Below are 114,460 nucleotides of genomic sequence, written 5' to 3' on the forward strand. Positions count from 1 at the left end.
CAGTCCGTCTGCCCGGGGGTCGGCCGGTGGTGGTGCTCGGCGTGCGGGGGATGTAACCGGGGCGGCCGGACGGATGTTCCCGGCCGGAGCCGCGCCTCGCGACCCTGACTGCTGCGGTGGGCCTGACTGCTGCGGTGGTCTGCCAGGTATAACGACCCCGCCCGGCCACCGATTCCGCCGCGAGGGTGACCCCGACCCCGGACACGGGTTGCGAAACCGGACGGCCACCTCACACCGGGACCCGCGGAACCGGACACCCCGCCCCGGGCACCCCAACCGGCGCACAGCACGATCCGCGCACGATCAGGGAAAGTGCTGCCTCAGGTCGCAGCGGGGCGGCAGTTCTCCCTGATGTTGCGCCGGTTGTGACCACGGTGGCGACACCGGACACCGCCTCCGACACACCCGGCGATGACACCCACCCCATGATCGTGCTCGATCCAGGAAACAGGCCCCTCACCGCGCGCAGGAGACCACTACAACCAGGATCCAGCACGATCAACCCGAGCACGATCAACCCGAGCCCGAGCCCGAGCCCGAGGACCCGGGCAGAGATGTCACCTCGCGGCGGACGTCCACCGGGAGGGGCGGGGTCGGTGGTCAGGCGCCGTCTGCGGACTTCGCGGCGTCGCCGGCCTGGGCGTGACGTTCCCGCAGGCGCTGCCGAATTTCCTCCGGGGTGTACGCGCGCCGACGCCGTTCGGCCCGCGCGATGACCACGCCGGAGGCCGCCACGCCAGCGAGGCCGGCCAGACCGAGGACCTTCCACCACCGCAATCCTTGCCGCATCGGCCTAGGCTAGTCCCTCATGAGCATCAGCCTGGATGAGGCCGTCGAGCTGACCCGTACCGGCGACGTGTGGGTGTTCCGGGGTCGCAGCGTGCCGGACCGGGCGATCCAGTCCATTACCAACAGCCCGGTCAACCACGTCGGGATGGCGGTCGTGCTGGACGACATGCCGCCGTTGATGTGGCACGCGGAGCTGGGCAGGTCGTTGCCGGATCTGTGGTCGGGCACCCACCAGCGCGGCGTCCAACTGCACGACCTGCGCGACGCGGTCTGCGTCTGGGCCAACCGGTACGGCCAACGGGCCTGGCTGCGGCAACTCGACCCGCCTGCCGACGGGGAGATGGAGCAGGCGGTGCTGCGGACGATCGCGCGGTTGGACGGCACGCCGTTCCCGTCGACGGCGCAGTTGGCGTGGCGCTGGGTGCGTGGTCGGGTGCCGTCGCTGCCGCGCCCCCGCCTGTCCGCGCTGGCGCTCCCCGGCCGGCCAGCATCTCGGCCAGCCCCGGCCACCGAGGACAACCCGGGCAGCCCGGCTCCCCAGGGCAACTCGGCCACCCACGCCACCTCGGCCTCCTCCGGCAACCCGACTGGCTCGGCCGGGGAGCGGGATCGGGCGCTGGAGACGGCGTACTGCGCCGAGGTGGTGGCGGTGACCTACGAGGCGATGGGGTTGCTGCCGGCGGGTCGGCGTCCGAACTGGTACGACCCGGGGCGGTTCTGGAGCGGTGACGACCTGGGGTTGGCCGCGGATGCCCGACTGGGTGCCGAAATCGAGGTGCGGGTGCCGCCGCGCTGACGTGTGACCTCGGGGGGCCTGGGCCGGGCGCGACCCACCGGGATCGTCGGTGGAGTCGAGCCGTTTTCCGTGGCCTGCCGGCCGGTTGGCGCGATCCGTACCCGCCGGGTTTCCGGTGGGTGCGGTGCTGGCTACGCTGTCGCGTCGGTGGGGACGAGGGGAGACCTGATGGCGGTGCGGCCGGACGGTGCGGCAGGGACACGAGCGGCGCGGGTGTTGGCATCGATGCCGTGGGTCGTGGTGCTGCTCGGTGTGTGTGCGCTGGTGGTGCTCCTGGTGATCGCGCTGCTGTCGTTCCGGACCAGGGAGCGGGACGTCGCGCCGCGGGCCGCACCCACGGTGTTCCTGCCGACCGTGCCGGCTGCCTCGTCGGCCACCGGTGGGCCAAGTTCGGCCGCGGTGGAGCGGCGCTCGGTGTCGCCGCGGCCGTCGCGCAGTGGTCGGACGCCGTCGCCGCGGGCCACCACCGTGACCAGTTCGCCGACTCCGGTGCGGGCGAGTGCTCCGGCGGCGCCGGTCGTGCCGGTCACGCCGACGAACGGCACGGTGGGTGCCCGGTACCAGGTCGGTGAGAACGGCTGGGACGGCGACGCCGCGGTGCTGTCGATCGTGAACGAGTCGGGTCGGTCGGTGGACTGGTCGGTGGAGTTGGCGTTCGACGACGACCTGTGGGCTCTGCGGGCCACTGACGACTCGGGTGTCTCGGTGCGGGGCCGGGGGAACGGCGAGTTCGTGGTGCGTGGCACGCGTTCGCTGGAGGCGGGTGACTCTCGGACGGTGCGGCTGCGGGTCGGCTGGGGTGAGTCGGCGCAGCGGCCGCTCCGGTGCACGATCAACGGGGTCGACTGCCGGCTCGGCTGAGCCGGGAGGGTGCCGCGGCGGGGCGTGTCGTTGGCGCTTCCGGCTCCGGCCGCCGATCGCTAGGCTGCCCGGACGGTGCGCTGAGGGAGGTACATGTCCGGAATGCGTCGTGCCCCGTGGCTGTCGCACGGTCGGGCCGCGATCGTGTCGTCGCCCTGGATCGTGGTGGGCGTTGGTGTCCTCGTGATGGTGGTCCTGCTCTTCATGGCCCTGGGCGCGTACCGGGGGCGTAGTCCCGCGCCGGACGGCGCGCCGGTGCCCCCGGTGGTGCCGCTGCCCACGGGGGTGGGGTTGCCGAGCGCTCCCGGCCCGGCGTCGTCGCCTCCGCCGGTGCGGCCGGGGTTGTCCGGGCGGGCGAGCGGGCTGCCGACGAGCGCGTCGGCGGGGTCGCCGTCGGTCGGCCCGTCTGTCGGCGCGACGGGGAGTGGGCCGGTGGTGACGCGGTCACCGAGTCGGGCTCCGCAGGGGCAGCCGGCGATGAGTGGGCGGTACCGGGTGGTGCAGAGCTTCGACGGGGGTTTCATCGGCGAGGTGTCGATGGTCAACCGGTCCTCGCAGAGTCGTGGGTGGACGGTCCGGTTGGAGTTCTCCGGTGGGCGGTTGGTGACCACCTGGGTGGAGGGCGTGCCACAGGGGACGCTTCGTCAGTCGGGCGACGGTTTCACCTACGTCAGTGGGGTGGACGTGCGGCCCGGCGGGTCGGTGTCGTTGCGGTTCCACCTGGAGCGGACCTCCAGCACCCCCCGTGAGTGCACTGTCGACGGGGTGCGCTGTAGCGGATTCTGAGCGGCGCTTCCGCAAGGATGCTGCTGTGTTACGACCATGTTTGCAAGGCATTGCAGAATGTTTCGGCAAGGGTTAGCGTGCGGCGCATCACGACCAGAGGAAGGCGTCGATGAGACCCACGCCGATACCGCGCACCGCCCTGCTGGCCCTCGTCCCCCTGCTCACCCTCACGCTCGTCGGCACTCCGGTCGCCGCGCATCCGGCCGCCGCCGCTGTCCGGTCGTCCGACGCCGCCGTGTTCGCCCCCACCGGCGCCGCGCAGTGGCGTGCCGAACCCACCGCCGAGGCGCTGCTCAAGGCGGGCGACAACCCGGCGCGCGCCGAGCAGTTCTACTTCGTCCTGCCGGACCGCTTCGCCAACGGTGACCCCCGCAACGACCCGGGCGGGCTGACCGGTGACCGGTTGCGGACCGGGCTCGACCCGACCGACAAGGGCTTCTACCACGGCGGTGACCTCAAGGGCGTCATCGACAGGTTGGACTACATCCAGGGGATGGGCACCACGGCCATCTGGCTCGCCCCGGTCTTCAAGAACCGGCCGGTGCAGGGTGCCGGCAACGACATCTCGGCCGGCTACCACGGCTACTGGATCACCGACTTCACCCAGGTGGACCCGCATTTCGGCACCAACGAGGAGATGAAGCGGCTGGTCACGCTCGCCCACCGGCGCGGCATCAAGATCTACCTCGATGTGATCGTCAACCACACCGCCGACGTCATCAAGTACGCCGAGGACACGTACGCGTACGTGGACAAGGCGACCTCGCCGTACACGGACGCGCAGGGGCGGGCGTTCGAGGATCGCCACTACGCGGACGGCAGCCGCGCGTTCCCGCCGGTCGACAAGGAGTCCTTCCCGTACACCCCGGTCCTTCCGGAGCCGGGTGACGCGAGCGTCAAGGTTCCGGCGTGGCTGAACGACGCGACCATGTACCACAACCGGGGGGACTCGACCTTCGCGGGCGAGAACAGCGAGTACGGCGACTTCTTCGGCCTCGACGACCTGTGGACCGAGCGGCCCGAGGTGGTCCGGGGGATGACCAAGGCGTACGGGGACTGGATTGGCGCGATCGGCGTCGACGGGTTCCGGCTGGACACCGTGAAGCACGTCAACATGGAGTTCTGGCCGCAGTTCAGCCAGGGCATCGAGCGGGCCGCCGAGAAGGCCGGCAAGAAGGACTTCTTCATGTTCGGTGAGGTGTACAGCGCCGACCCGGAGGTCAGTTCCCGCTACGTGCGGCAGGGTGGCCTGCCGGCGACTCTCGACTTCGCCTTCCAGGAGGCCGCGCGCGGCTACACCGCCGGCGCCGGCTCGGCGAAGGCGCTCGCCGACGTGTACGCCCGCGACGACCTCTACGCCGCCCGGGACACCGACGCGGGCCGGTCGCCCACCTTCCTCGGCAACCACGACATGGGCCGGATCGGGTCGTTCATCGCCGGCGGTGGCACCGACCCGGCCAGCCACCTGCGCCGCGACCAGCTCGCGCACCAGCTGATGTTCCTGACCCGGGGTCAACCGGTGATCTACTCCGGCGACGAGCAGGGCTTCACCGGACCCGGCGGGGACAAGGACGCCCGGCAGGACATGTTCGCGTCGAAGGTGCCCGACTACCTCGACGACGACCTGCTCGGCACCGACCGCACCCACGCCAGCGACCAGTTCGACACCGGCCACCCGCTGTACCGGACGATCGCCGAGCTGGGCCGGCTGCGCCAGGCGCACCCCGGGCTGCGCGACGGTGTGCAGGTCACCCGGTACGCCGCCGACGGCCCGGGCGTGTTCGCCGCGTCCCGGATCGCCCCCGCCGACCGGACCGAGTACGTGGTGGCGGTGAACAACGCCGACACCGCGCAGACTGTCACCGTGGACACCTGGTCGGCCGGCGCAACCTTCACCGGCATCTACGGCGGCAGCCAGACTGCCACGGCCGGCGCCGACGGCAAGCTGAGCCTGACCGTGCCGCCGCTGTCGGCGGTGGTGTACCGGGCCGGCACCCCCATCGCGCAGGCGGCCGGCAAGCCGACCGTCACCATCACCAGCCCGGCCCCGGACGCGCCGGTCGCCACCCGTGCCGCGGTCACCGCCCAGGTCACAGGTGACCCCCTCGCCACCGTCACCGTCGCCGCCCGGGTCGCGGGTGGGCGGTGGACGTTGCTGGGCAGCGCGGACCACGCGCCGTACACCGTGCAGCACGACCTGACCGGCCTGGCCGGCGGCACCCGGATCGAGTACAGGGCGGTGGTCCGCGACGGCCGGGGCCGCACCGCGACGGCCCGGTCCACCGCCACCGTGGGTACGCCCCCGCCCGGCGGTTCGCGGGACTGGGCGGTGGTGCACTACCAGCGCCCCGCGGGTGGGTACGACGACTGGGGGCTGTACGCCTGGGGTGACATCGACCCGGCGTACGTCACCGAGTGGCCCAGCGGGCAGCCGTTCGCGGGGGAGGACTCCTACGGGCGGTTCGCGTGGGTGAAACTCAAGCCGGGCGCGACGTCGGTGAACTTCCTGGTCGTCGACAAGGCTGGTACGAAGGACGTCGCCCAGGACCGCAGCATCGACGTCACCTCCACCGGGGAGATCTGGCTCAAACAGGGCGACCCGACGATCTACCCGACCCGGCAGGCAGCCACCGGTGAGCCGGACCCGCCGGTCGAGGAGGGCACCGCGGTGATCCACTACCGGCGGGCCGACAACACCTACGACGGCTGGGGCCTGCACGTGTGGGACGGCGCGGCCAACCCGACCGAGTGGTCGACGCCGCTGAAGCCCGTCCGGACCGACGCGTTCGGGGCGGTGTTCCAGGTGCCGCTGGCGGCCGGCGCGAGCGCGCTGAACTACATCATCCACAACGGTGACACCAAGGACCTGCCCGACGATCAGCGGCTCGACCTGGCCGGCGCGGGCCGGGAGGTGTGGCTGCTCGCCGCCACACCGGGCCGGTTGCTGCCGACGACGACGACCACCGCCAGCGGGGACACCGACATCGGCAAGCAGAAGGCACACTGGATCGACAGGTCCACCGTGGCGTGGCAGACGTCGCCGACCGACGGCAGGACGTACGCGCTCGTCGTCGCGCCCGAGGGCGGTATCGGCGTGGCCGACGGGGAGCTGACCGGGACGTACACGACGTTGCCGTTGCGGGCGCAGCGCAACGGGCTCACCGAGGCCCAGCGCACGAGGTTCCCGCACCTGTGGTCGTACCGCAGCTTCGCCCTGGACCGGGGCGACCTGGCCAAGGTCCCGGCGGCGTTGCGCGGGCAGGTGCTGGTGACCGAGCGCGACGCGGAGGGTGCCCTGCTCGCGGCGACCGGCGTGCAGATCCCCGGGGTGCTCGACGACGTGTACGCGCGGGCCGCCGACGCCACCCTCGGGCCGACGTTCGCGGGCCGGACGCCGAGCGTCGCGCTGTGGGCGCCGACCGCGCGGACGGTGGCGTTGCAGCTGTTCGACTCGCCCACCGCCGCGCCGAGGACCGTGCCGATGCGGCGCGACGACCGCACCGGTGTGTGGTCGGCGCGCGGCGACCAGAGCTGGGTCGGGAAGTACTACCGGTACCAGGTGCGGGCGTGGCAGCCCGCCGCGCAGAAGATGGTCACCGCGGCGGTGACCGACCCGTACTCGGTGGCCCTCGCCGCGGACTCCACGCACAGCCAGCTGGTCGACCTGAACGACCCGGCGCTGGCCCCGGCGGGCTGGCGGACGCTGCGCAAACCGGCTCCGGTGCCCCCGGCGAAGGCGCAGATCACCGAGCTGTCGGTGCGGGACTTCTCCATCGCCGACGAGACCGTGCCGGCCGAGCGGCGGGGGACGTTCCTCGCCTTCACCGACCCGAAGACCGCCGGCATGACCCACCTGAAGGCCCTCGGTGACGCCGGTGTCAGCCACCTGCACCTGCTGCCGGCGTTCGACTTCGCGACGATCCCGGAGCGGCGGGCCGACCAGCGTCAACCGGCCTGCGACCTGGCCGCGCTCCCGCCGGACTCCGCCGAACAGCAGAAGTGCGTGGCGGCGGTCGCCGACACCGACGGCTACAACTGGGGGTACGACCCGCTGCACTACACCGTGCCCGAGGGCGGCTACGCCGTCGACCCGGCCGGGGCGGCGCGGACCACCGAGTTCCGGCGGATGGTCGCCGGGGCGAACGACGCCGGGCTGCGGGTCGTCATGGACGTGGTCTACAACCACACGGCCGCGGCCGGCACCGACCCGAAGTCGGTGCTCGACCAGATCGTGCCCGGCTACTACCACCGGTTGCTGGAGGACGGCACGGTCGCCAACTCCACCTGCTGCGCCAACACCGCTCCCGAGCACGCCATGATGGGCAAGCTGGTCGTGGACTCGCTCGTCACCTGGGCGCGGCAGTACAAGGTGGACGGCTTCCGGTTCGACCTGATGGGTCACCACCCGAAGGCGAACATCCTGTCCGTCCGCGCGGCGCTGGACCGGCTGACCGTCGCCCGCGACGGCGTGGACGGCCGGTCGATCCTGCTCTACGGCGAGGGCTGGAACTTCGGCGAGGTCGCCAACGACGCCCGGTTCGTCCAGGCCACCCAGGCCAACATGGCCGGCACCGGCATCGGCACCTTCAACGACCGGCTGCGCGACGCGGTGCGCGGCGGCGGGCCGTTCGACACCAACCCACGGGTGCAGGGCTTCGCGTCCGGGCTCTACACCGACCCGAACGGCGACACGGTCAACGGGTCACCGGCCGAGCAGAAGGCCCGCCTGCTGCACGCCCACGACCTGATCAAGGTGGGGCTGACCGGCAACCTGCGCGGCTACCGGTTCACCGACACCGCCGGGCGGCAGGTCACCGGGGAGCAGGTGGACTACAACGGCTCCCCGGCCGGCTACACCGCCGCGCCGGGGGAGGCCGTCACCTACGTCGACGCGCACGACAACGAGATCCTGTACGACGCGCTGGCGTACAAGCTGCCGCAGGCCACCTCGGCGGCGGACCGCTCCCGGATGCAGGTGCTGGCCCTGGGCAGCGTGGTGCTGGGGCAGGGCACCGGGTTCGTCACCGCCGGCACCGAGCGGCTGCGGTCGAAGTCGCTGGACCGCAACTCGTTCAACTCCGGTGACTGGTTCAACCAGATCCGCTGGGGTTGTGAACGGGGCAACGGGTTCGGCGCCGGTCTGCCGCCCTCGCCCGACAACGAGGACAAGTGGTCGTACGCGTTGCCGCTCCTGGCGGACCCGGCGCTGGTGCCGGACTGCGCGGCGATCAACACCACGAACGCCCGGTACGCCGAGTTGCTGCGCATCCGGGCGTCGTCGCCGGTGTTCGGGCTGGCCACCGCCGAGCAGGTGCAGCGGCGGGTGGCGTTCCCGCTGTCCGGGGAGCAGGAGACGCCGGGCGTGCTGACCATGACGCTGGACGCCCGGGGGCTGGGCGGGGCGTGGCAGTCGGTGACTGTCGTCTTCAACGGCACCCCGGAGACGGCGACGCAGACGGTGGCCGACCTGCGCGGTGCGGATGTGGCGCTGCACCCGGTGCTCGTCGACTCGGCCGATCCGGTGCTGCGTACCGCCTCGTTCGACCGGGCGGCCGGCACGTTCAGCGTCCCGGCGCGCAGCGTGGCGGTGTTCGTCCAGAGGTAGTGAACGTGAACCGGCCCCCTTCCGCGTGGCGCGGAAGGGGGCCGGTGCGTTGTGCTGGCGCTACCTCTTCGATCAGGCGAAGCAGTTCTCGATGCTGCCGCCCGGGATGGCCAGGCAGTTCGTCGGACGGTTCGCGGTGATGGCGGACTTGTCGTCCACGTTCACCTCTCCGAAGAAGCTGAAGACACCGCCCGGCTCGAAGGTGGAGAAGTTGTGGGCGACCTTCGTCTTCGACAGGTTGACCTCGCCGAAGATGTTGAAGATGCCGCCGCCGACCCCGATCGGACCCACGGCCCGGTTGCCGACGACCTCGCTGTCGCGCAGCGTGGTGACGCTGCCAGCGTTGAAGAGCCCGCCGCCGAAGAAGCCGGCGGTGTTGTCCTTGACGGCGCTCTTCTCGAACGTGACCGCGCTGTCGAAGGCGATGGCCACACCACCACCGACACCGGCGGTGCTGTTCTTCTCGATCACGACGTGGTGCAGGTTGAGCTGGCTGTCCGCCGCCGCGAGGCCGCCACCGGCGAGGACCGCGGTGTTCGAGGCGAACTTCGTCTCGTACGCCGTGGTGTTGCCCTCGATGTCGAGGTAGCCGCCGCCGAAGCCGAGCGTCTCGTTGTCGGTGATCTCGGCCTTCTTGAGCTCGACGGTCCCACCGTTGACGTCGTCGGTGAAGATCTCCGCGGCGCCGTTGGAGATACCGCCACCACCGATGACGGCGGTGTTGTCGGTGATCTTCGACTCCTCGACCTTGAGCAGGCCGGCGTTGAAGACACCGCCACCGAAGAAGAAGGCGGTGTTACGGGTGACGGTGCTGTGCCAGATCTTCGTGGTGCCGAAGTTGGCCACACCGCCGCCGTTGCCGCCGGACTGGTTCAGGACGACCTCGGACTCCAGGATCTCGGCGGTGCCGCCCGGCTGGACCAGGATGCCGGCGCCGTCGTTCTCCTCCGGCTCCTCGACGAGCGGCGTGACGACGCCCGGCGTGACCTTCTTGGTGACCTTCGGCGCGGCCTTCAGGCCTGCCTTCGGGTTGGCCTGTCGGGTGCTGAGCGCCTGGGCCAACGGGGTGCCCGCCTTCACCTGCGCGGCGAGCGCCTCGGAGTCCGAGTAGGCCGCCCAGACCGCGGCCGGCTCGACGCCGTTCTCCAGCTCGAGGGTCTGGCCACCCTTGATGGTCAGGCCCTTGATGGTGAGGTGACCACCGGCGCCGACGTTGAGGATGCGGAAGTAGTCGGCCGTGGCTTCCCGGGAGATCGTGGTGTGCTCACCCTTGAGGGTGATGTGCTCCGTGATCACCGGAAGGCCGTTGCCCTCGTAGTCGTTGCGGGTCAGGTTGTAGGTGCAGCCCTTGGCCAGCTCCAGCACACCGCCGTGCTTGTTGTTGGCGAACACGATGGCCTGAATCAGCTTGTCGGTGTCGCAGGGCACCTCCTTCCCGCGCTCGTGGTCCTTGTCCCGGTCCTTGTCCTTGTCCTTGTCCCGGTCCTTGTTCCGGTCCTCGTCCTTGTCCCAGTCGCGCGCCTCGTCACCCCGCTGGTCGCCGTCCTTGCTGACCTGCGCGGTGTTCCAGTTCAGGCCGACCGCTCCGGCGCTGCCCGCGACGCCAACCGCCGCGAGACTGATCACGCCCGTCAAACCGGCCACGCCACTGGCGAGCCAGAGCTTGCGGCGGCGCTTGGCCGTCGCCCGCCCGGAGGCTTCGTTGTTCGTTAGGTAGTTGGACATCGGAGCTCTCTGCCCTCTCCTCGTACCAGACAGGGTCGCCGCCGTCAGACGGGTGTCCCCTGCTACAAATCGGTTGTAGCTCCCAAAACCACCGTATGAGAAGGTTCCTCGCCTCGCGGGCTTATCCGAGAGAACCCCACATTCGGTTCATGTTGCGTCGGGAAGGGCCGGGACACCCCGCCGGACCCACTGCCGCCCAGGACGGCCGTAGAACCCTCTTGACCTGCCAAAACGGGTACGCCCCTCCGAGCCGGTGACGGCACGGAGGGGCGTACCTCTCTATGTGGTTCAGCCCCACCCGATCAGGCGAAGCAGTCCGAAACGTTGAAGCAGTTGGTCGGGCGGTTGGCGGTGACCGCGGACTCGTCATCAAGCGTCACGGTGCCGCCGAAGCTGTTGAAGATGCCCCCCGGCTCAAGGGTGGAGAAGTTGTGCGCCACAGTCGTCCGGTGGAGTCTGACCTCGCTCCCGTCGGCGTTGACGATGCCGCCGCCGCGGGCGATCGGACCGACGGCCCGGTTGCCCACCACTTCGCTGTCGCGCAGCGTGGTGACGCCGTCGTCGTTGTAGAGGCCGGCGCCCCACAAGATCGAGGTGTTGTCCTTGATCCTGCTGCTCTCGATCGTCGCGACGCTGTCGGAGCTCACGAACAGGCCGCCACCCTCGCGAGCGGTGCTGTTCCTGACCACCGTGGCGTCCTTGAGGGTGAGCTGGCTGTCCGCCACCGCGATGCCACCACCCTCGAGCGCCGCGGTGTTGTCACCGACCGTCGTCTGGTGCAGCGTCGTGGTGCCCTCGACATCCAGCACGCCGCCGCCGAAGCCGAGCGTCTCGTTGTCGGTGACCTCGCTCTTGTAGACCCAGACCGAACCGCCCACAACACCCTCGCTGCGGATCGCCGGCGCGCCGTTGGAGATGCCACCGCCACCGATGATCGCGGTGTTGTCCTTGATCTTCGACTCGTCGACCTGGAGTACGCCGGCGTTGAAGATGCCGCCGCCGGCGAAGAAGGCGGTGTTGTGCGCGACCGTCGTCTTGCTGAGCCTGGTGCTGCCGAAGTTGGCCAGCCCACCGCCGTTGCTACCGGACTGGTTGTAGAGCAACTCGCTGTCCAGGATCTCGGCCCGACCACCGGGTTGCACCAGCACCCCGGCACCGTCGGTGAACCCGGGCTCCTCGACCAGCGGCGTCACCGCCGACCCGGCCGGCGCCGGCTTCGCCAGCACGGGCATGGCCGGTGCGGCCTGGACGGCCGTTGTTGCCGCTGCCGTGGCCGGTCCGGCCTTGGTTGCTGATGCCGCCTTGGCCGCGGGTGCCTCGGCGGGTGCCGCCTTGGCCGCGGGTGCCTCGGCGGGTGCTGCCTTGGCGGCCGTTGTCGCGGCGGGCTTCGCTGCCGCCTTGGCCGCTGTTGTTGCGGCGGGCTTGGCTGGTGCCGCCTTGGCGGCTGGTGCCGCCTTGGCCGCTGGTGCGGCGGCCTTGGCGGGTGCTGCCTTGGTCGCCGGTGCTGCCTTCGTCGCCGGTGCCGGTGCGGGCTTCGCTGCCGTGCCGGTGGCGGTGGAGCGGGTCAGCGCCGAGTACGGCGCCCAGACCGCCGCCGGGTCGGCGGTTATCGGGGACTGCAGGGTCTGGCCGCCCCTGATGCTCAGGCCCTTGAGGGTGAGACGCCCGCCGGGGCCGACGTTGAGGATGCGGAATTCGTCGGCGGTGGCCTCCCGGCCGATGGTGGTGTGCTCGCCCTTCAGGGTGATGTTCTCGGTGATCACCGGAAGGCCGTTGCCGTCCTGGTTACGGGTCAGCGTGTAGGTGCAGCCCTTGGCCAGATCCAACACGCCGCCGTCCTCGTTGTTGGCGAAGGTGATCGCCTGGATCAGCTTGTCGGTGTCGCACGGGACCTGCCTGCCGCGGTCCTTCTCGTCGCGCTTGTCGTCCTGGCGCTTGTCGCCTTGGCGCTTGTCGTCGCCGGACCGGTCGTCGAAGCCGCTCCAGTCGTCGCCGCCCCACTCGTGGTCCTGAGCGTCGGTTTCCTTGGCGCCGTTCTCGTCCGCGCCGCCAGCGTCGCTGACGTTCTGCCGGTTGGTCGACGGCTGCGCGTCGGACACCTGGTCGGATTTGGGCTTGTCATCCCGGGCGGCCACACCGCCGAGGGCCGCCAGGCCGACCACGCCGGTCAACCCGGCAACGCCGGCGACCCACAGCGCCCGCCGTCGTCGTGTCGGCGGAGCTGTCGAGGCCCCGCCGTCGGTACTCGTTACGTCGTTGGACATCAGAGCCTTCCGCCCTCTCCTGCTACCAGACGGGATCGCACCGCCCGAGGCGCCACGACCAGCTACAAATGGGTTGCAGCCTCTGATCCCCACCGTATGAGAACCATCTTCGCGACGCGGACTTATCCGAGATAACCCCGCATTTGGCGCAGGCCGGATGAGGCCGGGCAGGCGGTCCGGGCCGGTGAAAAGGGCGTGAGCAGCGCAAAGGCGGCTCTGACGGGCGAATGTCACCGCCATCGCGGGACAGGCAACGCCCACCGATCCACGTGCCGCCCACCGACCCACGGGCCGCCCGCCGCCCACGCCGCAGGCGGTGCCCAAGGGCGTGATCCACTCGGGTTTCAGTACAGGGCGGTGTTCGTGCGGTCTGGATGGGGCGGTTTCCGTGAAGCCGAGTGGATCACGGGAGTGGTCGGCCGCCACGGGTGCGGGCTGCCGCTGCCCGGGCGGCGCAGCACGGTGCTTGGCCGAGCCGGAGGTCTTGTCAACACCGGCGCACCGGCGCTGGGCCGGGCCGGAGGTCTTGTCAACACCGGCGCACCGGCGCTGGGCCGGAGCTCGTCGACAACAGCGCACCGGCGTCGCCGGGCCGGTGGTCGGCTGGCGGCGGCGCCGGTGCGGTGGTCGGGCGGCGGGGCTGGTGCGACGGTCAGCCGGGCAGGCGGGGGCCGGCCTCACGCTGCTCGGCCAGCCAGGTCTCCACCTCGTCGGAGGTGCGGGGCAGCCCGGCCGACAGGTTCACCGCGCCGGACGCGGTGACCAGTACGTCGTCCTCGATCCGGATGCCCACGCCGCGCAGCTCGGCGGGGACCAGCTCGTCCTCCGGCTGGAAGTACAGGCCGGGCTCGACGGTGAGCACGTAGCCCTCGCCCAGCGCGCCGTCGCGGTAGGTCTCCTTGCGGGCGTTGGAGCAGTCGTGCACGTCGATGCCGAGCATGTGGCCGAAGCCGTGCAGCGTCCACCGCCGGTAGACGGTCGACTTCTCGTCCATCGCCTCGTCCACGCTCACCGGCAGCAGGCCCAGTTCGGACAGGCCCTCGGCGAGCACCCGCATGCAGGTCAGGTGGACGTCCTTGAACGTCACTCCGGGGCGGATGGCGTCGATGCCGGCCTGCTGCGAGGCGTACACGATGTCGTAGACCTGGCGTTGCAGCGCGGTGAACCGGCCGTTGACCGGCAGGACCCGGGTGACGTCGGCGGTGTAGAGGTTGCGGCCCTCGACGCCCATGTCCATCAGCAGCAGGTCACCCGGTCGGGTGGCGCCGTGGTTGTGCACCCAGTGCAGGATCGTGGCGTGCTCGCCGGCGCCGACGATCGAGCTGTACCCGACGTCGTTGCCGTCGTGCCGGGCCCGCAGCGCGAAGACACCCTCCAGGAGCCGCTCGGACACCGCGCGGTCGGCCGGGAGGATCCGGGCCACGTCCTCGAAGCCGCGGACGGTGGCGTCGATCGCGTCCTGGAGTTGGCCGATCTCCCACTCGTCCTTGACCAGCTTCATCTCCGAGATGGCGATCGCCAGCTCCCGGTCGCGGGCCGGCTGGCCCTCGGCGCGCGGGCCGTCGTAGGCGCGGACGGCCGCGTCCACCTGGGCGTCGAAACCGCGCAACACCCGGGTACGCCCCGGCGCCAGGTCGGCGAGGGTCGCCTCCAGGCCGGTCAGGTCGGCGGTGGGCAGGCCCAGCTCGGTCGACTTCTCGCTGAGCGTGTGCCGCCGGCCCACCCACAGCTCGCCGTTGCGGCTGCGGAAGAACTCGTCGGTCTCCCGGGACGATCGGGGCCGCATGTACAGCGTCGCGTCGTGCCCGGAGCCGTTGGGGCGCAGCACCAGCACGCTGTCGGCGTCGTGGTCGCCGGTCAGGTAGGCGAAGTCACTGCCCGGCCGGAACGGGTAGTCGGTGTCGTTGGCCCGGACCTTCTCGGTGCCGGTGGGGATGACGAGCGTCTCGCCGGGGAAGGCCGCCGAGAGCGCGGCGCGCCGCTTGGCGTAGTTCGGCGTCTCCGGCCGGGGCGACACGGGGAGCGCGGTGTCGCGCCAGCCCTGCCGCATGAAGGACAGGAACGCCTCCGGGAAGTCCGGATCGTGCGATTCCGTGCCGTCCGTCGGCGTACCGTCGGTTTGTCCCTCGGTCATTGCGCCGCTCCCTCCGCCTCGTTGCTGATCCCGACGGTACCGCGCGCCCCGGTTCGCGCTGACGCCCCCGGGAGTCGGGTGGATCGACGGACGGCTGCAAGGGCCGACAGCGCGCGTGGAAAGATGGCCACCATGTGCGGACTTCTGGCCTTCTTCAGCGCGAACGGCAACGCCGCAGCGCATCGCGACCACATCGCCGGAGCGTTGGAATGCCTGCACCACCGCGGCCCCGACGAGACCGGGGTCGAGGTGGTCGGCGACGCTTCCGGCCGGTACGCGGACGGCGTGTTCGCCCACAAGCGGTTGGCCATCATCGACGTCGCGTCGAGCCACGAGCCGCTGCCCTACGCGAACGGCCGTTACCTGCTCACCTTCAACGGTGAGATCTACAACTACATCGAGCTGCGCGAGGAGTTGATCAGGAACTTCGGCGCGCAGTTCGCCACCGCCGGTGATGGCGAGGTGATCGTCGCCGGCTACCACTTCTGGGGCGAGCAGGTGCTCACCCGGCTGCGGGGCATGTTCGCCTTCGTCATCTGGGACCGGCAGGAGCGGCGCGCGTTCGGTGCCCGCGACTACTTCGGCATCAAGCCGATGCACTACCTGGAGACCGCCGACGGCCTCTACCTGGCGTCGGAGAAGAAGGCGCTGCTGCCGTTCGCGCACAGCAACTACCAGGGTGACGCGGGCGTCGACACGGCCAACCTGAGCCACTACCTGACCCTTCAGTACGTCCCGGAGCCCGGCACCCTGCACAAGGGCATCAGCCGGATCGGCTCGGGGGAGTACCTGAACTGGACCCCGGGTGGGCGCATCGACGTACGGCGGTGGTATCGGCCGGTGTTCCGGCCGGCGCCGGTTGACGACGAGCAGAAGCTGTACCACGAGATCCGGGAGACGCTGCGGGAGAGCGTGCGCATGCACATGCGCTCCGACGTGCCGGTCGGCTCGTTCCTGTCCAGTGGCATCGACTCGACCGCGGTGGTGGCGCTGGCCCGGGAGTTCAACCCGAACATCCTCACCTTCACCGTCGGCTACGACGTCCCGGGTTACTCCGAGATCGACGTCGCCCAGGAGTCGGCGCGGCACCTGGACGTCACGACGATCCCCACCAAGATCGGTCCGCAGGACATGATCGACGCGCTGCCGAAGATCGTCTGGCACCTGGACGACCCGGTGGCCGACCCGGCGCTGGTGCCGCTCTACTTCGTGGCCAAGAAGGCCGCCGAGCACGTCACCGTGGTGCTCTCCGGCGAGGGCGCGGACGAGTTCTTCGGCGGCTACACGATCTACCGGGAGCCGCTGTCGCTGGGCACCGTCAACGGCCTGCCCGGCGGGGTGCAGAAGGGTCTGCGCGCGGTCTCCAAGGCGATCCCGCAGGGCGTCAAGGGCAAGAGCTTCCTGGAGCGGGGCACCACCCCGATCGAGGAGCGCTACTACGGCAACGCGCGGATGTTCACCGAGGAGGAGAAGCAGCACCTGATGCGCCGCTACGACCCCTCGGTGCGCTACACCGACGTCACCGCCCCGATCTACGCCGAGTGCACCGAGCTGGACGACGTCACCAAGATGCAGTACGTCGACCTCTACACCTGGCTGCGCGGCGACATCCTGGTCAAGGCCGACCGGATCTCGATGTCGCACTCGCTGGAGGTGCGGGTGCCGTTCCTCGACCGCGAGGTGTTCGACGTCGCGGCGAAGATCCCGGTGGACCTGAAGCTGCCGCCGCGCTCCGACGCCACCAAGTACGCGATGCGTCAGGCGTTGCAGGGTGTCGTGCCGCCGGCCATCGTCAACCGCAAGAAGCTGGGCTTCCCGACCCCCACCCGGGTCTGGCTGCGCGGCGAGATGTACGAGTGGGCCCGGCACGTGCTCAGCACCTCGGGCGCGGGTGACCTGCTCGACCTGTCGTACGCGCTGCGGCTGCTCGACGAGCACAAGCGGGAGGAGGCCGACCACTCCCGCAAGGTGTGGACGGTGCTGATCTTCTGCATCTGGCACGCGATCTTCGTGGCCAAGACCCTCGACCCGGGCATCCAGCGCAACCAGTCCGCCCTGCTCACGAAGCCGGTGGTCGGTTCCATGGTCCGCTGACACCCACAACGACCAAGAGGTTTGCGTCACCGGAACGACTCCGGATGACGCAAACCTCTTGATCGTTTCAGGGGGTGGCGGCTACTTGCGGGCGCAGGTGACCGTCGGGAGTCCGTTCGTTCCTGTGCTGCTGGCCAGGAAGCCGAACGTGGTGGTGCCCTCCGGTGCGACTGTGCCGTTGTAATTGACGTTCGTCGCCGTCACCGACGAGCCGGACGACGTCTGGGTGGCGCCCCAGATCTGACTGATCGCCTGCCCGTTCGGCCAGGTCCAACTCGCGGTCCAGCCATTGAACGGCGTACTGCCGTGGTTCATGATCGTGACCTCGCCCTGGAATCCGCCCTGCCAGGCGCTGCTCACCTTGTAGACCGCCATGCAGTCACCGCCCGGCGGTGGCGTGGTCGGGTTCGGCGGCGGGGTCGTCGGGTCCGGCGGCGGCGTGGTGGGGTTGGGCGGCGGGGTGGTCGGGTCCGGCGGCGGGGTCGTCGGGTCGGGCGACGGCGAACCGGTACCCGGACCCACCCCGGTCACCTGACCGTTGCCGCCGTCGAAGGTCACGTCGGAGCAACCGAAGAAGTTCTCCTGCGAGTCCGAGCGCACCCAGCGGGAGTAGATGATGTGCCGGCCACTCTTACCCGACGGCAGGTTGCCGCTGAAGTAGTAGTGCCCGTCGTTGGTGCCGACCGCGCCGCGCTGCGGCGGGTTGGTCACCGTGAGGAACGGCTGCTCCAGGTCGCTCCAGGCCAGGGCCCGGGTCGGGCTCCAGCTGTCCTTGGTCACGTAGAAGTAGAACGTGCCCGGGTGGTGCGCCCAGTTGCTGTACTTGAAGTCCAGCCGCGACCCGGCGGTCAGGTGGGTCAGGGGCCAGTCGGTGCGGGGCAGGTCGTAGCCGCGGAAACCGGTGGCGCCGCCGCTGCACAGCTGCCCGTCCGGGATGAAGCCGGTGGTGCGGCCGCCAGCGTCGGAACGCAGCACACTGAACCAGTTGTAGAGCGAGTTCGCCCCGCTCTGCGCCACCGCGGCGGAGCACGCGGGGTTGTTCGGCCGGATCTCACCGGTCTGGCTTTTGCCGTCCTGCCAGCACAGGTAGGTGCGGCTGCCCGGGGTCATCGCCGCGCCGTGCGCGGCGGCCGGCTGGGGACTGGACGCCAGGGCGACAGCGCCCAGCGCGAGGGTCATGGCCGCGGTGAGCAACGCGGCCGTACGGGAACGGTTCACGGGTTCTCCTGACTCGCGAGGCGCGCCGCCCGAGCCGCCCCGCCGCGAACGGACGGGACGTGGCCTGCTCGCCCCGCTGAAATGAGCGGTGCGACGATCACGGCGACGTGCCCCGGCGAAGCCCAGCCGGTGGACGCGTGCCATCAACGGTCCTGTCAGGGACCGGCGCCCTCGCGTGTGTCGAACCCGGCAACCGGTGGCGCGGCAGCCCTCGCACCGCCCGGTACACGTCATCCCATCACGCCACGCCACGCCAGCGCAATAGCTGTCCCTCGATGGATGAGTTGACCCACCGGCCGCCGTTCAACGCCATATCCTGCGGACGGGGACGACGGAGGCGGAGAGGTGGCGGCCGGTGCCGGACGTGTTCGACGAGGTGCACCGCCGGTGCCGCGCCGGTGAGCCGGTCGCGCTGGCCACCGTCGTGGCCACCTGGCACTCCGCACCGCAACCGCCCGGCGCGGCGATGGCGGTGGCGACCGACGGCACGGTCACCGGCAGCGTCTCCGGCGGCTGCGTCGAGGCGGACCTCTACGAACGGTCCTGCCGGGTCTTGGACACCGGCGCCGCCGAGCTGATCCGGTACGGCATCAGCGACGACGACGCGTACTCCGTGGGTCTGACCTGCGGTGGCATCCTCGACGTGTTCGTGGAGCGCGTCGAGGCCAGCGCCCTGCCGGGGCTGGCGGCGGTCGCCGCCGCCCGCCGAGACGGCCAACCGGCGGCGGTGGTCACCTGCGTGGCCGCCGACGCCGGCGATCCACCGGGCGCGGCGCCGACCGATCCGGCTCGACGGTTGGGCCGGCGACTGGTGCTGACCGGCCAGCAGTCGATCGGGTCGCTGGGTGACGACCGGCTCGACGACGCCGCCCGCGTCGACGCCCTCGGGCTGCTCGCCGCCGGGCACAGCGGGGTGCTCCGGTACGGCTACCACGGGCAGCGGCGCGGCAGCGGCATCAGCCTCTTCGTGACCGCGTACGCCACCCCGCCTCGGATGATCGTCTTCGGGGCGATCGACTTCGCCGCCGCGGTGGCCCGGATCGGCGCGTTCCTCGGCTACCGGGTCACCGTCTGCGACGCCCGAGGAGTCTTCACCACCGCCCGGCGCTTCCCCGAGGCCGACGAGGTGGTGGTGCAGTGGCCGCACCGCTACCTGCGAACGGAATTGGACGCGGGCCGGACCGACGGGCGGACCGTGGTGTGTGTCCTCACCCACGATCCGAAGTTCGACGTGCCGGTGCTGGAACTGGCGTTGCGCCACCGGTTGGCGTACGTCGGCGCGATGGGTTCGCGGCGCACCCACGACGAGCGGCACAAACTGCTGCGCGAGGCGGGGCTCGGCGCGGAGCAGCTCGCCCGGCTCGCCTCGCCGATCGGGTTGGACCTCGGTGGTCGTACCCCGGAGGAGACCGCGGTGAGTGTGGCCGCGCAGATCGTCGCGGCCCGCTGGGGTGGCACCGGTCGCCCCCTCGCGGCGCTCGACGGGCCGGTCCACCGGCCCGGGTAGCCCGTGCACCGCTTCGGTGCCCGCCGAGCGGCGCGCTGTGCCAGCCTGGGGGCACGGCGATCGGCTCGGCGTGCGGCGGCCGGTGGTTGGTGACGACGAGAGGATCGGCATGGGGTACGCGGTGGTACTCGGCGAGGCACTCGTCGACCTGCTCGACACCGAGCGCGACGGGGAGCGGGTCTACCGGCAGGCGATCGGCGGCGGGCCGCTCAACGTGGCCGTCGGGGTGGCCCGCCTCGGCGGTGCGGCACAGTTCGTCGGGTCCCTCGGCGACGACGTGCTGGGCGGCCGGATCCGCGCCTTCCTCACCGCGGCCGACGTCGGGGTGGCCGGTGCGGTGACGGTGCCGGCGCCGACCACGCTCGCGGTGGTCACCTACGCCGGGCCGGAACCCGACTTCCGTTTCTACGGCGAACCGGCGTCCTACGGCCTGCTCGGCCCCGACGACCTGGATCTCGCGCTGGTGGAGGGCGCCGACGTGCTCTCCTGCGGCTCGATCGCGCTGCTCCAGCCCGGCCCGCTGGCCGCCGCCCGGCGCGCCTGGTCGCTTGCCACGGGTCTGCGGGTCTTCGACCCGAACGTGCGCCCCCGGGTGCTGACCGGGCCGGAGGCGCTGGACGGGCTCCGCCAGGTGGTGGCCGAATTCGCCCCCGGCGCGCACCTGGTCAAGCTGAGCTCCGCCGACGCTGGGCTGCTCTACCCCGGTGAACCGGTCGAGGGGGTGGCCGCGTACCTGCGCGAGCTGGGGGCCGCCACGGTGGTGGTGACGCTCGGCGCGGCCGGCGCGGTGCTGGCCGCCGCCGACGCCGACCCGGTCCGGGTGCCGGCCCCGAAGGTCGACGCGGTCGACGCCACCGGCGCCGGCGACTCGGTGCTGGCCGCGCTGATCGCCGACCTGCTCAACGACGGCGAACCGGACTCCCCGGCCGGGTGGGTCGAGCGGGTCGCGTTCGCGCTGCGGGTGGCGGGCCTGGTTTGCGAGCGCCCGGGTGGCGCCACCGCCATGCCCACCCGCGCCGACGTCGACCGCCGCTTCCCGGGTTAGGCCTCGCCGTCCAGTTCGCGGTAGCCGCGGCGGGCGGCGACCAGGGCGGCGCGGGCGCCGAAGGGAGCCTCCGCGGCCACCCTCTCGGGCGGCGCGCTGCCGGTGTGCGCGGCCCGGATCAGCCAGGCCAACCGCACCAGGTCGGCATGTTGGGCGCGGACGAACTCGACGTCCACCGGGTCGCCGTGACCCGGCACCACCACCGTGCGCGCGGTGGTCAGCCGCAGCAGGTCCGCGACCGCGTCCGGCCACCGCAGGGGGTACGCGTCCTCGAAGGCGGGCGGCCCGCTCTGCTCCACCAGGTCCCCGGCGACGAGCACGTCGGCGTCCGGCACGTGCACCACCAGATCCGCGTCGGTGTGCCCCCGCCCCGGGTGGCGCAGCAGCACCCGCCGGCCACCCAGATCGAGCGACGTCTCGGTGTGCACGGTGTGCGTGGGGGCGAGCAGCGGGGTGTCGGCCAGCTCGGCGGCGAGCTCGGGATGCTCCTCGCGCAGCTCCGCGTACGCCTCCCGGCGCAGCCCCTCCGGGTCCGTGCGCAGCGCCGTGGCGGCCAGCTCGTGCGCGTACACCGGGCGGGGCGGGTCGCCGGCCAGGATGGCGTTGCCGAAACAGTGGTCGTAGTGGTGGTGGGTGTTGACGAGCGTCAACGGGCGGTCGGTGATCGCCCGGACGGCCGCGGCCAGGTCGGTGGCCTGCGCGGCCGACGAGAGCGTGTCCACCAGCAGCGCCTCGTCGTCCCCGACGACGAGTGTGACGTTGACCCGCAGCAGTGGTTCGCGAAGCACGTGCACCCGGTCGGCGACCTCGACGAACCCGGTGGTCACGACGAACGCCCGGCGCGTTCGACGAAGCGTTGCCGGTCCACCAGGATCCGGTCCACCCGACCCCGGGCCACCGTCTGGTCACCGTCGCTGACCGTGACCTCGAACGACAGCCGGCGACCGTCGACGGTTGCCAGCAGCGCCTGCGCGCGGACCGTCCGGCCGACCACGGTCGGCGCCAGGTGCTCCAACTCGACCCGGGTGCCCACGGTCGTCGACCCGGGCGGCATCCCGGTCGTCGTCGCCGCGACGGTGGCCGCCTCGGCCAGCGCCAGCACCCGGGGAGTGCCCAGCACCGGTACGTCCCCGGAACCGACCGCCTGGGCGGTGTCCGCGTCGGTGACGGTCAACTCGACCTGGGCGGTCAGACCCGGCGTGAAGGCCGGCTCGGGCTGCTCCTGCATGGTCGTCAGCCTAGGTGTTCGCCGGACACGGTGAGCACGCGCCCGGCGATCCGGGCGCACCCACCCGCGACGAGCACCGGGTGGTCCCCGTCGGTCGATGCCGTACCCGTCGTTAACCTTGACGACGATGGCCGTCGTGACTGACCCCCAGCCCCCCGCCCGGACCGACCCGCCCGCGTCCCCGGACGGGGGTCGTCGGCGCGTCGTCGCGATGACCGTCTGGGCGGTCGCCTTCGTCGCCGCGTGGCTGGCCATCGGCCTGCCCACCGACCCGACGTACGCCTTCGTCTGGATCTGGCTCGCGACCATCGCCTGGAACAGCGACCGGCCCTGGCGCAGCCACCTGCGCTTCGCCCGGGACTGGGTGCCGGTGGTGCTGCTGTTCGTGATCTACAACCTCTCGCGCGGGTTCGCCGACAACGGGGCCACGCCGCACGCGATGGAGCTGATCGTCGCCGACCGGTTCATGTTCGGCTGGGCCACCGGCGGGGAGGTGCCCACCGTCTGGTTGCAGCAGCACCTCTACCACCCGCAGGTGCACTGGTGGGACGTCGCCGCGAGCTGGGTGTACTTCTCGCACTTCGTGGTGGCGCTGACCGCCGCCGCGGTGCTCTGGCTGCGCGACCGGCACCGCTGGGCGGCGTACATGCGGCGCTGGGGTTTCCTCTGCGCCGCCGGCCTGGTGACCTACTTCATCTACCCGGCCGCCCCGCCCTGGTGGGCGGCGCAGAACGGCCTGCTCACCGAGGTCGCCCGGATCTCGACCCGGGGCTGGAAGGCGTTCGGCATGCACGGCGCCGGCAACGTGCTCAACGCCGGCCAGATCGCCTCCAACCCGGTCGCCGCGATGCCGTCGCTGCACACCGCGTGGGCGTTGTTCGTGGTGCTGTTCTTCCTGACCGCCACCCGCCGTCGCTGGTGGCCGCTGCTGCTCGCGTACCCGCTGGCGATGACCTTCACCCTGGTCTACTCGGGTGAGCACTACGTGATCGACGTGCTGGTCGGCTGGGCGTACGTGGGGCTGACGTTCCTGGTGGTCGGTCTGGCGGAGCGTGGTTGGGCAGCGTGGCGCGTCCGCCACCCGCGCGCCAGGTCGGCCACGGAACCCCCACCGAATCCCGCCGACCCCCCGCCCGGCGAGGCCCCCACCCCCCGACAACCAGACACCACCACAACCCACCCCGCAATCCCCGCCGACCACTGACCCCCACCCCGGCCCCCCGCCACCGGGGGCGGCGCCGGCGGGTCAGGGTTGGGTGCGGGCTTGGTGGGCTCTTTCGGTCAGGTCCGCAGCCAGGGACCAGGCCTCTGCCAGGTCGCGGTCCTGGGCGGTGGCGCCGGAGCCGCCCGCGGTGTCCGCGTGCACGGTGGCCAACCCGAGACGGCGCTGGATGGGCCCCTGGACCACTCGCACGCTCTGGATCCGGGCGTACGGCACGATCACCAGCTGCCGGGTGAGCCGCCCGGACCGGGTGGCGAAGACCCGCTCGAACAGCCCCGCGCCGAAGGCGGCACGGCCCAGTGGGTGCAGCCAACGGGTCCGGCGCGGAGGTGGGCTCAGCGGGAGCGAGTCGAGGCGTACCCCGGGAAGCACCTCGGCGACGATCATCGTCGCCGTCGGCAGGTCGCCGACCGGCAGCAGCCGGTCGGGCCGGCTGCGGTCGTCGGCCTCCGCGACGGAGTAACCGGCCACCTCCAGCCGCAGCCGCAGCCAGCCCTTCATCCGCCAGAGCAGCGGCCAGGTGGCCCGCACGGTCTGCACCCGCTCCAGCGGCACGGTCTGCGCCCGCGTCTCCAGCAGACCGTTGTGCACCCGCAGCGTGGCGCCGTCGCGGGCCAGCCGGAAGTTCCAGTCGTCGAGGACCCGGCGGATCGGTTGCAGCAGCACACCCGCCATCGCGGTCAGGGTGCTCGCCACCGCCACGAACGACCACGACCCGGCGGTGAGGAACTGCACCACGACGAAGGCCACACCGAACGGGAGCAGGAACGCCTGCGGGGTGAGCAGTTGGCTGACCAGCAGGTTCTGGTTGCGTACCGCGTGCAGTGGCCGGCCGGGCGCGGCCGCCGGTGGCGCCGTCGCACCCGGGGCCACCGGGGCGGTCGCGTCGCCGGGCGCGGGTAGCTGCGCCACCCGCCCGGCCAGCGCCAGCAGACGCTCGCGCAGCAGGGCGGCGTCGGTCACCCCGAGGTACGCCAGTGGCGCCTCGGTCTTGCCTCCGCCGACGACCTCCAGGCGCAGCTCGGCCAGGCCGGTGAGCTGGGCGAGCAGCGGCCGGACCACCTCCACGGCCTGCAACCGTTCCAACGGGATGGCCCGGGTACGCCGCCAGAGCAGCCCCTCGTACACCCGAAGTTCCCGGCCGACGACGTGGTAGCCGGTGTTGTACCAGCTGATCACCGACAGCACTGTCGCGCCGAGCGCCAGCACCGCCACCATCGCGGCGAACCAGCCGAAGCCGACCCGGGACAGCGTCGACCAGGACAGCCCGGCGATCACCACGACGAGGGACTTGGCGCCGTGCAGCACCGGGCTGAGCGGGTGCAGTCGCTGCCGGGGTTCGCCCTCGCCGCCGCCGGGTGGTGCCGGCCACGGTTCGGGCGCGCCGAACGGGTCGGCGGGAGCCGCGTCGGTGCCTGGCACGCCAGTGGCTGCCGGGCCAGTGGGCAGCACCGGCCCGGGTGGCGTCGGGCCAGCGGGCAGCACCGGCCCGGGTGGCGTCGGGCCAGCGGGTGGCGAGGCGCTCGGCCCGTCGCTCATCGCAGCGACCCTCGGCGGGGACGGTGGTTGCCCGCGCGGGCGCTCACAGCCCCTCCGCCCGGTCCTCGCCGAGCGCGGTGAGCCGATCGCGCAGCCGGGAAGCCTGCGCCGGCCGCAGCCCGGGAACCCGGGCGTCGCTCGCCGCCGCCGCGGTGTGCAACTGCACGGTGGCCAGGTCGAAGGCGCGCTCCAACGGCCCGGCGCTCACGTCGACGAACTGCATCCGCGAGTACGGCACGATGGAGAGCCGGCGGACCAGCAACCCGTGCCGGACCAGCAGGTCGTTCTCCCGCTCGGCGTACCCCCAGGCCCGGACCGCCCGGCCGATCGCGATGGCCCGCCACACGCCGAGCACCACCACGACGGCGACGGCGAGCCCGAACAGCCACTGGCCGCTGAGCGCCCAGCCGACGGCCGTCACCGCCAGCCCGATGGCGACGACGATCGCCAGCCGGATCAGCTCCACCCAGATCAGGTCGGTGGAGATCGGTTGCCAGTCGACCGTGTCCGGCCAGGGCTCCAGCGGCCCGCGGCCCGCCGGTGCGGCCGTCGAGGCGTCGGGTCCGGAAGGCGGTGGGGCGCCGGGGGTGCTCACGTGTCGAGCGTAGGCGATCCGGGCACCGCGGTGACGGCACGCAGGAAGCCGCGAGCGTCCAGGAAGTCACCGAGGCTGGTCCGATGGTCGGCGCAGGCCAGCCAGGTCTTGCGCCGATCGGCGTCGTGCAGCCGGGGATTGTTCCACTCCAGGGCCCAGACGGCGGCGGCCCGACAGCCGCGGGCCGAACAGACGAGGGCGTCGTCGGCGGTGGAGGGGATGCTCATCCGGGCCAGTCTAGGGGTGGCCGCACGGGAAGTTTGATCGCCGGGCGACCACGGGGGGAGCCGCCCGGCGACGGGGTGAATCGTACACGCGGCAGGCCGGTCCAGGCACACCCTCGACGGGCGATTCTGCTGCCGGGGACGGCGCGGCGAAAATCGGCTTCTCCCCACCTCGACACTCAGCAAGGCATGCGAGTCTTGATACCGCACGAGCCGCGACGACCGACAAACGCTGTGGAGGACCGGTGGCCCAGCCGACCATGCCCGACGCCCCGACGCCGAACGGAGCGGCACCTGCGCCGGTGACCACCCCCGCGCAGGACGCCACTCTGTTGGAGAAGGCGCTGTTCGAGATCAAACGTGTGATCGTCGGGCAGGACCGGATGGTGGAGCGGATGTTCGTCGCACTGCTCGCTCGCGGTCACTGCCTGCTCGAAGGAGTGCCCGGGGTCGCCAAGACCCTGGCGGTGGAGACCCTCGCCAAGGTCGTCGGCGGGTCGTTCGCCCGGGTGCAGTTCACCCCGGACCTGGTGCCCGCCGACATCATGGGCACCCGCATCTACCGGCAGTCCAGCGAGAAGTTCGACGTCGAGCTGGGGCCGGTCTTCGTCAACTTCCTGCTCGCCGACGAGATCAACCGGGCTCCGGCGAAGGTGCAGTCCGCGCTGCTGGAGGTGATGAGCGAGCGGCAGGTGTCCATCGGCGGCGAGAGCCACCGGGTGCCCGACCCGTTCCTGGTGATGGCCACCCAGAACCCGATCGAGCAGGAGGGCGTCTACCCGCTGCCGGAGGCGCAACGCGACAGGTTCCTCATGAAGATCGTGGTGGGTTACCCGACCGACGCGGAGGAACGCGAGATCGTCTACCGGATGGGTGTCTCCGCGCCCGAGCCGACCGCGGTGTTCGACACACCCGAACTGGTCGCCCTGCAACGCAAGGCGGACCAGGTCTTCGTGCACAACGCCCTGGTCGACTACGCGGTCCGGTTGGTGCTGGCGACGCGTACCCCCGCCGAGCACGGCATGCCCGACGTCGCGCAACTGATCCAGTACGGGGCCAGCCCACGCGCCTCGCTGGGCCTGGTCCGGGCGACGCGTGCGCTGGCGCTGCTGCGCGGGCGCGACTACGCGCTGCCGCAGGACGTGCAGGACATCGCGCCGGACATCCTGCGGCACCGGTTGGTGCTCAGCTACGACGCGCTCGCCGACGACGTGCCCGCCGACCACATCGTGCACCGGGTGATGTCGACGATTCCCCTGCCGGCGGTCGCGCCCCGGCAGCAGGCCACCGGCCCGACGACCGCGCCGCCGCCGGGCGCTGGCTGGCCCGGGCAGCGGCCGTGACCTCACCCACCCCTCGTCCCGCCCCCGACCGCAGCGAGGCCGTGCTGTCCCGGCTGCAACTGCTCGTCACCCGCAAACTCGACGGTCTGCTCCAGGGCGACTACGCCGGTCTGCTGCCCGGGCCGGGCAGCGAGGCGGGCGAATCCCGGGAGTACCGCCCGGGCGACGACGTGCGCCGGATGGACTGGCCGGTCACCGCACGGACCACCACACCGCACGTGCGGCGTACGGTCGCCGACCGGGAACTGGAGACCTGGCTGGCGGTGGACCTGTCCGCCAGCCTGGACTTCGGCACCGGGAAGTGGCTCAAACGCGAGGTGGTGGTGGCCGCCGCGGCAGCCGTCACCCACCTGACCGTGCGCGGCGGCAACCGGATCGGCGCGGTGATCGGCACCGGTGGCGGTGTGTCCGCACCGGCCCGCCGCTGGCGTGGCGGAGCCGCACCGCCGGCCGGCCCCGGCGTGCTCACCCGGCTGCCGGCCCGCTCCGGTCGCAAGGAGGCGCAGGGCCTGCTGCGTACCCTCGCCGGCACCGCCATCCAGCCGGGCCGTGGTGACCTGGGCGCTCTCATCGAGATGCTCAACCGTCCGCCCCGGCGGCGCGGGGTGGCCGTGGTGATCTCGGACTTCCTCGCGCCGGCCGAGCAGTGGGCGCGGCCGATGCGCAAGCTGCGGGTCCGCCACGACGTGCTCGCGATCGAGGTGATCGACCCGCGCGAGCTGGAGTTGCCCGACGTGGGGGTGTTGCCGGTGGTCGACCCGGAGAGCGGCGAGCTGCACGAGGTGCAGACTGCCGATCCACGGCTGCGGCAGCGCTACGCCGACGCCGCGACCGCCCAACGGGCCACCATCGCCGCCGCCCTGCGTGGCGCCGGCGCGGCCCACCTGCGTCTGCGTACGGACCGAGACTGGCTGCTGGACATGGTGCGATTCGTGGCCGCGCAGCGGCACGCGCGTACCCGGGGGACGACACGATGATCCGTTTCATGCAACCGTGGTGGCTGTTGGCGGTGCTGCCGGTGCTCGCCCTCGCGGCGTTCTACGTGTGGCGGCAGCTGCACCGGCGGGCGTTCGCGATGCGGTTCACCAATGTGGACCTGCTGCGTACGGTGGCCCCGAAGGGGCTCGGTTGGCGTCGGCACGTTCCGGCGACGGCGTTCCTGCTCTGCCTGCTGGTGCTGGCCACCGCGCTGGCCCGGCCGGCGGTGGACACCCGGGAGCCGCTGGAGCGGGCCACCGTGATGCTCGCCATCGACGTGTCGCTGTCGATGCAGGCCGACGACGTGGCGCCGAACCGGTTGGAGGCGGCGCAGGAGGCGGCCAAGCAGTTCGTCGGTGAGCTGCCGGAGAGCTACAACCTGGGTCTCGTGTCGTTCGCCAAGGCGGCGAACGTGCTGGTGCCGCCGGGCAAGGACCGGGACGCGGTGACGAGCGCCATCGACGGTCTGGTGCTGGCCGAGGCGACCGCTACCGGTGAGGCGGTGTTCACCTGCCTGGAGGCGATCCGGTCGGTGCCGGCCGACGGCGCGGCGGGCATCCCGCCGGCACGGATCGTGCTGCTCTCCGACGGGTTCCGCACCTCCGGGCGGGCGGTGGAGGAGGCGGCGGCCGCCGCCCAGGCGGCGAACGTCCCGGTCTCCACCATCGCGTTCGGCACCGACACCGGCCAGGTCGACATCGGCGGGCAGTTGCAGCGGGTGCCGGTGGACCGGTTGGCCCTGGCCGAGCTTGCCGAGACCACCGAGGGCTACTTCTACGAGGCGGCCTCGGTGAGCGAGCTGAAGCAGGTCTATCAGGACATGGGCAGCTCGATCGGCTTCCGGACCGAGCCGCGGGAGGTGACCCAGTGGTACGCCGGGTTGGCGCTGCTGCTGGCGCTCTGCGCCGGGGCGCTCAGCCTGGTGTGGTCGTCGCGGATGCTCTGAGCGGTGCACCGGCGGCGGTCACCGACCGCCGCCGGTCAGCACCACCTCAGTGGCCGCCGCCGGCGAGTACGAAGACGATGGCCACCCAGACGGCGGCGAGGGTGAAGCCCAGCGGGGCGACGTAGCGGCTCATGGACGGCTCCGGGTGGCGGCTGGACGGTCCGCGTGCGGGGGCGGACCGCAGGGGGTGGGGACGCGCACACGAAGTCGTGACCGGGCGGCTCCCGACGACCGTCGGCGAACCGGACGGCGCGGCACACTCCTCGGCGTGTGCCGAGGAGTGGGGGAGCGGAGCGGGGTCAGCTCACCAGACTGAGTCGTGGCTCAGCGGGGCTGACCATCGGCCCGGCCACGACTGGGAGGATCGCTATCTCGCACAGCGATCACCTCCTGCAAGTCGGGCCGGCCGGAACGTCGATGATCGTACACCTGCGCAGCCGACGAGACGCACTCGGCCGACCGGCCGGCGACCCCTCCACCGCCCGGTCGGCGCCCCGGCCGCGACTGGCCCGTCCGCACGATCGTGACCAGCACCGCGGCGAGCAACGGCAGCCAGCACAAGCGCGCCAGCACCCAGCCCGGGCCGTCCGGCACGGTGTGCAACCCGGGCAGCGCCAGCCCGCCGCGGGCGGTGAGCGCGGTCACCCCCACCAGTATCGGCTGGTGGCACAGATAGATCCGGAACGCGCAACGGTTCACCTCGGTCACCGCTCGGCCCGGCACCGGCCGGGCCAGCAGCCGTTCCAGCGCCGGCCGGGCGAGCAGCCCCAGCCCGACCTGGGTCACCGCCAGCGCCACGGCCAGCAGCGACGGCGGGTTCAGGTTGGACACCCCGGCCCCGGGCACGCCGACCGCGCTCACCGGGTAGCCCAGGGCCAGCACCGCGGTGAGCGCGGCCACGCCGCCGGCCGCGAGCATGCCCGCCGCCCGTCGGCCGGCCAACCGCCCGTCGGCGTGCGCCACGCCCAGCAGGTACGGCACGGACCAGGCCGCCACCACGCTGACCGGTGGCAGGTGGCCGCCGGCCGGCAGCAGACGCACCGCCACGTCCGCCGCGGCGACCACGACCACCGCCGGTACGACGCAACGGCCCAACCCCCACCGGCGGACGGCGGCGCGCAGCGGTCCGGTCATCGCGATGAGGAACACCAGCGGCACCAGGAACCACAACGGACTGATCGCGAGCCGCAGCGCGACGGCGAGCGTGTCGTCCGGGGTGCCGGCCACGGTGGCGGCGAGCAACACGGCGGCACCCACCCCGAGCAGCGCCACCGTCGGCAGCAGCAGCCGGCGCAGCCGACCGGCCAACCAGCCACCCGCACCGCCCCGGTGACCGGCCAACGACCGGGCCGAGCCGAAGCCGGCGGTGAAGAAGAACAGCCCGAGCGTCTGCAACACCCAGGTCACCGGGGCCAGAGCGGGCAACGCGGTGAGCGGGCTGGCCTGGTGCAGCCCCCCGTCGCCGGTCAGCACCAACCCGGTGACCAGCCAGTGCCCCAGCACCACCCCGCCGATGGCGTACGCCCGCAACGCGTCGACGGTACGGTCCCGGTTCACCGCGGGTCCCCGACCCGGTCGGCGTCGACAGCGCCCAGCACGACGGCCGCCACCGCGACGAGCGTGGCGCTGCCCGGGGCCAGGTAGCCGTCGTGCCCGGTCACCCCTCCCGCCGGCAGGGTGCGGGCGCCGAACGACGGGTCGCCGGGGCGGCGGCCGAAGCCGAGACCGGGCAGCCGTACCGGCGGAACCCGACGGATCCAGTCGGTGCTCGCCTCCGCCGCCCAGAATCGCCGCCCGCCGGGCAGGTCGTCGGCGCGCTGCACCCCGGCGCCGACGCCGCCGAGGCTCACCACGTCGGTGACCTGGGCCGGGGCGTCCGCGGCCGCCAGGGCCACCACCAGCGACCCGTAGCTGTGCCCGACCAGGGTGATCGTCGCCGCCGGACGACGCGCCGCCAGTTCCCGCAGCAGTCCGGCCAGCCCGGCCGCGCCGCGCCGGGCGCTGAGGCCACCGGCGGCCGTCAACACCCCGTCGGGCGGGTCGTAGCCGAGCCAGGCCAGCACCGCGACCCGCGCCGCCGGCTCGCTCGCCCGCAGTTCCCGGTAGAGCTGCCGGGCCTGCGTCGCCGGCGCCCGCCCGGACACCCCGCCCAAACCCCTGTCGAAGTCGGCCAGGGTGCTGCCCACCCCCGGCACCAGCACCACGATCCGGTCCGCGTCGGCCAGGTCGCCGAGCACCTCGACCGCGCGGCCGTCGCCGCGCCTGTCGAACGAGAGGAAACGACGCCCGTCGGCCGCCCAGTCCGCGTACGGCGGACCCGCCGCGCGCATCGCCGCCGCCGTGACCGGGTACGCCTCCACGAACCCGCTCGCCGCGACCGGCTCGGGTCGGGTCGGCAGGACCAGGTTCACGCCGAGCACCGCGGCCAGCGCCACTCGGCTGGCACCTCGTCGTCGCATCTCGTTCTCCCTCCGGAATGTCGTCCGGAGGCACAGTGCGCGGGAGGGCGGTGCGTGGTCGTCGTCCCGGGGAGCCGTCTGCGGGCTGGCTCCGGGGGACTACTCGCCAGCGGCCACCAGACCCGTCTCGTACGCCAGCACCACGGCCTGGGCCCGGTCGCGCAACCCCAGCTTGGCCAGGATCCGCCCGACGTGCGTCTTCACGGTCTGCTCGGCGACCACCAGGTCGCCCGCGATCTCCGCGTTGTTGCGACCCCGGGCGATCAACCGCAGCACCTCGGTCTCCCGGGGGGTGAGCCCGGCCAGGTCGGTGGGGCGGGGCCGGCGGCGGTCCGGGCGGGCCGCGAACTCGGCGATCAGCCGGCGGGTGACCGCCGGGGCGAGCAGCGCGTCCCCGGCCGCCACCACCCGCACCGCCTGCACCAGATCGGCCGCCGGGGCGTCCTTGAGCAGGAAGCCGCTTGCCCCGGCGCGCAGCGCCTCGTACACGTAGTCGTCGAGGTCGAAGGTGGTGAGGATGAGCACCCGGGGGCGCTGCGCCGACCGGTCGCCGAGCAGCTTGCGGGTGGCCTCCAGCCCGTCCATGACCGGCATCCGCACGTCCATCAGCACCACGTCCGGGTCGAGCCGGCGGGTGGCGGCGACGGCCTGCGCGCCGTCGGCGGCGTCACCCACCACCAGCAGGTCCGGTTGGGCGGCGAGCAGCGCTCCGAAGCCCTGCCGGACCATCGCCTGGTCGTCGGCGATCAGCACCTTGATCACGCGTCCCCGCCTTCCGCGTCGTACGGCAACTCGGCCGCCACCGCGTAACCCCCGTCGGGCAGTGGCCCGGCGGTGAACGTACCGCCCAGCGAGGTGGCCCGCTCCCGCATGCCGGTCAGCCCGTGCCCGGAGCCGCCGTCGGCGGTCGGTCGGACGTCGGCCGGGGAGTTTTCGACGCGTACCCCCAGCCCGGAGGGACCGGTGCGGACGGTGACCCGCACCGCGGCCCCGGCCGCGTGGCGGGCCGCGTTGGCCAGGCTCTCCTGCACGATGCGGTACGCGGCCAGCCCGACCGGGGCGGGCACCCGGTCGTCGGTGATCGGCTCGGCGTCCAGGGAGACCGGCAGCCCGGCCCGGCGCGCCGCGTCCACCATCGCGCCCAGGTCGGTGAGGTCCGGCTGCGGTGCGGTCTGCGGACCGGTCGCCTCGCTGCGCAGCACCCCCAACAGCCGCCGCATGTCGGTGAGCGCGTCGCGGGCCGAGGCGGCGATCGCGACGAACTCCGCGGCGGCCGGCGCGGGCACGTCCGACAGCCGGTACGGCGCGGTCTCCGCCTGCACCGCGATCAGTGACATGTGGTGCGCCACCACATCGTGCATCTCCCGGGCGATCCGGGTGCGCTCCTCCAGCACCGCGCGCCGCTCCTGCTCCCGTTCGCTCAGCTCGGTCTGCGCGTCCAGCGCCCGCCGGGACAGCCGGTTGCGCCGGATCAGGTCGCCGACGATCGCCAGCGCGCCGAGCAGCAGCAGGACCGGAACCCGGTTGTTGGGGTGGACGAAGGTCAGCACCGGCACCGTGGTGATCGTCACCACCCAGGCCAGCACCGGCCGGTCGACCCGCGCGACGACCACCGCCACCACCGCGACCGACCCGAGCGCCAACGGCGGGGTCCAGGGCCAGGACCGGACGGCCGGCGCGTTGAATGTGCAGATCAGCAGGGCCAGCACCGTCAGCCGCCAGGCCAGCAGCGGACGCCGGGGCAGCGCCAGCAGCGGCGCCACCGTCATCGCCGCGAACAGCAATGCGATCGGCATCGGCAGGCCCCAGCCGCTCTCCACCGTCAGCGTGATCAGGAAGAGGCCGAGGACGGCCAGCAGACCGACCGGGGCGGCGTAACGGGCTGGCCCGGGCCAACGGGCCAGCAGGGGCCGTTCGGGCCGGGCGTCCGGGCCTACCAGGGTCTGCCGTAGGGCCCGCAGGGCCACCGCGATCGGATGCCGGTTCACCACCCGGAGGCTACGGGCCGACCCCACCACGAGGCGTGCCACCAGGGGTTGATCCCCGTGTCGTACCCCGGTGTGACACGACTCCCGTTAGCGCTTACCTACTGGTAACGCCTAGGCTCGCCTGCGACTGAGATCAGCTGAGCAAGGGGGAACAGTGGCCCGTACCGTGCTGGTGACCGGGGGTAACCGGGGAATCGGCCTGGCCATCGCGCAGGCCTTCGCCAAGCAGGGCGACCGGGTGGCGGTCACCCACCGTAGCGGCGAGGCACCCGACGGGCTGTTCGGCGTCCGCGCCGACGTCACCGACGCGGCCTCCATCGACGCCGCGTTCACCGCCGTCGAAGCCGAGTTGGGGCCGGTCGAGGTGCTCGTCGCGAACGCCGGCATGACCGCCGACACGCTGCTGCTGCGGATGACCGAGGAACAGTTCACCGGGGTGGTGGACACCAACCTCACCGGTGCGTTCCGGGTCGCCAAGCGGGCCTCCGCGAAGATGCTCCGCGCCAGGTGGGGCCGCATGATCTTCATCTCCTCGGTGGTCGGCCTCGCCGGCGGCGCCGGGCAGGTCAACTACGCCGCCAGCAAGGCCGGTCTGGTCGGCGTCGCCCGCTCGATCACCCGGGAGCTGGGCGGCCGCAACATCACCGCCAACGTGGTGGCGCCCGGCTTCGTCGACACCGACATGACCGCCGGCCTCACCGACGACCGCAAGGCGGAGCTCCTCAAGTCCATCCCGGCCGGCCGGATGGCCAGCCCGGACGAGGTCGCCGCCGTGGTCACCTGGCTGGCCTCGGACAGCGCCGGGTACGTCTGCGGCGCCGTCATCCCGGTCGACGGCGGCCTCGGCATGGGCCACTAACCCTTTTGACTACGGAGGAAATCAGCGATGTCCGGACTGCTCGCCGGTAAGCGACTGCTCGTCACCGGTGTCATCACCGACGCCTCGATCGCCTTCTCGGTGGCGAAGCTCGCTCAGGAAAACGGTGCGCAGGTCGTGCTCACCGGCTACGGCCGGCTCTCCCTGGTCGAGCGGATCGCCAAGCGACTGCCCGAGCCGGCCCCGGTCATCGAGGTGGACGTCACCAACACCGAGCACCTGGCCGGCCTCGCCGACCGGGTACGCGAGCACGTCGACGGCCTCGACGGCGTCGTGCACTCGATCGGCTTCGCCCCGCAGAGCTGCCTGGGCGGCGGCTTCCTCGACGCCCCCTGGGAGGACGTGGCGACCGCGCTGCACGTCTCCACCTTCTCGTACAAGTCGCTGGCCATGGCGGCGCTGCCGCTGATGTCGCCCGGCGGCGCGGTGGTCGGCCTGACCTTCGACGCGACGAAGGCGTGGCCGGTCTACGACTGGATGGGCGTGGCCAAGGCCGGCCTGGAGTCCGCGTCCCGCTACCTCGCCATGCACCTGGGCAAGCAGGGCATCCGCAGCAACCTGGTCGCCGCCGGGCCGCTGCGCACCATCGCCGCGAAGTCGATCCCCGGCTTCGACCAGTTCGAGGAGGCCTGGTCCGAGCGGGCGCCGCTGGGCTGGAGCCTCACCGACCAGGAGCCGGCCGCGCGGGCCTGCCTGGCGCTGCTGTCCGACTGGTTCCCGGCCACCACCGGCGAGATCGTCCACGTCGACGGCGGCTACCACGCCATCGGCTCCTGAGCTCTACCGCGACGCTCCCTGGCCCCCGTCCGCGTGATCCACGCGTCCGGACCAGGGGGCGTCGCCGGGCCGTCGCGGTCGAGGGACAAGAATGACCCCATGTCGTACGACGCGGTGGTGCTGGTGTCCTTCGGTGGCCCGGAGCGGCCCGAGGACGTGATGCCGTTCCTGCAGAACGTGACCCGGGGTCGAGGCGTGCCGCCCGAGCGGCTGGCCGAGGTCGCCGAGCACTACCAGCACTTCGGCGGGGTGTCCCCGATCAACCAGCAGAACCGCGAGTTGCTGGCCGCGATCCGCGCCGACCTCGCCGCGCACGGCCTCGACCTGCCCGTCTACTGGGGTAACCGCAACTGGGATCCGATGCTCGCCGACACCGTGACCCAGATGCGCGACGACGGGGTCACCCGGGCGCTGGCCTTCGTCACCAGCGCGTACGGCGGCTACTCGTCCTGCCGGCAGTACCAGGAGGACATCGCCGCCGCGCGCGCCGCGGTCGGCCCGGACGCCCCGGTGATCGAGAAGCTGCGCCAGTTCTGGGACCACCCCGGCTTCGTCGAGCCGCACACCGACGCGGTCCGGGCAGCCCTGGGCCAACTCGACCCGGCGAAGCGGGACACCACCCGGCTGGTCTTCACCGCCCACTCCATCCCCAGTTCGATGGCGGCCAACGCCGGCCCGCACGGCGGCCGGTACGAGGCGCAACTGCACGAGACCGCCCGGCTCGTGGCCGCAGCCGCCGCCCCCGACCTCGCGTACGACCTGGTCTGGCAGAGCCGCTCCGGCCCCCCACAGATGCCGTGGCTGGAGCCGGACATCAACGACCACCTGACCGCCCTCGCGCAGGGCGGCACCACCTCGGTGGTGGTCAGCCCGATCGGTTTCGTCTCCGATCACCTGGAAGTCGTCTGGGACCTGGACACCGAGGCGCTGGAAACGGCCAAGCAGCTCGGCCTGGACTTCGTCCGGGCTGCCACCCCGGGCGTTGACCCGCGCTTCGTGACCATGGTGCGGGAGCTCATCACCGAGCGGACCGACCCGGACGGCGCGCAACTGCGCCGTCGCCTGGGCGAGCTGCCGATGTGGGACACCTGCCCGACCGTCTGCTGCGTACCGACCCGCCGTCCGACGCCTGCTGGGGGCACCGATGCATGACCGCAAGCCCGTGCAGAGTTGGCTGACCGACATGGACGGCGTGCTGGTGCACGAGGGCCAGCCGGTGCCCGGGGCACCGGAGTTCATCAACCGGATGCGCGCCTCCGGCAAGCCGTTCCTGGTGCTGACCAACAACTCGATCTACACCCCGCGTGACCTCACGGCCCGGCTGAGCCGGATGGGGCTGGACGTGCCGGAGGAGTCGATCTGGTCGTCCGCGCTGGCCACCGGCCAGTTCCTCGCCGACCAGCGGCCGGGCGGCACCGCGTACGTCATCGGTGAGGCCGGGCTGACCACGGCGCTGCACGCGGTCGGCTACGTGCTCACCGACTTCGCACCGGACTACGTGGTGCTCGGTGAGACCCGCACCTACAGCTTCGAGGCGATCACCAAGGCGGTCCGTCTGATCAACGACGGGGCGCGGTTCATCTGCACCAACCCCGACGTGACCGGCCCATCCGTGGAGGGTGCGCTGCCGGCCGCCGGCTCGGTCGCCGCGATGATCTCCAAGGCGACCGGGGTGGAGCCGTACTTCGTCGGCAAACCCAACCCGATGATGATGCGCTCGGCGCTCAACACGATCAACGCGCACTCGGAGACCACCGCGATGATCGGCGACCGGATGGACACCGACATCCTCTGCGGCCTGGAGGCCGGGCTGGAGACCATCCTGGTGCTCACCGGGATCAGCAGTCGTACCGAGGCGGAGCGCTACCCGTACCGCCCGTCCCGGATCATCAACTCGGTCGCGGACCTGCTCGACGAGATCTGATCGACCTGCCTCGCCGGGCCGCCTGGGTCAGGGGCGTAGGGGGGCGTTGCAGGCGGCCACCAGCGCCTGCCGGCAGGCCGTGGTGAGGGGGCGCAGAGCCGCGTCGCGCTGCTGGGCCTCGTAATTGTTGATCGCGCCGCCGGGCGCGGCGTGCCCGGCCAACGCGAGCACCCGGTCGAGCACCGCGGCGCGGGCGAAGAGCCGGCGGGCTCGCGGGTCGAAGCCTGGTGGCAGGTCGGTGGCGCCGTCCGGACGGCGCAGCGCGGCCAGCGCACCGGCCAACTCGGGTCGCCACTGGGCCACGTCGAGACGGGTCAGCGCGGCGGTCGTTTCGGCCAGCGCGGCGGCCAGCTCGGCCTCCGCCTCGGCGGCGCCGGGCAACGACAGTGACGCGGCGGGGGCGTTGGCCGGCAGCGGGTAGACCCGCCAGAGCACCGTCTCGAAGCAGTCCCCGGAGCCGGAGGTGTGCGAGCGGACCTCCGGGATCAACCCGAGCCCGCCGGCTACCACCGCCTCGCCCGTGACCAGCGCCGCGCCGGCGAAGTCACCGGGGCCGGGCAGCCCCCGGGGGTCGCCCGGCGCGGGGAGCACCAGGCGGATGTCGTCCGGGGAGAGCTTGGCCAGGGTGGGCAGCGCGGCGCCCAGCGGGACGTCGGTCCAGGTGCCGGGTGCGTCCGCGACGAGATGTTCCTCGTCGCCGGCGATGGCGTCGGCGACCTCGTCGTACGGCACCAACCCGGCGCGCCACGCGCGCACCCAGGCGACGAACCGGCTCGACCGGCGCGGCGTGAGTGTGGCCGCGCCCGTTGCGGGGGTGGACATGCCGAAAGGGTACGTGGTCCCGGCCGGCCCTGTCTCGACTGCCGCTCCGGTCGCCCGGCCTGCCACCAACTGCCCTGTTCGCCCCAATCCCCGGCCCCTGGCGTGCGTGTGTGGTCGGCGGTCCTGGGACGGGGCGGTGTGTCGAGGGCCGGGGTGGGCGCGGGCTGGGTTTAGCGTGATCGACATGGCGGGGCGATACGGCGAGGACGTGTTGGCGGGAGACTGGCGACGGCGGAAGGTCACCCCGGAGGTGGACGCCGAACCCGATCTCGTGGTCGAGGATGCCGACTCCGGGTTCTGCGGAGCGGTGGTGGGTTTCGAGGCCGGCGCGGTGGTGTTGGAGGACCGGCACGGTAAACGGCGCAACTTCCCGCTGCTGCCGGCGGCGTTCCTGCTCGACGGCCGCCCCGTGACGCTGCGCCGGCCGAGTCGCGCGTCGGTGCCGGCGGCCCGTCGACGGACGGCATCCGGTTCGGTGGCGGTGGACAACGTCCGCGCCCAGGTGGCGAAGGCCAGCCGGATCTGGGTGGAGGGCATCCACGACGCCGCGCTGGTCGAGCGGATCTGGGGCGACGACCTGCGGATCGAGGGTGTGGTCGTCGAACCGTTGGACGGCATCGACGCCCTCGACGCCGAGGTACGCGGCTTCGCCCCCGGTCCGACCCGACGCCTCGGCGTGCTCGTCGACCATCTCGTGCCGGGCAGCAAGGAGAGCCGGATCGTCGCCCGGGTGAACTCGCCGTACGTGCTGGTCACCGGCCACCCCTACGTGGACGTCTGGCAGGCGGTGAAGCCGGCCGCGCTGGGCATCGCGGCCTGGCCGGTGGTGCCACCGGGGCAGCCGTGGAAGGAAGGGGTCTGCGCGGCCCTCGGAGTGGCCGAGCCGGCCGCGATGTGGCGGCACATCCTCTCCCGGGTGAACAGCTTCGCCGACGTGGAGACACCCCTGATCAACGCGATGGAACGCCTGATCGACTTCGTCACCGAACCCATCTGACCCACCCGACCCCGCCCACGTACGCAGCCGCGTACGCGCCGACCAACCCGCGCGATGCCCGCGCCCGCCGCGATGTGTGCGCGCGCCGCGATGTGCGCGCCCGCTCGCGCAAATTCGCGCTCGACCCCGCAAGATCGCGCTCGAACCAGGATGTAGTGGCCTCGTCGGCCGTGGATGCCACTACATCTGGGATCGAGCACGATCTTCAGATCGGAAGGCGGGCGCGGCGCGGGGTGCGGCGCGCAGGGTGCGCGGGGTGCGAAGGCGCGCGGGGTGCGAAGGCGCGCAGGGTGCGCGGGGTGCGCGGGGTGCGAAGGCGCGCGGGGTGCGAAGGCGCGCGGGTGGGCGGGGTGCGCAGGCGCGCGGGGTGTCGGGCGATTCAGGGTTCCTGGTCGGGGGTGCGGGTGTAGACGAAGGTGGCGATGTCCAGCGCGACCGCTCGGCCCTGCTCGTCGCGGCGCACGGTGAGGATCTCGCCGTCCTGGACGCCGGCCCGGCCCCGCCAGCGGTCCGGTCCCTCGGCGACGAAGCGGAGGTTCGGCGCGCCGAGCGGGCCGGCGTGCAGGTCGCCGGCGGTGTCCGCGTACACCTCGATTGTGGTGCCCATCCACCACCACCGGCCGGTCAGCTCGGCCAGTTCGGCGGGTGGCGGGGCGGCGGCCGGCCGCCACGGGGTGACCGGCGCGGGTTCGGCGTCCAGCACCTGGGTGAGCAACTGTCGTCCGAGTACGCCGAGGTGCACACCGCGCAGGGTGTACGCGTTGACCAGGCCGACCACGGCGGTACGGGTGGGTCGGTGTACGGCCAGGGATGCGCCGTAGCCGGGCATCGAGCCGCCGTGGCCGACGTACACCCGGTTGCCCTCCCGGAAGAGTTCCAGCCCGAGGCCGTGCCCGTGGGTCCAGGACTCCAGGTCGCTGACCACGACGGGGGAGCACATCTCGGTGAGCGTCTCGGCGGCGAGCACCGAGGGGTCGGGGTCGGCCAGGAACGCGGCCCACCGACCCAGGTCCTCGATCGTCGACCAGAGCTGCCCGGCGGGGGCCATGGCACCGGTGTCGGTCCGCGGTTCCTCGCGCAGCGTGTCGTGCCAGGGGTGGACGACGTAGCCGCGGGCGAACGGCTCGGTGGCCGCGTACGTGGTGCGGCGCAGGCCCAGCGGGGCGAGGATCCGTTCGCCGAGCAGGTCGACCCAGGGTGTCCCGGTGAGTCGTTCGAGGACGCCGCCGAGCAGCCCGTACGCGAGGTTGGAGTAGTGGTACGTGGCGTGCGGCGGGTAGGCGATCTTGTCGGGGGTGACCCCGGTGAGCAGGGTGGTCAGGTCGACCCCGGCGGTCCGCTCCCACCAGTCACCTTCGGGCTCGCGCTGGATGCCGCTGGCGTGCCCGAGGAGTTGGCGCAGGGTGAGCGCGCCGACGCCGGTGCCGGGGAGGTGCTCCTCCAGCGGGTCGTCGACGGCGAGCCGGCCGGCGTCGCGCAGTTGCATGATCAGGGTCGCGGTCATCGTCTTGCTGATCGAGCCCAGCCGGTACTGCAGGTCGGCGTCCGGGCGGGGGTACTCGCCGGCGCTGGCCAGGTGGACCAGCGCGCCGTCGCGGACCACGCCCAGCACCAGCGACGGGGCGTGCCCGTCGAGCTGCGCCTGGGCGACCTGGGCGTCGATCTGTCGGGCGGTCTCGGGCAGCAGGGTCAATGGGATCTCCTCGGGTCGGACCGCGAATAACTGTCGGAAAGGGATTCGCCGAGCCTACTGATCTTCCTGGGGAGGCCGCGCGTGCATATACGTGTCACGATCGTGGTGTGGACGCCGTGGTGTGGATCGTATTGGGTGTGCTGCTGGCCGTCGCGGAGATCTTCACGACGACGCTATTTCTGATCATGTTCGCGGCTGGTGCGTTCGCCGCTGGCGGTGCTGCCGCCCTGGGCGCGCCGGTAGCGGTGCAGGCCCTGGTCTTCGCGGTGGTGTCGGCGCTGAGTCTGTTGGTGGCCCGGCCGGCCCTCCGGCGGCACCAGCGCTCGTCGCTGGAGAGCGGCGAGCAGCCGTTCGGCGTGGAAGCGATCGAGGGTTCCACGGCGTTGGTGCTGGAGCGGGTGGACGCCGACCACGGCCTCGTCAAGATCGACGGTGAGCTGTGGAGTGCCCGCTCGTACGACACGACGCAGACGTTCGACCCTGGTCAACGGGTTCGGGTGATCAAAGTCCGGGGCGCGACAGCCCTGGTGTGGCAGGACGATATTTCTTCCGCCGGTGAGCTGCCGGAAGCGAGAGGGTGAACGGGATGACCTTAATCGGGGTGGTGGTGATCGCGGTGGCGTTGATCGCCGTGATAACGCTGGCCAAGGCGGTGCGGATCGTGCCGCAGCAGCGCCAGGACGTGGTGGAACGGCTCGGTAAGTACAAGCGCACCCTCAGCCCCGGCCTCAACCTGCTGGTGCCGTTCATCGACGCAGTGCGTACGAAGGTCGACATGCGGGAGCAGGTGGTCAGCTTCCCGCCGCAGCCGGTGATCACCTCGGACAACCTGGTGGTCTCGATCGACACGGTGCTCTACTTCAAGGTGGTCGACTCGGTCCGGGCGACCTACGAGATCTCCAGCTTCCTCCAGGCCATCGAGCAGTTGACCGTCACCACGTTGCGTAACGTGATCGGTTCGCTCGATCTGGAGCGCGCGCTGACCAGCCGGGACGAGATCAACCGGCACCTCTCTGGGGTGCTGGACGAGACCACCGGCCGGTGGGGCATCAAGGTGACCCGGGTCGAGATCAAGGCGATCGAGCCGCCGGCCAGCATCCGTGACTCGATGGAGAAGCAGATGCGCGCCGAGCGGGACCGTCGCGCGGCGATCCTGACCGCCGAGGGCCACAAGCAGTCGGTGATCCTCACCGCCGAGGGTGACAAGCAGTCGGCGGTGCTGCGGGCCGACGGTGACCGGCAGGCCCGGATCCTGCAGGCCGAGGGTCAGGCGAAGGCGATCAGGACGGTCTTCGACGCGATCCACCAGGCGAACCCGAGCCAGAAGGTGCTCGCCTACCAGTACCTGCAAGCCCTGCCGCAGATCGCCCAGGGCAGCGCCAACAAGGTCTGGATCGTCCCGGCCGAGCTGACCAAGGCCCTGGAGGGCATGGGTGGCGCGCTCGGCGGGCTGAGCCAGATGGTGGGGGACCTGCCCGCACCGGAGGCGGCCGAACACGCGAGCCAGGTCGAGCGCGAGGCCGCGGAGGCGGCGCAGGCCGCGGCGGACGCCGCCCAGCAGATCCACGACGAGGTACGCGTCGCCGAGGCGCAGGCCACCGGCGGCAACAAGCCGCAGGGGCTGCCCGCGCCGGAGCCGGTGTCTGCGGCCAGCCTGACCGAGGACCCGGCCGACCAGCGCGAGCGCGGCTGATCGCGTACGCCGGCCCGGCTGGGGGCTCTGACCCACAGCCTTAATGCGAGAAAGACTCATGGGGCGCTCCGAGGCCTGCCACGATCGGTCCTAGGACGGGTGGTGACCAGGCAATCGGGGCGCCCCGGCGCGTTCCGCACCACTCGCGGACGAGCGAGGTGACGCATGAAGGATCCGGCGAATCGGATGTGGTCCTCGGCCCCGGTGCCCGGCGCGCACGACCCGGTCGCCCCACTGGGGTCCCGCAGCACCGGTGGCGGGTTCGGCGTACTGCCGTTCGTCGACGAGCCAACCGCGGGTGGCCCGGCCACGAACGCCAGCTGGGCCTGGTCGGTACGCCGGTTCGCGCGGGCGGCCGTGTGGCTGCTGCCCGCGTACGCCATCCTCTACGGCGCGGTGGCGATGGCCAGCGACGGTGGGGTGGGCAACGACCCCTATCCGGCCGACGGCCGGGCGGTGTACCTGATCGGTTGGGTGGCCGCGGTCTGGCTCGGGCTGCTCGCGCTGCTGGCCCTCACCGGGCTGCTGGCGGCGACCCGCAGCCGTCGGGTGGCGGCCGCCGGGCTGCTGGTCAGCATCGCCGGCACCGTGCTGATGCTGCCCTTCGCCGGGCTCGAAGAGCAGACGCCGGTCTTCGGGACCACCGCGCGGTCGTTGGTGCTGCTCGGCGCGACGTTCTACAGCGTGGGCTGGTTCCTCACCGGGTGGGCGGTCGCCCGCTCGGGCACCTTCAGCCTCGGCGACGGCGTCATGCTGATCATCGCCGCGCCCCTTCTCGGCCTGGGCGGCGCCCTGATCGGCTCGCTGCAGACGTTCGGTGCGATCTTCGTGCTGATCGCCGGCATCGGCATCGGCTACCGCTCCGGCCGCCTGATGCCCCGCGAAACCGCAAGAGACGCCGCCACAGCAAGCCTAAACACCCCAAACCCCTAACCCACCCACCCCGCCCGCCCCACCCCACCCCGGTGATCAAGAGGTTTGCGTCAAGCCAAGGCCGTTTTCTGACGCAAACCTCTTGATCACCGGGGTAGAGGGGGTGCCCGCCCGGCCCCGGGTGGGGGGGTGGTCGGGGTGGGGGCGTGAAGTTGCTGACAATTGCGGGGTGGGGGTGGTCGGTTGACGGCTTTCGTGGCAATCCTGGGGAGCATGGCCGCTTCCCGCTCGCCGCTGTCGCGGCTGTTCACCGTGCTGCTCGCCGGTGTGTTGGCCGGGCTTGTCCTGGCCGTCGCCGCGCTCCCGGGCAACCTGCTCCTCGGCCTCGGCGCCCGCGCCGCGCTCGGGTCGTACGCCGCGTTGCCGGCCTCGCTGAAGACCCCCGCGACTCCGCAGCGCTCGTACCTCTACGCCAACGACGGCAAGACGCTGATCACCACGTTCTACGACGTGAACCGCACCGACGTCCCGTTGTCGGAGATCGCCCCGGTGATGCGGCAGGCGATCGTGGCGGCCGAGGACCGGCGCTTCTACGACCACGGTGGCGCTGACCTGCGCGGTCTCGCCCGCGCACTGGTCGCGAACGTCAAGGGCGGCGGCACCGAGCAGGGCGGCTCGACGCTGACCATGCAGTACGTCCGTAACGTCCTCAAGACCGACCCCACCCGCACCGCCGAGGAGCGCGCCGCCGCCACCGACCCCACCGTCGGGCGCAAGATCCAGGAGATCCGGTACGCGAGCGCGCTGGACAAGAGCCTCGGCAAGGACGAGATTCTCGACCGGTACCTGAACATCGCCTACTTCGGCTCCGGCGCGTACGGTGTCGCCGCGGCCAGCCAGCGCTACTTCGGCAAGCCGCCGGCGCAGCTGACCCTCGGTGAGTCGGCCCTGCTCGCCGGCCTGGTGCAGTCCCCGGACGCGTACAGCCCGATCAGTGGCGACAAGGACGACGCGTTGGCCCGCCGGTCGTACGTGCTGGACTCGATGGTCGCCACCGGTGCGATCACCGCCGAGCAGGCCGCCCAGGCCAAGGCGGAGCCGCTGAACCTGCACCCCACCGCCCAGCCCAACGGCTGCACCGCCGTCTCCCAGGGCCACGACGACTGGGGCTACTTCTGCGACTACCTGCGCCAGTGGTGGCTGACCCAACCGGCCTTCGGGGCCACCGTGGCGGAGCGCGAGCAGGCGCTGCGGTCGGGCGGCTACACCGTGGTCACCTCGCTGGACCCGAAGATCCAGGCCACCGCGCAGAAGCAGGCCACCAAGGTCTACTCCTACGACAACAAGCGCGCCCTGCCGATCGCGGCGGTCCAGCCAGGCACCGGGCAGGTGTTGGCGATGGCGGTCAACCGCCACTACAGCCTCGGCGACAACCCGGCCGGGCAGGCGAACTACCCGAACACCGTCAACCCGTTGATCTCCGGCGGAGCCAGTGTCGACGGGTACCAGGCGGGTTCGACGTTCAAGCTGTTCACCATGCTCGCCGCGCTGGAGTCGGGCCGTACCCTCTCCACCGGTTTCGACGCGCCCGCCAAGCTGCCCACCCGGTACGCCGCCGAGGGGCCGGGCAGCTGCGACGGCCACTGGTGCCCGGCGAACGCCAACCCGGACTGGATGGACGGGTACCGGATGATGTGGGACGGCTTCGGCCGCTCGGTGAACACCTACTTCGTCTGGTTGGCCGAGCAGGTCGGCCAGGACAAGGTGGTCGAGATGGCACAGCGGCTCGGCATCACGTTCCGCGCCGACTCGGACGCCGCCTTCGCGAAGAACAACGCCGCGAACTGGGGTTCGTTCACCCTCGGCGTGGCCGCCACCACGCCGCTGGACCTGGCCAACGCGTACGCCACGGTGGCCGCCGAGGGCACCTACTGCACCCCGGTGCCGGTGGTCTCGGTGACCGCCGCGGACGGCACGAAGGTGCCGGTCGGGCAGCCCTCCTGCAAGCGGGTGCTCGACCCCGACGTCGCCCGTGCCGCGACCGACGCGGCGCGCTGCCCGGTGGGTCAGCAGTCGGCGTTCGGGCAGTGCAACGGCGGTACCGCCACCGGTGTGAACGACATCCTCGACGGTCGGCCGGTGGCCGGTAAGACGGGCAGCTCGGAGCAGAACTCCACCGAGACGTTCGTCGGTTTCACCCCGCAGGTCGCGGTGGCCGGCATCGCCGCCAACCCGGACGACCCGGCCGACTCGGTGGGCTCGGCGGTGCAGGGCAAGGTGATCGACGCGGTGGCCCGGGTCATCGCCACCGCCGTGCAGGGACAGCCGAAGAAGGCGTTCGCGGCACCCAGCCACGAGTTGGCCGGCGACGCGCACCGCCCGGTGCAGCGCCCCGCGGTCCCGGACCGTCCACAGCCGCCCACCACCGAGGAGCCACGCTCGCCCCTGCAACGCTGGCTCGACCGCCGAGGCTGACCCGGCAACGTGCCGGCGCCTCCGCACCGATGGTGCGGAGGCGCCGGCCGAGGCGTGTGGATGGGCTACTTGCGCTTCAGTTGGTCGAAGTCGACGATCTGGTCCGCAGGCGGCGCTTTCAGCTCATCGAAGGTCGCGCCGAAATCGCTGAACGTGATCTGGCTGCCCGCGTCCGCGCCGTTGCCCTCCACCCGGACCGGGTACGGCTCACCGGTGGTGGCGATGTAGAGCGTGCCGTCCTTGTCGCCGTCGACGAGGCCGATCGTCTTCATGCCGTTGATCTCCTTGGCCTCACCCTTGGTCATGGTGCCGTCGGGCTTGAGCAGCGCGTCGGCGTTAGTGACGTCGAACAGCTGGGTGAACTCGTCCTCCTTGGAGACCTTGGCCCACTTGTCACCCATCATCTTCACGATCTCACCGGACGCCTGGGCGCCGGCGCTCTTCGCCCAGAACTTCTCGTCCGGCCGGATGTACTGCTGGCCGCCCACCGCGAGCAGCTCCACGGTGCCCTCGGTCGTGGACACTTGACCGGCCAGGTCAGTGCCGGTCCTCTTCAAGTCGAGGGTCATCTTCTGGCCGTCGTCGACTATGTCCCCCGCCAGGCGGTAGGACTTCGCGTTCTGCACCGCCGTCGTGGCGCGCTGAAGCGCCTCGTTCGGTTCGAGCGCGGCGACACCGTTGTCCTTCGAGGCATTCGATGCCGGCTCTCCGCCGTCACCGTCGCCGCCGCCGCAGCCGGCCAGCAACGCCATCGCCACCACGGCGACCATGCCTCGTCTGATTGTCGTCGATCTCATCGTCGGCTCCCTCATGCCACCCCCCGTGGGTGAGCAGACAGCCAGGTACCCATGATCGATCGCGGGCAATCCCTCGATGTGTCGGAGATCCCGGATCAGTGCGGAGTCCTCCGGTCAGCCCTTGCGGCGGCGCGGGCGGTAGCTCGCGAGCGTCGACGGGATGCCCCGGCGGATGATGCCGGCCCAGTCGGTGTCGCCGCGCAGCACCGCCGCCGCGGTCTTGCGGGCCTGTTCGACGGTGAAGTGCGGCGGCAGCATCAGCTCGGCGGGGTCGACCAGGGCGTTGATGACCACCGGTCGATCGGCGGCGAGCGCCCGCTCCCAGACCGCCGGCACCTGCTCCGGGGAGTCGACCAGCTCACCGTGCAGCCCGAGCACCTGTGCCCACTGGTGGTAGGCGATGTCCGGCAACTGCTGGCTGTCCGGGAACATCGGCGTCCCCTCCGAGGAACGCTGTTCCCAGCTGACGAACGCCAGATCCCGGTTGTTCAGGACCAGCACCACGAATCGTGGGTCGGCCCACCCGCGCCAGTACTTCGCCACGGTGATCAGCTCGTTGACGCCGTTCATCTGCATGGCGCCGTCACCGATCAACGCGACGAGCGGCCGGTCCGGGTGGGCGAACTTGGCGCTCAGCGCGTACGGCATGGCACCGCCCATGGACAGCAGGGTGCCGGACAGGCTGGCCAGCATCCCGGGGCGGACCTGGAGGTGGCGGGCGTACCAGGCGGTGGTGGTGCCGCAGTCGACGGCGAGCAGCACGTCGTCGGGCAGCCGCTCGTTGAGGGTGTGGAAGAGCAGTTGCGGGTTGACCGGGTCGGCGGTCTGCTCGGCCAGGTCGCGTTGCACGCGTCGCCACGCGGAGGTGGCCTCGGCGATCTCCGCCCGCCAGGCGGTCGGCCCGGGTCCGGGGCCCAGCTCGTTCAGCAGCGCCCGCAACGTGGGGCGGGCGTCGCCGGTCAGGTTCACCTCGGTCGGGTACCGCAAACCGAGCTGGGTGCCGTCCAGGTCGATCTGCACCGCGCGGGCCTGTCCGGGCGGTGGGTAGAACTCCGAGTACGGCATGTTGCTGCCCACGATCAGCAGTCGGTCGCAGCCGGTCATCAACTGCCAGCTCGGTCGGGTGCCGAGGAGTCCGATCGCCCCGGTGACCCAGGGTTCGCGATGGTCGACGACTGTGAAACCGAGCAGGGCGGTGGCCACCCCGGCACCGAGCCGATGGGCGATCTCGCGGACCTCCTCCTGCGCGCCCAGCGCGCCCTGCCCGACCAGCATGGCCACCCGCTGCCCACCGCTGAGCACCTCGGCGGCTCGCCGCAGGTCGGCCTCCGGCGGCACGGTGGGCGTGCTGCTCGGCACGTTGCTGGTCTGGTAGTAGCCGTGCGCGTGGGGCGGGTCCGGGATGGCCGGCTCGTCCTGGATGTCCAGGGGGAGGATCAGGGCGGTGACGGTACGTCGGGCCAGCGCGGTGCGGCACGCCCGGTCGACCAGGTGGCGTACCTGCGCCGGGTGGTCGAGCTGGGCGAGGAATGCCGCTGCCACGTCCTTGTAGAGGGAGAGCAGGTCGACCTCCTGGTAGTAGCCGCCGCCCTCCGCGGTGGTCGCGGTGTGCCCCACCAGGGCGATCACCGGTTGGTGGTCGAGCTTGGCGTCATACAGGCCGTTGAGCAGGTGGATGGCGCCCGGGCCGCTGGTCACCAGGGCGCAGCCAAGCGGTCCGCCGCCGTACTTGACGTGTGCCGACGCGGCGAAGCCGGCGGTCTCCTCGTGGCGGACCTGGATGAACTGGGCGCGACCACCTGTGCGTTGCAGCGCGGACGTGAGGCCGTTGATGCCGTCGCCGGGGTAGCCGAAGTAGCGGTGCACGCCCCAGCTGGCCAGCCGGGACACGATGTGGTCCGCGACGGTCGGGTGCCGGGGCAGGGCCCCCGCCGCACCTGCGGTGGTGTGGTCTGCGCTCACCTGGCTGATCCTCCCGGCCGGCCCGATGCTGCGCCGGTCATTGCCCTTCTTCTCCGGACAAACCACTCCGGCGGGCGGGCGTCGGAGGGCGAGGCTCGCCGTCCGGCAGAATCGTCGGGTGCCCGTCCACGAGATCACCGATCCTGACGACGACCGGATCGCCGACTACCGCGCGCTCACCGACCTCGAACTGCGCACCCGCTGGGAGCCGCCGCACGGCCTGTTCATCGCCGAGGGGGAGCTGGTGCTGCGCCGGGCGTTGCGGGCCGGCTACCCGGCCCGGTCGTACCTGGTCGACGCCAAGCGGGTCGACCAGCTCGCCGACCTGGACACCGGCGACGCGCCGGTCTACGCCGCGACGCCTGACGTGCTGGAACGGGCCACCGGTTTCCACGTACACCGGGGGGTGCTGGCGTCGTTCCACCGCCGGCCGCTGCCGACGGCGGACGAGGTGCTGGCCGCCGCGCGCCGGGTGGTGATCCTCGAGGACATCAACAACCACACCAACCTGGGTGCCGTCTTCCGGGGCGCCGCCGCACTCGGCATCGACGGGGTGTTGTTGTCGCCGACCTGCGCCGATCCGCTCTACCGGCGCAGCGTCCGGGTCAGCATGGGCGAGGTCTTCGCGGTGCCGTACGCCAAGTTCAGCCGCTGGCCGGCGGGCCTGGACCAGGTGCGGGAGGCCGGCTTCACGGTGCTGGCGTTGACCCCGGCGGCGGAGGCGCTGCCGATGCAGCGGCTCTCTCCGGACCAGCGGGCGCGGGCGGCGTTGCTGTTCGGTGCCGAGGGGCCGGGGTTGACCGGCGCGGCGCAGAGCGCCAGTGACGTTCGGGTGCGGCTCCCGATGCGACGCGGGGTGGATTCGTTGAACGTCGCTGCCGCCGCGGCGGTCGCCTTCTGGGAGCTGGGTCGCGACGACCCGCTGGACGAGAACGATTAATTCACTCCGGCTTGCATGTCCATGCGCTCTGTTGCATAATTTTCCCCGTGTCCAAGGTTCTCACCTCCCTGCCCTCCGGCGAACGTGTCGGCATCGCCTTCTCCGGCGGCCTCGACACCTCGGTCGCGGTCGCGTGGATGCGCGACAAGGGCGCCGTGCCCTGCGCCTACACCGCCGACATCGGCCAGTACGACGAGCTTGACATCGCCTCGGTGCCCGGCCGCGCGCTCAGCTACGGCGCCGAGGTCGCCCGACTCGTCGACTGCCGCGCCGCCCTCGTCGAGGAGGGCCTGGCAGCATTGACCTGCGGGGCCTTCCACATCCGCTCGGGCGGCCGGGCGTACTTCAACACCACCCCGCTCGGTCGGGCCGTGACCGGGACCCTGCTGGTCCGGGCGATGATCTCCGACGACGTCCAGATCTGGGGCGACGGCTCGACGTTCAAGGGCAACGACATCGAGCGCTTCTACAGGTACGGCCTGCTGGCCAACCCGATGCTGCGCATCTACAAGCCGTGGCTCGACACCGCCTTCGTCACCGAACTGGGTGGGCGCAAGGAGATGTCGGAGTGGCTGCTCGAACGCGGCCTGCCCTACCGGGACAGCACCGAGAAGGCGTACTCCACCGACGCCAACATCTGGGGCGCCACGCACGAGGCGAAGACCCTTGAGCACCTCGACACCGGCATCGAGACGGTCAACCCGATCATGGGCGTCCGGTTCTGGGACCCGGCGGTGGAGATCCCGACCGAGGACGTCACCATCGGCTTCGACCAGGGCCGCCCGGTGACGATCAACGGCAAGGAGTTCGGCAACGCCGTCGACCTGGTGCTGGAGGCCAACGCCATCGGCGGCCGGCACGGCCTGGGCATGTCGGACCAGATCGAGAACCGGATCATCGAGGCCAAGAGCCGCGGCATCTACGAGGCGCCCGGCATGGCGCTGCTGCACTACGCGTACGAACGGCTGGTCAACGCCATCCACAACGAGGACACCCTGGCGAACTACCACAACGAGGGCCGTCGCCTGGGCCGGCTGATGTACGAGGGCCGCTGGCTGGACCCGCAGGCGCTGATGCTGCGCGAGTCGTTGCAGCGCTGGGTCGGCACGGCGGTCACCGGCGAGGTGACCCTGCGGCTGCGCCGGGGCGAGGACTACTCGATCCTGGACACCACCGGCCCGGCCTTCAGCTACCACCCGGACAAACTGTCGATGGAGCGTACCGAGGATTCGGCGTTCGGCCCGTCGGACCGGATCGGCCAGCTCACCATGCGCAACCTGGACATCGCCGACTCGCGGGCGAAGCTGGAGCAGTACGCCAACCTCGGCATGGTCGGCGGGGGGACCCCGCAGCGGATGGTCGGCGCCGCGCAGGCGGCCTCGACCGGGCTGATCGGCGCGATGCCGGAGGGCGGCGCGGAAGCGATCGCCTCCCGGGGCGTCGCCTCTGCCGACGACGAGGCACTTGACCGGGCCGCCATGGAGTTCGGCGTCGACTGAGCGAAACCGCGCTGACCCTCCGTGACGTCGCCCGACGAATGTCGAGATCCGGCGTCACGGAGGGTAGCGTGTCGGCCGTGTTCCCTACCGTGCGTGAGGTCCTCGCCCTGGACCCGGTCCGCCACGGCGCACCGCGCGTGGTCGCCGGGGACGCCGGGCTGGACCGGCCGGTCCGCTGGGTGCACGTCGCCGAGGTGCCGGACATCGCCACCCTGCTCGGCGGCGGCGAGTTGGTGCTCACCACCGGCATCGGCCTGCCCGGCGACGACGCCGGGCTCCGCGCGTTCATCGGGGACCTGGCCGACGTCGGCGTCTCCGGGCTCGTCGTCGAGTTGGGCCGCCGCTACGTCAGCGGGGTGCCCCGGGTGATGGTCGCCGCCGCCGAGCGGCGCGGGCTGCCCCTGGTGGAGCTGCGCCGCGCCACCCCGTTCGTGCGGATCACCGAGGCGGTACACGCCCTGATCGTCGACGCGCAGCTCACCGAGCTGCGCGCCACCGAGGAGATCCACCAGCGCTTCAACGACCTGTCCGTCGAGGGCGCCGACGCCGCCGAGGTGATCCGGCAGGCCGCCGAGCTGTCCGGTTGCCCGGTGGTGTTGGAGAACCTGTCCCGCCAGGTGCTGGGTTACGACCCGGCGGGGGAGAGCGCCGAACTGCTGTTGGACGGCTGGGAGCAGCACTCGCGGCGGATCCGACCGGCCGGTCGGACCGCGTACGACCCGGACAGCGGCTGGCTGGTGACCGTCGTCGGCGCCCGGGGGCAGGACTGGGGGCGGCTGCTGCTGCGCTGGCCGGCCAGCGGCGACGTGCCCAGCGCCCAGTCCAGCGAGCCGATCGCCGGCCCGCCCACCCGGTTGACCATCCTGATCGAGCGGGCCGCGTCCACCCTCGCGCTGGGCCGGTTGATCCGCCGCGACGCCGAAGGGCTGGAACGGCAGATCCACCGCACCCTGCTCACCGCGCTCCTCGACCACTCCCGACCGGTGGACGAGATCGCGCTGCGGGCCAAGGCGCTCGGCGTGGTGCTCGACCGTCGGCACCTGGTGGGCGTGATGGTCCGACACCGGGCTGAGGACCCGGGCGGGGAGAGCGGCCCGGAGGCCGCGCAGGCCCGGCTGCGGGACCTGTCCGAGGCGGTCGGCCAGACGCTGCGCGAGGCGAAGCTGACCGGGCTCACCAGCGCGGTCGACGACAACTCGGTGGGTGTGCTGCTGGCCCTGACCGACCCGGCCGCCGAGGACCGCGCGCTGTCCGCGTTCGCCAGCGCACTGCGTCGGGTACGCCTCGACTCCGGCGCGGGGCGGGTGACCTCCGGTGGCGACGCGCCCCGGTCGGCGGCCACTGCCGAACCGCTCGCTGTCGATCCGCACCGGGTTGCTGGTCCGGGTGCCGTGATCGTGGCCGCCGGCTCCGGGGTGGGGAGCCTGCGCGAGGCCCGACGGTCGTTGGTCGAGGCGCGGCAGATCGCCGAGGCGGCCCGGCAGGACCGGCGGGACCTGCCGATCTTCCGGCTACCGCACGTCGGGCTGGCCGGGCTGCTGCACCTGCTGCGCGACGAGCCCCGGTTGCAGACCTTCGTGGAACGCGAACTCGGCGCTCTGCTGGAGTACGACGCCCGCCACCCCCGGGAGCAGTTGCTCGACACCCTGCGCGCGTACCTGGAGCAGGGGCGCAACAAGACCGCGGGCGCCGCTGCCGCCCACCTGTCCCGGCCGGCGTTCTACGAGCGCCTGGCCCGCATCGCCCGCATCCTCGACGTGGACCTCGACTCGGTAGAGGCCACCCTCTCCCTACACGTAGCCCTACTGGCCCTAAAAGCAGTCCGAACCCCCTGACCAGCCTCGGTGATCAAGAGGTTCGCGTCAGAAATCCCAGTCCTGTTGACGCAAACCTCTTGATCACCGGTGCGAGGCGGGGCGGGCTGGGGGCGGGGGGGTGGCGGGGGTGGGGTGGGTGGGTGGGGTTAGAGGAGGGGGGTTAGGGCTTTGGCGTAGGTGGGGGGGATGTGGTTGGGTCCGCCGGGGGTGAAGACGTCCGAGTGGGCCACCGCGGACCAGGCTGTCTCGGGGACGGCGTCGACCAGGGCTCGGATCACCGGGGCGTCGCGCCACTGGTCCTGTTCGGCGAGCAGGCCGAGGGCCACCACCGACTCCTCGACCTCGCCCACGCACTCGAACGGCTTGTGCCCGTCCACGCCCAGCAGTTCGCGGTAGCCGGGGATCTGCGACTCGTCGGCGAGCAGGTCGCCGCCGAAGATGTGGGTGATCCGCTCACGCGGCATGAACGGTGCCATGGCCAGGAAGACGAACCGGCACTTCGGGCAGTCCCGGCACCAGCGCTCGCTCGCGTTCCGCAGCTTGAACGCGGCGTTGCAGCTGGTCACCACGTCGTCATACCTGGTGAACTCGGCGAACAGCCGGGCGATGTGCAGCTCGGACAGCGAGCGCAGCAGCGAGAAGTACGGTTCGGTCAGGCCGGCGTGCTCGGCCAACGACGCCCGCAGGAGCCCCTCCGCCTCGACACCCTTGGACCACTGGTGGTTGATCTCGTGGCCGTCCCAGACCAGGTTCGGGTCGGACGCGGAGCGCTCGTTCGACATCACCACCGGTCCCAGCCCGTGCAGCACCGCGGTCGCCACCGCGATCAGCGAGTTGATCGCGGTCACCGGGATGTGCCCGTTCAGCGCGCCGGCCGCGTTCAGGTCGAACAGCACCGGGTCGATCCGCCGGCGGGCGGCCAGCGGGATCAGCCCGGACGCCTCGTTCACCGAGACGATCACGTGGTTCGGGTTGACCGAGAACGGCACCGGGTCGAACTCGGCCTGGCGCAGCGCCTCCAGGCTGACGATCGAGTCCTTGCCACCACCCACCGCCGAGAGCGGACGACGGTCGGAGTCGTCGTACACGCGCGGAGGCTCCGGCGAGCCGGCCGGCACCTCCGGGCGTAGATGGAGCACGTGCGGCAGTTGGTTGCGGTACGCGTACTCGGCGAGGCCCTTGGTGTAGACGGCCGTGACGTAGTCGACGGTGGCCGCGCCCAGCGGCGCCGGCAGTACGAGCCGGGGCGGTGCGGCGGTCTTGTAGTAGCTGACCCCGGCGACGAGGTGCAGCACCTCCAGCACCCGGCCGAGGGTCGCCACCGTCTCGTCCGACGGCGGCTCGGCCGGTAGCGGGAGGGTGATCACCTCGGTGAACCGCTGCTCACCGGCCGGACCGGTCAGGGCGTAGTCGAACAACACCTCGCCAGTGGCGAAGTCGATCGAGTAGGACGGGAAGGTGAAGGCGTCCATCCGCCGGAGCTGCTCGTTGGGCACACGCCATACTAGGCCCTGGTTCGTCCGGCCGTGTCCGGACCGGCCCCGTCCTGCCGCCGCCGCGATCCCCGAGGAGAGCCCTGTGCGCCTGTCTGACCTGCGCGGACGTACCGTCGCCGTCTGGGGCACCGGCCGGGAGGGCCGGGCCGCTGTGACCGCCATCGCCGCGCACGGCCCGGCCGAGTTGGTCGCCGTCGACGACAGCGCGAACTTCCTGTCACTGCCCTGGGACGGCCCGCTGGCCGAGGCGGCGCCGCTGGTCACCGGCGAGGCGGGCTTCGAGCGGCTGGCCGCCGCCGACGTGGTGGTCCGCTCTCCGGGTGTGCCGCAGACCCACCCGTGGCTCGTCGAGCTGCGCCGACGCGGCGGCCTGGTCACCCAGGGCACCGCGCTGTGGATGGCCGACCACGCCGCGCGCACCGTCGGGGTCACCGGCAGCAAGGGCAAGAGCACCACCTCCAGCCTGATCAGCCACCTGCTCACCGCGACGGGCCGGCCGAACGTCTTCGGCGGCAACATCGGGGTGCCGACCCTGGACCTGCCGGAGGCGGAGCTGTACGTGCTGGAGCTGTCCAGCTACCAGTGCAGCGATCTCACCGACTCGCCCCGCGTGGCGGTCGTCACCGCGCTCTTCCCCGAGCACCTGGACGCGCACGGTGGGGAGCGGGAGTACTACCGGGACAAGCTCAACCTGCTCGCCCACGACCCGCAGACGATCGTCGTCAACGGCGGGGACCCGCGACTCGCCGCCGAGCTGGGGGACCTGCCGGCCATCCGCGCCGGCCGTCCCGACAGCGTCCACGTCGCCGCCGGCGGTGACGGTACGCCGTGGTTCCACCTCGGCGACCAGCCGCTGTTCCCGCGTGCCGTGCTGCCGCTGGTGGGTCGGCACAACGAGGGCAACCTGTGCGTCGCGCTCGCCGTGCTCGACGCGCTCGGCATGGACGTGGTGACCGAGAAGGATCACCTCGCCGTCGCGGTCGCCGAGTTCCAGGGGCTGGCCCACCGGCTCACCGAGATCACCGACCCGTCCGGGTTGACGTTCGTCGACGACACCCTGGCCACCAGCCCGTACGCGGCGATGCACGCCATCGACGCGTACGACGGGCGGCCGTTGACGGTGATCGTCGGGGGCAACGACCGGGGTCTGGACTACACCCCGTTGGCCGAGCACCTGGCCGAACGGGAGTTGACGGTCATCGGGATCCCGGACAGCGGCACCCGCATCGTCGAGGTGCTCGCCGGACTGCCGAAGGTGCGTACCGAACTGGTCGACGACCTGGTGGACGCGGTCCGGCTGTCCCGCGAGGTGACCCCGGCCGGCGGGGTGGTGCTGCTGTCGCCGGCCGCGCCCAGCTACGGCCGGTTCCGCAACTTCGAGCACCGTTCCGAGGTCTTCGCGCAGGCGGTCGCCGACACCGCCGGCTGAGTGAGACTCAGGCGGTGCGCAGGGCGCGCATCGAGCGGATCGCCGAGCGGATCTCCTGCAGGTAGCGGCCGGGCGTGAGCGTCTGCTCGGGCAGCACCGCCAGGTCGGCGAGCGTCGGGTCCACCCCCACCGTCTCGATGCCGCATCCGTAGGGCAGGGCCAGGGTGCGCAGCGCGTCGGAGTGCTGGAACGGCACGTAGATCGGCGCGGTGACCATCAGCACCTCATCACCCGGGGCGAGCCGGACGTGGCCGGCCCAGAACCGCTGGGTGTCGGCGGTGTGTGCCCGCCGCCGGTCCGGCTCGCTGGACGGCGCCGCCAGCACCCGGATCGGCGGCAGCCCGTCCGTCCGGTAGGTCCGCGACGACCAGGAGTGGTGTGGGTGGCCGGCGTCGACGCCGGCCTGCTCCGCCGGGTCGGCCACCCCGAACACCCGCCGGACGGCGGTGTCCAGCACGTCCACCTCGGTGTCGTCGGGCGGGAGGCCCGCGTCGGCGAGCGTCCGGCGTTCCCACTCCGACAACGGCCGGAAGCTGCCCAGGACGGCGACCTCGCCAGTCACCGGAAGGCCGGCGCGGAGCAGGTGCGCGGCGTACCCGACGCGTCGTACGCAGGCGTGCGCCAGGCCACCGAGCACCACCAGGTGGGCGTACGCCGGCCGGGTCGGCGGCATCGGGTGGATCAACCCGAGCGCGGCAGCCGCGTCCAGGACCAACGCCGCGGTGGCCGGGTCGAGGTCGGGTTCCCGGGCGTCGGGTCGCTCCCGCCCGCCCCGGAAGTCCCAGTGTCGGGCGGAGAAGTCGTCCAGGAACCGCAGCACCTCGTCGAGGTCACCGGCCGGCCAGTCGCCGCCGAACCGGCGGACCAGGTCGCGGAGCGGGACGGAGCACACCCAGGCCCGGATCTCCGCCGCGATCCGTTCGGCGTCCGCTCCGGTCGACCGGGCCGCGTCGGCTCTCTGCACCCGCCGGATGCTACCGGCCCGGTGCGGCGTGGCCGCCGGTTGTGGCTGCTGTCTACGCTGGCGGGAGCGGCTGATTGGGGGATCTCGATGACCCGTGACGTGGCCCGTCAGCGGTTACGGGACCAGGGCGGCGGCTTCCTTCGCCTGGTGGCGCACACCGACCCGGTGGCACTTGTCGGCATCACGCTGTCGATCACCCTCAGCATCGCGCTCGACCTCAGCGACGCCGCCTCCGGGGTGGAGTCGCTGCTGGCCGGCCTGATGGGCATCACCATCTCGCTGTTGGTCGACTCACTGGCCCGCGCGGAGCGCCGCTTTCACCTGCGCACCCTGCTGGACGGCCCGCCCTGGCTGGTCCGCTCCACCACGGAGCTGGCCGGGGCCATGCGGGCAGCGGCCGAGCAGCACGCCGGCACCCGGGTCGCGGTGGAGGCGGAGCGGCGGTACGAGCAGTTCCGGCTGGAGGCCGAGCAGCTCGCGGACGGTCGGATCATCCGGCGCGGCGACGAGGACGAGGACCTGGTCGGCGCGACCCGCACCTGCGTGCGACGACTGGACGCCCTGACCAACGTGATGCCCCGGGTGAGCGGGGAGCTCAGTTGGTGGCGCAGCGAGATCGGCCGGCGCTACTGGGCGGCCAACCTGGAGGCGCTGGAGCGGGGTGTCCAGATCACCAGGGTCTTCGTCTACGCCACGCTGAGCGACGAGCTGACCGCACTCGTGCGGCAGCAGCGCGCCGCCGGTGCGCGGGTGGGTCTGCTGCCCCTCGGTGTGGTCAGTCCACACCTGCACGTCAATTTGGCACTGTGGGACGGGTCGAGCTGTTGGGAGGCCCACATGACCGCGCACGGCGAGATCGGCGAGAACCAGTTCTCGGTCAACCGTACGGACGTCGCCCGGCTCACCCGCGTGTTCGACCTCTGCGCGAACGCCGCGACCTTCCAGGACTGACGGCCCCACCCCGGGGCGGAGACGGGTGAGCCATGACGGTGAGCGGGGTCCTGCTGGTGACGGCCGTGGTCTGGGCCGTCAGCGTGATCCGCTCGGTCCGGCTCCGGGCGCTGGTCTACAGCCTGCCGTTGCCGATGACGCTCGCCCTGGTCAGCACCGACCACCGGGTCGACGGCGCGCAGTTGCTCGGTGTGCTCGGGCTCAACCTCTTCTTCGTCACGGTGGCGGTGACCCATCACCGGTTGCGCTGGCCGATCCTGCTCGCCGACGCCGCGGGGATCGCCGTCTACGTGGCGCTCAGCGCCGGGCTGTTGGCCGTCCGTGTCCCGTTCGAGGCGGCCCTCGCCGGCACGCTCGCACTGTGGCTGGCGGCCATGCTGCTGCTACGCCGTCGTGCCGCCCGCCCGCGCGCCGACGCCGACACCGACGCCGCCGCGGATCCGGTCGCCGGTGCCGAGGCGCGTTCGGACGGGCTGCCGGTGCTGCTCAAGTTGGTAGTGATCTTCGTCGGGGCGATCCTCACCACGCTGCTCGGCGCCGTGTTGCGCGGCATGGTGGTGACGTTCCCGTACTCGGGGGTGCTGGTCGCCGTCGAGGCTCGTCGTCAGCTGCCGGAGTTCAGCTGGCACTTCGCCCGCAACAGCCTCGGGCTCGTCGGCTTCCTCACCGCGTACCACTACGTTCAGGACATCTCGCCGACCGTGGCACTCGGCGCCGGCTGGGCGGCCTTCGCGGTGGTCGCGGTCGCCCTGCACCTGCCGTCGCGCGCCCGCGGTGCCGCGCAGGCCCGCCCGGCGAGCCGTCCGCCGAGGTCACTGCGGCCGGCGGCCGAGCCACCCACACCTACCGGCCTGCCCTGACCAGTTCGGCGACGCGGGCGAGGGGTTCGGCGTACGCGGGCCAGTCGAGACCGTCCACGCTGAGCGTGGCGCGGCGGCGGACCCCGTCCACCGCGCCCGCGCGCACGATCGCGGCCAGCAGGTCGTACGACCAGGTGGGCTCCAGCAGCGTACGAAGCGCGGGCACCTCGGGCCGGAGCAGCGACAACGCGCCGACGAGGGCGGCGGCGGCCCAGTTCGAGGTGCCGCCGACGAGCAGCGCGTCCGCGCCCACCACACACCGGATCCGCTCGCCCGAGGCGACCACCCGTCCGACCAGTTCCGCCGGCAGTCGGCCCATGCCCAGTTCGTTGCCGCCGTCGCCGATGCCGATGCGGAAGGCCGACCCGGAGGCGTAGAGCCGGTCCAGGGGTGCGGTGTGCGCGCTGATGTCCTCGCCACGCATGTTGCGGGGCCGACCGTCCACCCCGGGGCCGACGCGCTCACAGGCGATGAGGTGCGTCAGTCGGGAGTACCGGGGGAGCAGGGCGGCGGCCCACTCCTCGTACCCCCGCAGTGGCGCGACGTCCACCGGCAGACCCGGCGCGGCCGCGGCGACGGCCGCCTCGACCACCGGGGCGCACGGCTCGTCGGTGACGAGCCGGCACCGGCCGCCGAGAAGGCGTACCGCGGCGGCGATCTGGACCGCGCCGAGCGGGCCGTCGGTCTCCGCGGCGGGCGGTTCGGCGCCGGGGATGAAGAACCCGGTGAACACCGCGGCGTCCGGCGCGGCAGCGCAGGCGAGCGACCGGGCGGCGGCCAGCAGTCCGCCGGCGACGGGCGCGGCCAGCGCCTCGCTGCCCCGGCCCACCTCGCGCGCGGCGACGCGTTCCAGCTCGGCGATCGTCTGTTCGATGTGCACCGTGGGCCTCCTCGGCGCCAGGGGACCGACCCAGGGTAGCCGTGCCCGGCCAGGGCGCGGCCCACCCCGACCCGGCCGCAGGGCGTCGACGCGACCGAGATTGATCAGGGGGTGGGGAAGAGGCGCGCGTGCAGGGCGGCCGGGTCGGTCACCTCGGGCAGGTCGCGGGCGGCGAGCCAGGCCGCCGCGGCGGCCCCGTCTCCGGCGGTACGCAGCGGCGCGTCCGGCCAGTGTCGAGTGATCTCGACCCGGACGGCGGCGGCGAGCGGGGTGTCCGCCGTGAGCAGCCCGCCGCCGAGCACGAGTGGGGTCACCGCGCCGGCGGGGCGGATGCGGCTCACGCTCTCGGCCAGGTGCGCGGCGGCTTCGGTGATCAGCGCGGTCGCGACCGGGTCGCCGTGGTGGGCGGCGTCGACGACGAGGGGCGCGAGCTGGGCCAGCTCGATGGGGGGTCGACGGGTCACCGCCTGGATGGTGGCGTCGACGGTGTCCCGGGGGCGGGCGGCGATCTCGGGGCTGCCCACCAGCTTGGTGAGCACCGTGGTGGCCAGCGCGCCGGGTGCACGCCCTGCGTCGAGGTCGGCGAGCAGCCGGCGTACCGACTCGCGGCCGAGCCAGAAGCCGGAGCCGGTGTCGCCGAGGAGCCAGCCGTGACCGTCGGCGATCCGGTCGAGCCGCAGGTCGTGGACCTGCGCGGTGATCGCGCCGGTGCCGGCGATGAGCACGGTTCCATCCGCTGCGGCGCTGCCGGAGGCGTAGGCGACCAGGGCGTCGCCGTACACCGCGTACGGGCAGCGTAGGCCGGCGTCGTGCCAGGCCCGGTCGAAGGCGGCCCGGCCGGCGGGGTCGGCGAGCAACCGGGCCGCCCCGGCCAGCCCGATGGTGCCGGCGACCACCCGTGCCGGGTCGAGGTCGGCGAGCGCCTCGCGGAGCGCGGTCAACAACTCGGCGGCGGCCCGTTCGGCGCCGTGACTGGTGGGGTTGCCACCACCGGCGCGGCCGGTGCCGACGCGGTCCCCGGTGAGGGTCAGGGCGGTCGCCCGGGTGGACGTACCTCCGACATCGAGACCGATCACGAGGGCGTCGGACATCGGCACGGGACTCCTTGGTCGGTGCGGCGAATCGGGCCTGTTCATGCTGGTCGGCGACGTCTTGCGGGGCAAGTTCCGGCGGCTGCGGCGGGCTGTGCGCCAGGTAACAGTTTGAAAACTTCGCCCACAGTCTTGACACGGAGGGGCGGTTAGTAAGAACTTTTACCACTAACAGTTAACAAGCTTTTCGGAAAGGTGAGGCGACCCATGGTTGATCACGAGGTGGACACCGCCGCGGGGACCGCGGTGGTCGACGCCGACGCGATCGATCGAAGGAGCTCAGCCTCCGGCGGGGTGCTGGCCCGCGTCCGCAACGGGCTCGACGAGCTGACCGACGCGCTGCGCCGCGTCGCCGAACACGTGCTCAGCGACCCGGAGGCCGCTGCCCGATCCACGATCGTCGAGCTGGCCGAGCGCAGCGGCACCTCACCGGCGACCATCACCCGCTTCTGTCGGGCGATGGGCTTCGAGGGGTACGCCGACCTACGGCTGGGCATCGCCTCCGAGACCGGTCGGGCCCGCTCGGCCGGCTGGACCGTCGACATCGGACGCGAGATCCAGCCGAGCGACCCGCTCGCCCGGGTGCTCGACCAGATCATGGCCGCCGACACCCGGGCCATGCACGACACCGCCACCCTGCTCGATCTGAGCGAGGTGGAACGGGCCGCCGTGGCGATCGCCGGGGCCAACCGGGTGAACATCTTCGGCGCCAGCGGCAGCGCGCTCGTCGGCGAGGAGATGCAGTTCAGCCTGCACCGCATCGGTGTGGCCGCGTGGGCGTGGAACGACGTGCACGAGGGACTGGCCAGCGCCGCGTTGCTGCGCGGCGGAGACGTGGCGCTCGGCATCTCGCACACCGGGCAGACCCGGGAGACGATCGAGATGCTCGCCGAGGCGGGCAGCCGGGGCGCCACCACGATCGCGCTCACCGGCTTCCCCCGCTCACCGTTGGCCGAACTGGCCGACATCGTGCTGCTCACCGCCAGCCAGGCCACCACCTTCCGGCCGGACGCCCTCTCCGCCCGGCACCCGCAACTGGTGGTGCTCGACCTGCTCTACATCGCCGTCGCCCAACGCACGCACGACCGCGCCCACGCGGCCTTCCGGCGGACCGCGCAGGCCGTCGACGGCCACAAGGCAGCGAAAGGTGTCGTCTCATGATCAGCGCCCAGGGGTACGCGGACGCCGTCCGCCCGGTGCTCGACCGACTGCTCGACTCGGAGGCCGACGGGATCACCCGGGCAGCCGATCTCATCGCCGACAGCCTGCGCGACGGCGGGGTGCTCCAGGCGTTCGGCGCCGGGCACTCCGAGGCGTTCGCCGCCGAACTGGTGGCCCGGGCCGGCGGACTGGTCCCCACCAACCGGCTCTCGGTACGGGACCTGGTGATGCACGGTGACGCCCCGCGTGACGTGCTCGCCGACCCCAAGCTGGAACGCGATCCCTCCATCGCCCACCAGATCTACGCGCTCGCGGCGCCCCAGCCGCGCGACGTGTTCGTGGTGGCATCCCAATCCGGCATCAACGGCTCGGTGGTAGAGCTGGCGGCGCTGGTCACCGAGCGCGGTCACCCGTTGATCGCGGTCACCTCGGTCGAGCACACGGCACGGGTCGCTCCACGGCATCCGTCCGGCCAGCGGCTCGCCGACCTCGCCGACGTCGTGCTGGACAACGGCGCGCCGTACGGCGATGCACTGCTGCCGCTCGAGGGCGGCGGCGCGGTCTGTGCGGTCTCCTCGGTCACCACGGCGCTGCTGGCGCAGCTGCTGACCGCGGAGGTCGTACGACGGTTCCACCAGGCCGGAGAGGTGCCCCCTATCTACCTCTCCGCCAACGTCCCCGGAGGGGACGAGCACAACATCGCCCTCGAGTCGCGGTACGCCGGGCGTCTCCGGCGTACCGCCTGACCCGAATTCCACAAGGAGAGACGACGATGTCGATTACCCCCGAACACCCGGCCGCGCTCGACCGTCGCACGGTGCTGCGTCGCGCCGCCGCCGTGGGCATGCTCGCCACTCCGGCCATCGGCCTGCTCAGCGCCTGCGCGACGAGCGGCGGCGACAAGGAGAACGAGCAGGTCGCCGGTGGCACCAAGAGCGAGAAGAACCCGCTGGGCGTCAAGGACGACGCCGCGATCGAGGTGGTCATCTTCAACGGCGGTTACGGCGAGAAGTACGCCACCGACGTGCACGAGCCGCTCTACAAGACGGCGTTCCCCAAGGCGGAGATCAAGCACCAGGCCACGCAGGCCGTCTCCACCGTGCTCCAGCCGCGGTTCGCGTCCGGCAACCCGCCGGAGTTCGTGAACAACTCGGGCGAGAAGCTGATGGACTTCGGCGCGTTGGTGGCCGACGGCCAGCTCCAGGACCTCACCGAGCTGTGGGACGCCCCGTCGGTCGACGACCCGGCGAAGAAGGTCCGCGACACGGTCGTGCCGGGCACCGTCGAGGCAGGTTCGTTCAACGGCAAGCCGTACGTCCTGTACTACGTCTCCACCGTCTTCGGCATCTGGTACTCGGCCAAGCTGTTCAAGGACAACGGCTGGGCGCCCGCGAAGACCTGGGACGACTTCATCGCCCTGCTCACCAAGATCAAGGCCAAGGGCATCACCCCGTACGGCTACGCCGGGGCGAACGCGGCCTACTACCAGTGGAACGTGATCCTCACCCAGGCCGCCAAGATCGGCGGCACCGACGTTCTCAAGAACATCGACAACCTCGAGGACGGCGCCTGGAAGCAGGACGCGATCAAGCAGGCGGCCACGGCGTGGGCCGAGGTCGGGGCGAAGTTCAGCGACAAGAGCTTCGAGGGGCTCAAGCACACCGACGTGCAGCTGCGGCAGAACCAGTACAAGGTGGCCCTGTACCCCAGCGGTGACTGGCTGGAGGGTGAGCAGAAGCAGGACACCCCGGCCGGCTTCGACTACCAGCTCATGCCGGTGCCGAGCCTGACCGCGTCGGACAAGCTGCCGGCCACGGCGCTGCGCGCCACCGCGGGCGAGGGCTACTTCGTCTCGGCGAAGAGCAAGAACCCCAAGGGTGGCCTGGAGTACATGCGCCAGATGCTGTCCAAGGCGGGCGCGAAGGGCTTCACCGAGGTGGTCAAGGCCCCGACCGTGGTCACCGCCGGCTCGGAGGGCTTCTCCTTCCCGCCCGGTGTGGCCAGCTCGCAGGCCGCGCTCAAGGCGGCCGGCCAGGACGTGTTCAACCTGTACTTCGACGGCTGGTACAAGGAGCTCGACACGGAGGCGCGGACCGCCACCAACGAGCTGATGTTCGGCCGGATCAACGCGGACGCCTTCGTGGAGCGGATCCAGAAGCGTGCCGACGCGATCAAGAAGGATTCCTCCGTCACCAAGTTCAAGCGCTGATCGGAGCGTAGGGGTCATGCGGCACGGCAAGTATCCATTCGTGATCGGGTTCCTGATCGTCCCGGTCGCGCTGTACGTGACCTTCGTGATCGCGCCGTACGCGCAGGCGTTCCAGATCTCGATGACCAACTGGCGGGGCCTGTCGGCTCCGCGGTGGGTGGGCTTCGACAACTACCGGAGGTTGCTCGACGACGGCGCCTTCTGGAAGGCGGTCCAGCACCACGGCGTACTGCTGCTTGCCCTGCCGCTGATCACCATTGCCATCGCGCTGTTCTTCGCCTTCCTGCTCAACGTGGGCGGCAAGAGCAGCGGCGGCCAACGCCGGGGGGTCTGGGGGTCGAAGTTCTACCGGGTGGTGTTCTTCTTCCCCCAGATCCTGGCGGTGGCCATCATCGCGGTGCTGTTCCAGACGGTCTACCGGCCGGACGAGTCCGGCCTGATCAACGGCGTGCTGATGAAGTTCGGCCTGGACCCGGTGCTGTTCCTGATCCGCCCGAACCTGGCGCTCTGGTCGATCATCGGGGTGCTGGTCTGGCAGGCCGTCGGCTTCTACGTGGTGTTGTTCTCGGCCGGGATGGCCTCCATTCCGGGCGAGATCTACGAGGCCGCCGAGATGGACGGGGCGACCAGGGTCACCCTGTTCTTCCGGGTCACCCTGCCGCTGCTCTGGGACACCCTCCAGGTGGCCTGGGTGTACCTCGGCATCGCGGCGTTCGACGCGTTCGCCGTCGTGGCGGTGCTCTCCATCGACCAGGGCGGCCCGGACGGCGCCACCACCGTGCTGGCCGTGGAGATCTACCGCAACGCGTTCACGTACCAGAAGTACGGCTACGCCTCGGCGATGGGTGTGGCGCTCTTCTTCCTCACCATCACATTCGCGGCGCTGACGCTGCGGCTCACCAAGCGGGAAAGCGTGGAGTACTGATGAACCCGCAGACGACGCTGCCGCCGACGGCGGCCACACCGCCCCCGCCGACCAAGGGTCCGAAGGCCGCCGGCGGCCGTCCGGGGAAGGGACCCCGGTCCGAGGTACGCCTCTTCGCCGGCCTCGGTCACCTGGCCCTCGTCTGCTGGGCCGTGATCGTCATCGTGCCGATCCTGTGGACCTTCCTGGCCGCGTTCAAGAACACCACCGAGATCTTCAGCAGCCCGTGGACCCTGCCGGCCGAGCTGCGCTGGGAGAACTTCGGTCGGGCCTGGACCAAGGCGCACGTCGGCCGGTACTTCCTCAACAGCGTGCTCGTGGTCGGGGCGAGCACCTTCTGCACCATGCTCTTCGGCTCGATGGCCGCGTACGTGCTGGCAAGGTACAAGTTCATCGGCAACCGGGCCGTCTACTACCTGTTCGTCTCCGGCCTGGCCTTCCCGGTCTTCCTCGCCCTGGTACCGCTGTTCTTCGTGGTGAAGAACCTGGGTCTGCTCGGCACCCACACCGGGCTGGTGCTGGTCTACACCGCGTACTCGCTGCCGTTCACGGTGTTCTTCCTGGCCGCGTTCTTCAAGACGTTGCCGACCTCGGTGGCCGAGGCCGGGATGATCGACGGCTGCGGGCACACCCGACTGTTCTTCCAGGTCATGATGCCGATGGCGAAGCCGGGCCTGATCAGCGTGGCGATCTTCAACATCATCGGTCAGTGGGCGCAGTACCAGCTACCACTGGTGCTGCTGCCCAGCGGCTACGAGGACAAGTGGGTCCTGACCCAGGGCATCGCGAACATCTCGGTGAACGCCGGCTACGAGGCGGACTGGTCCGGGCTGTTCGCCGCGCTGACCATCGCCATCCTTCCGATGATCATCGTGTACGGGGTCTTCCAACGCCAGATCCAGGCCGGCCTCACGGCAGGCGCCGTCAAGTAACCGGTCACCTCGGGCGCTCGTCGGCCGGACTGTGCCAGGAGTGCCAGAGGGCCGCGTACGCCCCGTCGGCAGCCACGAGGTCGTCGTGGCTGCCGATCTCGGTGATCCGGCCGTCGGCCAGCACGGCGACCCGGTCGGCGTCGTGCGCGGTGTTGAGCCGGTGCGCGATCGCGATGACGGTCCGCCCGACCAGCACGGCGGCCAGCGCCCGTTCGGTGCGGCGGGCCGTGCTCGGGTCGAGCGCGGCGGTCGCCTCGTCGAGGATCAGCGTGTGCGGGTCGGCGAGCACCAGCCGGGCCAGCGCGAGCTGCTGTGCCTCGGCGGCGCCGAGCTGCCGGGCACCGTCGCCGAGCTGGGTGTCCAGCCCGTCGGGCAGCGCGGCACACCAGTCGGCGCCCACGCTCGCCAGCGCGGCGCGCATCTGCTCGTCCGACGCGTCCGGCGCGGCGAAGGAGAGGTTGTCGCGCACCGAGCCGATGAACACGTGGTGTTCCTGCGTGACCAGGGCGATCCGCCGTCGACGTTCGGCGGGGTCGAGGTCGGTGACCGGGCAACCGCCGATGCTGACCACGCCCTGGCGTGGCGCGTCGATCCCGGCCAGGAGCCGGGCCAGGGTGGACTTGCCGGCACCCGACGGACCCACGACGGCCAGCCGCTCACCCGGCTGCACCTCGAGGTCGATGCCGTGCAGCACGTCCGGCCCACCGGAGTAGGAGAACCGCGCCCCGCGGACGACGACCCGTTCGCCCCGGGACGTGGCCGCCCGACCGGGTGGCTCCGGCGGGACCATGCCGACGCCGAGCACCCGGGCGTACGACGCGAAACCGCGCTGCGCCTGCTCGGTCCACTGCAACAGCCGGTCCATCGGGTCGATCGCCTGTTGCAGGTAGAGCGCGGCGGCGACCACCGCGCCGAGGGTGACCACGTCCCGGGAGAGCAGGTAGCCGCCGACGAGCAGGACCAGGGCGATCGGCAGCGGGTAGCTGGCCTCGACGACGGAGAAGTACACCGTACGCAGCGCCAGGGTCGCCCGTCGGGCCTGCCACAGCCGGGCGATCCGGTTGGTGCCGTGCCGGATCCGGTCGTCGGTCAGCCGCAGCGCCTCCACGGTGCGGGCGCCCGCGGCGGTGGTGGTCAGCGCCTCGGTCAACTCGGCTGCCGCCGCGCCCTCGGTGAGGTAGGCGGAACTGGCCCGGCGCAGGTACCAGCGGGTGGTCCCCACGATCGACGGGAGCCCGGCCAGCGCCGCCAGGCCGAGCAGCGGATGCAACAGGAAGATCGCCCCGAACAGCAGGGTCAACTGCACCGAGGCGATGACGATCGTGGGCACCACGTCCCGCACGGTGGTCCCGACCGTCGACACGTCGACCGAGCTGCGGGTGGCCAGGTCGCCCGAGCCGGCGCGCTCGACGACCGAGACCGGCAGGCCGAGGGTCCGGTCGACGAACTCCTCCCGCAGTTCGGCGACGGCCCGTTCACCGAAGCGGTGGCCGGCGTACTGGGCGTAGCGGGACAGCAGCGCGCTGACCAGGACGCAGCCGGCGATGGCCAGCGCCAGCCGGTCCACGGTGGCCGCTCCGGCGCCGGCGGTGACCCGGTCGATGATGGTGCCCAGCAGCCACGGCGGGGCGAGCCCGGCGATCGCGGCCGCGCCGTTGAGCGCCAGCACGACACCGACGGCCCGGCGATGCCGGCTGATCATGGCCCGCAGGGCGCGACGGACGGTGCTCCGGTCGGCCACCGGCAGCCGGCTCACCGGTAGATCTCCTCGGTGTCGGTGGGCCTGTCGAGATCCGCACTGCCCCGGGCCACCAGGTGCCGGTAGCCGGCGTCGGAGTCGAGCAGGTCGGCATGGCTGCCGGTGGCGGTGATCCGGCCGGCGCTCAGGTGTGCGACCAGGTCGGCCCGGCCGAGCAGCAGCGGCGACGTGGCGAGCAGCACGGTGGTCCGCCCGGCCCGGGCGGTCCGCAGCCGCTCGGCGATCCGCGCCTCGGTGTGCGCGTCCACCGCCGACGTCGGGTCGACGAGGATCAGCACCTCCGGTTCGGCGAGGAGCGCCCGGGCCAGTCGGACCCGTTGGCGCTGACCGCCGGAGAGGGTCCGGGCTCGGGCGTCCAGCGGCGTGTCCAGCCCGCCGGGCAGGGCGTCGACGATGTCGTCAGCCGAGGCGGTCCGCAGGGCCGCCCGGATCCGTTGGTCGTCGCCCCCGGGGCACAGCACGTCCCGCAGTGTCCCGGCGAACAGGTACGAGTCGTGGTCGGCGACCAGGATCCGGGAGCGGACCTCGTCCAGGGCGACACCGGCCAACGGCACGCCACCCCAGGTGGTCTCGCTGACGGCGTACCGGCCGAGCCGGTCGGCCAGCGCCACAGCCGCCGCCGGGTCGTCGGCGGCCACCCCGGTCAGCCGCCCGGCGGGCACGGTCAGGCCGGTCTCCGGGTCGTGCAGGTCGGCGGGGCCGACCGGTGCGGCCAGGGCATCCGGCCGGCGGGCGACGGGCACCGAGCCCGACCACCGACGACCCGGGCCACCGACGTCGTCCGGGGTCACGGTGAGCAGGTCGGCGATCCGTCGGGCGGCGACGCGTCCCCGGATCAGCTGGTGGCTGCCCTCCAGCAGGAACCAGACCGGCACGATCAGGGTCGCCACGTAGCCGTAGACGGCGACCAGTTCGCCGATCGTGACGGCGCCGGTCACCGCCATCCGCGCGGTCAGCCACACCACGGCGGCCAGGAACAACCCGGGGATGGCGACGGTCGCCGCGTCGATCCAGCTGTTCACCGCGCCGACGCGGTAGCCCTCGGCGCGCAGGTCCTGGGATCTGGCCGCGTACCGCCGGGCGAACAGGTCCCGGCCACCCACGCCGGCGAGCACCCGCAGCCCCGCCACGATGTCCCCGGAGCGGGCGGTGAGCGCACCCTGCTGCCGGCGGTAGACCGATTCGGCCCGTTCCAGGCGGCGCAGCAGGGGCCCGACGACCAGGCCGACCGCCGGCACTCCCAACAGCACGCAGAGTGCCAGCAGCGGGGAGATCGACCAGAGCACCACGGCGATGATCACGTACGCGACGACCGCGCCGACGCCCGGCCCGGTCAGCGTCAGCACCTGCGCGGCCCAGTCGATGTCGGAGCCGCCGATGGTGGACACCTCGCCCGCGCCAACCCGGCGTGGCAGCACCGCGCCGATCCGGGACAGGTGGCGCAGCAGCACCTCCGCCGAGCGCGCCTTGGCGTCCTCCCGGATGAAGGTCATCGTGCGGTGCCGCATGATGCCGAGGTAGGACAGGGCCACCCCCGCGACGACGATCGCCGCGACCCAGAACACCAGGGCGCGCGTGTCGCCGGTGCGCAGCCCGTCGTCGACGGCGCGGTAGATCAGGTAGGGCCGGGCGGAGAGCCCGACCATCCAGGCCGTGCCGAGCAGACTGCCGCGCAGCACCCGCCAGGGTTGGCACCGGACCAGCCACCACAGGTATCGCATCGGTCCCCGGGTGTCGGGGGTGCCAGGATCGGGATGGGGGATCTGTGGGGGCACCCGACCACGCTACCGAGCGCCTCCGACGCCCGACCGGCCCGACACCGGTGAGGTGCGCCTCCGGTTTTGTCGCAAGGGAGAGGCAGAATCACGTTCGTGCTGGTGGCGGTGGTGTCCGACGAGCGAGGTGGGGGAGTGCTGTGCCCTCTGGGTGCCGGCGGCCAGCCCGCCGGCCCGCCCGAGGTCGTCGTCGACCTGGTCGCCGCGGTCGCCGCCCGCGAGGCCGCCCAGCACCCGCGTTGGGTCTGGTCCACGGCCACCTCCGTCTACCCGCCGCTGCTGCGTGCCGGCGTCCGGGTCGACAGGTGTCACGACGTGGAGTTGACCGAGGCGTTGCTGCTGGGGCAGGCGGGCCGCTGGGGTGAGCCCCGCTCGCTGGCCGCGGCCTGGGCACGGTTGACCGGCGCGCCGGTGCCGCCCGACCCGCCGCCGCGCGCCGCCGCGCCCCCCGGGCACGGCCAGGGCGCGCTCTTCGACACGCTGCCCGGCCCGTCGGGGCCGGGCATCGACGCACTGATCCGGGTGTACGCCGACCAGCTCGCCCGCATCGCCGCGACCGAGCACCCCGGCCGGTTCCGGTTGCTGGTGGCCGCCGAGTCGGCCGGCGCGCTGATCGCGGCGGAGATGGGTGCCGCCGGGCTGCCCTGGCGCGCCGACGTGCACAACGAGATCCTGCACGAGCTGCTCGGCGAGGCGTCCCCGGTCGGTGGTCCGCCACGCCGACTCGCCGAGCTGGCCGCCCGGATCGCCGACGCGCTCGGCGTCCGCGGCCTGCACACCGACTCCCCGACGGAGCTGCTGAGGGCGTTCGCCCGCGTCGGGGTGGAGCTGCCCAACACCCGGGCCTGGGTGCTGCGCGGGGTCGACCATCCGGCGGTGCCGCTGGTGTTGGAATACAAGGAGCTCTACCGGATCTGGACGGCGCACGGTTGGGGCTGGCTCGATCAGTGGGTGCGGGGCGGCCGGTTCCAACCGGAGTACGTGCCGGCCGGTGTCGTCTCCGGCCGGTGGGCGACCCGGGGTGGTGGCGCGTTGCAGATCCCCAAGGTGATCCGTCGGGCGGTGGTGGCAGATCCGGGCTGGCGGTTGGTGGTCGCGGACGCCGGTCAGTTGGAGCCGCGGGTGCTGGCGGCGGTGTCCGGCGACGCGCGGCTGGCGGCGGCGGGCGGGGCCGGTGACCTCTATGCCGCGCTGGCGCGCGACTCGTTCGGCGGTGACCGGGCCAAGGCCAAGGTGGCCCTGCTCGGTGCCATGTACGGGCAGACCGGCGGTGCGGCGGTGCCCGCGTTGGCGGTGCTGAAGCGCAGCTACCCGACGGCGTTCGCCTTCGTCGAGGCGGCGGCGCGTACCGGCGAGGCGGGTGGGCTGGTGCGGTCGTGGCTGGGGCGGACGTGTCCGCCCGGTGCCGTGGGGTTCGGTGATCCCGACGACGCGCCCTCCGACCCGGACGCGGCGGCCGATCCGCAGGGTCCCCGGGCGCGGGCCGCGCGGTCGAGGGGTCGTTTCACGCGCAACTTCGTCATCCAGGCGACAGCTGCCGAGTGGGCTTCCACGTTGCTGGCCACGTTGCGGACCGAGTTGGCCGGCACCGACGCGGAGCTGGTCTTCTTCCAGCACGACGAGGTGGTCGTGCATGCGCCCGCCGCGCAGGCGGATGCGGTCGCCGAGGCCGTCAACCGGTGTGGCGAGCAGGCCTCCGCACTGCTCTTCGGTGCGACGCCGGTCCGCTTTCCGCTTGATGTGTCCATCGTGGACTGTTACGCCGACGCGACCTGACCGACCGCGGGGGCGCGGGCCGGCGGTGTCCGGGCCGCCGCCTCCGGACGGATCGGGGCACCGCGCGACAAGGGACGGCGCCGGGGCACCCGCTCGGTTAGCCTCTCTGGCGCGCGTCGTGTAGTTGTCGGAACGGGGAGGTGTGCCATGGTCGCCGGAATCGCCCGTCACCTGGCCGGGATGGCCGTCGCCTGGTTGGTCTTCGTCGCCGAGGCGGTCGTGGGCTACCTCGGTCTGCTGGCGTACGCGGTGGCCACCGGGTCCGACGTGGGTGGTCCGCTGGCCGGGCCGGTGCTCGTGTTGATCGCCGCGGTGCTCGGCGTGGCGCTGATTCCGCTGCTCTTCCTGCCGGCGGTGGCGGTCGGGGAGGCCGCCGGTCGACGGCGGGGGACCGGCCGGGTGGTGGCGGTGGCCGTGCCCGTCGCGGTCGTGCTGGCCGCCGTGTACTCCGTGGCCGGGGCGGTTGCCACGCAGGTGTCCGCCGGGTATGTGCCCCTGGTCGCGGCGATCGCGGCGCTCGTGGTCGTCGCTCCGGTCGTGTCGTACGCGCTGACCGCGCGCGGCGTCGGCTGGGTGGCTCGACGGGTGCCCCGGCGGTGGGGCGGCTCGGCGGCCTCGCTGTCTCCCGAGGTGGGTTGACCGCCGCTCGGCGCTCGGCGTCGCCGTCGCGGAGGACCGCGTCGGGGTGCTGGCAGAGTTGCCGGGCGTGTAACGGTTGTGCTATTTCTCCTTTTCGCCCCGCTACTCCCGGCCTGCCGTCCTCGTTGCAGTGTCCGTAGGAGGGGGCGGATCGGTCGCGGTCGCTCCCATGCTTGAGGGGGCGCAGCTGAACGGGATCGCAGGAATGATCATCGCCGCGGGCGGGGGACGACGGATCGGTGGTCCCGAGGCGCTGCTGCACCACGGCGAGAAGCCGCTGGTCAACCAGATGATCGACACGATGACCGAGGCGGGCTGCGAGCAGATCGTGGTCGTGCTGGGTGCCGCCGCCGAGCAGGTCCGGGAAACCGCCGACCTGGGCCGGGCCACCGTCGTGATCAACAAGGCGTGGGGCACCGGGGTCGGCTCGTCCATCCGGGCCGGCCTGGCCGCCATGGGCGACGAGGGGATCGAGGCGGTGGTGGTGGTCCCGGTCGACATGCCGGGCCTGACCGCCGTCGCGGTCCGACGGGTGGCCGCGCTGCCGTACCCGGACGTGCTGGTCTGCGCCACCTACGACGGCCTGCGCGGGTACCCGATGCTCTTCGGCCGCCGGCACTGGCCCGGCATCGCGACCCTCGCCAGCGCGGACGTGGGTGCCCGACCGTACCTGCTGGCGCACAAGGACCAGATCGTCGACATCGCCTGCGACTCGGTGGCAGACGGCAGCCGGGTCGACACCCCCGAGCTGATGGCGCTGTACGGCCTGACCGTCCCGCCCCAGCGCGTCGGGGTCTGAGGTGGACTGAGTATCCGTACGGATGTGCCGGGCCGCGCAGCGGCGATACTCGTTGCCATGCGTCGACTCGTCACCGCCCTGCTGTGCCTGGCCGTGCTCGTCGGCTGCGCCAGGCCGGGCGAGACGCCCGTGCGGGACGGCCCTCCCGCGGACACCGACTGGAGCACCTACCAGGCCGATGTCACGGCCGTCACGGTCAGCACGGACCCGCGCTCGCTCGTGCTGACCGTGGCGCTGCTGGGTGACGCGGACGGTTGCTCCCGGAACCCACGAGTCGAATACTTCGTCGAGGAGAACAACCTCATCTACGCCAACGTGGTGCAGGATTCGCGCCTGTCCGCGGTGGTCGGGGCCTGCCCCACCCACACACCGGGCGAGACGACGTTGACGGCGCCGGGTCCGATCGCCGGCCGGACCGTCGTGCTCAACCAGGAGCCGTGGAAACTCGACGGCGCGGAGTACCACCGCTGCGACCCGACGTTCGGTTGCGGTCCGATGCCGAAGGACCACTGTGACCACAAGTGGGTCGATGTCGTGGTCCGCGGCATGGACGTGTCCCGGCACTCGGTCGGCTCGGTCGAGGGTTGCGACGGCGCCTGGTTGGTCATGACGGTGCCGTTCGATCCGGTGCCGTGTGGCGTCGAGGCTCGGCCCGGTTGCGACGCGTCGGTAAACGTGCGCCGCTACTTTCTGCGGTGGGCCGGCCCGGGCGGCTGGGAGAGGATCGCCAGCTCGACAGAGGCCGGCTGCGGACGCGTCCACACCACCGCGCCGGCCTTCCCGAGGAAGCTCTGCGCCGACCTGCCCAGGCCGTGATCGGGGTCGGTCCCTCTCCGGTGACTCCGGGCCGAGCCGATCGGCCAACACCCTCCCCACCACTGTCCGGGCACGGCCCGGATCAGGGCTGGCGACGGGTGCTCGCGCGCACCACCACGCGCCAATCGTGGCGTGTCGATGCCGTGGCGGGGCCTCCGAGCGCCGCACGGGCGCAGTGCGCGCCCTGCTCGCGCAGTGACTGCGCCAGGGTGGTCAGGCCGGCGTCCGCGGCCGCGTCCGCGTCGTCCCAGCCCGTCACCGCGACGTCCTCGGGAACGCGCAGCCGGGCGCTCGCCGCGGCGCGCAGGGCGCCCAGGGCGAGTTCGTCGCTCATCGCGGCGATGGCGTCCGGCGGGTCGGTGCCCTGGAGCAGTTCGGCGGCGAAGGTCTCGCCCTCGGCGACGTGGTTGACCGGGCAGACCGCCAGTCGCAGGTCCGCCGCTCGCTGACCCGCGTGTGTCCAGGCGTCCCGGAATCCCTCCCACCGGTGCCGGGTCACCGGGAACCTCACCTCGGGCTCCTGGTCGCCGGTGAGCAGTCGGCGTGCGCGACTGCGGTCGAGCGGAAAGCCGAGCACGAGCGGGCGTCGCGCCTCGGCGAACGCCACCCGTCCGACCGCGGCGGCGGCGGCCCGGTCGTCGATGCCGATCACCGGCAGGTTCCGTCGGTGCGGGCCGGCGTGGACCACCGCGGACAGGCCGGTGTCGGCCACGGCGTCCAGGACCGGATCGTCGTCGCTGGTGGTCCAGACGACGAAGCCGTCCACGGCCGCCTGCGCGACGCGCTGGGCGTCGGAGGGTGCGCCGGTGATCGGTATCAGGGTGAGTCCGACGCCCTCCGCCGCGCACACGTCGGAGACCCCGGCGAGGAAGCGCGCCGCCTGCGGGTCGTCGAAGGCGTAGCTCAACCTCTCACCGAGTACGACGCCGAGCGTGCCCGCGCGCCCGCGTCGCAGCGAGCGGGCGGCCGGGTGCGGCCCGGGGTAGCCCAGCTTCCGCGCCGCCGCGCGCACCTTCGCCGCGGCCTCGGCGGAGACCCTCCCGGGCTGGGAGTACGCGTAGGAAACCGTCATCGGCGAGACGCCGGCGGCGGTGGCCACCTGGCGCAGAGTCGGCCGCTTGGGGTTGTCCGCGGGGCGGTTCATGGCACAGACTCTATCTGTGTATCGATACACAACGCGGCAGCGGCAGACCCCGTCACGACGGCAGACCGAGATCGAGACCTTCGTCCGGGACGCGCCGACCAGGCTGTCGTACGCCGTCCTGGCCTGCTGGACGTTCTGGCTGTACGCCTTCGGCCCGGCGCTGACCCTCCTCCGCGCGGAGTTGGGCTTCTCCTACACGCTGCTCGGCGTCTACGAACTGTTGTGGGCGGGGGGCGCGGCGCTGTCCGCGGTCGGGTTCGTGTGGGCGGCACGCCGCCTGGCCCGGGGTGCGCTGCTGTGGTGCTCGGCCGTCGCCACCGTGGTCGGTGCCGGTCTGTTCACCCTGGGCGGCAGCACAGCGGCCACCCTGCTCGGAGCCGTCGTGTTCGGTCTGGCCGGGACCACGATGCTCACCGTGGTCCAGGCGGTGCTGTCCGACCGGCACGGCGACCGGCGCGACCGGGCGTTGACCGAGGCCAACGTGGGCGCCGGCGCGTCCGCGGTGTTCGCCCCGCTGGTCCTCGGCGCCCTGGCGGCCAGCGCGTTGGGCTGGCGCGCCACCTTCGTGTTGCCGGCCGCCGTCCTCGTGCTGCTGTACCTGCGCTACCGCCGCCAGCCGCTACCGGCGGCGCCGCGACCCGCCACCGCGAAGAAGGCCGGGGGCCTGCCGCTGGCCTGCTGGCTGTTCGCCATGCTGACCGCTGTCAGTTCGGCGATCGAGTTCTGCCTGGTGTACTTCGGTCCCCAGTTGCTCATCCACGCCGGCATGTCCGCCGCTGCGGCCAGCACCGCGCTGAGCAGCAACTACCTCGGCATCCTGATCGGACGCCTGCTCGGCGCGCGGCTCACCCGCCGCCCCGGTCGCGCGGTGGTGCTGCTGTACGCCTCGCTGGCGGTCACCGGCCCCAGCTTCGTGCTGTTCTGGCTGACCGACAAGCCGGCCCTCGCCGTCCTCGGGCTGTTCCTCTGCGGGGTGGGCGTCGCCAACCTCTATCCGCTCGCGCTCTCGCTCACCCTCGGCGCGGCCGGCGGACAGGAGGACCGGGCCAACGCCCGTTCGCAACTGATCCTCGGCGTGGTCGCCGGCGTGTCCCCCTTCCTGCTCGGCGGCCTGGCGGACCGGTACGGGCTGGTCACCGCCTTCGCCCTGGAACCGGTGCTGATCGGCTGCTGCGTGCTGCTGCTGTGGGGTGGGCTCCGTGCCCGCCGCCCCAGCACGTGAGTCGAACGCCCGCCGCCCGACAACCCGCGCGCCCGACCGGTCACCTGGCCATTCTGGCCGCGCTGTCGTACGCCGCCGCTCGGGCGAGCACCTCGGGGGTCGCACGGGACGGGTGGCCGCTGTCGAACGGCGGTTGTGGGTCGTACTCCATCCAGAGCTGGATGGCCTCCGCGGTCGTCCGGTCGGTGAGGAGTTCGACGAGTCTCAGTCCCATGTCGATGCCGCTCGACACACCGGCCGCCGTGATGATGTGGGCGTCCGGTTCTTCGACGACTCGCTGGTCCGTCGGCTCGGCACCGAAGCGGGCCAACTCCTGGACGGCGCGGTAGTGGCTGGTGCCCCGTCGACCCCGAAGCAGCCCGGCGGCCCCCAGCAGGATCGATCCGGAGCACACGGAGGTCGTGAGCGTCGTCGTCTCGTGGATGCGTCTGATCCAGCCCGGCAGCGGCCCGCTGAGAGCCTGAACGGTCCCTGGTCCTCCCGGGACGACGAGAACGTCGGCCGCCCGCACGTCTTCGAGCGCGATCTCGGCCACCAGGGAGACCATCCCGCAGTCGTCCCTGACGGGACCGGGGTGTTCGGCGACCAGGACCACGTCGATGCCCGGGGTGAGGGCCAGTGGTTGGTAGACGCCGATGACGTCCAGCGCGGTGAAACGCTCGTACAGAGGGATGACGACGTGGGTCACCGGAGGTCCCTTCGGTTGACAGTGCTGGGCCGTCGAACGCGGTCAGAGCATCGAGAAGCGTGCGCGGTAGGCGCCCGGGGTCGTGCCGAGCCGTTCACCGAAGACACGTCGGAGCGACTCGGCGGACCCGAGCCCCGACCTGGCCGCCACCACGTCGAGGGCGAGATCGGACTGCACCAGAAGGCGTTTGGCGGCCTCCAGGCGAAGCTCGCTGAGATACCGCCCGACGGTGAGCCCGGTCTCACGGACGAAGAGACGTTGAAAGTGCCGGGGCGACAGGGCGAGCCGCGCGGCAAGGTCGTCGACGCGGTGTTTCGCGGCCGGGTTGGCGTCGAGGGCACGCTGCACGGCAGCCACCCGTTTCTCCGTGGCACGTTCCAACCACACCGGGCCGGAGAACTGCGCCTGTTGGCCGGGCCGGTGCAGGAACATCACGAGCCAGCGGGCGATCTCCTGGGCGACTCGTGCTCCGTGGTCGGCCGCCACGACGGCCAGCGCCAGATCGATTCCGGACGTGACACCACCCGACGTCCAGACCGGGCCGTCGTGCACGTAGAGGGCGTCGTGGTCGACGGTGAGGTCGGTGAATCGCTGACCGAGGTCCCCCGACAGGGACCAGTGGGTGGCCACCCTACGACCGCTGAGCAACCCGGCCCGCGCGCACAGGAACGCCCCGGAACAGATCGACAACAATCGGGTGGGGCGGCACTCTCGCAACCAGGCGACGAGGTCGGCGTGCCCATCCCGGGCTGCCGTTCGGCCGCCGGGCACCACGAGGGTGCCGGCCCGGACCGGCTCTCCAAGCGCGTCGGCCAGCAGGACGAGGCCGCTCTCGGTCACCACCTCGGCCTCCGCGCCCGCCAGCCTCAGGTCGTACGCGTGGCGCTCACCATGTGCTGTCCGGTACCGGTTCGCCCCCGCCAGCACCTCCCACGGCCCGGTGACGTCGAGGGACTGCATGCCCGCGAAGGCGACGACGGTGACGCGCTCAACCATGCCCTGAGTCTGTCGGCGGAGTCGTCGTGGCGCCATGACGCCGTACCCACGGAAAATGACACGGCCCGTGACGTCTCGATCGAGACGGCCGGTGAGAAACGAGCCGCCGGTGCAGGTGATTTAGGCAATAAAGCACCTTTTGGGGGATTTCGTGGATCGGGCGTCCCCTGCGGTCGTGCGGCTCGTTACCCGTTCGTGACAATTGGTGAGACAGTGCATGTGGGATCGCGTACCAGCGTGGGCGTACGACGCCTGCTCCTGCCCGTGGTGGGAGGGGCGACCGTCGCCGTCCTGGCCCTGCTGGCGACCACCTCCGAGGCTCAGCCCCGACAACCGGTCGATCCGGTGGCCGGCACGCAGGGCTTCCTGGTCATGACCGCCGGAGACGCGCGGCTGCTCGGTGCCGAGAACGAGGGGACCATCGCGGTCGGGGGCAACCTCAGCTTCGGCAACTACCAGGTCGCCGGGCAGAGCGCCGGGACTTTCGTGGTGCCGCCGGACAGCAATCCGACGGCACTCGTGGTGGGCGGCCGGGTCGACTTCGCCGCCAGCGTCCCCGGGTCGCGGTTGCAGGTGTTGCAGAACGGCTACGTGAAGATCGGCGACCTGACCGGTACGTTCGTCCGCGACACCGACAACAACGCCGCAGCGGTCAACACCCGGGTCCTGCCGGTTAACGACTACGAGGCATCACCCCGGGTCGAGCTCGTGACCCGGCAACCCGTGGCGAGTGTCGGACCCTCCTCGCCACTGGATTTCGTCGGCGCGTTCGAGGGTTTCCGCGCGACCGCCACCAGCCTGGCCACCTGTCAGCAGAACGTCGTACTGACCACCCCGGAGGGTGCGCCGTTGCCCCGGCCCGTTCCCCCGGGCAGCAACGCGGTGGTCAACCTCGCCCCGGGTGTCACGAACGTGCTCAACCTGTCGGCCAGCGACCTTGCCAACATCTCGGTGCTCACCTTCGCCGACCAGCCCACGGCCGACACGCCACTGCTTGTCAACGTGGACACCAGCGGAGTCGGTGACGCGTTCGTCTGGCGGGCGCCGAACTTCGCCGGAATCGGCGGAGAACAGGCCAGATACATCCTGTTCAACCTCCCGACCGCCACCTCGGTCACGCTCACCGACGACAGCGCGACGATCGAGGGCACGATCTACGCGCCCAACGCCGCCCTGAACGCCGCGACGAACGCCAACATCGAGGGAAGCGTCATCAGTCGGACTCTGACGCACGACGGCGGGGAGATCCACGACTTCCCGTTCTCGTCGCTGCTGAACTGCTCCCAGCCGTCGCCGACGCCCACAGCGTCGACACCGACACCCACACCGACGACACCGACACCCACACCGACGGGGCCGACGCCGACACCGACGCTGCCCACGCCGACACCTACCGGGCCGACCTCGGCACCGACGACCCAGCCGCCGGTGAGCCCGACGGGCTACCCGACCAAGCACCCGTTGCCGGTCACCGGTACCTCAACCTGGCCGATGCTGGGGATAGGGAGCGCCGGAGTCGGCCTCGGTGTGGCCCTGCTACTGCTGGCCCGACTGAGACTGCGACGTAGCGAAAACTGAGACCGGTGATGGTGGGTCCAGGGCAAGGCCCTGGGCCCACCATCGACGTGCGGTCGAGTCAGTCCTGCGCCTGGTCCAGCTTGCCGGTGGCGGCGAGCCGCTGGTACCAGTGGGCGCTGTCCTTCCAGGTGCGGACCTGGGTGTCGTAGTCGACCCGGATGATCCCGAAGCGACGGTCGTAGCCGTAGCCCCACTCGAAGTTGTCCAGCAGCGACCAGACGAAGTAACCGCGTACGTCCGCGCCCTGGGCGCGGGCGTCGGCCATGGCACCGATGTGCCGACGGAGGTAGTCGATCCGGCGGTCGTCGTGGATCCGGCCGTCGGCCGACACCACGTCGTCGAACGCCGCGCCGTTCTCGGTGATCATCATCGGCTGGCTGGGGTATTCGCGGTGCAGGCGCAGCAGCAACTCGGTCAGGGCCGGCGGGTCGATGTTCCAACCCATCGCCGTGTACGGGCCGGGCTGCGGAAGGAAGTCGACGGTGTCGGCGGCGACCCACGGCGTCGAGGTCGACGCACCGTGCCCGTCGGCGTCGGAGCGGGCCGACACGCCGTCCCAGGCCCGGACCAGGGTGCTGGAGTAGTAGTTGACCCCGAGCACGTCCAGCGGCACCGCGATCTGCTTCTCGTCACCCGCGCGGACGAACGACCAGTCGGTGACGGACGCGGTGTCGGCCAGCAGGTCGGCCGGGTACTCCCCGTCCAGCATCGGGCCGAGGAACGCGCGGTTGGCCAGGGCGTCGATCCGCCGTACCGCGTCCCGGTCCGCCTCCGAGTCGGACGCCCCCCGGATGACGTGCAGGTTCAACGTCACCGACAGCTCGGCGGCGGGAGCCAGCTCCCGGACCACCCGACCGGCCAGCCCGTGCGCGAGGTTGAGGTGGTGCACCGCGGCCAGGGCCGCCGCCGGCTCCGTGCGACCCGGAGCGTGTACGCCGGAGGCGTAGCCCAGGTACGCCGAGCACCACGGCTCGTTGAGCGTCGTCCAGGTGTGCACCCGGTCGCCCAGCGCACCGACGATGCCGGCCGCGTACTCCTGGAAGCGCAGCGCGGTCTCCCGCGCCGCCCAGCCGCCGGCGTCCTCCAGCTCCTGCGGCAGGTCCCAGTGGTACATGGTGGCCACCGGACGGATGCCCCGTTCCAGCAGACCGTCCACCAGCCGCGCGTAGAAGTCGATGCCGGCCTGGTTGAAGCGGCCCGAGCCGCCCGGCTGCACCCGCGGCCACGAGACGGAGAACCGGTACGCGCTGAGCCCCAGGTCAGCGATGTGACCGAGGTCGTCGGCCCACCTGTGGTAGTGGTCGGCGGCCACGTCGCCGGTGTCGCCGTTCAACGTCCGACCCGGTGTGTGGCTGTAGGTGTCCCAGATGGACGGTCCGCGGCCGTCCTCCGTGACCGCACCCTCGATCTGGTACGCCGCCGTCGCCGACCCCCAGACGAAGCTCTCCGGGAAGTGGTGTCGCGTCATCGTTCCGTCCCCTGGATCTCGCAGCTGTAGCCCGTCGAGGTACCGGCGACCAGTTCGACACTGGCCGTCGCGGCCTCGTAGCGCACGTCGAACTCGGCGCCCGGCCCGTCCCCGGGTGACGGTACCCGTACCCGGGTCCGCTGCCCCTCGGCCGGTGCGTACAGCCGCAGCCGTACGTCGTCGGCCCACTCGTAGTCCGGTCGGTCGGTGCGGGAGCCGAACGGGATGACCGCGCCGGGCCGGGCCAACACCGGCAGGCTGTCGACCGCGTGCTTCTCGGTGACCCACGCCGGGCCGGTGACCTGAGCGCCGCTGACCAGGTGCGTCCAGGTGCCGGCGGGCACGTAGTAGGTGACGGTGCCGTCGGCGCTGAACACCGGCGCGACGAGCACGTCCGGGCCGAGCATGTACTGCCGGTCCAGGTGCGCCGTGGCCGGGTCGTCCGGGAACTCCAGGAACATCGGGCGCATCACCGGCGTACCGTCGCGGTGCGCCTCCTGTGCGGCGGCCGCCAGGTACGGCATCAGGCCGAGCTTGAGCCGGGTGAAGTGCCGCAGCACGTCCACGGACTCCTCGTCGTACGCCCACGGCACCCGGTACGAGCCGGAGCCGTGCAGCCGCGAGTGCGAGGAGAGCAGCCCGAAGGCGACCCACCGCTTGAACACCGCCGGATCGGGGGTGCCCTCGAAGCCGCCGATGTCGTGGCTCCAGTAGCCGAAGCCGGACGCGGCCAGGGACAGCCCCCCGCGCAGCGACTCGGCCATCGCGACGAACGTCGACTCGCAGTCGCCACCCCAGTGCACCGGGAACTGCTGCCCGCCGGTGGTGGCCGAGCGGGCGAACAACACCGCCTCGCCCTTGCCCCGTTCGGCCTCCAGCAGCTCGAAGACCGCCTTGTTGTAGAGGTAGGAGTAGTAGTTGTGCATCCGCTGCGGGTCCGAACCGTCGTGCCACACCACGTCGGTCGGGATGCGCTCCCCGAAGTCGGTCTTGAAACAGTCGACACCCATGTCCAGCAGCGCCTTGAGCTTGCCGGTGAACCAGCGCACGGCGTCCGGGTTGGTGAAGTCGACGAGCGCCATGCCGGCCTGCCACCTGTCCCACTGCCAGACCGAACCGTCCGGGTTACGGACCAGGTAGCCGGCCTCGCGGCCCTCCTCGAAGAGGTACGACCGCTGCGCGATGTACGGGTTGATCCAGACGCACACCTTCAGGTCACGCTCGTGCAGCCGGCGCAGCATCCCCTCCGGATCCGGGAAGGTCGCCGGGTCCCAGACGAAGTCGACCCAGTGGAACTGGCGCATCCAGAAGCAGTCGAAGTGGAACACCGACAGCGGCAGCCCGCGCTCGGCCATCCCATCGACGAACTCGGTCACCGTCTTCTCGTCGTACGAGGTGGTGAACGAGGTGGACAGCCACAACCCGTACGACCAGGCGGGGATCCGGGCCGGGCGGCCGGTGAGCGCGGTGTAGCGGCGCAGCACGTCCTTCGGGGTGGGGCCGTCGACGACGTAGTAGGTGAGCGACTGCCCCTCGACGCTGAACTGGGTCTGCGTGACCACCTCGGAGCCGACCTCGAACGACACGTGCTCCGGGTGGTCGACGAACACCCCGTAGCCGGCGCTGCTGAGATAGAACGGCACGTTCTTGTACGCCTGCTCGCTGGCGGTGCCGCCGTCGGCGTTCCAGATGTCGACGGTCTGCCCGTTCTTCACGAACGGGCCGAAGCGCTCACCCAACCCGTACACCGTCTCGCCGACGCCGAGGGCGAGCCGTTCGTGCACGTGCCGGCGGCCCTCGGCGTCGGTGACGACGCCGATGCTGCGCGCGGTGGACGCGGTGACCAGCCGGTCGCCGTGCAGGAACTCGACCCGCCACCCGTCGACGAGCGCGACCCGCGCGGTCAGCTCACCGGTGGTCAGCGTCGCGCTGAGCCCGGTGACGTCGACGGTGAGCGGGTGCGTCTCGTCGGTGCTCAGCCCGAAGTGCGGCTCGCGGGGCAGCCCACCGGTGTGGTGGGCGATGGTCACCCCGATGACGCCGGGGGCGGGGGAGAAGAACCGGACGGTGACCACGGGCCGGTTCAGGGTGTCGCCGCGACCGGTGACCTGGCCGGTCGGCGCGAAGACGGTGAAGCCGCGCTGGTCCGGCTCGACCGACTCGACGACGCCGGGGCGTAGGACGCTGACACCGGGGCGCAGTTGCCAGTACCCGTCGGTGAACTTCACTTCTCGGCTCCTGCCGTGATGCCGCGCGCCAGGGTGCGCTGGAAGATGAGGAAGAAGAGGATGGCCGGCACCAGGCTGATCAGGGCGCCGGCGTTCGTGGTCGGAGCGTCCATCAGCCGGTCACCCTGAAGCGACGCGAGCGCCACCGGGATGGTCTGCGTCTGGTTGTCGATCAGCATGACCAGCGGGATGAGGAACTCGTTCCAGGTCCAGATGAAGAAGAAGATGAGCAGCACCGAGAGGGTGGGGCGCAGGTTGGGGAAGACCACCCGCCACAGCACCGTCCACTTGCCGGCGCCGTCCAGCGCCGCCGCCTCCAACAGCGAGCGGGGGAACGTCCCCAGCACCGAGGCGAGCAGGTAGGTGCCGAACGCGCTCTGGATCACCGTGAAGATGATGATCACGGCGAGTCGGGTGTTGTAGAGCCCGACCTCCTTGGCCGCGTAGTACAGCGGGTAGATCAACGCCTCCTGCGGCAGCATGTTGGCCAGCAGGAACAACCCGACGATCCAGAGCCGGCCGCGGACCCGGCCGATGCCCAGGGCGTACGCGTTGAGCAGTGACACGGCGACGCCGAGCACGGCCACCGAACCGGCGATGAGCGCCGAGTTCCAGAGCTTGAGCGGGAAGTTCACCTCGGTCCAGTACGTGCGCAGGCCCCTGGTGTAGAACTCGCTCGGCCAGCTCAGCGGGCCACCCGACGAGTAGTCACCGGGCGACTTGAACGCGTTGAGCAGCATGAACGCGAACGGAACGAGCATGACCAGCGCGCCGACGACGACCAGGACGAGCACCACCCAACGGCTGACGCCGCGGTGGTGGCGATCGGGTACGGGTCGGCGTGGCGTCACCGGGGCCACGGTCGGAGTGATGACGGCCATCTCAGAACCCCCGGTCCCGGCGCTCGCTGCGGGCCTGCATCCAGATGAAGACCACGGCCACGACGACGATGATCAACGTCAGCACCGTGGAGATCGCGGAGCCGTAGCCGACCTGCAGTTTCTTGAAGAACGTGTAGTAGGCGAAGTACGACGGGACGTTCGTCGCGTTGTCCGGGCCGCCCCGGGTCAGGGCGAAGATCGGCCCGAACACCTTCAGCGCGGCGATGGTGCAGGTCAGCGCCACCACGAACGTCTCCGGCCGGATCTGCGGGAGGGTGATCGCCCGGAACCGGTGCAGCCAGTTCGCGCCGTCGACCTCGGCCGCCTCGTACAACTCGGGGTCGACCCGCTGCAACGCCGCCATGAAGACGACCACCGGGTAGCCGATCTGCACCCAGATCATCACCGCCATCACGGCCGGCAGGGCGGTGCCCGGGTCACCGAGCCAGTCGTGGCGCAGCGCGCCGAGACCGACCGCGTCGAGCAGGCTGTTGAACGCCCCGTCCGGGCGCAGGATCCAGCCCCAGACGATGCCGGCCACCACGACGGGCAGCACCTGCGGAAGGTAGAACGCGGCCCGCAGCGCGGCGGCGGTGCGCGGCTTGAACCGGCGGCCGATGACGTCGAAGAGCACCGCGGCGAGCAGCAGCCCGAGCACGGTGGGCACCACCACCATCGCGACGAGCATCCAGACGGTGTTGCGGAACGACGCCCAGAACACGTCGTCCTGCAGCAACTGCCGGTAGTTGTCCAGGCCGACCCACCGGGGGTCGCCGATGCCGGACCACTTGGTCAGCGACAGGTAGAGGGTGCCGATCAGCGGCGCGCCGATCACCAGGACGAAGAGCGTCGCTCCGGGGAGCAGGTAGAGCCAGTACGCCGCGTTGCGGCCGCGGCGTCTGCGGCTGGGCGCGGGCGGGGTGGGCGTCGCGGCCGGTGGTGTGGCGGCGACGGTCTCGGAGACTGCCATGGAAGATCCTTCCCGGCGGGGCGGGCGGGCGCGCCGGTCGTGCCGGTCACGCCCGCCGCTCGCCGTGTCACTTGCCGGTGATCTCCTTGACGCCATCGGCGTACGGCTTGGCGATCGTGTCGAGGAGCTGGTCGGGAGACTTGGACCCGTTGATCAGGCCCTGGAAACCGGAGACCAGCACGTCGTAGTAGCCGGGGACCGGCCAGTCCGGGTAGAAGGCGAGCCCGTCGGCCTTGCTGACCGTGTTGAAGTCCTCGATCAGCTTGCGGTCCTTCGGGTCGCTGATCTTCGACGCGTCGGCGGCGACCGGCACACCACCGTTGTTGCCGATCAGGTCCTGGATCTCCGGACGCAGGGTGATGTCGATGAAGTCGTACGCCAGGCTCTTGGCCTTGCTGTTCTCCGGGACGACCCAGAGGTTGCCGGAGGAGCCGGCCTGCAGGGTGTTGCCGGGGAAGAGGAAGGTGTCCCAGTTGGCCTTCATCTCGGTCTTGAACCGGCCGTACCACCAGCTACCCGAGACGATCATCGGAACCTTGCCGCCGATGAAGGCGGTGCCCATGTCCTCGGCCTTGAGGCTTGCCGAGTTCTTCGCGACGTAGCCCTTCTGCACCCACTGGGCGAAGGTGTCCGCGCCGTACTTGAGCGGGTCGGCCTTGAAGTCCACCGGGTTCTTGTAGAGCTGGTAGTTGTCGACGAACTGCCGGTCGCCCTTGGAGAGGGCGAGCTGGTAGAAGAGCTGCCCGGCCGGGTACTCCGCGCCGGCCATGCCCAGCGGGGTGATGCCCTTGCCGACGAAGGTGTCCATCGCGGCGGTCATCTCGGCCATGCTGGTCGGCACCTTGACGCCGTTGCTCTGGAACAGGTCCTTGTTGTAGTAGACCGTGACGTACTCGCCGTAGTTCGGCACACCGAACCACTTGCCCGAGCCCATCACACCCTTGTCGCTGTACCGGGCGGTGGTCTGCAGGCTGGGGCTGAGCTTGCCGGCCCAGCCGCGCTTGTCGGCCTCGCCGCTCAGGTCGGTGAGGAGGCCCTGGGTGGAGAGCAGGCCCGCGGTCGCGTTGCCCTTGTTGTACTCCATGATGTCCGGGCCCTCGGACGAGTTGATGATCATGCCGGCGTTCTGCTGGATCTGCTCGAACGCCTTACGCTCGAAGCGCACCTCGACGCCCGGGTGCTCGGTCTTGAAGAGTTCGATGGCCCGGTTCCAACCGACGCCCATGGCGCTGTTCTCGCTCTCGTAGTGCCAGAGCTTGAGAACCTTGGCGTCGCTGTCGTCCCCGTTGTCGCCACCGCCGCAGGCGGCCACGGTGGTCGTCGCGGTCGCCGCCAGGGCGAGCGCGGCGACGATCCGGCGGAATCGCTGCATTACTATCCTCCTCGTTGAGTATCTAGCGGTACTGCATCGGGCCCGTCGTCGCGTTGCCGCGCGGCGGCGGGCCGTTTCTACTGGTCAGCCCCCATGAGTTGACGGCTTCGTGGTGCGGCTGTCGAACCCCGGATCTCCAGCGAGCACGGCAGCAGTTGTTGGTGGAGCCGATTGCCAGCGCCGTCCAGGTGGCGCACCAGCGCCTCGATCGCCATCCGGCCCAGCGCCGAACCGGGCGACGTCATCGCGGTCAGCGCCGGCGTCGCCAGTTCGGCCACCTGCGGCGAGGTGACCATCGAGACGACGGAGACGTCGTCGGGCACCGACAACCCACGACCGGTCAACTCGCCGAGAATGCCGAAGATCGCGGTCTCGTTCATGGCGAGCACGGCGGTCAGCTCCGGGGCCTGCGCGAACGCGTCGGCCAGGGCCGCACGACCGCCGGCGGCGCTGTCCTCGGCCGTGATCATCAGCGGGTCGAGACCGTGTCCGGTCATCGCCGCGACAAAAGCATCCCGGGTACGCAGCGCGGGGCCGTATCCGCTGGCCAGCGTCGCGGCCGAGTGGTTGACGTAGACGATCCGCCGGTGCCCCAGACCCACCAGGTGCGCGACGGCCTCCCGGACGGTCTGGTCGAAGTCGATGTCGACGTAGGAGAGCGCGCTGGTGTCGCCGGTCCGACCGATCAACACCAGCGGCACGCCGGCCTCCTGAAGCACGGTGACCCGCTCGTCGGCGAGCTGGACCTCCATCAGCACGACGCCGTCGAGCATCCGCTGGGTGGCCAGCCGCCGCAGGTCGTCGAGGTCGCCACCGCCGACCGGCGAGAGTACGAGGTGGTAGCCGGCCGCGCTGGCCGCCGAGGCGGCGCCGGTGACGAAGGCGGTTTCGGTGGCGCCGAGGCCACGCTCGTCCATCGGCATCAGCAGGCCGAGGATCCGGCTGCGCCGGCTGGCCAGACCACGGGCCATCGCGTTGGGCTGGTAGTCGAGTTCCGCCATCGCGGCGAGCACCCTGTCCCGGGTGGCCTGGGAGATCGGCCGGGCGCCGGTGAGCACGTACGAGACGGTGCTGACCGAGACCTGCGCGAGGCGGGCGACGTCGTGCATGGTGGCCACGCGTACCTCCTCAGCCGGGGGTTGGGATCGCTCCCACCTGCGCGTCGAAGCGGTTCGACGAAGCGGTTCGACAGGACGCTAGGCCACCTGTTACGGCGACGTCAATAGCGGATGTCGAAAAGACTTCAGCGGTCACGCGAGTCCCCGCGCCCGTCCCTCCACCGCGCCGCACGCCCCGCTGGTGGGTCCCGGAGGGCGCGCTCCTCAAGATCGCACTCGATCCTGGTTGTAGTCCCCTCAGCCCGCACCGAGGCCACTACAACAAGGATCGAGCACGATCTTGCAAGGGCAAGGGCAAGGGCAAGGGCAAGGGCAAGGGCAAGGGCAAGGGCGCGGCATCACCGCCGCGCAGTGTGCGGGGCCGGGTTGGTCAGAGATCGATGTCGAACCGGCTCAGCACCGAGGGCGCGATCAGGCCGACGGTGGCGAGCGCCGAGACGACGGTCAGTGCGATGCGCATCCCGACCACCTCGGCCTTGCTGCCGACCCGCAGGGCGATGCTGTTCGGTAGGCCGACCATCATCCACATCCGCCGCTTGATCGGGATCGGCCAGAGGATCGGCACGCCCGCCCTGGTGATCATGTCACCGAGGATGTGCACGAAGCAGCCCACGCCCAGGGCCGTGCCGATCAGCGGATAGCCGCGACCTCCCGGCAGGTTGGCGAAGGTGAACCAGGCGGCCCCGGCCGATGCGAGCGTGATGATCACCCATCCGGCGCGTTCGGCCCACTCGTCGAACAGTCCACGTAGCGCCAGGCCGAACATGAAGAACAGGATGGTGATGACGGCCCACTTGCCGTACGCGGCGCAGAGCGCGGTGGTGCCCCAGCCGACCAGCAGGGTGAACGGCAGCGTATGGGTCAGCGTCCGGTGCCCGTTGTTGCGGCGGGGGTCCCTGCTGAGCTTCGTGGCGTAGTAGACCCCGAGCGAGATCTTCTCCATCACCTCGGCGGCGAAGAGCGAGAAGACGCCGAAGGTGCGAGCCACTGTGGCACCACCCTGGTTCTTGGTCACCTTGCCGGACATGTCGAGGTCGGGAAAGAGCGCGCCGCCGGCACACACCGCGGTGCCCACCGCCAACGCGAGCGGCGACTGGTGATAGTCGGCGAACTGGTCCAGTGCCCAGGACCCCGCCAACCACGCCGCCGCGCCGGACAACGCGTGCTGTGGTCCCATCATGTCGGCTCACCCTCCCCAGGGATCTTGAGCGCCCAAAACTACGCCACTGTAGTCAGCGTCGGCGTCGCAGGGGCATCACCCGGAGGGTCCACATCGGACGACGTCAGAGAGCTGGGGTGAAGCTCTGCCGGATCATCGGCAAGTATGCCGCGTTGACCTGCCAGTCGAACTCTTTTGTCATCCACGAGACGGTGTAGGAGCGGTCGGCCGAGGTGTTGGCCAGTAACCGGAAACTGTGCAGCTGTTCACCTGCGGCGTTCCTCCAGCCGCACTCCCAGGCCGCCCCGCCCTCGAAGATGTCCATCGCGGAGATGTCCACCCGGACGTAGCCGTTCAGCAGCGCGTCGCCGGTGGTGAGTCGCGCCTCCTCGGCCTTCCAGTACGCCACCGGGTCGGCCCGCGCCGGCCCTGCCTCGACGCTGAGCACCCGGGCGCCGTCGTGCTCCCGGAAGCAGGTCACCGCCCCCTCGGTCCAGCGTGTCCAGCCCACCGGCACGGCAATCCGAAACCCGGCCGGGTCGTCGTGCCAGGTCCAGCCCACGCGCAGTTGGTACGGCGCGTCCGCCGGGCGTGACTTCGAGGCCACCGGAGTGGCCGTCGGCGGTGGCGTCGCGCAGGCGAACGCGGTCGGCCGGGGGGTCGGCGGGGCGGTCGGCGCGCCGCCTCCGGACCCCGACGGTGGTGTGCGCTCGGTGTTGTGGTCGACAAGTGCCAGCGTCACACCCGCGGCGACGAGCAGGGCGGTGGCCGCTCCGCCCAGGACGAGCAGACGCCGCCGCCCGGGGCGGGTGCCCGTCGTGCGGGTCGGTGTCGGCGCATCGTCGGGTGCGGAGTCCGGGTCGACCCGGTCGGGCAGGACGGCCCGGCCCGCGCTGCGTACCGCGGTCACCGCCGAGGACGGCGTTGGCCCGACCGGCCGGTCGTGGGCCGCCGCGGCGCTGCGGAGCAGCGGCTCCACCTCGGTGGCGGTCAACCGCCGCCAGGGGTCACGTTGCAGCAGGCCGTTGAGCGCGGGACGCAGCGGGCCGGCGCGGCGCATCGGGTCCGGTGGGTCGGTGGCCAGCGCGCTGAGGGTCGCCATCGCGCTGGACCGGGCGTACGGCGACTGCCCCTCGACCGTCGCGTAGAGCGTCGCGCCCAACGACCACAGGTCGGTACGCGGATCCGACACCCCTTCGCGGGCCCGCTCCGGCGCGACGAACTGCGGTGAGCCGAGCACCGTGCCCGGCCCGGTCATCGCGCCCTCGCCACCGTCGAAGGTGGCCAGCCCGAAGTCGGTGAGCACCACCCGCCCGTCGTCGGCGACCAGCACGTTGTGGGGTTTCACGTCGCGGTGCAGCACCCCGGCGGCGTGTGCGGCCCGCAGCGCGGCGAGCACCGCCAACCCGATCTGGGCGGTGCGTTGCGGGCTCAGGGGTCCCTCGTCGCTGATGATCTGCTGCACCGACCGGGACGGCACGTACTCCATCACGATCCAGGGGCTCTCCCGGTCGTGCACCACGTCGTAGATCCGGACCACATTGGGGTGATTGAGCCGGGCAGCGGTGCGGGCCTCGCGCAGCGTCCGCAGCCGCGACTCCTCGCGTTCGGCCTCGGCCAGCCAGGACGGCGGCACGACCTCCTTCACGGCGACGTCGCGGTGCAGCATCTCGTCGCGAGCAAGCCACACCCGACCCATCCCGCCGGTGCCGACCAGGTCGAGCAGCCGGTACCGACCCGCGATCAGCAACTGATGCACGGTCGCTCCCCCTTGGTCACCCCGGGTTACACGATAGCCACAGGTGCCGGCATTCTCATCCGCTGAGCGGCCTCGATCCACGCCGGACGGTGGTCCGGATCATGGCCGTACGGTGCAGGTCAGCGGGGTGGTCGGAAACTCTTTCGCACCACTGGCCAGTCGGTGTCGCCCGCCGCCCAGTCCTCGTCGGCGGTGATCCAGCCCAGCGTCCAGGGGGCGGCGCCGACGACGAGTTGTCGGGCGTGCAGCAGTGGGCCGTCAGGTGCCCGCCAGCGGCACTCCCACTCGGCGCCACCGTCGCGCGGGGCGAGAAGGATCTCGTCGTACTCCGGTAGTGCCCCGCCCCCGGCCGCCGCGTCCCGGGCCGCCCGCAGCGCGGCCAGCGGATCGGCGGCACCATCCGCGGCGACGCTGAACGTCCGGCCGGTCGCCGGGTCCTGGAAGCAGGCCACCTCACCGTCGCGGGAGTAGTGCCAGGTCGCCGGCACGAAGACCCGGAAGCCGGTGGTGTCGGCGTGCCAGACCCAGCCGGGCGGCGGGCGGAACCGTTCGCCGGGAGCCGGCGCGCGGGCCGTCACCGGCGCACCGCCGATGTCCGGGCGCACGCAGGCGAACGGTGGTGGGGCCACGTCGCGCCCGCCGGGTGGCGGTCGGTGCCGGTCGGGGCCGGGACCGTACGGGCCGTCCCGGCCGCCGCCGTTCGGCGGGGCGTACGGCGGTGGGTCGGAGGGCCGGGCGACGGTGTCGGTGGGCTGGTCAGCGGTGACGGCCAGCGCGGTGCCGACACCGGCGGCCACGGCCACCAGGAGTGACACGGCGACCAGCGCGACCCGCCGTGACGTGCGGCGCCCCTTCGATCCGCCGGGCACCGCAACCGCATCATCCGCGGCCCGGCCGGGCTGGGGTGGCGCGCTGGTCGACTCCTGATCGGCCGACCCGTCGGCCCCGGCGGTCGGGTCTCCCGTCGGCGACCCGAGCCGGCCCGCCGACCCCGGCCCCGCCGCCGACCCCGACCCCGGCCCTGAACCCAGCCCCGACCTTGACCCCGAGGCCGACACCGGCGGCGGATCGGGGTTGCCGGTCGTCGCCCGGACCAGCAACCGGCGGGCCGCCTGGTGGTCGAGGCGATCGCGCGGGTCGCGGCGCAACAACCCCGCGAGTACCGGCGCGAGCGCCCCGGCGTGCGGGGCCGGGTCCGGCGGTCCGGCGGCCAGCGCGCTCAGGGTCGCCATCGCGGTGCTGCGGGCGTACGGGGAGCGGCCCTCAACCGCGGCGTGCAGGGTCGCTCCGAGGGACCACAGGTCGGCGGCGACCGTGGACGCCCCCTCGGCGGCTCGCTCCGGGGCGACGTACTGCGGGGAGCCGAGGACCATGCCGGGGCGGGTCGTCACGCCGTCGCCGCCGTCGAAGGTGGCCAGCCCGAAGTCGGTGAGCATCACCCGTCCGTCGTGCGCCACCAGCACGTTCTGGGGCTTGATGTCGCGGTGCAGCACCCCGGCGGTGTGCGCGGCGTGCAGCGCGTCGAGGACGGCGAGGCCGATCCGGGCGGCGCGGGAGGGCTCCAGTGGCCCTTCGGCGTCGACCACGTCCTGGAGTGTGCGGGACGGGACGTACTCCATCACGATCCACGGGTTGTCGTCGACCGGGATGACGTCGTAGAGCCGGACCACAGCGGGGTGGTTGAGCCGGGCTGCGGCGCGCGCCTCCCGCAGGGTGCGCGAGCGCACCTCGGCCCGTTCGTGGTCGGCCAGCCACGTGGGCGGCACGATCTCCTTGACGGCGACCTCGCGGTGCAGCATCTCGTCGCGGGCCAGCCACACCCGGCCCATGCCCCCGCGACCCACCAGGTCGAGCAGCCGGTACCGACCGGCGATCAGCACCTGCGCACGCTCCTCCTCAGCCGCTGTCCGGGCTACACCCTAACCAGCGGATCGGAAGTCACCTATCGGTAGTCCGACTGGGCTCAGCAGGCGGCGTGGTCGACGCGCGCCAGCAGATTGCCCTCCGGGATGGCGATCCGGGCACGTCCGCCAGCCAGTCGGGCGGAGGCACGCCGGGCCTGGAGCGGATCGTGCTCGCGGCGGGCCGCGGCGTAGCTGGCGGCCGTGCGGGCGGCGATCGTGGCCCACCCGTACTGTTCGCCGACCATGGTGCGGGCCCGGCGCGCCACCCGCCGGGCGAAGACCTCGTCGTCGAGCAGTTGACCGACCGCGCCGGCGAGCGCATCGGGGTCGCTGTGCGGGAACGTCACCCCGGTCACGCCGGACTCCACGATCTCGGCGAGGCCGCCGGTACGGGCCACCGCCAGTGGCGCCCCGGCGGCTGCCGCCTCCAGCGCCACCATGCCGAACGGCTCGTAGAGGCTGGGCACCACTGTCGCGTCGGTGGCGCCGAGCATCGCCGGCAGTTGGGTGGAGTCGAGGAAACCGGTGAACCGGACGGTCGAGCCGAGCGCCAGCCGTCGAGCCTGGGCTTCCAGCTCGGGCCGGTACGGGCCGTCACCGGCGATCACCACGCGCAGACCCGGGTGCCGCTCGCGCAGCCGGGGCACCGCGTGCACCAGATGCTGGACGCCCTTCTCGTAGACCAGCCGTCCGGCGTACCCGATCAACGGGCCGTCCCCGGCGAACCGTGCCCGGGCCGACGCGACCGCGCGTGGGCGGGCCCGCCAGGCCCGGCCGTCGACCCCGTTGGGCACCACGTCGACCTGGGTGGCCGGGACGTCGAACAGGGCCTTCACCTGCTCACGCATGTACCCGGAGCAGACGATCACCCGGCCGGACTCGTTGCTGAGCCACTGCTCGACGCCGTGGATGGTGCGGTTCATCTCCTCCGGCAGCCAGCCCTGGTGCCGTCCGGCCTCGGTGGCGTGCATGGTGGTGACCAGGGGCAGGTCCAGGTGCTCGGCCAGGGAGACGGCGGTGTGGGCGACGAGCCAGTCGTGGGCGTGGATGACGTCGTACGAACCGGCCTGGGTGGCGCGTAGTGCGGTGCGGGTGAGGGTGTGGTTGAAGGCCATGGTCCAGGCCAGCAGGGAGCTGGTGGCCAGGGGGAAGGCGACCGGGTCCTCGGGGGCGCGCAGGATGCGGACGCCGTCGGCGTACTCCTCCATGGGTGCGCCGTCGGTGTGGCGGGTGACGACGGTGACCTCGTGGCCGGCGGCGGCAAGGGCGACGGAGAGGGCGTGCACGTGGCGGCCGAGGCCGCCGACGAGCACCGGCGGGTATTCCCAGGACAGCATCAGCACCCGGAGTTGCCGGGCGGCGTGAATGTCGATCACGTGGGCGTCGGGTGACATGCGGCCCCCTTTGAGTTGTCCCCGGGCGCGCGCCGACCGACACCGGAAGTGATGTCGCCGTCGCGTCTGGATCGGGGCCAATCCTGCCGGGATCGAGATAACCGGCGGCGACACCACCGTTGCGGTCGTGTAAAGCGCTACTGGCCCTTTCGGCGCACCCGCAGCAGCTCGGCCACCGACCACGCCTGGAATGGGCAGCCGGTCGCGGCGTGCGGCGCGAGGCCGTCGGCCGTCTCGCTTACCGAGCCTAATCCATATTCGGTCAGATGAGACTCAATCCCAACGAACGTGTCATCGACTGACATCTTGCCCCGGCGGGCGGCGTCGACGTACGGGCCGAGCAGCCACGGCCACACCGTGCCCTGGTGGTAGCCCCCGTCGCGCTCGGCGGGGCCACCCCGGTGCCGGCCCACGAACTCCGGCGAATCCGGGGCGAGGCTGCGCGGCCCGAGCGGGGTGAGTAGCCCGTCCGCGACGCGGCGCAACGTCGCCTCGTCCGGTTCCAACGGCGCGAACGGCAGCGACCAGGCCAGCAACTGGTTGGGACGCAGCGCGTCGTCGTCGTGCAGGGCGGCCCCACCCAGCGGGTACGCCGGCGCGGGCGCGTCCAGCACGTCGTGCAACCAGCCGGTCGGCGACGGGAAACGCTCCCGGAACGAGGCGGTCGCCTGCCCGTGCCGTCGCCACAGCTCGTCCGCGTCCTGCCCGGCCAGCTCGGTCAGCTCCGCGAGCCCAGCCAGCCCGTTGATCCACAACGCGTTGACCTCGACCGGCTTGCCGGTACGTGGGGTGACCGGCACCCCGTACACCCGGGCGTCCATCCAGGTCAGGGCGGTGCCGGCGGCGCCCTGTCTGAGCAGCCCGTCGGCCGGGTCGACGGCGATCCCGTACCGGGTGCCCGCCACGTGGGCGTCGATCACCCCGCGCAGCGCGGGCAGCAACTCGTCGCCGAGATCGGTGTCACCGGTGACCGTGACGTGCCGGCTCACCGCGTGCAGGAACCACAGCGTGCCATCGACGGTGTTGTACTCCACCCGACCGGTGTCGGCCGTGTTGGCCAGCATCCCCTCGGACAGCGTCGCCGCGTACGACCGCAGCAGCTCGCGCCCCTCAGCGGCCCGGCCCGTGCAGAGGAACAACCCCTCGTACGAGATCATCGTGTCCCGGGACCAGGCCCCGAACCACGGGTAGCCGGCGACCACGTCCGCTGCCGCGTCGTTGGTGCGCACCACGAACGCGTCGGCGGCCAGCACCAGGGTGGCCTCCACGTCGTCGGCCGGCTTCGCCGCCGCCACCACGTGTCGGTTGCGCCGCCGGGCCGTCGCCACGATGTCCTCCGCCGCCATGGGCTCCAGGTCGAGCGGATCGGCCCAGGCCCGCACCGACACCGTGTCGCCGGGGCTCGTCAACTCGCCGACGAAACGCCCCGCGTACCAGAGATCCTCGTCCGGGTGCAGACCCCGGTTGGCCTCCTCGCGGTGGTGCACGCCCAGCCACCATTGCCCCTCGGGCGTCCAGCCCGGCCCGGCCAGGCGGTACGCGCCCTCGACCACCGCGCCGCCGGCCACCGACTCGACCTGCGGGATCGGGCCGTCCGCCCGCCGCTCGCCGTGCGCGTCGCGCCAGGTGCAGGCGGCGGACAACTCCAGCCGGACGGGACCGCCGGCGACCAGCCGGTGCACCACCGCGACGCAGGAGCGGCCGGGCAGCATGGCCACCTCCCGCTCGATCACCACCGACCCGATCCGCCACCGCCACCGGGGCAGCCCGTCGACCAGGTCGAAGCGTTCCAACAGCTCGAAGCCACGCGGGTCCACGTCGCCGGATGACCACTCGTGCGCGCCGAGCCGGACCCGCGCCCCGGACGGCAGGGTGACCGCCGGATCGAGACTCACCAGTCCCGCCTGACGAGACGCCGGGGTTTCGCCGGGAACCACCAGCAGACCGTGGTAGCGGCGGGTCCGCAGCCCGGCGACGGTGCCCATCGCATAGCCGCCGAGACCGTCCGGAACCAGCCACTCCCGGCTGGCCGCGCTGGTCAGATCGCCGCAGACCTGCGGGCCGAAGTGAATGTCAATCAACTTTCCTCCACCGGCGGCAAGGTGTAACACGCCACGACGAGAATGGCCGCTGTGGTCAAGTACCGCGGCGACGTCAAAGATATGCACGTGATCACTGACCGATCGTCCTCCGACGCCTCGCCACCCGACGCCGAGCGGCTCCGGCTCGCCCAGGCGGACTCGGGGGAGCAGGACTGGCGCGCATGGGGTCCCTATCTGTCCGAACGGGCGTGGGGGACGGTACGGGAGGACTACAGCGAGCACGGAACGGCCTGGGACTACTTCCCACATGACCACGCGCGGTCCAGAGCTTACCGGTGGAACGAAGACGGGATGGCGGGCGTCTGCGACGAACGACAGACGTTCGCGTTCGCTCTCGCGCTGTGGAACGGCAAGGACCCGATCCTCAAGGAACGGATGTTCGGCCTCGGCGGCGACACCGGCAACCACGGCGAGGACGTCAAAGAATATTGGTGGTACGAGGACTCCACGCCCACCCACTCCTGGATGCGCTGGCGCTACCACTACCCGCAGGCCGCCTTCCCGTACGACGAACTCGTCGCGGTGAACGCGTTGCGCGGCCGCGACGACACCGAGTACGAGCTGGTCGACACCGGGATCTTCGACGACGACAGGTACTGGGCGGTGACCGTCGACTACGCCAAGGCGTCCCCGACCGACCTGTGCATGGTGATCACCGTGGCCAACCGGGGTGACCGCGCGGCGACCCTGCACGTGCTGCCCACCCTGTGGTTCCGCAACACGTGGGCCTGGGGCCTCCCCGGTGGTGACCGCATCCCGACCCTGACCGGGCAGGGCACCCGGCTCGTCGGCGAGCACCGCGTGCTCGGCCAACTACTGCTGGAGGGTGACGGCGGCCCGGTGCCGCTGCTCTGCGACAACGACACGAACGCCGAGCGGCTCTGGGGCCTGCCCGGCCGTTCGCCGTACCCGAAGGACGGCATCAACGACCACGTGGTCAACGGCGCGGCCACCGTCAACCCCGCGCGGGAGGGCACCAAGGGCGCGCTGCACTACGTACTCGACGTGCCGGCCGGTGGGCAGCGCCAGATCCGGCTGCGGCTGACCCGTACCGCGTCGCCGCCGGCCGCCGCGCCGCCGCCCCCGGCCGACCTCAGCGAGGGCTTCGAGGCCGTGGTGTGGGCGCGGCGGGCCGAGGCGAACCGGTTCTTCGCCGGGGTGATCCCACCGGCCGCCACCGCCGACGAGGCGCTGGTGGCCCGGCAGGCGATCGCCGGGCTGATGTGGGGCAAGCAGTTCTACCACTTCGACGTCAAACGCTGGCTCGAAGGCGACCCGGGCTCGACGCCGCCGGCCGGGCGTCGACACGGGCGCAACAGCGCCTGGTGGCACATGACCAGCTTCGACGTCATCTCCATGCCCGACCCCTGGGAATATCCCTGGTACGCGGCCTGGGACCTGGCCTTCCACTGCGTGAGCATCGCCCGGGTCGACCCGGGCTTCGCCAAGGAGCAGATCCTGCTCCTGCTCCGCGAGTGGTACCTGCACCCCAACGGGCAGATCCCGGCGTACGAGTGGGCGTTCGGTGACGTGAACCCGCCGGTGCACGCCTGGGCGGCGCTGAAGGTGTTCGAGATCGACGGAGGGCGGGACTACGAGTTCCTGGCCCGGGTGATGCACAAGCTGCTGCTCAACTTCACCTGGTGGGTCAACCGCAAGGACACCGGCGGCAACAACGTCTTCGAGGGCGGCTTCCTCGGGCTGGACAACGTCGGACCGTTCGACAGGTCGGCGGCGCTGCCGGTGGCGGGCGTGCTGGAGCAGTCCGACGGCACCGGCTGGATGGCCATGTACGCGCTCAACCTGCTGGACATGGCGGTCGTCCTCGCCGAGCACGACCGGACCTGGGTGGACACCGCCACCAAGTTCTTCGAACACTTCCTCTACATCGCCGCCGCCGCGTACGAGCAGGGGTTGTGGGACGACGAGGACGCGTTCTTCTACGACGTGCTGCGCCTCGCCGACGGCACGAAGGTGCCGCTGAAGGTCCGTTCCGTGGTCGGGCTGCTGCCGTTGGCCGCGACCACCCGGCTCACCGCGAAGACCCTGCACCACCTACCGGAGTTGGGCGCGCGGTTGCGCTGGTTCCTCACCAACCGCCCGGAGTACGCGCAGGTGATCGGCACCCGCCGCCTCGGCCCGGACGGCCGGCAGCAGCGGCTGCTGTCCATGGTCGGCCAGGAGCAGGTGGTCCGGCTGCTCGCCCGGATGCTCGACCCCGACGAGTTCCTCTCCGACTTCGGCCTGCGGACGCTGTCCCGCGCGCACCTGGACAAGCCGTTCTCGGTCACCCTCGGCGGGCTGGAGTTCTCCGTCGGCTACGAGCCGGCCGAGTCGACGAGCGGCCTGTTCGGCGGCAACTCGAACTGGCGCGGACCGATCTGGATGCCGACGAACTTCCTCCTGATCAGCGCCCTGCGGGACTACGCCGCGTTCTTCGGCGACGACCTCCAGGTGGAATATCCGACCCGCTCCGGGGTGAAACGCAGCCTCGACGAGATCGCCGACGATCTGTCCGCTCGGCTGATCTCACTCTTCACCCAGGACGACTGGGGCCGGCGGCCCATCTACGGCGCGTGTCAGCTCTTCCAGACCCACCCCGACTGGCGAGACCTGGTGGCCTTCCCCGAGTACTTCCACGGCGACAACGGTGCCGGCCTGGGCGCCTGGCACCAGACCGGCTGGACGGCCCTGGTGGCCGATCTGATCCTCACGCTGCGCCGCTGACGTCCTCCCCGCGGGGGCGCCTCCGGCATGATCGCGCTCGATCCATGTCGTAGTGGTATCCCTGGCACTGGGAGGCCACTCGATCCTGGATCGAGCACGATCATGCGGCCGGCAGGGCCCTCAGCCGGTGACGAGGCCGAACTTGATCAGGCTGTCGGCGGTGTCGGTGATGGTCGTCTCCACCGGGCGAGGCCGCCAGCCGAGGACGTTGCGGGCCTTGTCGTTGCTGATCACCGGAATCTGTCCGCGCAGGGCGGCAGCGTCGCGTAGGGCGGGCTCGGTCTTCGCGGCCTCCCGGACCTCCTCGTCGGTCAACTCCCGGGCCGGCACGCGGTCGGCCAGGCTGGGCAGGTGCCGAGCCAACATCTTCGCCATGTCGAAGAAGCTGATCGACGGGCCGCCGACACCGATGAACCGCCCGCCGGCGGCGGCCGGGTGCAGCATCGCGCGTAGGTGCAGGTCGACCACGTCCCGGACGTCGACCACCCCGAAGTACATCCGGGGTACGACCGGCATCGCCCCCTGGAGGAACGCCTGCACCAGCCCGGTCGACGCGGACACCCGCGGCCCCAGCAGCGGCCCGAAGATGCCGGTCGGATTGACGACGCTCAGCTCGACTCCACCGTTTTCCCGGACGTAGTCCCAGGCCGCACGCTCGGCGAGCGTCTTCGAGCGGTGGTACGCCGGGATGTCGTCGTCGACGTTCGTCCAGTCCGCCTCGCTGTACCGCCCGTCGGGCTTGACCGTGTAACCCACCGCCGCGTACGACGAGGTCAGCACCACCCTGCGCACCCCGGAATCGCGGGCGGCCCGTAGGACGCGCAGCGCCCCGTCGCGGGCCGGCCGGATCACCTCGTCGTCGTTCTTGGGCGGGGTGAACGGGAACGGTGATGCGTGGTGCAGCACGTACCGCGCCCCGTCGACGGCCTCGGCCCAGCCCTCGTCGGCGGACAGGGCCGCGGTCCGGAACTCGACCCGGCCGTCCGGGTTCGTGCCGGCCTGCCGAATCCGGTCGAGCACGTCGTTGCCCTGGCCCGGCTCGCGCACGGAGACCCGCACCCGGTAACCCTCGTCCAGCAGTCGCGCGACGGAGTACCCGCCGACGTGCCCGGTGGCGCCGGTCACGAGGACGAGGCTGTCGTCGGTCGCCCCCAGGGGGATGTCGTTCTGCATGATCTTTCCCATCGTTGCTCAGAAATCCTGAAGAGCGCGCTCGACCTGCTCGACCGCGCGGGCCTCGGCAGCGGCGTCGCCTCGGTACCGGGCGGCCCACATGTCTGCCTTGCCGCACATGTACGCCTGGCGTACCCGTAGGCGCTCGATCTCCCCGGACAGCCGGTCGGCGTGCCGGGCGAAGAGGGCGTGCTGCTCGGCGGCGGCTGCCCGGTCGCCCTCGTCGAGCAGCGTCAGGTATCGGCGCATCTCCGCGACGCTCATCCCGGACGATCGCAGGCAGGCCAGGGCGTCGATCCGCTCGGCCAGCGCGGCGTCGTACCTGCGGTGGCCGCTGCTGTCGTCGCGCGCCACCACGCCGAGCAGGCCGACCTTCTCGTAGTACCGCAGCGTGGGCTCGCTGAAGCCCGACCGCTGGGCCATCTCCTGGATGGTCAGGGGCGCCTGTTCCTGACCCGGCTTCTTCGCTGCCATGACCGAAGCGTCCCCAACCTCAAGCGCTTCAAGTCAAGTGATGTGACGCGGGGCACGGGGTAGAACGGATCGCTGTTACGGACGCGACAGAATGTCCCTAACGAGCCGAACTGCCGCACTCGGCGTCCGGGACCGAGCGGTCGGGGGGGCTAACCGCCCGCCGCGTTGTGCTTCGCGACCAGGCTCGGCAGTTCGTCCAGCGAGTCGATGCGGAACAGGCACTGCGCGGCCACGTCGGGCAGGTCGAGGATGTGACCCCACGGGCCGCGCCGGATCAGGCACGTCGGCATCCCGACCTCCTGGGCCGGGCGTACGTCGTTGTCGGGCCGGTCACCGACGTACAGGATCGACGACGCGTCGCCGCCACCCGCCTCGACGACCCGCTCGAAGAAGGCCGGTGACGGCTTCGCCACGCCCCACCCGTGCGAGGTGCCGATCACGTCCACGGGGAGGTCGAGGGCGTGCAGGGTCGCCTCGGCGTGCGCCGGTTGGTTGCCGGCCAGGCCCACGAGCAGGCCCTGTTCCTTCAGGGAGGTCAGGCAGGCCCGCGCGTCGGGGTAGAGATCCTCCTCGCCGAACGACTCCGCCCTGCCCGCGGCGGCCCGGCGCTTCAGCTCGGTGTCGAGGTCGAAGTCGGGCCGGAAGGCCCGGAACGTCTCCTGGTAGTCCAGGCCCCTGGCGATCACCGAACCCAGAACCGCCGAGAGCGTGTGCCGTGGCACGCCGAACCAGTCGGCCCAGGTCGCGAACTCACGGGACTCGTCGAGAATCGTCCCACCGACATCGAAGAAAACCGCGTTGATCACTGTGCCCCCCGGTCACGGTCGTGCTGTCGGTGGAGCATAGACGCGGACGTCGCTTGTGGACACGGGCGACGGCGTACCGTGTGCGGGTGCATGTCCTTGACGATCCGACGGTGTCCGCCCGGGTGGCTCGTTTCCTTGGCACGCACGGGGAGCGCTGGCCGCGCACGTCGGCCGAGCGGATCCGGCGGTCGGCGAGTGCGGACGGACCCGACGGGCCGCTGGCCGTGGTGCCCGACGAGCTGGTCGCGGTCGCCGTCGCGTTCGAGGAGCGCTACGGCGGGCTCGCCTACCGGCTCAAGACAGACGGCAACCACATGGAGTACGGACTGGAGGGCCCGGCGTACTTTCGCTGGACCTCCGACCTCGGGTGGATGTTCCCGGCAGCCCTCGACGGGGCCTGGACGTGGGGCGTCGATGTCCTGCTCGACGGGCGCACCGCCATGGCCCCGGGCGACTGGCCGTACCGGCTGATCGACCGCACCGTCGAGCAGCGGCTCGAGAAACACGCGCTCCTGGCGGAGGTGCAGCGCTGGCCGCACGTCACGCTCACCTACGAGACCGCGACCCTGGTGTCGCCGACGGTCACCCTGAGCGGTGTCCCGGAGGTGCGCGAAGCCACCGGCCCGGCCGATCGTTGGTGGTACGACGGCGCGGTGGCGGCGTGCCTCTCGCTTCGTGGCTGGCCCGCCGGGAGGGACCGCTGGGTGTTGCGGTGCTTCTCACGAACGAGACCCGGGTTGTCCGGCGTGCTCGACCAGCTCAGTGAGATCGGCGAGCGCGACGAATGGTGCGGGATCTGCGGCCGCGCCCTGGGGCCGTCGATGCCGTCCTACGTCCCGCAGGGCGGCGAACCGGGCCTCTGTCTACCCTCGCCCTCGAATCGCCGGTAGCCCACTGACGCGTGTGCTGCCCAGGCTCCCGGCGCTCCGTCGACGGCGGCTAACGTGTCGATCCTTCACTATCCTGATCGTCCATGGGGGCGGATCCGGTGGGTGAGGTGCTCGTGCTCGGGCAGTCGCGGGTCTGGCCCGCCGTCGCGGTGCCGGTCGCGATCGTGGTCGGCCTGATCGTCACCGCGGTGCTGCTCGACTGGGTGAGCTGGTTCGGGTTGGTGCTCGGTGCCGCGTCGATAGTCCTCGCGTTCGTCCGCTGGCGGAACGCGGTGTTGGCTGACGACACCGGGCTGCTGGTACGCGACCGTGGCGGCTTGCGGCGCTCGTACGCGTGGTCGGAGATCGAGCGGATGGGTTGGCAGGGGAATTCCCTCGTGGTCTATCCCCGCGGCGGCCCCTACGACGTACCAGGACCCAACGCGTCGGTCACCGTGGCACGCATCTCGCAACCGAGACACGCGCACCTTGCCGACCCGATGCCGGCGCTGCTCCAGACACACGGCATCAAGGCGCTGAGCGAGCCCTGACCCGCGCACGATCGACGTGGCCCGGTCGACCACGGTCAGTCGCAGCGTCCGAGCGGCGGTGGGTGCGAAGCCCACGGCCCGGTAGATGGACTCCCCGTCCTCGCTGGCCCTCAACTGCCGCCCGCTACCGCATCCACCCCCACGGAGGTGACCGACAGTCACCGCCGGCCGCCGACACCTCCGCGCCGCACGCTAGTAGGGCGGGGTGGGCTTTTCCGGCCCACGCCGACGTGAGCGTCGGGAGTCCGCGACAGCCACCGCGAGCAGCACCACGGCGGCGGCGGCACCGGCGGTGAGCGAATCGAGGCGCATCGTCGCCGGCACCAGGAGGCCGAGGGCCAGTAGGCCCGCCAGCCGGGAGCGGGAGACCCGGGCGAAGACCTGGTATTCGAGGGCCGATCGTCCGGCGAGGAAGACGACGGGGCCGCCGAGGATGGCGATGAGCCACGCCGCTGGCAGGTGCCCGAGCGGCTCGGTGATGAGCAGTTCGAAACCGACGCCGGTGAGGACGATCCCGGCGATCATGACCAGGTGGGCGAACGCCATCTCGGTCGCGAGCCGATCGGCGTGGCGCGAGCGGCTGACGGCGGTGTCCAGCACCTTCCCCGCGAGGTGGAAGTAGATCCGCCAGAGCAGGACCGTGGTCGCCAGTGCCAGGACGAAGCCGGCCGTCTGGTCGGCCCGGAAGTCGCTGCCGCTGAACGCCAACCCGATGACGAAGATCGCCTCACCGATGGCGATGAGGAGGAACTGTTGGTACCGCTCGGCCAGGTGCCCGGCCGCGATTGCCCGGCCGCCGATGCGTTGCGCGCCGATGCGGGGGGTCGGCCACCCGAGGTAGAGCCCGGTGTAGTCGATCAGCGCGGCGATGATCCAGAGTGGTCCTCTGATCGCGCCGTCGTCGGCCAGACCACCGATGACCCAGAGCGGTGCGCTCAGACCGAACCAGACCAGGACCCGGAGGGTTTGCCGGGGATCGGGCCGGCCGTGCCCCGCGACGTGGAAGTAGACCACCCGGCCGATCTGCAGGCTCACGTAGGTGATGGCGAACAGGGGTGCCCGCGCGCCGAATCCGTCGGGTACCGCGACCGCCATTGTCATCGCGCCGACCGCCGTCATCACGATGACGATCTGGACGATCGGTGCCTCCGGATCCAGCCAACTTGTCGACCAGACGGTCAACGACCAGACCGCCCAGAGCGCCAGGAACAGCAGGAGGGCCTGACCGAGGCCCGCGACCACGCCGCGGCCACCGTCGGTGAAGTCACTGATCACCCGTGCCGAGATCCGGGTGAGGGCGAAGACGAAGACCAGGTCGAGGAAGAGTTCCAGAAACGTGGCTCGTTGCCGACTGTCGGCGTCGCGCACCAGCCCTTCGTGCCGCTGCTCGCTCATCCGTCCGCCACGGGCCGGTGCCGTCGAACGACCACGTGCCCTCCCGTCGTGGTGATCCCCTCACCTAACGACGGACGGTCGGCGGTGGCACGCGGGGACGCAGGAACGGACTCGTTCGCCTTACGGCTGTAAGGTCATGAGGTGACCACACCGAGAGCGCGGGCTCGCAACAAGCGCGGCGAAGGTGCCCAGTTGCGCGAGGAGATCGTCAGTGCCGCCGGCACGCTGCTGGACGGTGGCGACCCGCAGAGCGTGACGCTGCGGGCGGTGGCGCGGGAGGCCGGCATCTCGGCACCGTCGATCTACGCGCACTTTCCGGACCTGGACTCGATTCTGCTGGTGGTCGCCCAGCGCGCGTTCGCCGCCCTGGAGCAGGAGTTGGCCGGGCCGGACGACCCGGATCCGGCCGAGCGGCTGCGGGCGATCAGTGCGGCCTACCTGACCTTCGCCGAGCGTCAGCCCCACCGGTACCGGTTGATGTTCGGGTCGGTCTGGGATGCCAGCCAGGCCCGCGATCGGACGCCGGCGCTGGCGGACGATCTCGCCGTGCTCGGCATGGGAGCCTTCGAGGTCATCCATCGCACCGTCGCCGAGTGTGCCGCGAAGGGGCTCTCGACCAGCGCGGATCCCTTCGCCGACGCGACGGCGCTCTGGGTCGGGCTGCACGGGTTGGCCCAGCTCCGGGTGGCGACGCCACTCTTTCCCTGGCCACCCCACCTGCGGGAGGCCCTCATCGGCCGGCTGGCACTGCTGGTCTGACCGGCCCAGACAGTCGCCAATCCGTCACCGGGCGACTGCGGTCGGTGGCCGCCCGTACGCTCAACGGCGTGCCCGGACCTGCCGAGAAGGCCACCGAACAGGACCGGCGTGACCTCATCGTCACGGTCGCGCGCGAGCTGGCCGAGGCGGAGGGCTGGGCGGGGGTGAGCACCCGACGGCTCGCCGAGCGGACCGAGATCGACGTCGGTGACCTCTACCGGCATTTCGCGGATCTGGACGCACTCCTCGCTGCCGTGGCCGTCTGCGCCTTCGCCGACCTGGCCGCCGATCTGGCCGAGGCGCACGCGGAGGCGACCAGCAGCGCCGAGGGGGCCTGGCCGGCGGTCGCCAGCGCGTACCTCGACTTCGCGTACACGAATCCGGAGGTCTATGACGCGATGCTCGCGCTGACCCCCGACCTGGCCCTCGGCGTCGATGGCGTCCCGGACGCGCCGCGCGCGGTGTTCGCCGAACTGCGCGCGGCCCTGACCCCGTTGGCCGAGGGGCGCGACCCGGACACCCTCGCCGAGGTGGGGTGGAGCCTGCTGCACGGCGTGGTGATGCTCACCCGGGGCGGACGGCTCCGACCCGAGGGGCAGGAGGAACGCGAGGTGTTGATCGCCCAGCGGTTGCTCCGGTGGCCGTGACAGGCGGCGTGGTCAGTTGAGGGGCTCGCGGTCGAACGGCCCCTTGTCGACGAACCGGAACGTGCTGTCCAGCGGCGCGTCGCTCAACTCCTTGAGGATCAGGCCGTTGCCGACGGCGTGCAGAAGGAACCGGGTCTCACTGCCGATCGCGTACGTGTCGGGGCCCATGGCGGTGATGCTGAACCGCTGGATCGGGTTGTCCACGTCGCAGACGGCGGCCTCGACGGTCAGCTCGGGCTCGATGTCCAGACCGTTCACCTGCCAGCAGGACGGATCGTCGTTGGCGGGGTGATCGTCCTTCGTGCCGAAAGCCTTGATCACGTACTGGTCGCCGCCGATCGGCGTCGGAACGAACAGGACGCGTCCGCCGGTGTCGCCGCCCTCCTCGAGACGACCGCTGAGTTCCAGTGCGTTCCCTGGTCCCTGCACCCGCGCAATCGTGACCTCGCGCTTGCCGGACAGCAGGGGGTCGGCCGCGAGTCCCGGTGACGGCGTTCCCGCCGGGGCCGCCACTTCGCCCGACGGCGTCGGCGTGCCCGCCTTGGGCGTCGGCGCCTTGTCGGCGTCGCTCCCGCACGCCACAAGCGCGCCGGTGCACGCCAGCAGTGCCGCGCCGGCAACCCACTTCATCGTGATCACGTCGTACTCCTCATGAGCTGTCCCGACCTCTCGGCCGCCGGGAATTCTCCCACCCCCCAGACGAACGCCAGGCCGAGACGGTTCACGGAAAAGTCCGAAAATCAGAGCGGATCTCCCGCCTATCCTGTCCCTTCGACGGGGGCGGCGAAGACATGGGGAGGGGACGGGATGACGGACGGGGCGGCGGCACGGCGGCAGGCGCAGGTGCTGATCTTCGATGCGGACGACACGTTGTGGGAGAACAACGTCGTCTTCGAGCAGGTGATCGACGACTTTCTCGAGTGGCTCGACCATCCCACGATGGACCGCACCGAGATCCGGACGATCCTCGACGACATCGAGCGGGCCAACACGGTGGCGCACGGGTACGGCAGCAAGGTCTTCCTGCGCAGCCTGGCGGAGTGCCTGGAGCGGCTGCGCGAACGGCCGGCCACCGACTCCGAGCGCCAGGAGATCGAGCGCCTGGCGGTCGCCCTCGTCGAGCACCAGGTGGAGCTGATGCCCGGGGTGGCCGACGCGCTCGACGAGCTGGCCGGCCGACACGAGCTTCTGCTGCTCACCAAGGGCGACCAGGCGGATCAGCAGCGCAAGCTGGACGCCTGCGGGCTGCTGCACCACTTCGGGGCCGCGCACATCGTGGCGGAGAAGGACGTCGAGACGTACCGGTGGTTGGTTCGGCAACACCGCTTCGACCCGGCCCGCGCCTGGATGATCGGCAACTCCCTGAAGTCGGACATCCTGCCGGCCCGCGCGGCCGGACTGAACGCGGTCTTCATCCCGAACGAGAACACGTGGGTGCTGGAGCACGACGAACTGGACCCCACCGACTCGGGGGTGCTGCGGCTCGCCGCGTTCCCCGATCTGCTGCGGCACTTCTGAGCGCGCCGAAAGCGAACAGCGTCCGCGATCATGGTCGCGTTACGCCACATTGTCTGATTTTCACCCTGAGATCAGTCACGCCGTCGGTCGTCCGACGCGGCTTGTCCGCCCCGTCCGGGCCGGCCTAACCTGGCCCGGCGCTCACGGTCTTCGGGGTGTCGGCCGGGAGCGCGTCGGCGTTCGGCGGCTGGCACCGTGGAGCTGAGTGCCGGAGCTGTCCGCTCCCATCCGGACGGCCGAGCGTCAGGGCCGGGTAGTTGCGGACCCGGCCCTGACCCGACCACGGATCGATCGATCGCACCGGCGAACGGGGCAGACCGTACGCCGGTTGGACTGTCAGGATGACGGGATGAACCGCAGAGCCCTCCTGTTCGGCGCTGCCGCGGGTCTGGCGGCACCGGCGCTGCTGGCCCCGACGGCACCCGCGCTCGGCGCGACCCGTCCGGCACCGCCCTGGGGCACCACACCGCGGCCCCGCCGCCCCGGATCGAGCACCCCCCGCCGCAACCTGGCCGCCCGGTTGACCACCCTGCCGACGCAGACCCGGCAGGTGCTCGTCGTCGGCGCCGCCAGCTACACGACCACCTACGCCACGCTTGAGGCGTACGTGCGGATCAGGGGCCGCTGGCAGCCGGCCTCGTCGGCGTTGCCCGCCCGCCTCGGCTCCAAGGGATTCAGCGACAACCACGTGGAGGGCGTGCCGACCACCCCCACCGGTGTCTACTCCATCGGCCCCACCATGTACGGCATCGCCGCCAACCCGGGAGTGCGATACCCCTACCACCGGTTGGTCAGCGGCGACTGGTGGAACGAGAATCCGTCGTCTTCGCGCTACAACACCTTCCAGCAGAGCGCGACCAACCCGGGTGGGGCCAGCGAGGCGCTGTGGCAGGAGACCCCCTCGTACACGCACTTCGCGGTGATCACCTACAACATGCCACCGAACGTGGCGACCCCGATCCCCAACGCGGGCAGCGGCATCTTCCTGCACCAGTTCAGGGTCAGCGGCGGCAACGCCACGGCCGGCTGTGTCTCGCTCGCCCACGACCACCTGGTCCGCGTACTCAACTGGCTGGACCCGGCGCTCTCACCGCGCATCGTGCTCAGCCCGTACGCCCAGCTCGACAGGTACTGAGAAACACTGCCGCTCAGGAGGCCCCGCCCCGGACGATCGACACCGCCACCCGGCAGAACTCGTCCATGTCCGGGTTGAACCCGGCCGCGATGTCGGGATGCAACCCGGAGCGGGTCTCCTCCAACAGTCGCTGGCAGACCTGCTCGACCGGCTCGCCACCGTAGTGCGAGCGGACCCGGTCGGTGGCAGCCTGAAGCGCCGAGGTCAGTTGCTCCTCCAGCGGGCCGCGCAGCTTCTGCTGCACAGGGTCGAGCCCGCGTGGGTCGAGCGTGACATGTGGCTCCGACATCGGTGCTCCCTTCGTCGGCGTCCGCGATACCCCACCGCGGTCGTCCGTCAAACCCCGTCCGGCACGGCGGCGACCCGCACCTCGTACGAGAATTCCTCGGCCGGCTTCTCCTGGTACGACAATCGGCGAATCTGTCGGTCGTCGTGGTAGAGCGCGACGTCCACAAGCACACCGAGGTGGGTGAGGCCGATGGATGACACCCGCTTCTTGTCCTGCAACACGGCGCAGACGCCGCCGAGCAGGGTGCTGGCGTCGCCTGTGCGGTGGCCGGGCGGACACCGCAGGACCAGCTCCACCTCGATGGGTCCGGCCAACGGCGTCCAGCCGGTGCGCTGAGCCGCCGCGAGGGCGGCCTGGAGCAGGGTGCGGACCCTCGTCGCCTGCCGGTGCCCGGCCGCGAAGATGGACAACGCTTCGGTCTTGACCGGTGGCAGGCCGCTCACCTCGAACGTCAGGGCGAGAGCGCGGGTGTCCTGCACGACGGCACCTCCTCGTTGGGACGATCCTGCCGAACCGGGGGAGCGGCGGTGGGACGTTCCCGCGATTACCAACCGATCGGGCAGGCAGGGGGCGGCCGGAGGCGTGTCGACGGCGGCGGCGAACGCGCCGGCGGCGGCGCTAGGAAAACGCTAGCCGACGCCGCCCGCCCCCGGTAGTCGGCCAGTCACCCGATGGGGCGGGGCGGAAAGGCGCAGAACTCGTTGCCCTCCGGGTCGGCCAGCACCCACCACCAGTGCGTCGCGTCGAGCGGCTCCCGCACAAGCGTCGCGCCGGCCGCGATCAGCGCCATCGGCTCCGGGTCGACCAGGTCGACGTCCCAGTGCAGCCGGTTCTTGACCGTCTTGGGCTCGGGCACCCCGGCGAAGACCCAGTGGTCCCAGGGGAACCCGGCCACGCCGGCGATGCCCGCGTGGGTCGACTCGTCCTCGACGGTGCCGCCGACCACACCGGCCCACCAGGTCGCCTGCGCGAGCGGGTCGGTCGAGTCGACGACCAGCTCGAACGGTCCCGGCCGGGCGCCCTCGCGAGCCGGGAAGGCGCAGAACTCGTTGCCCTCCGGGTCGACGAGGACCCACCAGGTGGCCTCGCCGGCCGGCTCGCGGACCAGCCGTGCGCCGGCCGCGAGCAGCGCCGCCGGGTCGGCGTCGGCCAACCGCAGATCCAGGTGTACGCGGGTCTTGCCCACCCGCGGTTCGGGAACCTTGTTCACCCAGATCGACTCGGCGTTCGAGCGCGCGGAGCGGGGGTCCACTCGGGTGTCGTCGTCGCCGGCATCGGCCACGTCACCGTCGAGCATCCGTGCCCAGAAGGCACCGAGTGCGAGCGGGTCCGCAGCGTCGAGACAGAGATCCTTGAAGCGTGCGATCACGGTGCCAGCATGCCTGATTCGGGGCGGATGTGTCCGCCGCGTTGCCGCCGGCCCGGGTAGATCTTGGACAGTTTCCGTTCTGCGCGGACGGTAACTGTCCAAGATCTCCAGGAGGTCTGGTTCAGTGTTGCTTGGCGTACGCGACGAAGGTCTTCCAGGCCGTCGGGTCGACGTGCAGGGTGCCGCCGTCGCGGTCCTTGGTGTCGCGCACCAGCACCACGCTCGGCAGGTTGTCGGCGACCTCCACGCAGGAACCGCCGTTGCCGCCGGACCTGGTCGACTTGCGCCACTGTGGGGTCAGCATGTCCATGACTTCGCCACTTCCTTGATCAGCTCGGTTGACTGCCGGCGGGGGAGCGCCTCGTTTCGCACGATCTCCCACGTCTTTGCCAGCTTAGCGACGTCGGTCGGCGCATCGACGAACTGCGCGGTGAGCTGGTTGTCGGCGTGAGCGACCCGCTCACCGTCGGGCATCTCGGCGATGATGAACTGCCCGGCCAACCCCAGATACATCCCCGCGTCCACCGGCACGACGTGCACCTGGATGTGCTCCGCTGTCGCCAACTGCACCAGGTGCTCGCACTGCTCGACCATGAGCCCTGGCTGGTCGAGCACCGGCCGGCGCAGCACCGCCTCGTCCAGGACGGCGATGAGCTGCGGCGGGCGCGGGCGTTGCAGGATCGCCTGCCGCTCCAGTCGGGAGGCGACGATCCGGTCCACGTCCTCGGCGTCGAACCGACCACCAGCCAGTGTGGCCCGCGCGTACCGCTCGGTCTGGAGCAGACCCGGCACGTACGCCAACTCGAACCAGCGCAGCGTGGTCGCCTCCCGCTCGAACTCGATCCACTCGCGCAGCCAGGCCGGCTCGGCGTCGAGCCGGGCCAGCCTCTCCAACATCCGCTGGAAGCGTCCAGCGGTCGGGTGATGGGTGTCGATGGCCCGCATGTACTCCTTGGTGGGCGCCCGTCCGCCGGTCTCCACCGAGCTGACGTGTGAGCCCGAATAGCCGATGCCCCGGCCGAAGTCGTCCTGACTGAGCCCGAGCCCCGTACGGAACAGGCGCAGCTCCTCCAACACGTAGTCGGTGACGTTGCCCATCGAATCCCCAATCCCTGCCCAACCTGCACCGGCGTGTCCTTCGCAGCTGCTCGACCAGGCCGCTGAGCTGCACGGATGGCGCGAGCACGTATCGACCGTAGTCGGGTCCTCGCAAACTGTCACCAGTGGCGGGCTCGCTGGTGGCCGGAATGGCGGCGGCGGGCCCTGCCCCGGGGTCGCTCCCGTCTCCCCCCTTGCGGGAGCGGCCCCCTTCCCCGCCCCGAGGAGGTCACTGTGCTGAGCCCGACAGAGCACCACGACGAAACGCGGTGGCGGTGATGGTGGTCCGGCCGCCCGTCCCGCACGTCGCCATGCGTCCCCTGTGGCGGTGCCGCAACTGTGGCCGGAACTGGCCCTGCCAGCCGGCCAAGCTCGCCCTGCTGTCGGAGTACCGGACCAACAGGGTCGCGCTGCTCATCTACCTCGGCACCCTCATGAACGAGGCGACGGGCCAGCTCACCCAACTCCACCCGGACCACCCGCCGGCTCGGATGACCGAGCGCTTCCTCTCCTGGGCGAGAGCCCGGGGCTGACCGCTTAATACCGCGAGGCGGCCTCCCCGAGTGGGCGAGTGTTTGGGCGGGTGTGCTCGTACCGTCAGGCGGGTTTGACCGTGGTGGCGTCCGGGCGCGAGGTGTCGGAGGCGGGCCGGCGCCCGCGCAGCGACAGGCGACGGGCCACCATCGTGGCACCCGCGATCGCGGCCAGGACCATGGCGATCTCCGTGATCACCACTGTCGGTGCGGTGCTGTAGTCGGTGGCCCAGGCGAAGCCGACGGTGATCGGCGTGACGACGATGCCGGCCGCCGGCACGAGGACACTCATCAGCCGAGCCGTCCGCCGGATCTCGGGGAGGTGGCGGAGCCGGATCCGCACCGCGATGACCGCTCCCGCGGCGACCACCGCGGCCGGTACGCCGTAGGCGACGGCGACGGCGAGCTGGATCGGTACGTCGATCGAGCGGCGGATGTCGAGCAGGTGGACGAACACCGGATAGACAGCCATCAGGATGGCGTAGCCGACCACGGCACCGAGCACCGCGCCGACCAGTGCGGTGTTGACCACCCGGCCGTAGTCTTCGCGCACCCGTCGGACGCCGGCCTCGTCGGCGAGCCGCCGTGCGAAGCCGGCCACGTCTCCGCCGAGCAACTGCGCGGGGTCGCCCCCGTCGGAGGCCGCGGCCCGCAGGTCGAGGCGCAGGTCAGCGGCGAGTGTCGCCCGATCGGCGGTGCCGACCCCGTACCCGCGCCACGCCTGGTCGGCTTCGCCCAGAAGGCGGTCGATGGTGTCCATGGGTCAACTCCTCGTGGGGTGCTGGTCGAGCGGGCTGAGAACGGCGTCGACGGTGTCGGTGAAGCGGTCCCACTGTTTCTGCCAGGCGTCCAGGTGGGTCCGACCGGACCCGGTCAGCGCGTAGACCTTTCGGGGCGGGCCGCTTGGGCTGAACTGCTGCTCGTCGGCGACGAGGCCGAGTCGGCGCATCCGCGTCAGCAGCGGATAGATGGTGCCGTAGCTGATGGCACCGAAGCCGGCCGTCTCCATCCGCCGCACCAGCTCGTAGCCGTGCGCCGGCTCGCGTGCCAGCAGCGCCAGCAGGCACATGTCCAGCGCGCCTCGCAGGAGTTGGGTCTGCCGGTCGTTGTCGTCAGCGGACTGGCTCTCCGGCGCTACCATGCGACACATACTACCTTGCTAGTTGGTCTCGCGATATACCGAAACGAACTTCCGCTGTGACGGCCAGGTTTCACGACTTCGCGGGTGGGGCAGAGTAGCCGCACAGAGCATCCGGGCCGGGCGTTTTCGCAGCTCGTCAGACCTGGACACGACTCGCCGTGCGCCGGGGCACGGATGCCCTCCCCGGTCTTTCGCCGAGGAGAGGGGGAGGGCGATGACGGACCCCGAAACGGCTCGACACCGACGCCGGCCGATTGTGCGGCTGGGCGCGGCGGCGGCCGCGTTGGCGCTTGTCGCACCGCTCGCCGCGTGCGGCGCGGACGACGATGGCGGCCCACCGACGATCAACCTGTACTACCCGCCCGAGCAGAACCTGCAAAAGGTCGTCGACGACTGCAACGCGCAGGCGCAGGGACGGTACGAGATCGCCTACCAGGTGCTGCCCCGGCAGGCCGACGACCAGCGGGTGCAGATGGTGCGCCGGCTGGCCGCCCAGGACAGCGGAATGGACCTGCTCGGGCTGGACGTGACCTGGACCCAGGAATTCGCCAGCGCCGACTGGATCCGCGAGTGGACCGGCCAGGACAAGGCCGAGGTCGAGCAGGGCACCCTCGCCGGGCCGCTGTCCACCGCCCGCTACGAGGACAAGCTGTACGCGGCGCCGAAGAACACGAACGTCCAGTTGCTCTGGTACCGCAAGGACCTGGTGCCGCAGCCGCCGACCACCTGGGACCAGATGATCAGCGCGGCCCAGCAGCTCAAGGACCAGGGAAAGCCGTACCAGGTGCTCACCATGGGCGCCCAGTACGAGGGCCTGGTCGTCCTCTACAACACCCTGGCCGAGAGCGCCGGAGGCAAGATCCTCAACGACGACGGCACCCAGGCCGTGATGGACGACGGCACGGTCCGGGCGCTGGAGCAGCTCAAGAAGTTCGCCACGTCGGGCGTGACCTCGCCGTCGTTCAGCAACGCCACCGAGGACCCGGTCCGGCTGGAGTTCCAGTCCGGCTCGGGCGCGTTCCAGGTGAACTGGCCGTTCGTCTACCCGGCCCTTCAGGAGGCCAACCCGGACCTGGCCAAGCAGGTCGGCTGGGCCCGGATCCCCGGCGTCGACGAGGGCACCCCCAGCAAGGTCACCATCGGCGGGGTCAACCTGGCCGTCAGCTCCTACTCCAAGCACCCGGAGCTGTCCTTCGAGGCGGCCCGGTGCATCCGCAGCGCCGAGCACCAGAAGTTCTCCGCCATCAACGACGGCGTGCCACCCACCATCGAGGCGGTCTTCGACGACCCGGAGATGACCGAGGCGTACCCGATGAAGGACACCATCCTGGAAGAGCTGAAGGAACCGGCGACCCGTCCCCTGACGCCGGCCTACCAGAGCATCTCCACCGTGATGTCGGCGATCCTGTCGCCGCCGTCGGCGATCCGTCCACAGCAGACCGCCGACGAGTTGCGCGGTGCCATCGCCGACGCCCTCCAATCCAAGGGGGTCCTGCCGTGAGCGCGAGGAGTGAGCCGTTCCTGCGAGCCCCGCAGTCGCGAAAGAAGGTGGCACCGTGAGCATCAACGCCACGCCGACCGGCGCGGACGTCGCCGCGGAGGAGACCCGTGCGCCCGCCGCCGTGCCCACCCAACGCGGCGGTGGCCGTAAGCCGCCGTTGAGCGCGAACAAGAAATCCGAGCGCAGGCTGGGCTGGTTGCTCTGCGCCCCCGCCGCCCTGGTCATGATCCTGGTGACCGCGTACCCGATCCTCTACTCGGTCTGGCTGTCGTTGCAGCGCTACGACCTGCGCTTCCCCGACCAGCGTGAGTTCATCGGCCTGGAAAACTACGTCACGGTGCTCACCAACGAGTTCTGGTGGACCGCGTTCGGGGTGACCGCGCTGATCACGGTGGTCACCGTGGCCGTCGAGCTGGTGCTCGGCATGGGTCTGGCGATCATCATGCACCGCACGCTTGTCGGGCGGGGCATCGTCCGCACCTCCGCGCTCATCCCGTACGGGATCGTCACGGTGGTCGCGGCGTTCTCCTGGCGGTACGCCTGGACGCCCGGCACCGGCTACCTGGCCGACGTTTTCAGTGACGGCGCACCCCTCACCGAGCGGGCCAGCTCGCTGGCGATCATCATGCTCGCGGAGATCTGGAAGACCACCCCGTTCATGGCGCTGCTGCTGATGGCCGGGCTGGCGCTGGTGCCGGAGGACCTGCTCAAGGCGGCCTCCACCGACGGTGCCACCGCCTGGCAGAAGTTCACCAAGGTGATGCTGCCGGTGATGAAGCCGGCGATCCTGGTCGCGCTGCTGTTCCGCACCCTGGACGCGTTCCGCGTCTTCGACAACATCTTCGTGTTGACCGCCGGGGGCAACGAGACCTCGTCGGTGTCGATGCTCGCCTACAACAACCTGATCCGGGGCCTGAACCTCGGCATCGGCTCGACGATGTCGGTGCTGATCTTCATCGCCGTGGCGATCATCGCGTTCGTCTTCGTGAAGCTGTTCGGCACCGCTGCCCCCGGCAGCGACGACGGGGAGAGGCGCTGACATGGCCGTCGAAACCACCACCCGAGCGAAGCTGCGCTGGGGTCTGCTGGACGTCGTCGTGGTCGTCTTCGCGCTCGTCCCGGTGCTGTGGATCGCGTCGCTGTCGTTCAAGACGCCGGCCACCCTCACCGACGGGAACTTCATCCCTCGGGAGTGGACGCTCGACAACTACAAGACGATCTTCGACACCGACCAGTTCGTCCGGGCACTCGTCAACTCGATCGGCATCGCCCTGATCGCCACGCTGATCGCGGTGGTGCTCGGCGCGATGGCCGCGTACGCGATCAGTCGGCTGGACTTCCCCGGCAAGAAGGTGCTGGTCGGCGTCTCCCTGCTGATCGCGATGTTCCCGCAGGTGTCGCTGGTGTCACCGCTGTTCGAGATCGAGCGGACGATCGGCATCTTCGACACCTGGCTCGGGCTGATCACGCCGTACATCACCTTCGCGCTGCCGCTGGCGATCTACACGCTGTCGGCGTTCTTCAAGCAGATCCCGTGG

At 71.6% G+C, this 114,460-nt stretch carries 98 protein-coding genes (1 of these 98 cut by a window edge); 48 read left to right on the plus strand and 50 right to left on the minus strand.

Annotated elements, in window-relative coordinates:
- Nucleotides 1-600 precede the first annotated feature (600 nt).
- Nucleotides 601-789 (minus strand): hypothetical protein, encoded by a 189-nt coding sequence (locus tag AB0C01_RS24510; RefSeq protein WP_357248815.1) that lies wholly within the window; start codon nt 787-789, stop codon nt 601-603.
- Between the two features lie 19 nt (nt 790-808).
- Between AB0C01_RS24510 and AB0C01_RS24515 the strand changes: the two genes are divergently transcribed.
- The 4 genes from AB0C01_RS24515 (at nt 809) to pulA (ending at nt 8,837) form a co-directional block, all read left to right on the plus strand.
- Nucleotides 809-1,585: a hypothetical protein gene (locus AB0C01_RS24515; protein ID WP_357572201.1), complete on the plus strand. Its 777-nt coding sequence runs from the start codon at nt 809-811 to the stop codon at nt 1,583-1,585.
- 225 nt (nt 1,586-1,810) lie between these two features.
- Nucleotides 1,811-2,446, plus strand: coding sequence for a hypothetical protein (locus AB0C01_RS24520; protein ID WP_357572202.1), 636 nt, complete (start codon nt 1,811-1,813; stop codon nt 2,444-2,446).
- A 93-nt stretch (nt 2,447-2,539) separates the two neighbouring features.
- Nucleotides 2,540-3,232, plus strand: coding sequence for a cellulose binding domain-containing protein (locus AB0C01_RS24525; RefSeq protein WP_357248712.1), 693 nt, complete (start codon nt 2,540-2,542; stop codon nt 3,230-3,232).
- Between the two features lie 109 nt (nt 3,233-3,341).
- Nucleotides 3,342-8,837 (plus strand): pullulanase-type alpha-1,6-glucosidase, encoded by a 5,496-nt coding sequence (gene pulA, locus AB0C01_RS24530; protein ID WP_357572203.1) that lies wholly within the window; start codon nt 3,342-3,344, stop codon nt 8,835-8,837.
- A 72-nt stretch (nt 8,838-8,909) separates the two neighbouring features.
- Here the strand turns inward: pulA and AB0C01_RS24535 are convergent, their stop codons facing one another.
- The 3 genes from AB0C01_RS24535 to AB0C01_RS24545 form a co-directional block, all read right to left on the minus strand.
- Complete coding sequence (locus tag AB0C01_RS24535) at nt 8,910-10,562, minus strand: hypothetical protein (RefSeq protein ID WP_357248706.1); 1,653 nt, start codon at nt 10,560-10,562, stop codon at nt 8,910-8,912.
- Between the two features lie 302 nt (nt 10,563-10,864).
- Nucleotides 10,865-13,066 (minus strand): hypothetical protein, encoded by a 2,202-nt coding sequence (locus tag AB0C01_RS24540; protein ID WP_357572204.1) that lies wholly within the window; start codon nt 13,064-13,066, stop codon nt 10,865-10,867.
- Between the two features lie 412 nt (nt 13,067-13,478).
- Nucleotides 13,479-14,960: an aminopeptidase P family protein gene (locus AB0C01_RS24545; protein ID WP_357248700.1), complete on the minus strand. Its 1,482-nt coding sequence runs from the start codon at nt 14,958-14,960 to the stop codon at nt 13,479-13,481.
- Between the two features lie 132 nt (nt 14,961-15,092).
- Here AB0C01_RS24545 and asnB point away from each other — a divergent pair, with 132 nt between their 5' ends.
- Nucleotides 15,093-17,054 (plus strand): asparagine synthase (glutamine-hydrolyzing), encoded by a 1,962-nt coding sequence (gene asnB / locus AB0C01_RS24550; protein WP_088951893.1) that lies wholly within the window; start codon nt 15,093-15,095, stop codon nt 17,052-17,054.
- Nucleotides 17,055-17,135: 81 nt separating this feature from the next.
- On the opposite strand, the gene AB0C01_RS24555 is transcribed toward asnB, so the two are convergent.
- The gene (locus AB0C01_RS24555) at nt 17,136-18,233 is read right to left on the minus strand and encodes a lytic polysaccharide monooxygenase (RefSeq protein WP_357248812.1); all 1,098 of its coding nucleotides are present in this window, start codon (nt 18,231-18,233) and stop codon (nt 17,136-17,138) included.
- A gap of 394 nt (nt 18,234-18,627) precedes the next feature.
- Here AB0C01_RS24555 and AB0C01_RS24560 point away from each other — a divergent pair, with 394 nt between their 5' ends.
- Nucleotides 18,628-19,779 carry an XdhC/CoxI family protein gene (locus tag AB0C01_RS24560; RefSeq protein WP_357572205.1) on the plus strand — a complete coding sequence of 384 codons (1,152 nt, stop codon included), beginning with the start codon at nt 18,628-18,630 and terminating at the stop codon, nt 19,777-19,779.
- Nucleotides 19,780-19,888: 109 nt separating this feature from the next.
- Nucleotides 19,889-20,824 (plus strand): PfkB family carbohydrate kinase, encoded by a 936-nt coding sequence (locus tag AB0C01_RS24565; RefSeq protein WP_357572206.1) that lies wholly within the window; start codon nt 19,889-19,891, stop codon nt 20,822-20,824.
- Here the strand turns inward: AB0C01_RS24565 and AB0C01_RS24570 are convergent.
- Together AB0C01_RS24570 and AB0C01_RS24575 are read right to left on the minus strand one after the other, a co-directional pair.
- Complete coding sequence (locus AB0C01_RS24570) at nt 20,821-21,651, minus strand: MBL fold metallo-hydrolase (protein WP_357572207.1); 831 nt, start codon at nt 21,649-21,651, stop codon at nt 20,821-20,823. The genes AB0C01_RS24565 and AB0C01_RS24570 overlap by 4 nt on opposite strands.
- Nucleotides 21,648-22,052, minus strand: a complete 405-nt coding sequence (locus AB0C01_RS24575; protein WP_357248688.1) for a hotdog domain-containing protein — start codon at nt 22,050-22,052, stop codon at nt 21,648-21,650. The genes AB0C01_RS24570 and AB0C01_RS24575 overlap by 4 nt, the downstream gene beginning before the upstream one ends.
- A 127-nt stretch (nt 22,053-22,179) precedes the next feature.
- Between AB0C01_RS24575 and AB0C01_RS24580 the strand changes: the two genes are divergently transcribed.
- Nucleotides 22,180-23,256 carry a phosphatase PAP2 family protein gene (locus AB0C01_RS24580; protein ID WP_357248685.1) on the plus strand — a complete coding sequence of 359 codons (1,077 nt, stop codon included), beginning with the start codon at nt 22,180-22,182 and terminating at the stop codon, nt 23,254-23,256.
- Nucleotides 23,257-23,298: 42 nt separating this feature from the next.
- On the opposite strand, the gene AB0C01_RS24585 is transcribed toward AB0C01_RS24580, so the two are convergent.
- From AB0C01_RS24585 to AB0C01_RS24595, 3 genes are all read right to left on the minus strand, one after another.
- Nucleotides 23,299-24,813, minus strand: coding sequence for a PH domain-containing protein (locus AB0C01_RS24585; RefSeq protein WP_357572208.1), 1,515 nt, complete (start codon nt 24,811-24,813; stop codon nt 23,299-23,301).
- Nucleotides 24,814-24,856: 43 nt separating this feature from the next.
- Nucleotides 24,857-25,336 carry a PH domain-containing protein gene (locus AB0C01_RS24590; RefSeq protein ID WP_357572293.1) on the minus strand — a complete coding sequence of 160 codons (480 nt, stop codon included), beginning with the start codon at nt 25,334-25,336 and terminating at the stop codon, nt 24,857-24,859.
- 68 nt (nt 25,337-25,404) lie between these two features.
- Complete coding sequence (locus AB0C01_RS24595) at nt 25,405-25,635, minus strand: hypothetical protein (protein ID WP_357248680.1); 231 nt, start codon at nt 25,633-25,635, stop codon at nt 25,405-25,407.
- A 242-nt stretch (nt 25,636-25,877) separates the two neighbouring features.
- Here AB0C01_RS24595 and AB0C01_RS24600 point away from each other — a divergent pair, with 242 nt between their 5' ends.
- The 3 genes from AB0C01_RS24600 to AB0C01_RS24610 are packed head-to-tail and all read left to right on the plus strand — an operon-like array spanning nt 25,878 to nt 28,899.
- Entirely contained in the window at nt 25,878-26,975 is a 1,098-nt protein-coding gene (locus tag AB0C01_RS24600) for a MoxR family ATPase (RefSeq protein ID WP_357572209.1), read from the plus strand.
- Nucleotides 26,954-27,952 (plus strand): DUF58 domain-containing protein, encoded by a 999-nt coding sequence (locus tag AB0C01_RS24605; protein ID WP_357248806.1) that lies wholly within the window; start codon nt 26,954-26,956, stop codon nt 27,950-27,952. Before AB0C01_RS24600 ends, AB0C01_RS24605 begins: the two co-directional genes overlap by 22 nt.
- On the plus strand, nt 27,949-28,899 hold the full coding sequence (locus tag AB0C01_RS24610; RefSeq protein ID WP_357248675.1) for a VWA domain-containing protein: 951 nt from the start codon (nt 27,949-27,951) through the stop codon (nt 28,897-28,899). Before AB0C01_RS24605 ends, AB0C01_RS24610 begins: the two co-directional genes overlap by 4 nt.
- 324 nt (nt 28,900-29,223) lie before the next feature.
- On the opposite strand, the gene AB0C01_RS24615 is transcribed toward AB0C01_RS24610, so the two are convergent.
- From AB0C01_RS24615 to AB0C01_RS24630, 4 genes are all read right to left on the minus strand, one after another.
- On the minus strand, nt 29,224-30,456 hold the full coding sequence (locus AB0C01_RS24615; protein WP_357572210.1) for an acyltransferase: 1,233 nt from the start codon (nt 30,454-30,456) through the stop codon (nt 29,224-29,226).
- Nucleotides 30,453-31,358, minus strand: a complete 906-nt coding sequence (locus AB0C01_RS24620; protein ID WP_357572211.1) for an alpha/beta hydrolase — start codon at nt 31,356-31,358, stop codon at nt 30,453-30,455. Before AB0C01_RS24620 ends, AB0C01_RS24615 begins: the two co-directional genes overlap by 4 nt.
- 99 nt (nt 31,359-31,457) lie before the next feature.
- Nucleotides 31,458-32,120 (minus strand): response regulator transcription factor, encoded by a 663-nt coding sequence (locus AB0C01_RS24625; protein ID WP_357248668.1) that lies wholly within the window; start codon nt 32,118-32,120, stop codon nt 31,458-31,460.
- Entirely contained in the window at nt 32,117-33,346 is a 1,230-nt protein-coding gene (locus AB0C01_RS24630; RefSeq protein ID WP_357572212.1) for a histidine kinase, read from the minus strand. The genes AB0C01_RS24625 and AB0C01_RS24630 overlap by 4 nt, the downstream gene beginning before the upstream one ends.
- 154 nt (nt 33,347-33,500) lie before the next feature.
- Between AB0C01_RS24630 and fabG the strand changes: the two genes are divergently transcribed.
- The 4 genes from fabG (at nt 33,501) to AB0C01_RS24650 (ending at nt 36,924) form a co-directional block, all read left to right on the plus strand.
- Entirely contained in the window at nt 33,501-34,205 is a 705-nt protein-coding gene (fabG, locus tag AB0C01_RS24635) for a 3-oxoacyl-ACP reductase FabG (protein WP_357248662.1), read from the plus strand.
- 27 nt (nt 34,206-34,232) lie between these two features.
- Entirely contained in the window at nt 34,233-35,000 is a 768-nt protein-coding gene (gene fabI / locus AB0C01_RS24640) for an enoyl-ACP reductase FabI (RefSeq protein ID WP_357248659.1), read from the plus strand.
- 99 nt (nt 35,001-35,099) lie between these two features.
- Nucleotides 35,100-36,152, plus strand: a complete 1,053-nt coding sequence (locus AB0C01_RS24645; RefSeq protein WP_357248657.1) for a ferrochelatase — start codon at nt 35,100-35,102, stop codon at nt 36,150-36,152.
- A complete protein-coding gene (locus AB0C01_RS24650) occupies nt 36,145-36,924 on the plus strand; it encodes an HAD-IIA family hydrolase (RefSeq protein ID WP_007462546.1) in 780 nt (259 codons plus the stop codon). The genes AB0C01_RS24645 and AB0C01_RS24650 overlap by 8 nt, the downstream gene beginning before the upstream one ends.
- Before the next feature lie 27 nt (nt 36,925-36,951).
- Here the strand turns inward: AB0C01_RS24650 and AB0C01_RS24655 are convergent, their stop codons facing one another.
- Entirely contained in the window at nt 36,952-37,746 is a 795-nt protein-coding gene (locus AB0C01_RS24655; protein WP_357248653.1) for a hypothetical protein, read from the minus strand.
- 184 nt (nt 37,747-37,930) lie between these two features.
- On the opposite strand from AB0C01_RS24655, the gene AB0C01_RS24660 reads away from it, so the two are divergent.
- Nucleotides 37,931-38,743: a DUF3097 domain-containing protein gene (locus AB0C01_RS24660; RefSeq protein ID WP_357248650.1), complete on the plus strand. Its 813-nt coding sequence runs from the start codon at nt 37,931-37,933 to the stop codon at nt 38,741-38,743.
- A gap of 379 nt (nt 38,744-39,122) precedes the next feature.
- On the opposite strand, the gene AB0C01_RS24665 is transcribed toward AB0C01_RS24660, so the two are convergent.
- Nucleotides 39,123-40,436: a serine hydrolase domain-containing protein gene (locus AB0C01_RS24665; protein WP_357572213.1), complete on the minus strand. Its 1,314-nt coding sequence runs from the start codon at nt 40,434-40,436 to the stop codon at nt 39,123-39,125.
- 107 nt (nt 40,437-40,543) lie between these two features.
- On the opposite strand from AB0C01_RS24665, the gene AB0C01_RS24670 reads away from it, so the two are divergent.
- From AB0C01_RS24670 to AB0C01_RS24685, 4 genes are all read left to right on the plus strand, one after another.
- On the plus strand, nt 40,544-41,017 hold the full coding sequence (locus AB0C01_RS24670; RefSeq protein ID WP_357248644.1) for an NfeD family protein: 474 nt from the start codon (nt 40,544-40,546) through the stop codon (nt 41,015-41,017).
- A gap of 5 nt (nt 41,018-41,022) precedes the next feature.
- On the plus strand, nt 41,023-42,129 hold the full coding sequence (locus AB0C01_RS24675; RefSeq protein WP_357248641.1) for an SPFH domain-containing protein: 1,107 nt from the start codon (nt 41,023-41,025) through the stop codon (nt 42,127-42,129).
- Between the two features lie 165 nt (nt 42,130-42,294).
- Nucleotides 42,295-43,062, plus strand: a complete 768-nt coding sequence (locus AB0C01_RS24680) for a hypothetical protein (RefSeq protein ID WP_357572214.1) — start codon at nt 42,295-42,297, stop codon at nt 43,060-43,062.
- A gap of 213 nt (nt 43,063-43,275) precedes the next feature.
- Nucleotides 43,276-45,477: a transglycosylase domain-containing protein gene (locus tag AB0C01_RS24685; protein ID WP_357572215.1), complete on the plus strand. Its 2,202-nt coding sequence runs from the start codon at nt 43,276-43,278 to the stop codon at nt 45,475-45,477.
- A 65-nt stretch (nt 45,478-45,542) separates the two neighbouring features.
- Here the strand turns inward: AB0C01_RS24685 and AB0C01_RS24690 are convergent, their stop codons facing one another.
- Nucleotides 45,543-46,274, minus strand: a complete 732-nt coding sequence (locus AB0C01_RS24690; protein ID WP_357248632.1) for a hypothetical protein — start codon at nt 46,272-46,274, stop codon at nt 45,543-45,545.
- A 114-nt stretch (nt 46,275-46,388) separates the two neighbouring features.
- Entirely contained in the window at nt 46,389-48,236 is a 1,848-nt protein-coding gene (locus AB0C01_RS24695) for a thiamine pyrophosphate-requiring protein (protein WP_357248629.1), read from the minus strand.
- Nucleotides 48,237-48,261: 25 nt separating this feature from the next.
- Between AB0C01_RS24695 and AB0C01_RS24700 the strand changes: the two genes are divergently transcribed.
- Genes AB0C01_RS24700 through AB0C01_RS24710 form a run of 3 tightly spaced genes read left to right on the plus strand, consistent with a single transcriptional unit; the run spans nt 48,262 to nt 52,510 of the window.
- Nucleotides 48,262-49,176, plus strand: a complete 915-nt coding sequence (locus tag AB0C01_RS24700) for an RNA methyltransferase (RefSeq protein ID WP_357248803.1) — start codon at nt 48,262-48,264, stop codon at nt 49,174-49,176.
- 47 nt (nt 49,177-49,223) lie between these two features.
- Entirely contained in the window at nt 49,224-50,675 is a 1,452-nt protein-coding gene (argG, locus tag AB0C01_RS24705) for an argininosuccinate synthase (protein ID WP_357572216.1), read from the plus strand.
- A gap of 38 nt (nt 50,676-50,713) precedes the next feature.
- Nucleotides 50,714-52,510 carry a PucR family transcriptional regulator ligand-binding domain-containing protein gene (locus AB0C01_RS24710; RefSeq protein WP_357248623.1) on the plus strand — a complete coding sequence of 599 codons (1,797 nt, stop codon included), beginning with the start codon at nt 50,714-50,716 and terminating at the stop codon, nt 52,508-52,510.
- A 128-nt stretch (nt 52,511-52,638) separates the two neighbouring features.
- Here the strand turns inward: AB0C01_RS24710 and AB0C01_RS24715 are convergent, their stop codons facing one another.
- Nucleotides 52,639-53,988, minus strand: coding sequence for a hypothetical protein (locus AB0C01_RS24715; protein ID WP_357572217.1), 1,350 nt, complete (start codon nt 53,986-53,988; stop codon nt 52,639-52,641).
- A gap of 82 nt (nt 53,989-54,070) precedes the next feature.
- On the opposite strand from AB0C01_RS24715, the gene murD reads away from it, so the two are divergent.
- Nucleotides 54,071-55,417 (plus strand): UDP-N-acetylmuramoyl-L-alanine--D-glutamate ligase, encoded by a 1,347-nt coding sequence (murD, locus tag AB0C01_RS24720; RefSeq protein ID WP_357248617.1) that lies wholly within the window; start codon nt 54,071-54,073, stop codon nt 55,415-55,417.
- Nucleotides 55,418-55,424: 7 nt separating this feature from the next.
- On the opposite strand, the gene AB0C01_RS24725 is transcribed toward murD, so the two are convergent.
- A complete protein-coding gene (locus tag AB0C01_RS24725; RefSeq protein ID WP_357572218.1) occupies nt 55,425-56,381 on the minus strand; it encodes a hypothetical protein in 957 nt (318 codons plus the stop codon).
- A gap of 87 nt (nt 56,382-56,468) precedes the next feature.
- On the opposite strand from AB0C01_RS24725, the gene AB0C01_RS24730 reads away from it, so the two are divergent.
- The gene (locus AB0C01_RS24730; protein WP_357572219.1) at nt 56,469-57,332 is read left to right on the plus strand and encodes a hypothetical protein; all 864 of its coding nucleotides are present in this window, start codon (nt 56,469-56,471) and stop codon (nt 57,330-57,332) included.
- A 32-nt stretch (nt 57,333-57,364) separates the two neighbouring features.
- Entirely contained in the window at nt 57,365-58,192 is an 828-nt protein-coding gene (locus AB0C01_RS24735; protein ID WP_357572220.1) for a hypothetical protein, read from the plus strand.
- Here the strand turns inward: AB0C01_RS24735 and AB0C01_RS24740 are convergent.
- Entirely contained in the window at nt 58,176-59,072 is an 897-nt protein-coding gene (locus AB0C01_RS24740) for a glutamate cyclase domain-containing protein (protein WP_357572221.1), read from the minus strand. The genes AB0C01_RS24735 and AB0C01_RS24740 overlap by 17 nt on opposite strands.
- A gap of 104 nt (nt 59,073-59,176) precedes the next feature.
- A complete protein-coding gene (locus AB0C01_RS24745; RefSeq protein ID WP_357248603.1) occupies nt 59,177-60,163 on the minus strand; it encodes a BadF/BadG/BcrA/BcrD ATPase family protein in 987 nt (328 codons plus the stop codon).
- Between the two features lie 207 nt (nt 60,164-60,370).
- Between AB0C01_RS24745 and AB0C01_RS24750 the strand changes: the two genes are divergently transcribed.
- Genes AB0C01_RS24750 through AB0C01_RS24770 form a run of 5 tightly spaced genes read left to right on the plus strand, consistent with a single transcriptional unit; the run spans nt 60,371 to nt 65,390 of the window.
- Complete coding sequence (locus AB0C01_RS24750) at nt 60,371-61,324, plus strand: MurR/RpiR family transcriptional regulator (protein ID WP_357572222.1); 954 nt, start codon at nt 60,371-60,373, stop codon at nt 61,322-61,324.
- Nucleotides 61,321-62,070 carry an SIS domain-containing protein gene (locus tag AB0C01_RS24755; RefSeq protein ID WP_357248597.1) on the plus strand — a complete coding sequence of 250 codons (750 nt, stop codon included), beginning with the start codon at nt 61,321-61,323 and terminating at the stop codon, nt 62,068-62,070. The genes AB0C01_RS24750 and AB0C01_RS24755 overlap by 4 nt, the downstream gene beginning before the upstream one ends.
- 26 nt (nt 62,071-62,096) lie before the next feature.
- Nucleotides 62,097-63,533, plus strand: coding sequence for an N-acetylglucosamine/diacetylchitobiose ABC transporter substrate-binding protein (gene ngcE / locus AB0C01_RS24760; RefSeq protein ID WP_357248594.1), 1,437 nt, complete (start codon nt 62,097-62,099; stop codon nt 63,531-63,533).
- 16 nt (nt 63,534-63,549) lie between these two features.
- Nucleotides 63,550-64,458 carry a sugar ABC transporter permease gene (locus tag AB0C01_RS24765; RefSeq protein WP_357248591.1) on the plus strand — a complete coding sequence of 303 codons (909 nt, stop codon included), beginning with the start codon at nt 63,550-63,552 and terminating at the stop codon, nt 64,456-64,458.
- Complete coding sequence (locus tag AB0C01_RS24770; protein WP_357248588.1) at nt 64,458-65,390, plus strand: carbohydrate ABC transporter permease; 933 nt, start codon at nt 64,458-64,460, stop codon at nt 65,388-65,390. The genes AB0C01_RS24765 and AB0C01_RS24770 overlap by 1 nt, the downstream gene beginning before the upstream one ends.
- A 4-nt stretch (nt 65,391-65,394) precedes the next feature.
- Here AB0C01_RS24770 and AB0C01_RS24775 read toward each other — a convergent pair whose 3' ends face one another.
- Together AB0C01_RS24775 and AB0C01_RS24780 are read right to left on the minus strand one after the other, a co-directional pair.
- Nucleotides 65,395-67,092 carry an ABC transporter ATP-binding protein gene (locus tag AB0C01_RS24775; protein ID WP_357248800.1) on the minus strand — a complete coding sequence of 566 codons (1,698 nt, stop codon included), beginning with the start codon at nt 67,090-67,092 and terminating at the stop codon, nt 65,395-65,397.
- Between the two features lie 50 nt (nt 67,093-67,142).
- Nucleotides 67,143-68,870, minus strand: coding sequence for an ABC transporter ATP-binding protein (locus AB0C01_RS24780; RefSeq protein ID WP_357248797.1), 1,728 nt, complete (start codon nt 68,868-68,870; stop codon nt 67,143-67,145).
- Nucleotides 68,871-68,990: 120 nt separating this feature from the next.
- Here AB0C01_RS24780 and AB0C01_RS24785 point away from each other — a divergent pair, with 120 nt between their 5' ends.
- The 4 genes from AB0C01_RS24785 to AB0C01_RS24800 all read left to right on the plus strand — a co-directional run bounded on the left by AB0C01_RS24785 (nt 68,991) and on the right by AB0C01_RS24800 (nt 72,954).
- The gene (locus AB0C01_RS24785) at nt 68,991-70,700 is read left to right on the plus strand and encodes a bifunctional 3'-5' exonuclease/DNA polymerase (RefSeq protein WP_357248585.1); all 1,710 of its coding nucleotides are present in this window, start codon (nt 68,991-68,993) and stop codon (nt 70,698-70,700) included.
- 147 nt (nt 70,701-70,847) lie between these two features.
- A complete protein-coding gene (locus AB0C01_RS24790) occupies nt 70,848-71,339 on the plus strand; it encodes a hypothetical protein (RefSeq protein WP_357572223.1) in 492 nt (163 codons plus the stop codon).
- A 205-nt stretch (nt 71,340-71,544) separates the two neighbouring features.
- A complete protein-coding gene (locus AB0C01_RS24795) occupies nt 71,545-72,138 on the plus strand; it encodes a nucleotidyltransferase family protein (protein ID WP_357248579.1) in 594 nt (197 codons plus the stop codon).
- A 57-nt stretch (nt 72,139-72,195) separates the two neighbouring features.
- Nucleotides 72,196-72,954, plus strand: coding sequence for a hypothetical protein (locus AB0C01_RS24800; RefSeq protein WP_357248576.1), 759 nt, complete (start codon nt 72,196-72,198; stop codon nt 72,952-72,954).
- Nucleotides 72,955-73,036: 82 nt separating this feature from the next.
- On the opposite strand, the gene AB0C01_RS24805 is transcribed toward AB0C01_RS24800, so the two are convergent.
- On the minus strand, nt 73,037-74,098 hold the full coding sequence (locus AB0C01_RS24805) for a LacI family DNA-binding transcriptional regulator (protein WP_357248573.1): 1,062 nt from the start codon (nt 74,096-74,098) through the stop codon (nt 73,037-73,039).
- A gap of 16 nt (nt 74,099-74,114) precedes the next feature.
- Here AB0C01_RS24805 and AB0C01_RS24810 point away from each other — a divergent pair, with 16 nt between their 5' ends.
- Nucleotides 74,115-75,320 (plus strand): MFS transporter, encoded by a 1,206-nt coding sequence (locus tag AB0C01_RS24810; RefSeq protein WP_357248570.1) that lies wholly within the window; start codon nt 74,115-74,117, stop codon nt 75,318-75,320.
- 40 nt (nt 75,321-75,360) lie between these two features.
- Here AB0C01_RS24810 and AB0C01_RS24815 read toward each other — a convergent pair whose 3' ends face one another.
- Together AB0C01_RS24815 and AB0C01_RS24820 are read right to left on the minus strand one after the other, a co-directional pair.
- Nucleotides 75,361-76,008 (minus strand): DJ-1/PfpI family protein, encoded by a 648-nt coding sequence (locus AB0C01_RS24815; RefSeq protein ID WP_357572224.1) that lies wholly within the window; start codon nt 76,006-76,008, stop codon nt 75,361-75,363.
- Between the two features lie 42 nt (nt 76,009-76,050).
- A complete protein-coding gene (locus AB0C01_RS24820; RefSeq protein ID WP_357248564.1) occupies nt 76,051-77,004 on the minus strand; it encodes a helix-turn-helix domain-containing protein in 954 nt (317 codons plus the stop codon).
- Nucleotides 77,005-77,295: 291 nt separating this feature from the next.
- Between AB0C01_RS24820 and AB0C01_RS24825 the strand changes: the two genes are divergently transcribed.
- Nucleotides 77,296-78,582, plus strand: a complete 1,287-nt coding sequence (locus AB0C01_RS24825; RefSeq protein WP_357248794.1) for a choice-of-anchor A family protein — start codon at nt 77,296-77,298, stop codon at nt 78,580-78,582.
- Nucleotides 78,583-78,640: 58 nt separating this feature from the next.
- On the opposite strand, the gene AB0C01_RS24830 is transcribed toward AB0C01_RS24825, so the two are convergent.
- The 11 genes from AB0C01_RS24830 to AB0C01_RS24880 all read right to left on the minus strand — a co-directional run bounded on the left by AB0C01_RS24830 (nt 78,641) and on the right by AB0C01_RS24880 (nt 94,916).
- Nucleotides 78,641-80,050, minus strand: coding sequence for a GH1 family beta-glucosidase (locus AB0C01_RS24830; RefSeq protein ID WP_357248561.1), 1,410 nt, complete (start codon nt 80,048-80,050; stop codon nt 78,641-78,643).
- The gene (gene yicI, locus AB0C01_RS24835) at nt 80,047-82,278 is read right to left on the minus strand and encodes an alpha-xylosidase (RefSeq protein WP_357572225.1); all 2,232 of its coding nucleotides are present in this window, start codon (nt 82,276-82,278) and stop codon (nt 80,047-80,049) included. Before yicI ends, AB0C01_RS24830 begins: the two co-directional genes overlap by 4 nt.
- A complete protein-coding gene (locus tag AB0C01_RS24840) occupies nt 82,275-83,159 on the minus strand; it encodes a carbohydrate ABC transporter permease (protein WP_357248555.1) in 885 nt (294 codons plus the stop codon). The genes yicI and AB0C01_RS24840 overlap by 4 nt, the downstream gene beginning before the upstream one ends.
- Before the next feature lies 1 nt (nt 83,160).
- Complete coding sequence (locus AB0C01_RS24845; protein WP_357248550.1) at nt 83,161-84,129, minus strand: sugar ABC transporter permease; 969 nt, start codon at nt 84,127-84,129, stop codon at nt 83,161-83,163.
- Nucleotides 84,130-84,196: 67 nt separating this feature from the next.
- A complete protein-coding gene (locus tag AB0C01_RS24850; RefSeq protein ID WP_357572226.1) occupies nt 84,197-85,501 on the minus strand; it encodes an extracellular solute-binding protein in 1,305 nt (434 codons plus the stop codon).
- 77 nt (nt 85,502-85,578) lie between these two features.
- The gene (locus AB0C01_RS24855; RefSeq protein WP_357248791.1) at nt 85,579-86,610 is read right to left on the minus strand and encodes a LacI family DNA-binding transcriptional regulator; all 1,032 of its coding nucleotides are present in this window, start codon (nt 86,608-86,610) and stop codon (nt 85,579-85,581) included.
- Nucleotides 86,611-86,989: 379 nt separating this feature from the next.
- Complete coding sequence (locus AB0C01_RS24860; RefSeq protein WP_357248543.1) at nt 86,990-87,799, minus strand: metal-dependent hydrolase; 810 nt, start codon at nt 87,797-87,799, stop codon at nt 86,990-86,992.
- Nucleotides 87,800-87,902: 103 nt separating this feature from the next.
- Nucleotides 87,903-89,537 (minus strand): serine/threonine-protein kinase, encoded by a 1,635-nt coding sequence (locus AB0C01_RS24865; RefSeq protein WP_357248540.1) that lies wholly within the window; start codon nt 89,535-89,537, stop codon nt 87,903-87,905.
- 119 nt (nt 89,538-89,656) lie between these two features.
- A complete protein-coding gene (locus tag AB0C01_RS24870; RefSeq protein WP_357572227.1) occupies nt 89,657-91,417 on the minus strand; it encodes a serine/threonine-protein kinase in 1,761 nt (586 codons plus the stop codon).
- 83 nt (nt 91,418-91,500) lie between these two features.
- Nucleotides 91,501-92,835, minus strand: a complete 1,335-nt coding sequence (locus tag AB0C01_RS24875; RefSeq protein WP_357248534.1) for a glycosyltransferase family 4 protein — start codon at nt 92,833-92,835, stop codon at nt 91,501-91,503.
- Between the two features lie 137 nt (nt 92,836-92,972).
- Nucleotides 92,973-94,916, minus strand: coding sequence for an amylo-alpha-1,6-glucosidase (locus AB0C01_RS24880; RefSeq protein ID WP_357572228.1), 1,944 nt, complete (start codon nt 94,914-94,916; stop codon nt 92,973-92,975).
- Between the two features lie 81 nt (nt 94,917-94,997).
- Here AB0C01_RS24880 and AB0C01_RS24885 point away from each other — a divergent pair, with 81 nt between their 5' ends.
- Nucleotides 94,998-97,664 carry a glucosidase gene (locus AB0C01_RS24885; RefSeq protein WP_357572229.1) on the plus strand — a complete coding sequence of 889 codons (2,667 nt, stop codon included), beginning with the start codon at nt 94,998-95,000 and terminating at the stop codon, nt 97,662-97,664.
- Between the two features lie 120 nt (nt 97,665-97,784).
- Here AB0C01_RS24885 and AB0C01_RS24890 read toward each other — a convergent pair whose 3' ends face one another.
- From AB0C01_RS24890 to AB0C01_RS24900, 3 genes are all read right to left on the minus strand, one after another.
- A complete protein-coding gene (locus tag AB0C01_RS24890; RefSeq protein ID WP_357572230.1) occupies nt 97,785-98,849 on the minus strand; it encodes an NAD-dependent epimerase/dehydratase family protein in 1,065 nt (354 codons plus the stop codon).
- A 6-nt stretch (nt 98,850-98,855) separates the two neighbouring features.
- Complete coding sequence (locus tag AB0C01_RS24895) at nt 98,856-99,311, minus strand: MerR family transcriptional regulator (RefSeq protein WP_357248523.1); 456 nt, start codon at nt 99,309-99,311, stop codon at nt 98,856-98,858.
- 149 nt (nt 99,312-99,460) lie between these two features.
- Nucleotides 99,461-100,117, minus strand: coding sequence for an HAD family hydrolase (locus tag AB0C01_RS24900; RefSeq protein WP_357572231.1), 657 nt, complete (start codon nt 100,115-100,117; stop codon nt 99,461-99,463).
- A gap of 86 nt (nt 100,118-100,203) precedes the next feature.
- On the opposite strand from AB0C01_RS24900, the gene AB0C01_RS24905 reads away from it, so the two are divergent.
- Together AB0C01_RS24905 and AB0C01_RS24910 are read left to right on the plus strand one after the other, a co-directional pair.
- Nucleotides 100,204-101,007, plus strand: coding sequence for a hypothetical protein (locus AB0C01_RS24905; protein WP_357248514.1), 804 nt, complete (start codon nt 100,204-100,206; stop codon nt 101,005-101,007).
- An 83-nt stretch (nt 101,008-101,090) separates the two neighbouring features.
- Nucleotides 101,091-101,537: a hypothetical protein gene (locus AB0C01_RS24910; RefSeq protein ID WP_357572232.1), complete on the plus strand. Its 447-nt coding sequence runs from the start codon at nt 101,091-101,093 to the stop codon at nt 101,535-101,537.
- A gap of 192 nt (nt 101,538-101,729) precedes the next feature.
- On the opposite strand, the gene AB0C01_RS24915 is transcribed toward AB0C01_RS24910, so the two are convergent.
- Nucleotides 101,730-102,932 (minus strand): low temperature requirement protein A, encoded by a 1,203-nt coding sequence (locus tag AB0C01_RS24915; protein ID WP_357572233.1) that lies wholly within the window; start codon nt 102,930-102,932, stop codon nt 101,730-101,732.
- Nucleotides 102,933-103,073: 141 nt separating this feature from the next.
- Between AB0C01_RS24915 and AB0C01_RS24920 the strand changes: the two genes are divergently transcribed.
- Both AB0C01_RS24920 and AB0C01_RS24925 read left to right on the plus strand, forming a co-directional pair.
- On the plus strand, nt 103,074-103,691 hold the full coding sequence (locus AB0C01_RS24920; protein ID WP_357248507.1) for a WHG domain-containing protein: 618 nt from the start codon (nt 103,074-103,076) through the stop codon (nt 103,689-103,691).
- Between the two features lie 68 nt (nt 103,692-103,759).
- On the plus strand, nt 103,760-104,338 hold the full coding sequence (locus tag AB0C01_RS24925) for a TetR/AcrR family transcriptional regulator (protein WP_357572234.1): 579 nt from the start codon (nt 103,760-103,762) through the stop codon (nt 104,336-104,338).
- 12 nt (nt 104,339-104,350) lie between these two features.
- Here the strand turns inward: AB0C01_RS24925 and AB0C01_RS24930 are convergent, their stop codons facing one another.
- Nucleotides 104,351-104,977 (minus strand): hypothetical protein, encoded by a 627-nt coding sequence (locus AB0C01_RS24930; RefSeq protein ID WP_357248501.1) that lies wholly within the window; start codon nt 104,975-104,977, stop codon nt 104,351-104,353.
- A 168-nt stretch (nt 104,978-105,145) separates the two neighbouring features.
- Between AB0C01_RS24930 and AB0C01_RS24935 the strand changes: the two genes are divergently transcribed.
- A complete protein-coding gene (locus tag AB0C01_RS24935; RefSeq protein ID WP_357572235.1) occupies nt 105,146-105,856 on the plus strand; it encodes an HAD family hydrolase in 711 nt (236 codons plus the stop codon).
- Between the two features lie 349 nt (nt 105,857-106,205).
- Nucleotides 106,206-106,991, plus strand: coding sequence for a L,D-transpeptidase family protein (locus AB0C01_RS24940; protein ID WP_357572236.1), 786 nt, complete (start codon nt 106,206-106,208; stop codon nt 106,989-106,991).
- Nucleotides 106,992-107,004: 13 nt separating this feature from the next.
- On the opposite strand, the gene AB0C01_RS24945 is transcribed toward AB0C01_RS24940, so the two are convergent.
- The 5 genes from AB0C01_RS24945 to AB0C01_RS24965 all read right to left on the minus strand — a co-directional run bounded on the left by AB0C01_RS24945 (nt 107,005) and on the right by AB0C01_RS24965 (nt 109,747).
- Nucleotides 107,005-107,280, minus strand: coding sequence for a hypothetical protein (locus tag AB0C01_RS24945; RefSeq protein WP_357248494.1), 276 nt, complete (start codon nt 107,278-107,280; stop codon nt 107,005-107,007).
- Between the two features lie 47 nt (nt 107,281-107,327).
- The gene (locus AB0C01_RS24950; RefSeq protein ID WP_357248491.1) at nt 107,328-107,759 is read right to left on the minus strand and encodes a hypothetical protein; all 432 of its coding nucleotides are present in this window, start codon (nt 107,757-107,759) and stop codon (nt 107,328-107,330) included.
- 185 nt (nt 107,760-107,944) lie between these two features.
- Nucleotides 107,945-108,649: a VOC family protein gene (locus tag AB0C01_RS24955; protein WP_357572237.1), complete on the minus strand. Its 705-nt coding sequence runs from the start codon at nt 108,647-108,649 to the stop codon at nt 107,945-107,947.
- A 121-nt stretch (nt 108,650-108,770) separates the two neighbouring features.
- Nucleotides 108,771-108,953 (minus strand): DUF397 domain-containing protein, encoded by a 183-nt coding sequence (locus AB0C01_RS24960; RefSeq protein WP_210782013.1) that lies wholly within the window; start codon nt 108,951-108,953, stop codon nt 108,771-108,773.
- Nucleotides 108,947-109,747, minus strand: a complete 801-nt coding sequence (locus AB0C01_RS24965; RefSeq protein WP_357572238.1) for a helix-turn-helix transcriptional regulator — start codon at nt 109,745-109,747, stop codon at nt 108,947-108,949. The genes AB0C01_RS24960 and AB0C01_RS24965 overlap by 7 nt, the downstream gene beginning before the upstream one ends.
- 278 nt (nt 109,748-110,025) lie before the next feature.
- On the opposite strand from AB0C01_RS24965, the gene AB0C01_RS24970 reads away from it, so the two are divergent.
- Nucleotides 110,026-110,280, plus strand: a complete 255-nt coding sequence (locus tag AB0C01_RS24970) for a flavin reductase (RefSeq protein WP_357572294.1) — start codon at nt 110,026-110,028, stop codon at nt 110,278-110,280.
- A gap of 64 nt (nt 110,281-110,344) precedes the next feature.
- On the opposite strand, the gene AB0C01_RS24975 is transcribed toward AB0C01_RS24970, so the two are convergent.
- Nucleotides 110,345-111,040: a hypothetical protein gene (locus tag AB0C01_RS24975; protein WP_357572239.1), complete on the minus strand. Its 696-nt coding sequence runs from the start codon at nt 111,038-111,040 to the stop codon at nt 110,345-110,347.
- A 3-nt stretch (nt 111,041-111,043) separates the two neighbouring features.
- Nucleotides 111,044-111,421, minus strand: a complete 378-nt coding sequence (locus tag AB0C01_RS24980; protein WP_357248480.1) for a PadR family transcriptional regulator — start codon at nt 111,419-111,421, stop codon at nt 111,044-111,046.
- Nucleotides 111,422-111,635: 214 nt separating this feature from the next.
- On the opposite strand from AB0C01_RS24980, the gene AB0C01_RS24985 reads away from it, so the two are divergent.
- The 3 genes in view from AB0C01_RS24985 to AB0C01_RS24995 are tightly spaced (at most 55 nt apart) and all read left to right on the plus strand, a layout consistent with a single transcriptional unit that may run on beyond the window.
- Nucleotides 111,636-112,922, plus strand: a complete 1,287-nt coding sequence (locus AB0C01_RS24985; RefSeq protein WP_357377006.1) for an ABC transporter substrate-binding protein — start codon at nt 111,636-111,638, stop codon at nt 112,920-112,922.
- A 55-nt stretch (nt 112,923-112,977) separates the two neighbouring features.
- A complete protein-coding gene (locus tag AB0C01_RS24990) occupies nt 112,978-113,961 on the plus strand; it encodes a sugar ABC transporter permease (RefSeq protein WP_357248474.1) in 984 nt (327 codons plus the stop codon).
- A gap of 1 nt (nt 113,962) precedes the next feature.
- Nucleotides 113,963-114,460, plus strand: partial view of a carbohydrate ABC transporter permease gene (locus AB0C01_RS24995; protein WP_357248472.1) — the 5' portion only. Its footprint extends 339 nt past the window's final position; 498 of the gene's 837 nt are visible here — the first part of the coding sequence; the start codon lies at nt 113,963-113,965; the stop codon falls past the right edge of the window.

Source organism: Micromonospora sp. NPDC048905, assembly GCF_040649655.1.
Taxonomy (GTDB): domain Bacteria; phylum Actinomycetota; class Actinomycetes; order Mycobacteriales; family Micromonosporaceae; genus Micromonospora.

What these genes read in the sequence shown, in the direction of transcription:
- AB0C01_RS24875 (WP_357248534.1), bottom strand. Translation starts at nt 92,835, where the DNA reads ATGTCACCCGACGCCCACGTGATCGACATTCACGCCGCCCGGCAACTC.
- AB0C01_RS24580 (WP_357248685.1), top strand. Translation starts at nt 22,180, where the DNA reads ATGGCCGTCGTGACTGACCCCCAGCCCCCCGCCCGGACCGACCCGCCC.
- AB0C01_RS24620 (WP_357572211.1), bottom strand. Translation starts at nt 31,358, where the DNA reads ATGCGACGACGAGGTGCCAGCCGAGTGGCGCTGGCCGCGGTGCTCGGC.
- AB0C01_RS24700 (WP_357248803.1), top strand. Translation starts at nt 48,262, where the DNA reads ATGCTGCGCCGGTCATTGCCCTTCTTCTCCGGACAAACCACTCCGGCG.
- AB0C01_RS24845 (WP_357248550.1), bottom strand. Translation starts at nt 84,129, where the DNA reads ATGGCAGTCTCCGAGACCGTCGCCGCCACACCACCGGCCGCGACGCCC.
- AB0C01_RS24850 (WP_357572226.1), bottom strand. Translation starts at nt 85,501, where the DNA reads ATGCAGCGATTCCGCCGGATCGTCGCCGCGCTCGCCCTGGCGGCGACC.
- AB0C01_RS24820 (WP_357248564.1), bottom strand. Translation starts at nt 77,004, where the DNA reads ATGGTTGAGCGCGTCACCGTCGTCGCCTTCGCGGGCATGCAGTCCCTC.
- AB0C01_RS24855 (WP_357248791.1), bottom strand. Translation starts at nt 86,610, where the DNA reads ATGCACGACGTCGCCCGCCTCGCGCAGGTCTCGGTCAGCACCGTCTCG.
- AB0C01_RS24520 (WP_357572202.1), top strand. Translation starts at nt 1,811, where the DNA reads ATGCCGTGGGTCGTGGTGCTGCTCGGTGTGTGTGCGCTGGTGGTGCTC.
- pulA (WP_357572203.1), top strand. Translation starts at nt 3,342, where the DNA reads ATGAGACCCACGCCGATACCGCGCACCGCCCTGCTGGCCCTCGTCCCC.
- AB0C01_RS24650 (WP_007462546.1), top strand. Translation starts at nt 36,145, where the DNA reads ATGCATGACCGCAAGCCCGTGCAGAGTTGGCTGACCGACATGGACGGC.
- AB0C01_RS24795 (WP_357248579.1), top strand. Translation starts at nt 71,545, where the DNA reads ATGATCATCGCCGCGGGCGGGGGACGACGGATCGGTGGTCCCGAGGCG.
- AB0C01_RS24540 (WP_357572204.1), bottom strand. Translation starts at nt 13,066, where the DNA reads ATGGCGGTGACATTCGCCCGTCAGAGCCGCCTTTGCGCTGCTCACGCC.
- AB0C01_RS24585 (WP_357572208.1), bottom strand. Translation starts at nt 24,813, where the DNA reads ATGAGCGACGGGCCGAGCGCCTCGCCACCCGCTGGCCCGACGCCACCC.
- AB0C01_RS24935 (WP_357572235.1), top strand. Translation starts at nt 105,146, where the DNA reads ATGACGGACGGGGCGGCGGCACGGCGGCAGGCGCAGGTGCTGATCTTC.
- AB0C01_RS24645 (WP_357248657.1), top strand. Translation starts at nt 35,100, where the DNA reads ATGTCGTACGACGCGGTGGTGCTGGTGTCCTTCGGTGGCCCGGAGCGG.
- AB0C01_RS24895 (WP_357248523.1), bottom strand. Translation starts at nt 99,311, where the DNA reads ATGGCAGCGAAGAAGCCGGGTCAGGAACAGGCGCCCCTGACCATCCAG.
- AB0C01_RS24655 (WP_357248653.1), bottom strand. Translation starts at nt 37,746, where the DNA reads ATGTCCACCCCCGCAACGGGCGCGGCCACACTCACGCCGCGCCGGTCG.
- AB0C01_RS24595 (WP_357248680.1), bottom strand. Translation starts at nt 25,635, where the DNA reads ATGAGCATCCCCTCCACCGCCGACGACGCCCTCGTCTGTTCGGCCCGC.
- AB0C01_RS24750 (WP_357572222.1), top strand. Translation starts at nt 60,371, where the DNA reads ATGGTTGATCACGAGGTGGACACCGCCGCGGGGACCGCGGTGGTCGAC.
- AB0C01_RS24945 (WP_357248494.1), bottom strand. Translation starts at nt 107,280, where the DNA reads ATGTCGGAGCCACATGTCACGCTCGACCCACGCGGGCTCGACCCTGTG.
- AB0C01_RS24775 (WP_357248800.1), bottom strand. Translation starts at nt 67,092, where the DNA reads ATGATCAGCCGGCATCGCCGGGCCGTCGGTGTCGTGCTGGCGCTCAAC.
- AB0C01_RS24910 (WP_357572232.1), top strand. Translation starts at nt 101,091, where the DNA reads ATGGGGGCGGATCCGGTGGGTGAGGTGCTCGTGCTCGGGCAGTCGCGG.
- AB0C01_RS24510 (WP_357248815.1), bottom strand. Translation starts at nt 789, where the DNA reads ATGCGGCAAGGATTGCGGTGGTGGAAGGTCCTCGGTCTGGCCGGCCTC.
- AB0C01_RS24885 (WP_357572229.1), top strand. Translation starts at nt 94,998, where the DNA reads ATGCACGTGATCACTGACCGATCGTCCTCCGACGCCTCGCCACCCGAC.
- asnB (WP_088951893.1), top strand. Translation starts at nt 15,093, where the DNA reads ATGTGCGGACTTCTGGCCTTCTTCAGCGCGAACGGCAACGCCGCAGCG.
- AB0C01_RS24965 (WP_357572238.1), bottom strand. Translation starts at nt 109,747, where the DNA reads ATGGGCAACGTCACCGACTACGTGTTGGAGGAGCTGCGCCTGTTCCGT.
- AB0C01_RS24710 (WP_357248623.1), top strand. Translation starts at nt 50,714, where the DNA reads ATGTCGAGATCCGGCGTCACGGAGGGTAGCGTGTCGGCCGTGTTCCCT.
- AB0C01_RS24675 (WP_357248641.1), top strand. Translation starts at nt 41,023, where the DNA reads ATGACCTTAATCGGGGTGGTGGTGATCGCGGTGGCGTTGATCGCCGTG.
- AB0C01_RS24780 (WP_357248797.1), bottom strand. Translation starts at nt 68,870, where the DNA reads ATGCGATACCTGTGGTGGCTGGTCCGGTGCCAACCCTGGCGGGTGCTG.
- AB0C01_RS24790 (WP_357572223.1), top strand. Translation starts at nt 70,848, where the DNA reads ATGGTCGCCGGAATCGCCCGTCACCTGGCCGGGATGGCCGTCGCCTGG.
- fabI (WP_357248659.1), top strand. Translation starts at nt 34,233, where the DNA reads ATGTCCGGACTGCTCGCCGGTAAGCGACTGCTCGTCACCGGTGTCATC.
- AB0C01_RS24535 (WP_357248706.1), bottom strand. Translation starts at nt 10,562, where the DNA reads ATGTCCAACTACCTAACGAACAACGAAGCCTCCGGGCGGGCGACGGCC.
- AB0C01_RS24730 (WP_357572219.1), top strand. Translation starts at nt 56,469, where the DNA reads ATGACCCGTGACGTGGCCCGTCAGCGGTTACGGGACCAGGGCGGCGGC.
- AB0C01_RS24890 (WP_357572230.1), bottom strand. Translation starts at nt 98,849, where the DNA reads ATGGGAAAGATCATGCAGAACGACATCCCCCTGGGGGCGACCGACGAC.
- AB0C01_RS24970 (WP_357572294.1), top strand. Translation starts at nt 110,026, where the DNA reads ATGGTGGTCCGGCCGCCCGTCCCGCACGTCGCCATGCGTCCCCTGTGG.
- AB0C01_RS24800 (WP_357248576.1), top strand. Translation starts at nt 72,196, where the DNA reads ATGCGTCGACTCGTCACCGCCCTGCTGTGCCTGGCCGTGCTCGTCGGC.
- AB0C01_RS24735 (WP_357572220.1), top strand. Translation starts at nt 57,365, where the DNA reads ATGACGGTGAGCGGGGTCCTGCTGGTGACGGCCGTGGTCTGGGCCGTC.
- AB0C01_RS24940 (WP_357572236.1), top strand. Translation starts at nt 106,206, where the DNA reads ATGAACCGCAGAGCCCTCCTGTTCGGCGCTGCCGCGGGTCTGGCGGCA.
- AB0C01_RS24830 (WP_357248561.1), bottom strand. Translation starts at nt 80,050, where the DNA reads ATGACGCGACACCACTTCCCGGAGAGCTTCGTCTGGGGGTCGGCGACG.
- AB0C01_RS24765 (WP_357248591.1), top strand. Translation starts at nt 63,550, where the DNA reads ATGCGGCACGGCAAGTATCCATTCGTGATCGGGTTCCTGATCGTCCCG.
- AB0C01_RS24515 (WP_357572201.1), top strand. Translation starts at nt 809, where the DNA reads ATGAGCATCAGCCTGGATGAGGCCGTCGAGCTGACCCGTACCGGCGAC.
- AB0C01_RS24575 (WP_357248688.1), bottom strand. Translation starts at nt 22,052, where the DNA reads ATGCAGGAGCAGCCCGAGCCGGCCTTCACGCCGGGTCTGACCGCCCAG.
- ngcE (WP_357248594.1), top strand. Translation starts at nt 62,097, where the DNA reads ATGTCGATTACCCCCGAACACCCGGCCGCGCTCGACCGTCGCACGGTG.
- AB0C01_RS24555 (WP_357248812.1), bottom strand. Translation starts at nt 18,233, where the DNA reads ATGACCCTCGCGCTGGGCGCTGTCGCCCTGGCGTCCAGTCCCCAGCCG.
- AB0C01_RS24985 (WP_357377006.1), top strand. Translation starts at nt 111,636, where the DNA reads ATGACGGACCCCGAAACGGCTCGACACCGACGCCGGCCGATTGTGCGG.
- AB0C01_RS24755 (WP_357248597.1), top strand. Translation starts at nt 61,321, where the DNA reads ATGATCAGCGCCCAGGGGTACGCGGACGCCGTCCGCCCGGTGCTCGAC.
- AB0C01_RS24980 (WP_357248480.1), bottom strand. Translation starts at nt 111,421, where the DNA reads ATGGTAGCGCCGGAGAGCCAGTCCGCTGACGACAACGACCGGCAGACC.
- AB0C01_RS24915 (WP_357572233.1), bottom strand. Translation starts at nt 102,932, where the DNA reads ATGAGCGAGCAGCGGCACGAAGGGCTGGTGCGCGACGCCGACAGTCGG.
- AB0C01_RS24610 (WP_357248675.1), top strand. Translation starts at nt 27,949, where the DNA reads ATGATCCGTTTCATGCAACCGTGGTGGCTGTTGGCGGTGCTGCCGGTG.
- AB0C01_RS24565 (WP_357572206.1), top strand. Translation starts at nt 19,889, where the DNA reads ATGGGGTACGCGGTGGTACTCGGCGAGGCACTCGTCGACCTGCTCGAC.
- AB0C01_RS24960 (WP_210782013.1), bottom strand. Translation starts at nt 108,953, where the DNA reads ATGCTGACCCCACAGTGGCGCAAGTCGACCAGGTCCGGCGGCAACGGC.
- AB0C01_RS24660 (WP_357248650.1), top strand. Translation starts at nt 37,931, where the DNA reads ATGGCGGGGCGATACGGCGAGGACGTGTTGGCGGGAGACTGGCGACGG.
- AB0C01_RS24680 (WP_357572214.1), top strand. Translation starts at nt 42,295, where the DNA reads ATGAAGGATCCGGCGAATCGGATGTGGTCCTCGGCCCCGGTGCCCGGC.
- AB0C01_RS24685 (WP_357572215.1), top strand. Translation starts at nt 43,276, where the DNA reads ATGGCCGCTTCCCGCTCGCCGCTGTCGCGGCTGTTCACCGTGCTGCTC.
- AB0C01_RS24860 (WP_357248543.1), bottom strand. Translation starts at nt 87,799, where the DNA reads ATGATGGGACCACAGCACGCGTTGTCCGGCGCGGCGGCGTGGTTGGCG.
- AB0C01_RS24690 (WP_357248632.1), bottom strand. Translation starts at nt 46,274, where the DNA reads ATGAGATCGACGACAATCAGACGAGGCATGGTCGCCGTGGTGGCGATG.
- AB0C01_RS24525 (WP_357248712.1), top strand. Translation starts at nt 2,540, where the DNA reads ATGTCCGGAATGCGTCGTGCCCCGTGGCTGTCGCACGGTCGGGCCGCG.
- AB0C01_RS24545 (WP_357248700.1), bottom strand. Translation starts at nt 14,960, where the DNA reads ATGACCGAGGGACAAACCGACGGTACGCCGACGGACGGCACGGAATCG.
- AB0C01_RS24975 (WP_357572239.1), bottom strand. Translation starts at nt 111,040, where the DNA reads ATGGACACCATCGACCGCCTTCTGGGCGAAGCCGACCAGGCGTGGCGC.
- AB0C01_RS24770 (WP_357248588.1), top strand. Translation starts at nt 64,458, where the DNA reads ATGAACCCGCAGACGACGCTGCCGCCGACGGCGGCCACACCGCCCCCG.
- AB0C01_RS24745 (WP_357248603.1), bottom strand. Translation starts at nt 60,163, where the DNA reads ATGTCCGACGCCCTCGTGATCGGTCTCGATGTCGGAGGTACGTCCACC.
- AB0C01_RS24805 (WP_357248573.1), bottom strand. Translation starts at nt 74,098, where the DNA reads ATGAACCGCCCCGCGGACAACCCCAAGCGGCCGACTCTGCGCCAGGTG.
- AB0C01_RS24840 (WP_357248555.1), bottom strand. Translation starts at nt 83,159, where the DNA reads ATGGCCGTCATCACTCCGACCGTGGCCCCGGTGACGCCACGCCGACCC.